Genomic DNA, 115343 nt, shown 5'->3' on the forward strand with positions numbered 1-115343 from the left:
GGAACAATTTTAGCGATCAGCAGTGCCTATTTGCGAATGTTCAACACGCCCTAATTGTTAAATAATAATTGAATAATGAAAAAGGCTAAAATAAGTTGTTGACTATGATAGCATTTTTTTGCGCTCATGGTTGACTTAAGCGCTTATTATAAACGCATTTCAATCCCGCGCGCTGCCATGTATTGCTTGGCCTCTTGTACGCTATACTCACCGAAGTGAAAGATGCTGGCTGCGAGTACTGCATCGACGCCGCCTTCAAGTACGCCATCGACTAAGTGCTGTAGATTACCGACACCGCCTGAAGCGATAACCGGAATGTTGACCTGATCGGTAATATGCTTCATTAGCGCTAAATCATAGCCTTTTTTGGTACCATCACCATCCATCGAGGTGACCAATAGCTCGCCTGCGCCAAGCTCTGCCATTTTACGTGCCCAAGCGACGGCATCGATCCCGGTAGGCTTGCGGCCACCATGAGTGAAAATCTCCCAGCGTGGCACTTTTATGCCATTGATGTCGATATCGGCAACGCGCTTGGCATCGATGGCGACGACAATACATTGATTACCAAATTTCTGCGCAGCTTCACCGACGAATTCAGGTGTAAAAACCGCGGCTGAATTAATCGCCACCTTATCAGCGCCAGCATTGAGCAGATTGCGAATATCGCTAATTTTACGTACGCCGCCGCCTACGGTGAGTGGCACAAAGACGCTCTCCGCCATGCGCTCAACCGTATGGTAAGTGGTATCACGCGCATCGCTGGTGGCGGTAATATCTAAAAAGGTAATCTCATCTGCGCCTTGCTCGTTATAGCGCCGCGCCACTTCGACAGGGTCGCCAGCATCGACAATATCGACGAATTGTACGCCTTTGACCACCCGGCCATTATCAACGTCCAAACAAGGAATGATACGCTTTGCTAACATAGGGCCTTTCACCTTATAATCAATGCATTCAAGGCGCTAGTCTACCAAAATCATTGCCATATCAGGCAGGTTTTCGCTAAATTTATCTGCTTTTAGTGACTGTTTACTCAGACCGCGTATAATTACCGGCATTACCTGCCAAATTCGCCTTATTTCTTTATTTTATTCTATTGCCACAAGTGAGATATCATGTCCGTCTATACCCAGTTAACCGATGATCAATTTGCTGCCTTTTGCGCAAGCTTTGGCGTGTCCTTTATCCGCGCTATTCCTATTACCCAAGGCATCAAAAACTCGAACTGGTTTATTCAGACTACCGATGATGCTGAGGGCGATTACTCTTACGTCTTCACCTTGTTTGAAGAGCGCCCGCCAGAAGATATCGAAAAAATGGCGGTCATTCTTAATCAGTTAGACGGTGAGCTGCCCGTTGCTGCCCCTTTAGCTTTGATTGAAGACAGTATGGGTAATAATGAAAATAGTGAAGATAAACGCTATGTCATTCGTTATGAAGATAAGGCCATCACTATCGTGCCGTGTCTGGCAGGCGCGCATCCGCAAGAGACCACGCCGGCGATGTGTCATGAGATCGGCGCGGCGTTAGCGATGCTGCATGAAACCCTGCAAGCGCTACAACCGGCACAAGACTACGGCGTGCCCCTCTATCCGTGGAGCGAGGTGCGCGACCGTGAAATGCAGTTTATGCCTGGCGATGAAGCCAAGCTCATGCGTGATATTTGGCAAGCTTACTCAAATCTACCCCTGACCGACTTACCAAAAGGCTTATGCCATCTTGATATGTTTGCGGATAATACGCTATGGAACTTAGCAAGAGACAATGAGACATTAACGGGGCTGCTTGATTTTACTGAGGTCAGCGTCGAGCATTATGTGATGGATATCGCCATTACCATCAATGACTTTTGTACTACGTGGGGCGACGCTGAGCAAGGCGAAACGGTCAATTTTGATCGCCAAAAAATGAGCGCTTTTTTGCAAGGCTACGAGTCCAAACGCGCGCTGACTGGTGATGAAAAGCAGGCCATGCCGGTAATGCTTGCCAAAGCGGCAGTGATTTTCTGGCTACTGCGCCTTAACGTCATCTACTACAATCGTTCTGAGGGGCGTACCGGCGACAACATCATGGTCAAAAACCCTGACCTGATGAAGCGCCTTGCCGCTTATCATTGGGCGCAGGTCGAAAAAGCGCAAGATTCGGTGTTTGTGCTAGAGCATACCCGCTATGAGGATGATAATAGCGATAATGACATCGAAGATTTTAAACTCATTGGCGTATTTACAAGCTTAGAGCAAGCAAAAGCCGCGATCGCACAATTAACCACGCAGCCAGGCTTTAAAGACTATCCTAACGGCTTTCATATCGATGAATATCCGCTGGATCAAATCAACTGGTCATCAGGGTTTGTGGTTTACTAAGTTGGTTTGTACCTTTTTATCAGCTAATAAAAATATCTTTATGGCAAAGGCAGCGCTATTGTGACATTACTGATGATGATAAAAATGTTGATCGCAAACAAGCGAGGTAAGGCTAAGCCTACGCGCGCAATCAATAAACGCGTGGCTGCAAGCTCTATGTTGCCAAATATTTCACCCCTTCACGCAGTACCTGCTAAGGATAACTCTATGAGCGATCAAGTCGACAACTGGCATAAGCTGGCGCGCTACGATACCAATATGCAAGGCGAGCTGCACGCCAACTTGCTCCGTAACAACGGCATCACCGTGTCTTTACAGCCGCTCAGCGCTATTCCTGGGATGAATTCTGGCGTAGTGCTCTGGGTGGAGGTAAGCGATTTGGCGCAGGCTCAGCGTATCTTAAGCAGTGTTGAGGACGATAGCGACGGCGAGGCGTTACTTAATACTATGAGCGATGCAGAATTAGGAATAGTGACCGATACGGCGATAAATAGTACAAATTCAGATAATCAGGGTGGTAATCGATAAATGTGTCAGCTATTAGGAATGAACTGTAACACCCCAACAGATATTGGCTTTAGCTTTGCAGGATTTCGCAAACGCGGCGGCATGACCGACAGTCATGAAGATGGCTTTGGCATTGCTTTTTTTGAGCGTAGTGAATGCGCGGTGCAAAACGACTCAACCGGTTTGCGCCTGTTTCATGACAACCGTCCGAGTCACTTGTCGCCAGTGGCCGATTTGGTCAATAACTATCCGATCAAGGCCATGAATGTCATTGCGCATATTCGTAAAGCGACGCAAGGGCAGAACTGCCTTGCCAATGCGCATCCCTTCGTGCGTGAGGTGTGGGGCGAGCAGTGGGTATTTGCGCATAATGGTCAGATGAATAAAGCCTTTATCGAGCGCTGTCAGCGGCTACAAGACAATGGTAACGCCGGGCATTGTCAGCCTGTCGGCTCGACCGATTCTGAAATGGCATTTTGTTATTTGATTAACCGTCTCAAAAGTACGTTTAAATCGCGTCCCGATGATAAGACGCTGTTTAACTTTTTGACGACCCAATGCCGTTATCTGTCCGCTAATGGACTATTTAACTGCCTGATATCCAATGGGCGTTGGCAATTGGCTTATGCCGGCAGCTTACTGTTTTATCTCACCCGTCAAGCGCCATTTGGTGAGGCTAAACTAGCGGACGATGACTTGGCCATTAACTTTGGCGATGTCACCACAGATACTGATAAAGTAACAATATTAGTCACCGTACCTTTGACCGAAAATGAAAAATGGCAACAAATTGCGGTTAATGAGTGCCTAATCTTTCAAGATGGCGAGATACTATTTAAAGACAGTCCAAGTCAGCGTAAGTTCCTAACCGTTGAGGAAGGTATCGCCATTGCACGCGCCGTTGGGGCGAGTGTTTAGGGATTATGCTAAATAAACCCCACAACAATGCTTAAACTTCTCACCAGACCCGCAGATACACGGCTGCTTTTGTGTTACGCTCATCGCCACTGTTGGATCTAAAAAGTACCAAGTCTCTTTGTGAGCCTCATCTTTTATTTTTACAAAAGTAGAGCGCTCATGATGCGCCGCTTGCTGAGCATCCGCTATCGTATAAAACGCCTTAAACTCAACTTGCGCGTGACGCTTACCAAGCTTTGGCGTGTGTTGAATAATCTCTAATCCTGCCCAAGGCGTCTGTTTCGCCCAGTCCTCAATCGCTGCAACATCAAGTAAACTCTGCTGGGCAGGCAAGGTAGTGGTAACGATATACTCGGGTAAAACTTTGACAAAGGCGCTATAGCGAGTGCGCATCAGCCGCTCTGCAGTTTCCGCTTTTTTTAGCCCTTTATGATACGGCTGACAGCAGTCGCTATAAGCGATAGCTTGACTCAAAGAGTTTGGGGTGGGCGAGACTTGGCAAGGACATAGGGTCATAATTTACTCTACTATTGTTTCGTTTACTTATTCAGTTTAACGCAAATAATCTTCTAATATTGCAGGCAATATGCCTACTTTTAGTTGGGCCCAAGGCTCAGGTTTACGTAACTGCTGCCAAAACTCAGTTACAGGCGGCGCAAAATAGATAAGTAGCGCAATGAGTACATACAATAATAGATACCACCATTTATCCTTATGCTGATAAAACTTCATCGCCGTGCCTGATGAGCGCTTCATTTTCATATTTGATAAGTTAACGCTATACAGCTCATCGAGCAGCAAATGCACCATCGCCCCAGTGAACAAAAACAGGCCGTAAAACCAGCTGGCGCTCAAGGAAGCTTGTAGCACGTAGTAGCTCAAACATGTCAACCCTAAGCCTAGTATTATCATATAGGGTACGGAGTGAATGACGCCGCGATGCACAGTTAAGTTGGTAAAGATATAGAACACCACATAACGCATGAACGCGTAGCCTGCCAGCCACAAAACCATCAGTGATAATAAGCTTAGCTCACTGCGCCAATGCATAACCAGAGCAAAGGCAAAGACGAACGAGATCAGATTAAACCCAAGCTTAATCGGCGTCGAGTTGTCCGAGTCCAGATCAGGTAGCAGACCGCCGACTGTGCCTAGCATTACGCACATCAAAAATCCAGAATCATCGATCAGTCCCGCTTTATACACAGTTAAGCTTGCTACCCCACTTGCCATAAATGCGACGTTTAAGTGAGTATTAAAATTTGCCATGTTTCTTTTTTATCCGTTATCTCGTTATTCATCATCTCTTGATAAGACGTACAGCCTGTTTGTCTAGCGCCAAAAAAGCGCTCTATGATAGCATAGGCCACTTTGCTATAGGCTCTAAGATAATTACTGCGACGATGCTTACTATGACTACTTCTACTTCGACAAATCACAATTTTGCTAGCGCTCTTACTGAGCGGCAATTAGAGGCCAGCTTTGCCAATATCGATTGGCACGCGCCTTGGCTATATCATTTAAGTCAGCTTGATTATCTTAGTGAAACGATAAGCAGTTTAAGCCGCTCGTCTGACAATCAAGTGAATTCTGATAGGTATATTAACGATAATCAGCAAACAGCTAGTATCGCTAAAGTATTAAACCAAGCGCTAACGCAGCAAGGCGCGGCGGATACACAGTCGCTACCTAGGACTAAACCTAGCGCTGATAATTACCCTCACACTCTTCAGTTTGTACCGCAAGATGCCCTACCAGAGGGCCAAGGCTACGAGCAGTTCATTGGCACCACTGGCAAGATTCCGACGCGCGATAACCTACATGATTTATTTAACGGCAGTATTTGGCTCACCTTTCCCAAGACCAAGGCCATGCTCAATTATCATCACATGCTTGAGATTGCCAAATGTAGTGAAGAGCCAACTGGCAGTAAAAACCGTGGCCGTGTGCGCGATACCATCACCGTGTTTGATGAGAACGGTGCAATTTTAGTGACCTCTGATACTAGCATTGGTGAGGCTTTGATCGACTTTGATTGGCAAAACAGTCTAGTCAAACCAAGAAGATATTGGGATAAAATGGATAGCCCTAGCAAAGACGCTAAAGCTGCGGTTTATATCTTCGGTCACGCGCTGCTTGAGCAGTTGATCTATCCGCGTAAGCCGTTGTGCGCGCATAGCGTGGTCATTCACGTTAGCCAAGATTTCTTTGCCTTATCAAAGCTTGAGCGTATCAGTTATTTGGATGACAAGCTTAGTGAATATATGAATGATTTGCTAGCACAAAGTGGCGTCACTCCGCGTCAGCTTGCGCCTTTGCCGATTTTGGGTGTGCCATATTTTTGGTCCGACAATAGCGAGGTCAGCTTTTATGAGGACGCTTTTGTCTTTCGTAGCGGTCGCCGTAAAAAATAATAAAAATGGATTTGGCTAGCCTCTCATTAATAACTCGCTAACACATTGTTACAGTTACGATTCTGCCACCATATGCCTACGCCTAGACGTTAACAAACGCCTACTTATTTGTTATGGTAAAAGAACGCTGCTACTAACAGCAAAAGGAACGCACACCTATTCTGTTGAGCAAGCGCCTTATTAAACTCAATTAAACTGATGTTATTATTTAAGTAAATCCTGCAGATCTATTTTTCTACTTGCCAACTACAAATGTTGTCATGTATGAAAAAGATAGCTCAGACAGATCCATTAGCCACCGTTATAACAATAATTTCTACCCTGTAGATAAGGAAGCTACCATGAGTGATATTTTTAATGTAAAAGACACCATTTCGGTCGATGGCAAGGAGCATGCCTATTATAGCTTGCCCAAACTTGCCGAGACTTACGACAATATCAATACGCTACCATACTGTATGAAAGTCGTACTAGAGAACCTATTGCGTAACGAAGATGATGGTCAGTCTGTCGGCAAAAACCACATCGAAGCAGTGGCTAACTGGGACGCTGGCGCTGAGGCGTCCAAAGAGATTGCCTTTATGCCAGCACGCGTAGTGCTGCAAGATTTCACCGGCGTGCCATCAGTCGTCGATTTAGCAGCGATGCGCGATGCGGTAGTAGAGCTGGGCGGTCGTGCTGAGCAGATTAACCCATTTATCCCTAGTGAGCTGGTCGTTGATCACTCTGTACAGGTCGATGCTTATGGCCGCGAAGATGCGCTCGATCTCAACGAAAAAATTGAATTTAAACGTAACAACGAGCGTTATGAGTTTCTCCATTGGGGCCGAAATGCCTTTGAGAACTTTGTCGTTGTCCCGCCCGCGACCGGTATTGTGCATCAGGTCAACCTTGAGTATCTTGCGCGCGTAGTTATGGCAGCGGATGTCGATGGCGAGCTGACGGCCTATCCTGACACGGTATTTGGTACCGACAGTCACACGACGATGATTAATGGTATCGGTGTGCTTGGTTGGGGCGTTGGCGGTATCGAAGCTGAAGCGGCGATGCTCGGTCAGCCGTCTTCGATGCTGATTCCGCAAGTGGTTGGCTTTGAGCTGACAGGCAAACTCAGTGAAGGCGTCACCGCGACGGATTTGGTATTGCGTGTGGTCGAGATGCTACGAGCACATGGCGTGGTCGGTAAGTTTGTCGAATTCTACGGTGAAGGCTTGCATCAAATGCCATTAGCGGATCGGGCGACGATTGCCAATATGTCGCCTGAGTATGGTGCGACTTGTGGTATTTTCCCGATTGACCAAATGGCGATTGATTATCTGCGTCTATCAGGCCGTGACGAAGCGCAAATTGAGCTGGTCGAAAAATATGCCAAGGCGCAAGGCTTATGGCATGATGCCGATACACCAGCGGCGACGTATTCGAGCAAGCTAGAGCTCGATCTATCGTCAGTACAACCAGCATTAGCAGGGCCGAACTTGCCGCAGCAGCGTATCAACTTATCTGATATGCACGAAAAATTCGGCGAAACGCTTGAGAAGATGACCAAGGACCGCAAGGCAGAAGTCGAAGGCAAAGTACGCTTTGACCAAGAAGGCGGCGAGCAAGAGCAAGCGGAACACTTGGCAGCTGAACCCAACATCGACGTTGATACCGAAACTGACGATAGCAAAGGCTACCAGCCAGCCAATAACGTGTTCTCAAGCGTTAATATTGACGACAAAGAGCATAAGCTGCGCGATGGTTCCGTGGTTATTGCAGCGATTACCTCTTGTACCAACACCTCAAATCCAGCCGTTATGATTGGTGCTGGATTGGTCGCCAAAAAGGCCGCTGCTAAAGGCCTCAAAGCCAAGCCTTGGGTCAAGACCTCACTGGCACCTGGCTCAAAAGTAGTCACCGATTATCTTGAAAAAACCAAGCTGATGGATGAGCTCGAAAAAACAGGCTTTTATTTAGTCGGTTACGGTTGTACCACGTGTATCGGTAATTCAGGTCCGCTTCCTGATGTGATCGAAAAAGGCATCGAAGAGAACGATTTAGTTGCCTCAGCGGTGCTCTCTGGTAACCGTAACTTTGAAGGTCGTATTCACTCGCATGTTAAGGCCAGTTACCTAGCGTCGCCACCATTGGTTGTCGCTTATGCCTTAGCAGGTACAGTCGATATTGACTTAACCACCCATCCGCTCGGTCAAGATCAAGACGGCAACGATGTGTACTTAAAAGACATTTGGCCAACGTCAGATGAAATCAACGAGCTGATTGCTAATAACATCGATGCCGATATGTTCCGTAAAAACTATGGTGAAGTGTTCGATGGTAGTAAAGAATGGAACGCGATTAGCTCAGCCGATAGCCAGCTATATCCATGGGATGAAGGCTCAACGTATATCAAAAATCCACCGTTCTTTGATGGTATGACCATGGAGCCAGAGGGTATCCCTGATATCGAAGGTGCGCGTATCTTAGGTCTGTTTGGTGACTCAATCACCACCGACCATATCTCACCTGCGGGCAATATTGATCCAAATTCACCAGCAGGTAAGTACCTGCAAGAGCGCGGCGTTATGGAAGCGGACTTCAACAGTTATGGCTCACGCCGTGGTAATGATGCAGTCATGACCCGTGGTACCTTTGCCAATATCCGTATCAAAAACCAAATGATGGGCGGCAAAGAGGGCGGTTATACTTATTACTTCAAAGATGACAAGTCGACGCTACAAGATGGCGAAGAAATGGCTATCTATGATGCAGCGATGAAGTATAAAGAAGATAAGCGTCCACTCGTCGTCCTCGGCGGGGCGGAGTATGGCTCAGGCTCTAGCCGTGACTGGGCAGCGAAGGGTACCATTCTGCTTGGCGTAAAAGCGGTACTTACGACTTCATTTGAGCGTATTCACCGTTCAAACCTAGTTGGTATGGGTGTGCTGCCATTGACCTTTAAAGAAGGTGAAAATGCAGACACTTACAACCTAGACGGCTCAGAGGTTATCAGTATCACAGGACTTAATAATGGCGAGAGCAAAACCGCTCAAGTCACTGCCACTCGTGCAGATGGTTCAACTGAAACCTTTGAGGTCAATGTCGGCCTGCAGACACCAAAAGAGCGCGAATATGTGCGTCATGGCGGCGTACTGCACTATGTGTTGCGTCAGCTCGCAAGTGACAGTAAAAACGCTGCGTAATGGTTGATTAGAGTTTATATAATACAAAGCCCATTCGCAATGATTGGGCTTTTTTGTGTCTGCTTGCTTTTTAATTACGGTGTGATTAGTCGTTTTGTGGTTGGGGAGCTGATTCTGCTTTTCGCTACTATCCGCTGCTAGGATTTGCGAGAATGCAAATTCTCTTGCACTCGGACAAAGCAGTGCTTTGTTATTTCCTCGCTCAGGGCTAGCGGTGATATCGTGTTCTTGCTGAGATTTATCGTGGTTTAAGTAGGTCTATATATCATGGTGCGCATGGCGCACCCTACACCAGACTTATTTCTTCGATATGATTTTCGATATGAAGAGGGATTTGTAGGGTGGGTTAGTCCAAGCGTAACCCGCCTAATTAATAACTATTAACTGGGATAAAACGCCTTTAAATCATTCTCTACGAGAACTCAAAAAGCCCAACTCACATGCTAAGCACCCTTAGCCCTTCTCAGTAAGCAACTTAATCCCCAAACCAATAAACACCGCACCGCTGATCTTATTCAGGATAGTTTCAATCGCTGGGTTTTCGCGTAGCTTTTTGCTAAATCTTGACGCCAGTAGTGCCAAGCATAAGCACCACACTAAACCGGTTACGGCAAAGGTAAGGCCTAAAACCAAAAACGATAGCGTGCTATGCGCGTAGCTTGGATCGATAAACTGCGGAAAAAAGGCCAGGAAAAATAGCGCGACTTTTGGGTTAAAGGTATTGGTCAAGACGCCTTGCTTATATATTTTGCCGTAATCAAGTCGCTTTGCTGGCGCGGCCTTATCATTAGTAGGTAAGCCTTTTGCTATGACAGAGTCTGATTTTTGCGTGAGCATCTTGACCCCTAAGTAGCATAAGTAGATGGCCCCAATATATTTAACAAGGGTAAAGGCTAATGGCGAGTTGGCTAAGATAATCGACAACCCCAGCGCTGCTAATACGGTGTGTACTAGTATTCCGGTGACAATACCTAACACTGAGTATAAACCCGCTTTGTTCCCTTGTGAGACACTGCGTGTGATGATATACATGGTATCAGTGCCTGGGGTAAGGTTTAATAAAATCGCTGCCATGACAAAACCTAGATAGTTCTCGATACCAAACATAGCGATACGCCTTTTATTTTATTATTTGAGCTTATTATTTTTTTGATGAGGTCAGCTATTAACAGCAAAGACAGTGGCACCTGCACTAGAACAATAGCAAATACTGACGCTAAATCCACAGATAAACCCCCTTTTATACGTCTAAAAAGTTATCATCAACACTTTTTATTGCTTTAACTTTTCTTTAACAGTATTTTCCATCTATCCTATCAGACAACCGCCAAGCTGAGTACCTCATGAGTAGACGCGATCTTATTATTTTTATTAGCTTATCCTTTATGTGGTCGTTATCCTTTATATTTTATAGAGTCGGCGTGCCTGAGTTTGGCTCAATGTCGTTTGCCAGCTTGCGCGTCATATTTGCCGGTATCACGATGCTGGTTTTTGTGATGTTCAATCCGTCTCATTTAGCTGCGGTTCGGCAGCACTGGAAACTACTGACGGTAGTGGGCCTAGTCTCTACAGCGATACCATTTGTTTTATTCTCTTATGCCGCTCAAGCCGTGAATGCTGGAGTGCTCGCGGTGCTCAATGCCGCAGTGCCGATGATGAGCGGCTTTATCGCTAGCACCTTTTTCAATGATAAGCTGTCAAAAAAGCAAACGCTTGGCTTATTTATCGGTATAGCTGGGGTGATTATCCTGATGAGCGAGAGCTTATTTGGCGGCGCGGTTACGGACTTAAGCTCAGGGCTATTGCCAATGGGTTATGCGCTATTAGGCTGTGTCGGTTATGCAGTAGGGGCAAACGTCACCAAGAACTATTTGCAAGACACCTCGCCTGTTGCTATCACTATTGGCGCTATGTTGATTGCTAGTGTGGTAATGCTGCCGGTGGCGATTTATGAGTTCCCGTATGGTCAGACTATCAGTCTCAAAGCTTGGGTGTCGGTGGTTTGTATTGGTGTATTCTCAACAGCTATCGCTTTTATCTTTATCAATGAGCTAATCAAGAGTATCGGACCGATGCGGGCGACCAGTATTACGCTCGTGATTCCGATATTTGCCATTATCTTTGGTTATATCTTACTAGGTGAAGCTTTAGATACAGCTGCCATTATCGGATCAGCAGTGATACTTGTTGGCACGTATTTATCACTGAACTTATCTTTGGCCAGCTTTACGAAGTCCTCGCCGCCATTAGATGTAGAGCGAAAATAGCACTATACAAAAAGCTTGACGCACAAAAAAGCTCAATCCTAATAAATTTAGGATTGAGCTTTTCTTTGTTTTAACCAATCAAATTTATGATAAGTCTAGTTTATCGTACATTATCACCATAAGTGACGATAGGACGATCTAAGCGATGGCTAGTAGCCGCGCTTTTTGCACCTGCTATAGCAGCTACGAAAGTTAAGATAGCACTGATTAACCAAAATAGACCACTGTATAGAGCCGCTTTACGAGCTACTTCTTCAGCATTAATAATACAGTTAAGTATAAAAACAAAGCTATCGTGTATAGGAGTGTTAAGCAATGTGAAAGAATCGAGCAAGTGTAAAGTTGTGTTGATACTACGTTAGCTTTATACTCGATTTTCTATGATAAGGTATTGATATACATAGATATATGGATTGGTTATAGCGAATAAACCGCTTTTGGATCAGTTAAGAGATACATCAAACTATATAAAATGAAGACATAAAAAAAGCTCAGTCATCTTTGATGACTGAGCTTTTCGTAGAGTATCTATTAGTCTTATCAGATGCTATACAGCAAAAGCGCTAATAAATGACGCCAAATAGTGGCGTCCCCAGGGGGATTCGAACCCCCGTTACCGCCGTGAAAGGGCGGTGTCCTAGGCCTCTAGACGATGGGGACGCATAGAGTGTCACAGCGGCTATCTTTCAATAGGGCTACAACGGTACTGCACAATATCAGAGCGCTTATTTTATAAAAACAAGCCTTGCCTAGGTGCTGATACTGCCTCTTAACTGTGTTATCTAAAAGCTGTTTTATCTAAAAATAGCTATAGCTTTTGACGATAAAAGTATGGTGGAGCTAAACGGAGTCGAACCGTTGACCCCTTGCATGCCATGCAAGTGCTCTACCAACTGAGCTATAGCCCCTCGTTAAGAGTGAGCGTATTTTAGGTAAGTTATGTCGTGCTGTCAATAACTATTTTTGAAAAATAGCAAATACACTGAAAAAATAGCTAACAGGTGCGCGAGGCGCACCCTACCAAAAAAATAATACTTAAATAAACTACTCACTATCAGCAGCCAAAAAGTCTGGTAGATCCGCCGCTTTTTTCTCAAGCTTTTTGAGTTTCTTTTTACCTAAGCCGCCAAGCACCTCAACCGCGTGGCGCAAGCGGTTTAAGGTCATATCCGCGCCGATGATCCACATCGAGTTCATCACTGGTGTGGAGGAGGAGCTACCAGCGATAGCGATAAAGAAAGGCGCAATAAAGTCGCGCATCTTAATATCGAGCGCAGCAGATAAGCCTTTGATAGTGGCATAAATACTATCTTCTGACCATTCAGGTAATGACTCAAGCTGCCATAGTGTTAATTGGAGAATCTCCATGATTTGCTCAGGCGTGAGATTTTTGTGCTCAAAGTCGTCGCTGGTAATCTCAGGTAGGTTTTGGAAATAAAAACCACCCCAATTGACCGCGTCAGAGAGCAGCTCGATACGCGGCTGAATCGCGGCTGCCATTGCCGTAAGCTTATCGCTGTTATTCGCCCAATCGAGGATTTTGGTTTTTAGCTCTTCAGGCGTGAGCTTACGTAGCCATTCGCTGTTCAGCCAATTGAGCTTTTCGATATCGAAGATAGGGCCGCCCAAAGAGACGCGCTGGATATCGAAGCTGGCTATCATCTCATCAAGCGTGAATTTCTCTTCATCATTCGGCATCGAGTAGCCCATACGGCCTAAGTAGTTGAGCAGCGCCTCTGGCAGCACGCCAGCATCACGATAATAAGTAATAGAGGTTGGGTTCTTGCGCTTAGACAGCTTGGATTTATCCGGGTTACGTAGCAGCGGCATGTGGCAGAGCACTGGCATCTCCCAACCAAAGTACTCATAGAGCAGTTGATGCTTAGGCGCAGAGTTCAGCCATTCCTCGCCGCGCATGACATGACTGATCTGCATCAAATGGTCATCGACGACGTTGGCTAGATGATACGTCGGCAGGCCATCGGTCTTGAGCAGCACTTGCATATCGACTTGCTCCCACGGAATCTCAACGGTACCGCGTAGCATGTCTTCGACCTGACAAACGCCTTCGGTAGGCACACGCATACGGATCACAAACGGCTTACCCGATTCGGCAAGCTTGTCCGACTCTGCGCGCGGCAGGTCAGCATAACGACCGTCATAGCGCGGCGTCTTACCGCGCGCCATTTGCTCAGCTCGCATCGCATCTAGCTCCTCAGGCGTACAAAAGCAGCGAAACGCGTGATCATTATCGAGCAGCTTTTGCGCGTGTTCTTTATAAATATCCGCGCGCTCGCTTTGACGATAAGGCGCATGGGGTCCGCCGACATCAGGACCTTCCGCCCAGTCCAGTCCCACCCAACGTAGCGCATCTAAGATCATCTGCTCGGAGGCCTCAGTGGAGCGCACCTGATCGGTATCTTCGATACGCAGGATAAACTCGCCGCCATGCGCCTTGGCAAAGGCTAAATTAAACAGCGCAATATAAGCGGTGCCAACGTGCGGAAAGCCAGTAGGGGAGGGCGCAATACGAGTACGCACGGGACGAGTGGCACGGTGTGAAGTGTGTGAAGTGGTTTGCATCAGGTCGCCTTACATAGAATGATCAGTTAAAAAAATTGCTTATTGCTTTAGAAATGGAGTGAAGACGGTTATAACTAACCGCAAAAAATAGCGTAAAATAGAGCGCTATTATAACAGACAGCCAAGATATTTTTGGCGAAAAGCCCAGTTGGTGCTTGACTCGCTGTGTATCCTTGCGATAATAACGCTAGCGAGGCATAACTTGTTTATTTTTATCCTGTTTTTTTATAACATTATTGGCCCATAGGGTCGTCATCTATTGAGTTATTTGTGTCATTATCGAAGCCAAAGCCCAGTCCAAAATTAGCTGCCCAAGCAGCAACGCAGTCTGCTACTGCTAATGAATCAGAGTTTAGTCATCAAGCGGTGCTGCTAGAAGAAGCGGTCGCGGCGGTACTTGGTGTCAAATCACTGCCGAAAGCCAGTAGCGACAACAGTCTACAAGCGCGCGGCATCTATGTCGATGCGACTTTTGGGCGCGGTGGTCATAGCCGCCTGCTACTCTCGCAATTGGCTGACGATGCCAAGCTCATTGTTTTTGATAAAGATCCGACAGCGATTGCTGTGGCTAATGAATTGGCAGCTACAGATAACCGCGTAACCGTTGTGCATGATAGCTTTGCCACTTTGACAGATAGCTTAGCTGCGCTTGGTATTAGTCAAGTTGATGGGCTCATGGCAGATCTAGGTATCTCCTCGCCGCAGATAGATGATGGTAGCCGCGGCTTTAGTTTTATGCGTGATGGTGCTGTCGATATGCGTATGGATACCAGCCGTGGTCAGCCGGTTGCTGATTGGCTTGCGCAAGTCGATGATGAGACTTTGGCCAACGTGTTATACGAGTTTGGTGAGGAGCGCCACAGCCGCCGTATTGCGCATGCAATCAAGCAGATGGACAGCTATGAGTCGACGCTTGCGCTGGCGGAGGTCATCAAAGAGGCGCATCCGAACTGGCAACGCGGTAAACATCCGGCGACGCAGAGCTTTCAGGCGATGCGCATCTTTATCAATAATGAGCTTGGCGATGTTGATAGCTTTTTGACGCAGAGCCTTACGGTATTAAAGGCAGGTGGTCAGCTGTCGGTGATCAGCTTTCACTCATTAGAGGATCGCCGCATTAAGCAGTTTTTGCAGCGTCATAGTAAGGGGCAGTATCCTGAGGACGAAAACCTGCCGATGCCGCCTAAGCGTCCGCGTTACTTTAATAAACCTAAGCGTATCGGCCCAAGCAAATCTGAGATCGCTCAAAACCCGCGCTCGCGTAGTGCTTGGCTACGTGCGGCGACTCGTACTGATATCGCTTATGAGCACCAATCTGATTGAGCGTTGAATCACTATAAGGTTTTACGGTGATCAAATAGTTAGTTAAAACTGAAAATCTCTTTATAGTAAAAATACAAAATTGCAAAAACATAAGGTTTTCAGCCATCGTTGCTTAGTATAATGTGGCAACGGATACGTAACCGTTAAAAAGCCGTAAGTAATGGCAGTTAAACTAACCTGCTAGTTACTGTTGAGTTGTACTAAAAAATAGCTGTTCGTTTTTATTTATCTTTAAGTCCACCTTTTTGAGATCGTCATGGCAATATCTGGCAAACCTAAATCTGGCCGCGTAGCAAGCCCAACTCATAGCGATGTGGGCGAGATGTTTGCACAGCGTTTTAGTGTAATAAATATCTATGTAATGGTGCTATTACTGCTTGCGGCGGGTATTGTCTGGAGTGGTATCAAAACAGCTGAGGCAGTGCAACAATACCATCAGGACTATAAAACTTTGCAAGATATGAAAAAACAACAGCGCAAATTGCAAGTGGAGCATCAGCGCTTGCTCATTGAGCAGCAAACCTTTAGTGCCACACCGCAGATTGCCAGCCGCGCAGTTGCAGAACTAGGCATGTACTCGCCGACGCTAAAAGACAAGCTCATTATTCAGCCGGGTGCTCCAGTGATAGCGGGCGACTCTTTTGCTCGCGCTGATACTGATAATAGTAGTACTGATGTTGCCAATACTGATCTTAGCCCAGAAGGCCCGTCCGCTGCAGACTCTAGAGGGGACGGACAATGAGTAGCAAAAAGCCATCAACCGATAAAAAATCAGCTAGCGGTAAAGTAATAAAACCACTGCGCCCGGCCAATAAAGCAAAAGCGCAGCAAAAAGCTAAAGGTAACGCTCCTAGTGCGGGTAAAAAAATATTCTCCCGTAAGAAAAAGAGCGACGCGCAAGGCGCTTACACCAGCGTAAAGAACCGTAAATCGAAACGCACCATTATGAGTAAGGCCTCAGGTGCGTCTTCGCGCGGCGGCTTTGAATATGACAAAAACCGCTTTCGGATGGTATGGGCCATCGCCCTAACGGTGTTGGTGCTATTGATAGGCCGTGCCTATTATATTCAAGTTGCCAACGCCCAGTTTTATCAAGATAAAGGTAATGAGCTAATCACCAGCGAGCGCACACAAAAATCCTATCGCGGCATGATTACCGACCGCAATAATTTACCTTTAGCGGTCAGTGCACCACTTGCGACTGTCTCCTTTAGTCCGCACGACTATGCGCGCGAGTACTATGAGCTCAACCGAGTCATCATTGAAAACCCCAGTCAACCAGTACTACGAGCGCGGATGCAAAAGCGCTTGGATAATATGGATCTGACGGTATTGGCAGCCGCGGCTAATATTCCGGTAGCTGAGCTTGAAAAGGCCGCCGCTATCGATAAGAGCGTCGATGTCACCGATGATGAGGCGGTTAAAGCGGCTCTGCCTTCAGGCCCAGGTTCACACTACCTGCCATTACTCAATAAAGTCACTCCAGAGATCGCTCAAAGCGTCAGCTCACTTGACTTCCCAGGCGTCTATGAGAAAAACTTCTTTCAGCGCTATTATCCTCAGCCGCAGCCTAATGCGCAGCTACTTGGCTTTATGGGTCAAAACGCCAATGATGTTGATGGCGGCTACGAGGGCCGCGCGGGTATCGAGCGTCAATACGAGCAAGCGCTAGCGGGTGAGGATGGTAAAGTCTTAGTGCTAAAAGATGCCAAGCAAAATAGTCTCAAAGAGATTAAGCAATTAAAGCCAGAAGTCGCAGGCAAAGATGTGGCTTTGACTATTGATTCGCGCTTGCAGTACCTGCTTTATAAAGAATTAGAGAAAGCCGGACGCTTACAGCAGGCGCGTTGGTCGACGGGTATGATAGTAGACGTGCAAAACGGTGAGGTATTAGCCTTGTCGACTTGGCCTTCTTTTAACTCCAATAATCTCAATGAGATGACCGGTGAAAACCAGCGCAATCGGGCGCTACTAGATACCTTTGAGCCAGGCTCAGTGATGAAACCTTTCACAGTGGCAGCGGCGCTTGATTCAAAAAAATACACCGCCAACTCAATGATTGATACCAATCCAGGCTCAATACGCGTTCGCGGCTATACGATTCGTGATCATAACAACTTAGGGGTGATTAACCTTGCCACTTTATTACAAAAATCAAGTAACGTTGCGTCAACGAAAATCGCCTTAGCACTGCCGCCTGATGGTATCACTAGTATGCAAAAGAAATTTGGTTTTGGCGCTAAGACCCCGCTACAGTTCCCAGGCGAGGGTAGTGGTAATGTCACTACACCTAAAGAAAAAGAAACCGCGCGCCGTGCTACGGTCAGTTATGGCTATGGTATGGAAGCGACACTTGCGCAAGTCGCGCAAGCTTATGCGGCACTAGCGGCAGGCGGGGTCATGCATCCTTTAACCTTGACTAAGACCGACAAACCGCTGCCTAGTAAGCGCATCATGGAGCATGATCAGGCGATGGCCATCGTCGAGATGCTTGAGTCAGTAACGCTGCCCGGTGGTACCGCAAAAGCGGCGAACATCGATGGCTACCGCGTCGCTGGCAAGACCGGCACCTCGCGCCGTATCAACCCAGATGGCGGCTACTACACCGATCAGTATCGTAATATCTTCGCCGGTATGGCGCCTGCGTCCAACCCAAGGCTAGTCGGCGTTATCTTATTAGAAGATCCGCGCGGGCTGCATTATGCTGGACTAACTGCCGCTCCCGTCTTTCATAACGTAATGAAAGAGGCGCTACGCCTGTATAATGTGCCACTTGATAAGCCACTACAAACGCAAGAGCAGTAGCAAGCGTGAGGCTAAGCATTCACTTTATTTTATTTTAAAGCTCTAGGATTTTTCATGACCGACGCTTATCAAGTTAACAGTGATCAAAGCAGTACTGACCAGAACAATAGTGATCAAAGCAATAATGACCAAAGCAGTACCGTGACCTTGCAGCAGCTACTAGAAAACAGAGACGTCAGCAGTACTTTGGCACGTGAGCGTCTAGCACAACAATTAGCGGCCATTACTGATTTGAATGCTGTGCTGGATATTGCTTTTGCGCAATTGCGTTTAGATAGTCGGCAAGTGAGCGAAAACGATGCTTTTATCCTTTTAAAGAGCCAAACACCAAACTGTCAGCAGAGCCGTCGTTATTTGCAACAAGCAGCAAAGAGCGCGGCTTTTATCTTATCTGAGCTAGATCCCGAAGCCCTGCTTAGCGAAGCTAACGCGCCAGCCGATGCTAATATTCAGCTGAATGATAATAAATTAGCGGCTGAGCAGCCACTATCGAATCTGCCTTGTCCTGTAGTTTATGTACCTAATATCCGCGATTTTCTTGGTGACTTAGTGCAGCTGCGGCTGCAATATGCGCAGCCGGTAGTCTTGCCAACAGTCGCTGCGGTCACTGGTACCAATGGCAAGACCACGATCAGCCAACTGGTCGCCCAGCTTACGCAGTTAGCGGGCATGAGTAGCGCGGTGATGGGCACAGCAGGTAATGGTAAATTAGAGGCGTTGGTACAAGCCAGCCATACCACTGGCGATGCGCTAGCGGTGCAGCAGTTTTTGCAGAATATGGGCGCGCAGCAAGTCGAGCGCTTAGCGCTAGAGGCCAGCTCGCACGGTCTTGACCAGCAGCGTCTGCAAGGCGTGCCGATTAAAGTTGCTATTTATACCAATCTGTCGCGTGATCATTTAGATTATCATGCCGATATGGATGAGTATGTGGCGGCCAAAGCGAAGCTTTTTGATAAACAGCATTTCCCTAGTCTGACTCATGCCATTATCAATATCGATGATGAGCATACGCAAACTATGCTCGATACCGCGCAAGCGAGTGGGCTTAAAGTTTGGACTTATAGTCTAGACCCATCTATGAATGCCACCTTTAGCGCCGCTAGTATTGAGCCAAGCTTGCAAGGCGTGACGATAGCTATGCAGAGCGAATTTGGTAATATTGAGATGGTCAGTCCACTATTAGGGCGCTTCAATGTTGCCAATCTATTGGCGGCTATTGCAGCGGCGGTGGCGCTCGGGGTAGATATTGAGCGCATCAGCGATTTGGTGCCTAAGCTGCACGGCGCTGTCGGACGCATGCAGCGCGTGGCTTCAAATAATGGCTGCTTTATCGTCGATTATGCACATACGCCGGACGCGCTCAGTCAAGTATTGACAAGCCTTAAAGCGCACTGTGAAGGTCAGCTTTGGGCAGTGTTTGGCTGCGGCGGCGATCGTGATGCTGGCAAGCGCCCTATTATGGCGCAAGCGGGGCTAGCTGGCGCTGATCGGGTCATATTGACCGCCGATAATCCGCGTAGCGAAGACCCCAATATCATCTTACAAGATATGCAAGCTGGCATGACGGACGAGCAATATGAGCGCACCTATATCGAGCCTGCGCGGCAAAAGGCGATAGAGCACGCCGTCAAAAATGCAGCGGCCAATGATATCGTCGTGATCGCCGGCAAAGGCCATGAGACTTATCAGGAAATCAAAGGCGTGCGTTATGACTTCGATGACAGTGTTATCTTGCAGCAAGCACTCAAACAAGCAAAGCGTGCCTAGTCTAAATCATCTAGAGCACAAGCTTTCTTGAAACATAAACACAGACCATGAGCTACTAAGTCTCAGTCAAACATCTATAAAAAGTAGTCGTTCATTATTAATATACAAGGTATTCACTATGACAGCTGACCACCATAATACTATTCAGTCGCAAGGACTGTATGTCTGGCAAGCAGATAACTTGCTGGCAGCGACAGCAGCGCTTAGTGGACATTGGCAACCAGCGCAGGAGAGCCAAGACAGTACCGAGCTGGAGGTGACGAGCAATCGTATCACTACAGATACGCGTACCATCCAAGCAGGGGATATATTCTTAGCTTTAAGTGGTGATAATTTTGATGGACATGATTATATTAACGTTGCGGCCTCTAAAGGCGCTATCGCTGCTATCGTCTCACGTCCTATCTCAACAAGCATTGCGCAGTTAGTCGTTGATGACACCCGTCTGGCTTTGGGTCAGCTCGCTGCGTATCGTCGTCAGCAGCATCCCAATCTAACCGTTATTGCCATTACCGGCTCCAGTGGTAAGACGACCTGTAAAGAGATGCTCGGTAGTATCTTTGGTCGCCTAGCGCCCACATTGATCACCCGTGGTAATCTCAATAATGATTTAGGCGTACCCATGATGCTGCTTGAGCTGTCTGATCATCATCGTTACGCCGTATTAGAATTGGGCGCCAATCATATCGGCGAGATCGCTTATACCACTGAGATTGTCCGTCCTGATGTGGCCTGTATTCTCAATATCGGTACGGCGCATTTAGGCGAGTTTGGTAGCCGTGAAGGTATCTGCCAAACCAAATCTGAGATTTACCACACCTTGACAGATAACCAGTTTGCGATTGTGCCGGACAAAGATGACTTCACCAATCAGCTGCGCCGTACTGCTGAAAAAAACACCGCAAAAGTAATCGGTTTTGGCAATACCGACGTCAGTGCGAGCCACTTAGACGTTGAGCCTGAACGCAGCGAGTTTAAATTACATATCGGCACGCAGGTAAAAGATATCTGTCTGCCGCTCGCCGGTGAGCATAATGTCAATAACGCGCTAGCGGCAGCGGCTTGCGCTTATGCGTTAGCGATCGATGTTGAAGATATTGTCATCGGTTTAGAAAACGCCCGTCCAGCCAAAGGCCGTCTTAACAGTCAAATACTAGGCAATCATCGCTTGATTGATGATACTTATAATGCCAATCCGCACGCCGTACGCGCCGCTGCCAAAGTCTTAGCGGCGCAAACCGGTACGCAAGTTATGGTACTTGGCGACATCGGTGAGCTGGGCGACGCTGCAGTTAGCGAGCATCAAAGCTTAGGCCGTACTATTGCTGCTATCGGTATTAATGTACTGCTTTGCGTTGGGGAGTACGCTCGGTACACGGTGGCCGGAGCCGAAGAGATCGGCGGTATTACCGCGCATGATTTTGAGGATAAAGACAGCTTATTACAGTATCTCCAGCAGTATCTACAAGCGCAGCAAGCACATCCTTGCACTGTGTTATTCAAAGGGTCTCGTTTTATGGAAATGGAAACTCTCATCAATGCGCTAATCGAGGAGTAAGCGGTGTTAGTTTGGTTTTTTGAATGGCTTAGCCAGTATTATTCGCCGTTTTCTGCGGTATCCTCTTTGACGCTGCGCGCACTATTAGCGGTCATTACCGCTTTAGGGTTTAGTCTGCTCTTAGGCCGGCGGGTGATTCGTCATCTGCGTACTCTTCGCTATGGACAGGCCATTCGTGATGATGGTCCGCAGTCGCATTTGGCCAAGACAGGTACGCCAACGATGGGCGGGGTGCTTATCCTCACCTCTATTGGCGTGGCGAGTCTGTTGTGGGCGCGCTTAGATAACCCTTACGTTTGGATTTTGCTTGTGGTGATGGTTATCTTTGGCGCGGTCGGTTGGGCTGACGACTGGTTGAAGATTAAATACAAAGATCCTAAAGGGCTGATTGCGCGTAAGAAGTACTTTTGGCTATCAGTCGGTGCTATCTTTGTCGGGGTCTCTTTATACTATATTGCGACCCTGCAGCCTGATGCTGTTACGACGCGAATGATGCAGGATCTGCTGCTGCCAGTATTTAAGGACTGGTACATTCCGTTTTCTGCAGTGCCATTTGGCATTGCCTTTATTATCTTTACTTACTTTGTGATTAACGGTGCTTCTAACGCGGTTAACTTAACCGACGGTTTAGATGGTCTGGCGATACTGCCAGTAGTGTTGGTCGCTGCAGGCCTTGGCGCGATGGCTTATGTCTCAGGTGATGTGCGCTTCTCAGAGTACTTACACGTGCCTTATATACCTTATAATTCAGAGGTCATTATCGTCTGCGGGGCGATGGTCGGCGCAGGACTCGGGTTTTTGTGGTTCAACGCTCATCCCGCGCAAGTGTTTATGGGTGATGTTGGCGCGTTAGCACTGGGCGCGATGCTCGGTACGATCGCGGTGATGACCCGCCAAGAGATTGCCTTTGCCATTATGGGCGGCTTATTTGTCGCCGAAGCGATATCGGTGATATTGCAAGTTGGCTCTTATAAGCTACGCAAAAAACGCATCTTTCGTATGGCACCGCTGCATCATCATTTCGAAGAGATCGGCTGGAAAGAGACACAGGTAGTAGCCAGATTTTGGATTATTGCTATTGTGCTCGTGGTGCTAGGGTTGATGACGTTAAAACTGCGTTAAATGCTTGCTTGATTAGGTTCAATACTCCTGATCACTCAGCCAAAAAGCCACTCTAGATTATTTTAGAGTGGCTTTTTTATCGCTTATCGGCAGTGATTTTTGCTAAGATGCTGATATTAAACTATTGAGTAAATTTAGAAGAGGTTAAGAGACTGGTGTCGATATTTGTATGTCCTATTTGCCAATCGCCGCTAGTACCAGCAGCTGATACTTGGCGCTGTGATGGCAGCTTAAACGCTAAAAACACTTGCCATCCTTTTGATGTAGCACGGCAAGGCTATGTCAACTTACTGCCTGTACAGCAAAAAAAGTCCAAAGCGCCTGGCGACAGTAGCCACTCTATCCTTGCTCGGAAACGGTTTTTGGCTGCCGGTTATTATAAGCCGTTACAAGATCTGCTCTGTGAGCAGATACAAAGCATCTTGCCGCAAGACGGCGCAAGAAAAAATAAAGAGTCTGTGACGTGGTTAGATATTGGCTGCGGCGAGGGGTATTACACTGAAGCCATTGCGCAAACCAAGGGCATTGATCGCTTGATCGCCGCCGATATTAGCAAGCCTGCCGTGTTAGAAGTGGCCAAAGCGAGCAAAGCGGCTAAGCGCTTATGGCTAGAGGCTGATAAGCTGGATGACAGCAAAGCGACTATTTATCCTATCGTCACAAGCGCCGCCCATCTTCCGCTAAGTAATAATAGCTTGATGGGTATCAGTAGTATTTTTAGCCCGATATTGCCCACAGCTTTTAATGATGTCTTGCAGCAGGGCGGCTATGTAGTGATAGCTAAGCCCGATATCAGCCATTTGGCTAGCGTGCGCGAGGCGTTATTTGATGAAGTACGTGAGCATAATTCAGATAAGTTTTTGACTGAGCTTGCGCCTTTTTTTGATTTATTAGAGACTCATAAAGTCAGCACTGAGCTGAGCTTGTCTGAGCAAGCATTAGCGGATTTATTAACCATGACCCCTTATGCTTATCGTGCCCAGCCCGATAAACGGCGAGCGCTCCTGGCAAAAGCGGCAGCGGCGAACTTTAACACGGAAGCCAGATTTGTGGTTTATATCCTAAAAAAACGGCCGTTATAGCCTATTATCATTATAGTACGGGTCCCATCGTCGCGACAATATTATGCCAAATCCGGTAATATAGCGGCCAATTCTCTACTTGCTCCAGACTGACATGATCAGAATCGGCTCTTCACTCCACGCTTGGCTGCACGCATTAAGGCTTGCGCAGTATTTATACCCATCTCATCAATGAGCCAAATATAGTACAGCACATGAATATGATCGGTCGCCGCATCAAAATCTGCAATCATGCGCGCTTTGGTTATAGCGGCAGACCATAACGGATATCATCGAGCGGATAGAGCACGAGACTGAAATTGCCATCGACCTCTAACAGACCGATACGCACTTGCCCTAAGTGCTCAACGCCTTGTCGGCGCATCTCAGAGAAAAACTCATCGTGCGACATTTTACCTTCTTTTATTTTCTCTAGTACCAAGCGGCCATTTTCGACGATATAAACGGGTTTTCCTTCTAATAGATATTCAAAAGGCTGATACTTCATCATAAACCAAGTGCATAACCGATACAGGCCGATGACCACGCTCATGATGATCACCGCTTGAATAATAGGCAGATCCTCAGTGAACATCGGATCGCCTGCGATCGAGCCAAGTGACGAATAAACCTAAAATCACCACGGTCGCAAAAACGCCCCAAGTAGCGAGAGTGACAGCAGGTTTAAGTCCGACTCGAAACGACTGAAAGGAAGTGCGCAGGCCGCCATCGAGCAAGATACAGGCTAAAGCGGCTTGACCAATGAAGTTGGCGATATTGTACTGTGAAAACTCAATACCTAGCAGACCTTCTTCACCTGCGAGCATGCCCACTATTAAGAATAGCAGCAACAAAGGTACGCCTAAACGCGCTGATAAGGTGCTCGCCATAATGCTAGCGAAAATCAGTAATGCCCCTACTAAATATAGGACGTTTAAGGTATCCATTTTTTATATCCTAATACTCGCCCAATAGCCAACCGCTCACAAAAGCAAAATACTCGCGAAACCAAGCGTTATAGCGGATAGATAGAGGCGTGGGGCTGGCGACGGTAATGGGCTGGGTATAGCCTTGATGGCGCGCAATAGCGGCTGAGCGTATAGTATGAAAATCGCTAGTAACGATAGCAATAGGTGCTTTGATACTGATTCCTTGTGCGGCGAGGAGTGCTTTTGAGTTCGCCAAGTTCTCCTCAGTGCTGGTGCTTTTGTCTTCTTGCCATACACTATCTAGTGCAATCTGGTGCGCCTCATTTAAGTAGCTGGCCATAATATCAGCCTCGCTACGATCGCGCCCGAAGCCAACGCCGCCACTAGTGATAGCGATGGCTGCTGGCTGAGCAATAATAATCGGCGCGGCGCTATCTAAACGACTCGCCAGTGTTGGGGTAGGTTTGCCATCGACCGTACCTGAGCCCAAAACGATAATCGCTGCGAGATCTGGTAGTGGCTGACGGCTGAGCTCAATTTGCTGCTGTAGCGAGATGATAAACACCGCGAAGCTGACTAACCAAACGCTGAATAACCCCCATAGCGCGTACCAACCACGTTTAAGTAAAGGCCTGCGCTTAATGAATCTTTGTATGCGTGGCCACGACAGTCCATGCGCGACAAATATCAGCCCAATCATCAAGGGGACAGTAGTGCCGAAGTTGATCTTGCCTACCGCTATTAGCGCGGCGCAGTCAACAATAATTACCGCGCCTGCCACGGTTAAAATAATACGAGTTAGCGTTAATAAAGGCTTTCGCATAGTAAGTATTGACTCGTGATAGTAGGGTAAAATTGGCAAACAAAACCCACCGGTTAAGTGGGCTCTGATTTTATAATAGGCTATAGGCTAGCGACTAGTAAAGGTGATAGCTTGATAACTACCGATACCGACAGGTTGGCTAATCGCGACTTTACTCGCTAGGATATCGCCTTGTGCGTTGATTTTGTAGCACTCTGTAGAGCTGCCATTAGCATCATTATTGAGCAGTAGGTTCTCTGAGGTCTCTATACATAGCCAAGCTTGGGTTTTATTCTCGCGCGTCAGTGACCAGCTTTGTTTATAGCTGCCGACTTTTTTGCGCATACTGCTATCACTATAGACGTTTTCAGTGATCAGCTGACTGCTGTCGCCAATGCTTGCCAGCTTGGGAATGGGCGCGGTCTGCTTAGATAGCGAGTATCTACCACTAGTGTCTGTAAAACCGTGAAACTCTAGTGGATTTGTCGTGAAGTAGTTGGTGGCGACCGACTGATTAGTGATTTGATCAAAGCGCTTAGTGATCGTGCCAATATCAGCCGCTTGTACGCTTTTATTATTAAAAACCGTAGCGCCTTTGGGAGTGACGTTGATGTCAGCGACGATCGTTTGCTCATCGACTTTGGCGTATAGTCTTTCGCTACGCGGCTGGGTGTAGATGTTAAGAAAAGCGGTCTCGATAGGGTACTGAGTGACGACGTTATCATTATCGTCACCTATGCCATGCATCGGCGCGTTAATGGTCACACAAGCGCTTAAACTCAGTCCTGCTAGTCCTGCTACTACTAAATTTTTCATGATTCATCCTTGCTATTGTTTTGCGTTGATATGCAGTCGATATCGACCGCCAATAGCTACTATAAACGAGTTTTATAGCAGCTGCGTCTGACATTCGTTATTCGTCGCGCTAGCTATAAGATTATCATTATTAACGTTATAGTGATGATTAAATAGTTAATGTCTGGATAATGAGTACAAGTTTGATTACTCTACTAGACTAAGTTTTACAAATATTATAGCAAAAGCAATAGGTGACATATGGATGTGTTATCACAGTGGCAAGGGTTTTATAACGACCCTTGGTTTTGGCAGTTTCCGATGGCGACGCTGGCGATTAGTATGGCGGCGTTTTTAACCGTAGCGATTCCGTGGACGGTTATCGCTTGGCGTGATCCTATCGCACTACGCAAATACAAGATTCAACCAAAACCCTTTGAGATGAAGAAGTTTTTGTTGCCCTCCATCGGCCGTATTGTGGTCAACAATATTATCTTGGCCTCAGTATTGGTCCTGGTTTGGCCTATGCTTAAGCTGACAGGCGTGCATAATGGCGCGCACATTTACGTGGTCTATCTATGGGTGATACTACGGCAAATTGAAGGCGCAGACGGACATATCGGCTATGATATTCCATGGAATCCGGCGCATTTATTTCCCGTCTATGAAGGGCCAGTCTATCACGACTTTCATCATGCCAAATTCAAAGGCAATTACGCGGGGTTTTTACCGTATTTGGATAAGTATCTAGGTAGAACTCATATTCCAGCTTATCTGAATTATCTCAAACAAAAGAAAAAGGGCCTGAAGCCCGTTGAGATTGAGGGAAGTGCGAAGGAAGCAAAGCGGCAGGCAAAACTGCTTAAACGGCAGGCGCGGAGTGGTTAATGTTTAAAAAATTAACACCCCGTCTGGTATAAGCGCAAGTGGCATAAGTACAAGATTGTAAATATGTCAGGCAGGGTCAGCAGTAACAAAAAAGCAGAAGCTAATATAAAAGTAAGAGCGCTTAAGAGATTATGTTATATCGCAACAAGACAACGATCGTAGCAGCACTGATCAACACGCTAAGAAAGATATAGAACAAAACATTATTACTGACTAATTTCTTTTCGACGTCAGAATAGCCTAGACTATCAAAGGTAATAGCTTCCTTATCGAGGGCGGAGTAGTCCAAGTTTTTCATAGAGTCGACAAAACTCTCAACGAACCAGTGCGGCCAGTGCTTTGGCTTAAAGGGGGAGATGCCACTCATACGAGTTTGATTCGAAAATCTTACCCAGTTACTATCGCCTAAATTAAGGCTGTGCATACGCCAGTCAGTGAAGCTATAACCACTTACCTTCTCAATGAGGACCACATCGACGTCTTTATGGTTGGGGTCTTGGAAGATCCGCTGCATAAGAGAGAAGATATTCTTTTTACTACCTTCCAAAAATTGCAAGAAGCTCTCATCGTCATTGCATAAAAACCCCATAATACGGTTATTTTTATTAAAATTCTCTGAGTGCTTTTGAATATGCTCAAAGACAGAACTCTCATTGGTATTTATCGTGCTCACGTATACCAATCTGATAAGAGTATCTGCAGGTGTCTTCTTCATTGACCCTTCTAGCATATCGTGAGTTGTTATAGTTGTAGCGATACGCCTTGCTCCTTAGTTTATAATTTTACTTTTTTAAGCATAATGTTTCTTATTGTACATTGTCACTGAATGCTTATTCCGTTCTAGCGTATAAAAAGTAAAGTAAATCGTCCATATTTTAGTCATTTTAGTATCAAAATCAACTAGTCTGTTAGCAACAGAGAGATAGTCTTGTGCATTAGCTGACGACTGGTATGCAATAGGTTCAGCATAAAGGACTACGATTTTCATGACATCATGGCTACAATAAACTTAACCCAACACACGCTGTATCTGATATGAAAGGCAAAAAACACGCCTAAAGCCGTTAAACAGCTAGTAGATGATAAATCCGTATACCGATTGATACCTGCATCATGATATCAAAGCTGAGCGGCAGATCGATCTGAGAGTGGGGCTTCGCACTTAGGTTTATTGGCTTGTCGATCTAAAAGAGGCCTATAAAGAATTTTATAAATCAATATTCGAACAGCGGAGAGTGTTAAGCACAGTAGGATGGCTTAAGACCCTTCACCACAATAGTTAATCTCAAGGAAGAGAGATGTCAGCAACCAAAGAAGAGATCATCGCTTTTATACAATCAGAATCTCCAAACTCTAAATATAAGATTGAGTCAGTAGGGGATAGCAAAGCTACTTTGTCGCTCGATGTCGGCACGGACGAGCTACGACCTGGCGGCACCGTCTCTGGTCCTGTACTAATGAGTATCGCTGATATCGCGATTTATATTGCAATATTGGGTGAAATCGGTATCGTACCCTTGGCCGTGACCACTAGCTTGACGATTAACTTTTTGCGTCGACCCTCAGCAGATAGGAGTATCGTCGCCGAGTGTAGCTTGATAAAAGTCGGGCGCGCGCTAATCGTAGGCGAAGTGTCGCTCTACTCCAAAGGCTCTGAGGATATGGTCGCCCACGTGGTGGGTACTTACTCTATACCGCCTAAGCGTAACTAACTCTATCCCGCCTAAACATGACTAAGCGTACGTAAATAAGTGTGACTAAGCGCCCTTATAACCGGCTTTAGGGCTAAAAGGTTTTAGAAGGGTTTTAAAGGGTAGAATAGAAAACAGAAGAGATGTGCTTGATAGGAACAAATGGCGGTGACGGAGGGATTCGAACCCTCGATACGCTATGAACGTATACACACTTTCCAGGCGTGCGGTTTCAGCCACTCACCCACGTCACCAATTTTAGACGGCTAAGTATAACGGATACGATTGCCATTGTCACGGTTTGCGCTTTATCTTTCTTTATTAATAAGTGCCTGCTAGGATAGCGCATCTGTGATGACAGCAGCAGTAATTACACCGGCGAAGGGTACAGAATAACGTGATGAGTTTTGCAGTAGTAGATAGTAGGGCGTTAAGCCGTGTTAAACATAGCATAAAAGCCCGCGCAGCAGCGATGATAACGGTAGGGCTACTTGCGATAGCGCCAGCCTATGCTGATGACTTAAGCCAGTGTAATGAGTCGTTTTATGGCGGGGTTTATCCGGAGTTTATCAATGATAAGCTTAGCGCCAACACCCAAGCACTATGTATGGATGGCTTTGCGGTCATGTACTCAGGGGTGACGCGTACGCCGTTATGGTCTGCAGAACATCTGACTCGCGCGCGTCTCAATCAAGCCAAAACGATAGATCGTGAAGACAGCTTCCATGAAGAGAGCCGTCTGCCAGAGTCTGCTCGAGCGTCATTAGAGGATTATTCAGGCTCAGGCTATGATAGAGGGCATCTAGCGCCTAATGCCGATATGGCCACGCGCTCGCAGCAATACGACAGCTTCAGTTTGGCTAATATCGCGCCGCAATCGCCGCGCAATAATCGCTACATTTGGCGCAACATTGAGTCGGCGACGCGCTATCTGACGCAGCAATACGGCGAAGTCTATACCGTAACCGGGGTCGCTTTTACGGATAAAAAGACCAAGCGTCTAAATAGGCAAGTGCTCGTACCGAGTCATTTTTTTAAGGCGGTCTACATACCCGCTATCGACCAAGCCGGTGTCTACTACGCGCCTAACGATGAGTCTGAACGTATCGAGGTGATTAGCCTTGATGAGCTTAGCGAGCAGATAGGAGTCGAGGTGCTACCGGTGTTAGATAGCGCGGTCAAGCGGCAAGCTTTGGCTTTACCCCTAAAAGCGGGGGAGAAGATAGACGCGCCTACTGCGCCTAGCGAGGAGCCACTATGGCTGATATTCGTCTTAGCTTTAGTGGAATGGCTATTGACGCAGCTACAAGCATAAAGACGCTATAGAGTCTAAAAATAATAATCTAAAATATCGCTGAATAAACAAGTCTATCAACGGTTTTTATTGCGAATTATTACTAATACTTGGAGTAGCTTATGATCGAGCCTTTTGCAAATAATCATCAAAGTATGCAGATTGGGGAATTGGTTATCGAAAACCAACAAGATAAGATTATTATCTACGGTGATTTGGATTTGTATTTAACGAAAGCTGGATTTGCACAAGCAAAGCAGCTACACGAGCTTACTACTAAGATATTGGCGCAGTTTGAGAAAACTGATCAGTACACAAAAATGGATGAAGTGTCAAAATCAAATGATGACTGGCCAGATGACAATATTGATAATCCGTTTTTGTAACTATTTGATATAGTTATGAATTACAGAAAGAAATCTTTATAAAAAATTACTAGGCAAAACGTTTTTTTTGCTTATAATGTAATCAGACAGCGCTTGTACTGTTTCGATAAAGATGATTTTTCGTCATTATCGATCTAGATAGATAGAAAAGATAGCTCACAGAATGAACTTCTTTTTTACTTACTATAGATATATGCAACTTTGGATATAGACAGTTCTAGTCGTAGAGGTTTTTAAGGACAAGCGCAATATACGCAGTTTATTGCACAATCATTGAAGGGAGTCGATCTATGAAATTATTTACAAAAACCGCTTTAGCAGCTGCTGGTATTAGTATGGCGACCATGGCGTTTGCCGCTGACCCATTGCATAATACTACTTGGCAGACTTACGATGACGGCAAGCCTAAAGGCACAGTCAAAATCACTGAGTCAAATGGCGTATTGACTGGTAAGCTTATCGATACCAACTCAGCTAAAGGCAAAAAGCACGTCGGTATGACTATTATTTCTGGTCTAAAAGCTGATGGCGGTGGTAAATATAGCGGTGGTACGATTACTGATCCAGAAAAAGGTAAAGATTATCGCATGACAGCAAGCTTGAATGGTAATTCTTTGAAACTAAGAGGTTACATCGGGCCATTCTCACGCAGTCAAACATGGAAAAAGAAATAAGTCTATCAAGTAGTTTTTTATCAGATCTGTACTTAATAGATAAAATCCCGCACTACCGAAAGGTACTGCGGGATTTTTTATGTTTTACATTTTATTGTGTCAGTAAGGTGAGGTTACTCAATAAAATAATAAACGCTGACACTACATAAAGTAGTATCAGCGCATCGAGTAGGATTAAACCTGTCTGCTAGATCTTATCTGACAAATTCTGGGTACGCTTCCATACCACATTCTGCAATATCTGCCCCTTCATATTCATCCTCTTCAGAGATACGGATACCGATGACAGCTTTGATGATGACCCAAACGATGAAGCTTGCAACAAATACCCAAGCAAAGATGGTCGCAGCGCCTGCAATCTGACCGATAAAGGTAGATGCTGGGTTCGTAATTGGCACAATGAGTAAGCCAAATAGACCGACCACACCATGAACCGAGATAGCACCAACAGGATCGTCAATTTTGATTTTGTCTAATGCCAAGATAGATAGCACCACGATGACACCAGCCACAACGCCAAAGAGTGTCGCTTGTAGGGCAGAGGGTGTTGATGGCTCTGCAGTAATAGCGACCAGACCGGCTAGGGCACCATTGAGTAGCATGGTTAGATCGGCTTTGCCAAAGATAATACGTGCGATGATTAAAGCGCCCACAGCACCGCCAGCAGCAGCAGCATTGGTATTCAAAAAGACCATGGCAACAGAGTTGGCACTAGCGATGTCACCAAGTTTGAGTACTGAGCCACCGTTAAAGCCAAACCAGCCCATCCATAGGATCAATGTACCAAGTGCGGCTAGTGGAAGATTGGCGCCAGGAATCGCACGTATCTCACCTTTAGGACCGTATTTACCTTTACGGGGTCCTAGTAGTAATACACCTGCTAGAGCAGCAGCAGCGCCCGCCATGTGTACGATACCAGAGCCTGCAAAATCAGAGAAACCCATATCGCCTAGATTGAACAGTCCAAAGACATCGTTACCGCCCCAAGTCCAACTGCCTTCTAATGGATAGATAAAGCCCGTCATGACAACAGCAAATAATAGGAAAGCCCATAACTTCATACGTTCAGCAACGGCACCTGAAACGATGGACATACAGGTTGCTACAAAGACAACTTGAAAGAAAAAGTCCGAGGCTGCAGAGTAGACAGAGTCGCCACCAAAGCCATTTTCGGCAGAGGCTGCTAGTGCGTCTTCTACTAAGGTATCGCCGCCTGCAATTCCGCTCAAGAACAGATCGCCACCATACATAATAGCGTAGCCGCATACCATGTACATGATGCTCGCCGTTGCAAATAGCGCGACATTCTTAGTTAAGATTTCGACCGTGTTTTTTGATCTGACCAATCCGGCCTCTAGCATAGTGAAGCCGGCGGCCATCCACATGACCAGCGCCCCACAGATCAAAAAATAAAACGTATCGAGCGCATACTGGAGCTCAAAGATTTGACTTTCCATTTAAATTCCCCTTGAATTGACAATGCAGCTATCGGGCGTGCCGATAATTAAGGCTTTTACTGTTGCTTGCACCAGTAGTGGGCAAGTACGGTTTTACTACTACCGCTTTATACTTTAGATCGCATCAGGACCGGTCTCGCCAGTACGAATACGAATAACTTGCTCTAAGCTGGTGACAAATATTTTGCCGTCGCCAATCTTGCCAGTGCTTGCGATACGAGTGATGGCTTCGATAGCTGGCTCGACCATCTCATCGATGACGGCGACTTCTACTTTTACTTTTGGCAAAAAATCCACCACATATTCTGCACCACGATACAGCTCAGTGTGTCCTTTTTGACGTCCAAAACCTTTGACCTCAGTGACAGTCACACCTTTGACACCGATGTCAGAGAGCGCTTCACGTACATCGTCAAGCTTGAATGGTTTTAGAACCGCAGTGATTAACTTCATAAGTGTTATCCTTACATGAGTGAGGCTACAAAGAGGACGCTATCTGGACGTATTCGCTGTATTACTCCTCTTTTGCGCTTACTAGTAGTCATTCAAGAACTGTGCCAAACCCACTCAAGGGGGAGGTAGGTTTGGGGTCTTAAACGGCTGTAGCGCATTATAAACAAAGGGTTACACAATACGACCAGGCGATTTATCAATGTAGCACTGGCTTAAAAAGAGCTTTATTATAACTAACTTATAAGCCTTCGGGGAGACGATACCTAGCTGAGTTACCAAAACATCATATAGAGCAGGCAATAGCGAGTATCAGAGGGCTGTAGCTAAGTCTTTGGAAGATAAAATAGCGCTTACCCCATAAAATCAGTAAGCGCTGTATAACAGAAGATTGTGCCCAGAGTATAAATAATAGGATGTGAATAAGCAGACGAGCTAGATAGGAGAGTCAGCTATAACAGATTATAGCTTAGGAAAGAGCAGATACGGTGTTTTGGTACTGACGAGCAGTTTTTTGGTATCACTGCCTTGTAATATCTCGCGCAGACGCGATTGGCCAAAAGCGCCTGTTATTAACAAGCCAATATCGTTCTGGTCTTGGTAATAATTTAAAGCTGAAGCGACATCACGGCAATCTAGCAAGGTCTTTTTAGACTTGATACCAGCTTGCTTCAACCTTGCATAGGCTTCGCGCAACGCATCGCAGTTATCAGAGGTCTCTTTGCCGATCATGACAATATGAACGGTCAAGGTACGGATCAAAGGAGTTTTGCACAACCAATTGAGTAGCTTATGGCACGTTGGGCTATTATCGAATGCAAATAAAGCGGTAGTAGGGGGCAAAAATGGTGCATGAGTCACCAAAATGGGGCAATGACTCAGTCGCACGAGCTGACTTAAGGTAGCTTTACAAGTCACGTTATGACCGATGACAATCAGTTGCGACTTTTCATCCACGTAGTCGATACTGTCGCTGAGGTTTTCGTGGCGATGTAAGGTGTAGACAGGGCGCTTATATTGATGCTCGTCGCAGTACGCCTTAGCTTGATGTAGCAGCAGTCTGCCTTGCGCCTTGAGCTCAAAGTTGCTTAAATGCTCATGGCTAGTGAATTGGTCTAGCAGGTGACTCTCGTCATTGATATTTAGGCAGCCAGAATAGTTCACCGCCGTTTTTTGCTGCATGCTTGGCACAGAGTGGAGCAAGCCAATCGGTGCTTGCAAGCGATTGGCGGCCCACATACTCGCGTCCAATACTGATTGCACGTGATCGGGACAATCTAGACAAGCAATGACACTATCTGCCTTTAAATTACTCATAATGCAACCCGTTATCTACATTAAGTAGCTTCTAAATGACGTCAGTAAATGACACAAGCTATCTAGTCAAGCAATCCAATATCGCGGCGATCATGGATGGAGAAGCGATCGATCAAAGTACGACTTGCATTGTTTAGTCCAACTACTTTGACATCAATACCCTCGCGTTGCAAGCGCATGACCAACTTATCAAGCGTATCGACAGCGCTGACATCCCAAAAGTGCGCTTGGCTGACATCGATATGAATGGTATCTAAAGCCTCTTTGGTATCGAAGCTGTTCAGAAATTGCGTGGTCGAGGCAAAAAACACTTGCCCTTGCACATAATAATAGCGCGTATTGCTACTATCGTCATAATCGCTATATATAGTCAAGAACTGGCCAATCTTATTGGCAAAGGCTAAGGCGGATAGTAGTACGCCAACTCCAACACCATAAGCAAGGTTGTGAGTGATGACGGTCGTCAATACTGTCGCTAGCATCACAATGTTAAATGACATAGGGTGCGTTTTAAACTCGCGAATAGACTGCCAGTTAAAGGTACCAATAGAGACCATAATCATCACTGCCACGAGCGCTGCCATCGGAATCTGACTGACCCATTCGCTCAGGAATACCACCATAATCAGTAGCACCACGCCCGCTATCAAAGTCGATAAACGAGTACGGCCACCAGATTTTACGTTGATCATCGATTGACCGATCATCGCACAGCCCGCCATACCACCAAAAAATCCAGAAACGACGTTAGCGATACCTTGACCGCGGCACTCTTTATTCTTATCACTTGGCGTATCAGTAAGCTCATCAACGATGGTGGCAGTCATCATCGACTCAAGCAGACCGACGATAGCCAAAGCGATGGAGTAGGGGGCGATGATAAGTAACGTCTCAAGGTTAAGTGGAATATCTGGCAATAAGAATACCGGCAATGAGTCAGGCAGATCGCCCATACTACCGACATTACGAATGTCTAGGTTCATATACATCGCAACCGCCGTTAAACCGACGATACAGATCAGCGGTGAAGGGATAACGCGGCCAATCTTCGGAATGAGCGGAAACAGATAAATGATCGCAAGGCCTACTGCCGTCATGATATAGACGGTCATACCGACCCGCTCCGTCATCGGATTAAGCTCAGGGAGCTGGGCGGCGAAGATCAAAATCGCGAGCGCATTGACAAAGCCTATCACCACTGAGCGCGAGACAAAGCGCATGAGATTGCCAAGCTTTAAGATACCCATCACCACCTGAATACCGCCGCATAGCAAGGTTGCTGCTAGCAGATATTGCAGCCCGTGATCGGCGACGAGATCGACCATGACTAACGCCATCGCACCGGTGGCCGCCGAAATCATCCCTGGACGTCCGCCAACGAAGCTTATGACCACAGCGATACAAAAGGAGGCGTACAAACCTACTTTTGGATCCACGCCGGCGATAATAGAGAAAGCGATGGCTTCTGGAATCAAAGCGAGGGCGACGACAAGTCCTGACAAGATATCGCCGCGAACATTAGAAAACCACTCATCACGTAAGTTATCAACAAAAGATATCATAAGTAAGCTGCATACAATAAAAGACAAAAAGGAAGTCGCTGATCGTGGGCCTATTATCTATTAATAATAGTCACTGACAAGAGAGCTAAGGCGTGGCTTAACAGACTGCGTCTGTCAAACAGTATGGCACTTGCACAGCAGCAAAAGCCAATAACGAGTAGAAGTATAATAAGGTTTAATGATGGTGCTCAATCTTAATATATGAGACTGTCAGCTCACTGGCACGATACCAAAACGGTAACGCTCGCTCATTTGACAAAAATGATAATAGAGGCAAAGGTATGCCGCTAGTGGCAACATGCTAAACTAATAAAAAGCTAAGCGTTTAGCCCTTAGTTATTAATACATAGCATATGGCCATTCGCCAGTAGCGATAAAAACATGGGCATAATAGCACAAAGTGGCAAAAAAGCAGTACCGAAATATCGACGTTACCGTTATCATGCTTATACTTATCGTTCAAAATGACGTGACCGCTCTCATCACTGAGCAACGTTTTCAGAGCGCCTCCATAGTTTAAGAGAAGGAAAGTATATGTCGATCTCTGCGGCACCAGCGACATTGATTCATAAAGGCAGTGGCCTACAAGTCGTCGTCGGCTTAGGGCAGTCCGGATTATCAGTAGCGCATTATCTTACCGAGCAAGGCTACCGAGTTGCCGTCACTGATAATAACTCTACGCCAGTCTTGGCTGACCAGCTACCAGCTGCGGTTGAGATTCGTCAATTTGGCGGGATTGATAGCGAGTTATTGCTGCAAGCGGCGCGTATTATCATCAGTCCTGGTATTTCTTTGGCAACTGAGGCCGTAGCGCAAGCACGGCAAGCGAATATCCCTGTCGTCAGTGACATTCAGCTGTTTTGTGAAGCGTGTAGTGCACCGATAGTCGCTATCACCGGCTCCAATGCCAAAAGCACCGTTACTACCTTAGTGGGACAGATGGCAGGTGATGCTGGTGTACAAGTAGGCGTCGGCGGCAATATCGGCGTGCCGGCGTTAAACCTATTAGCCAATAAAGAGATGGAACTAGCGGTTCTTGAGCTATCAAGCTTTCAGTTAGAGACCGTTACTAACCTAGGCGCGCAAGTAGCGACTGTACTCAATATGTCGCCGGATCATCTAGACCGTCATGGCGATATGCTCGGCTATCATCAGGCCAAGCACCGTATCTTTCAAGGCGCAAAGTCAGTAGTTGTCAACCGTGAAGACGCGCTGACTCGGCCTTTAGTCGCAGACAACTTGCCTCGTATTAGCGTCGGCATTCATGCTCCTGATAAAGGCCAGTATGGTTTGATCACTGATCCTGATGGACAAATTTATTTGGCTCGCGGTACCGAGCGTCTATTATCTGCTGATAAACTACCGGTCAAAGGCCGTCATAACTTACTCAATGCCCAAGCCGCGCTCGCTTTAGGGGAGCTGGCAGGACTGCCTTTAGAGAGTATGCTCGACACATTACAGCAGTTTACGGGGCTTGATCATCGGTGCCAGTTTGTAGCTTCAGTGACTGATATCGACTATTTCAATGACTCAAAGGGTACTAATATCGGCTCAACTATGGCAGCGGTTGAAGGCCTAGGAGCCGTTTATGCTCCAAAAGATGGTAAGCTGCTACTAATATTAGGCGGTCAAGCAAAAGGCCAGCAGTTTGGTGAGTTGACGCCGCTTATCAATCAATATGTCAGCCAAGTCCTCATCATCGGTGAAGATGCTAAACTTATCGAGCAGCACCTGCGCGATACTGAGCTTAGCGATGATGTCAGATTGCATCAATGCCAGACGTTAGATCAGGCTTTTACTTGCGTTCAGCAAGTGACGGATAGTAGCTTATCGCAGGTACAAGCGGTACTGTTATCGCCAGCTTGTGCCAGCTTCGATCAGTTCAGTGGTTATGCTGAGCGCGGTGAGCGTTTTAGTCAGCTCGTACAGCAGCTCATGACGTCAGATACTGCCGATAGCTAAATGGTCTCTTACTCTTATAAGTGATGGATATTATTGGTTATTTATTCTATAGTTTATAATAAAACTGGCATAAGTTATTTTTTAGATTTTGATGGTGGTGTTCGCTGAACGCCGTACTTTTTGTTTGTTAGTATATTTGAATATTATGGCGCTCTCCTTTTTTTCTCGCTCAAACTCCAGCTCTTATGCCAAAACCGGTAGTGATGGCGTGTTGTCCCTACCTTCAGCTCGCGCTATTTTGATAGCTAGCGTGGGCTGCATGATGGTGCTAAGTTTGCTGATGGTTGCTTCTGCTTCTATACCCTTTGCGCTCAGTCGTGGGATGACAGAGCTCTATTTTTTCAACAACCAACTGCTCTATATGTGCATTGGCTTATTTTTGGCGTTCTTACCTTATAAGTTTGTACCACTTAAGATGTTGTACCAGACGGGTACGCAGTTCTTTTTATTGATGGTGACAGCGCTATTATTAGTCATCACGTTATTTGGTACGCCAATTAATGGCTCCAAGCGTTGGCTGAGTTTAGGAGGTTTTAATTTTCAGGTGGCTGAGCTTGCCAAGCTAGTTGTTATTGTCTTTGTCGCTGACTTTGTGGTGCGCCGCTCGTTTGAGGTGCGTAATGGTTGGGATGGTTTTCTGCGTATATCACTAGTGATTGGCCTGCTGACTTTTTTACTGTTATTGCAGCCAGACTTTGGCTCACTAGTAGTCATCGTCGGGACGGTATTTGCGATATTTTATATAGCCGGCGCGCCCTATAAGCAGTTTATAGCGTTAGGGGCGGTGGTGAGTGTACTTGGGGTATTGGCAGTAACTTTGGTTCAATATCGATTGACGCGAGCTTTGTCGTTCTTAGATCCTTTCGATGATATCCAAGATACTGATTATCAGCTGGCGCGCAGTTTGATCGCCTTTGGCCGTGGTCAGTTTACCGGAGTCGGTTACGGTGAGAGCGTACAGAAGCTTTCGCACTTACCAGAAGCGCATACCGACTTCTTATTGGCAATTACTGGCGAGGAGTTAGGGTTTGTTGGCGTGACTTTGATACTGCTGCTCGAAGCCTTGATCATCGGTAGCGCTATGCGCATTAGTTATAACGCGCTCAAACGTCGGCAGATGCGCATGAGTTATACCGCTTTTGGTATCGGTATTATCTTTATTGCTCAGACGATTATTAATGCCGCGATGAATATGGGGGCAATGCCGACCAAAGGACTAACTATGCCTTTCTTTAGCTATGGCGGCTCCTCGATGCTGATTAGCTTAGTGATGGTCGCGCTGCTGCTTAAAATATATAAAGAGAGCCCTGAGATCGAAAAGAGCCAATGTCGTCATTATTAGCAGCTAGCGCTTAAAGAGTAGCCAATTGCTGTTTGTTTTGTAGTGGGGTATTGTCCCATTGGTCAATAGCTTGTTTTAGCATACGCTCTGGCGTGTCCAAATCAACGGGCTGTTGTTGCAATAATTTGAGAGCTTGCGCGATAAGTGCGCTTGGATCACGTGTATCGATAGGCTGAGCTAGGTTTTGTTTAGAGAGTTTTTGTCCATTGGTATGGCAGATCAGGGGCAAATGATACCAGTAGCTAACAGTCGGCAAGCCTGCCATTTGTAATAAGCTGATTTGCGCGGTAGTCATTGGCAAAATATCTAGACCGCGCATGATGTGAGTGATACCTTGTAAGCCATCATCGATACTCGCGGCCAAAATATAATTAATCATGCCATCTTGCCGACGGACCACCATATCGCCCAAAGTCTGTTGCGGATTATCCCACTGCATCCCTTGAATACCATCCATAAAACCAATGGCATAATCTGGAAGCTGCAAGCGTAGCTTATGCTCCTTTTTATCTAAGACATCATTAATACAGCAGCGCGGATAACGTTGCTGGTTGGGGGATGAACCACTAACCTTTTTTCTATTATCCCAATATCTGGCTAAGCTTTTACGTGAGCATTGGCAGCCATAAGTTAAAGGGGCTAGCACCGTCTGTAAGTAGTCGTTATAGATGTCGATGCGCTCAGATTGATGAATAATATCACCATCCCAGTATAGACCAAGCGTTTCTAGGTCTATTAATATCTGTTCGGTGAACTGCCGATCACAGCGCTCAGTATCCGTATCTTCTATGCGCAGTAGCCATTTTCCGCCCAAGGATTTGATATGACAGTAGCTGGCTAGCGCTGTCGTCAAAGAGCCTAAATGTAACTCACCAGTAGGAGAGGGGGCAAAACGACCTATGGGCAGATCTGTTGTATCAGGCCTTGATGATAAAGAAGGATGAGTAACCGTTGTCAAAATAAAGCACTACCAAAGTGAGAGAAGGGCTATAGCATAACTAAACTGACGGATAAAATATATTGATTTTCAGTAGCGTACTATTAGAGGCAAATGACAGGTAGAGACAAATGACGGGCAAAATAAAGCGAGCGACTCTATCAAGAGCGCTCGCTTTGAGAAGGTATAGATATCAGTAAGGGAGTATTATTGACCCTGGTTTTGACGCTCTTTCATCTCCGATAAGGTTTTGCAATCGATACATTGCGTCGCGGTTGGACGCGCTTCTAGACGACGCAAGCCGATCTCCACTCCGCAAGTCTCACAAAAGCCATAGTCGTCATTTTCAATCTCAGCCATCGACTTATCGATCTTGCGAATCAGTTTACGCTCACGGTCACGAGTACGCAGTGCTAAGGCGAACTCTTCTTCTTGAGTCGCTCTGTCGTTGATGTCTGGCATGGCGCTCGACTCGTCTTGGATATAAGTCTTAGTACGGTCAGCCTCACCGATTAGCTGGTTTTTCCAGTCCAGTAAGATTGCTTTAAAATGTTCAAGCTGCGCATCAGACATATATTCTTCGTCTTTGGCAGGAACATAAGGGGTAAATTTTACCTCAGCTGGAGACGTCGTTGAAGTGCTCATAAGGGTATCCTATTTTTCCAAATTAATTCAACAAAACGATGTTGCAAAAGACAAGACTTCAAAAGCTCTCTATCGCCCTGCGACTTGTCCTTTTTAGAACGTTTCACCACGGGGTACGCCAATCATAGGATAGATAAACCTAACATCAATGTGATGCCATACGTTATCAATCGCTAATATTAACCTAATAATGATAACTTCCTTTATCATTATTATACTAACCAACGTCCACTGTCACTATTATTCATTATGCCACTAAAAACTGGCTACCAAGTATCTAGTCTTTTGACCCAGCTTGCAAGATTGCCATTGTTGGCTAATTGCAACCAGCGATAGCCGGCATGTGCTTGTTTGTCATAGCTAAAGTCATCCTCATAAGGCATAAACTGATAGCAAGTCGATGGTGTCGAGTAGACTGTGACCCCGTTACGATGACGGACTTGCTCTTGATGCGTATGACCACTGACAATGACCTTTAAGTGCGCATAAGGGGCTAGACGCTGCCAAAAATAATCGGCGTTTTCTATCATGTGTGCATCTATCCACTCAGAGTACATCGGCATCACATGATGATGTACAGCTAATAAGGCCGGCTTATCACAAGTCGCAAGCTGCGCGCACAGCCAGTCCATATCCGCCTCAGTCACCGCACCTCTAATTTGGCCAGGGATAGATGAGTCTAGCAGTAACAGCTGCCAAGCGTCTGTTTCAATCACATGCCGGCTCAGTAGCCGCGGATCCATAGCACAAGCGGTCAGCTTACGTTGCTCAAAGGGCAGGTCGTGACTCGACTCGTCGGTGACATCATGATTACCTGCAATACAAGCAAAAGGTATCTGCGTGCTATGAAGTACCTCAAAAATATGATCGTAAGTCACGCTATCAACCTTACTGACTAAGTCGCCGGTGACGAGTATCAAATCACAGCGAATATCTTCAGCAAGCGCTTGAGCAAGATTGGCTTCAAAGTAATGTCGACAGTTGGGTTTTTCATCGCTATGGTCTTCAGCGTTATCTGTACTAGCGGGTGATAATAAATGCATATCGGTAATTTGCAGAACATTTAACTGCCCATCTGGAGCATGAACTCGGTAAGTAGGGTAGCTCAGCATGAGTAAGGTCTCTTAGGCCATAGTAGACGATAATCCTAAACGCTCTGATAACCTTAATACTTCCTAGTCGTCTATCAGTCATTTAACGATTAGCTATCTGCCTGTTTATAGCACAGTTTTTGGTAGCAACCAACTACTTAGTAAAAGAAAGTCGATAAAAGCTAAGTGCGCTTATTAATAGTAGCCGCTCGTAGCCTAATTTTTATTGGCGATTAGTTACGTTCAATTTAGCGAATAGTTTTGAGAATAAGAGCGCAATAAAAAACAAAATAGCGAGCACTAAAACAATCGACAGACCGGTTTGTATATCCATCCAAACACTGCCCCACACTCCTAAAGTCACTCCGAATTGGGCGATGATGAGGGCAGATATGACCATCTGCTTCGGCGATGTCGTCCATAATCTAGCGCTCAATGCAGGTAGTACTAAAAGCCCGCTTATCAGTAGGCTACCGACTGCTTGTAAGGCAATCGCACAAAACCCTGCCAGTATTCCCATAAAAAACAAGCGCTGGCGAGCCGGATTAACGCCTTGAATGCGAGCTAAGGCTTCATGAGTGGCAAGTTTGATTTGCGCTGGCCAAATGTATATCAGTAAGGCTAGGCCTATTAGTACGCTCGCTGCTAATATTGGCAAGTCCGCCCAATCTAGCTCTAATAAATTACCGAATAAAAACCCTAAGACGTTGGCTTGTTGGTTAGTTAATTGAGTGAGCGTCAGTAAACCTAAGCATAATAAAGTGACGGCAACTACGGCTAACACCGCATCCATTGGCAAACGCTCATCGTCAATGACCACTAAGCCGAGCACTACCAGCACGCTGACGATACCAACGCCCGCCCCCATGGGTAGCTGCCAAAGCACCGCAAGCCCCACGCCCAAGAGCGTACCGTGCGCTAAGGCATCGGCAAAAAAAGCCATACGCCGCCATAACACAAGGCAGCCTAATGGCGCTGAGAGCAGCGCAAGAATACTGCCGGCAATCCAAGCCGGAGCGATAATGGCCAACCAAGCAGTCATAACTGATATCCGTTAAATAGGCGCTAAAAGGGTTTCAAGATAAAGGGGTACTCATATGACGAGCGCTTAAGGCGCTACATCGCTAGGGGCATGATGCTCACAAGCGTGATGCTGGTGCACATAAGGCTGCTCGTAATGATGGCCAAAGAGCTTTTGAAACTCGCTGGTGATAGCAAGCTCGCTCGGTTGTCCTTCACAGCAAATATGCTTATTGAGACAAATAACGCGCCGGCTACCTTTCATTACCCAATGCAGGTCATGTGATACGACAAGCATGGCGCAGCGCAAAAACTCCGGCAGCTCATCAATGAACTGATAGAGCCAAACCTCAGTATCAGGATCAAGCCCCTGCATCGGCTCATCTAAGATTAGTAAGTTCGGCTTATCTAGTAAAGCGCGCGCTAGTAGCACGCGCTGCGTCTCACCACCAGATAAATGACCCATCTGCCGTGAAAGCAGGTGATTTAGCGACAACTTATCAAAAATAAACTGCCGCTGCTCTGGCTGTAGTCGGCGTTTATCCGCCTGCGCTAGTAAGTCTTTGACTCGTAGCGGTAAAATAGGCGGCACCGCAAAACGCTGCGGCACATAGCCAAGCTGTAGGGGCTGATGCGCTTTTATAGTACCTTCGCTGGCGGTTATCAGACCTAAGATAAGCTTAACTAACGTCGATTTGCCTGCGCCATTAGGTCCGATCAGACTCACCGTTTCATTAACCGCGATATCGATGCTGATATGCGACAGCAAGCGCTGTCTATCAATATCGTAGCTGACATTGTTTAGGCTTAGCAGCTTAGCACTACTATTTTGCTTAGTCGGTAAGGGGGTTGCGCTCATAGCGGACCTATGGGTTAAAAATGGCTTTGTGGCTTTGTGGCTTTATGCTTGATGTAAACCCTTAATGTACACAACATCATAAGAGTTAAAAGTTAAAGCGATGATAAAAGCTACTGACAAGCTTGGCAGCGGCCGCTTAGTTCGATGACGCTATGATTGACCAAAAACCCTACATCTTGTTCGGCAAAGCTCATCATCTCTTGCACCGGTAAGCTGCTACATTCTTGCACTCGCTGACACTGCTCACAGATCAAGAATGCCGCGGCGTGCTCAGCGCGAGGATGACAGCAAGGCACATAAGCGTTGATTGAGGTGAGCTGATGAATCAGACCCTCACCTAATAAAAATTCTAAGCTCCGATAAACCGTAGGCGGTGCGACGTTTTTATTCCGATGCTCATGGTCGTTATCTTGCAGACGAGCTTGCTGCAACTGGGTAATCAAATCATAAGCACCAACGGGCCGCTCGGCCTGCAATATCAGCTCATAGATCTGTTGACGCAGTGGGGTGAATCGCGCACCGCGAAGGCGGCATTGCTCTATAGCAGCAGTTAGACGCGCATGCACCTCATTAGCAGTGAACTGCTGAACATCATGCAGATGATGACTAGCTAATGAACAATGGCTCATAACCGCTCCTAAAATAATCGTGCACTTTTTATTGTTATAGTATAACATAATGCAATTAGAAATCGATACTTTAATGACAGCTGTCAATAACAATGGGCTAAAGTGGCATGATAAAAACCATGAATAAAAAAATACTATCCCCGAAGTCTTGGCTCACAAATCTACTAGCAGGTTTACTATTAGCAGGTTTGTTTACCACGAGTGCGCAAGCGGCTGATACCGTAAGCGTCAGTAATTATCCTTTGTTTTTGCTCAGTGAAGCGGTGACAAAAGGTGCACCCTCCGCTAAAAAGCTACTTAACCCGGGTGAAGTAGGGCATCACGGCAGCATTAGCCCAAAAGATATCAAAACGGTTCAAGACAGCACCTTTGTGGTTTGGTTTGGCGCGCCACTAGAGAACAACTTGGCTTCAACTTTAGATAGTGCGCCTAATGCCATATCCTTATTCGCCTTCGATGCTTTTAAGCGTTACCCAATGCGCGATGTCGCAGGTGAGCCACTAGCCGATACCTTAGATACTCATATTTGGCTCGACCCAGAAAACGCCAAAGCCATTACCCGGGCGTTGGCCGTCATTCATAGTCATGCCGATCCAAAGAATAAAACACTCTACCAAGCCAATGCACAGAAATTTGCGCAGCGAATGGATAGGGCAGTGGCTAGTCAGAAGCGTAGTGGCCAACCCGTTAGCGCTTATTGGGCGTATCACGATGCTTATCAGTATCTTGAACCAAGTCTGAATTTGCAGCTGGCTGGTAGCTTAACAGCCGATCATCATCTAGCGCCAAAAGCCAGCCAGATACGCCAGCTGAGTGAGCGGCGTCCAAATAAACGCATGTGCTTAGTGACGCAAAGTAAGCCTGCTAAAGGGCTTATTACCAAGCTGCAACCAGTTAAAACCACTATGCAGTTAGAAGATATGAGCGCCAGCGACGACTTTGTGACCGGCTGGAGTCAGATGGCGCAGCAGATAGCGAAGTGTATAGACTAGTCTTTTGCGATTAGACTGCAAGCTGGGCTCCGGCTAAACACTTGATAGTAGCGGTATTTTCCTTGCGAAAGCTAACTTGAGTCCTTATAATACTCGCGCTTGATGAGTTGAATTAGTGAGACACTGACCTTTATCTCACACTTTAGGATAGCTGATGACCCAACCTGCCAAACGCAGTCAAAAAGATCAAATAAAGGTCTATCTGAAACGGCAAACTTGGGCGCTACTACTAGTGATCATCGCCGCTTGGCTTATAGATCGCGTTTGGTTCGGTGGCGAGCTAGTCGTCGCAAAAAGTGCGGCTATCGGCGGGGCACTTAGTTTTGTCACGCAAATGGTGTTTGCCACTTTTACGTTTAGTCATAGTGGCTATCGTGCGCGCGATCATATCGTTAAGCAATTTTTTCGCGGTCAAGCGCTCAAATGGCTACTGACTGTCTTTGGCTTTGCATTTATTTTTATCATGATGAAGCCTTTATCTGTATTGTCTTTATTTGCAGGTTTTATCATGATGAAAATCAGCCATGTCTTAATGCTTGGCCGAATAAAATAACCTCTTGAAAGTAAGCTATTTTCTTATAGCGACAAACGAATAGCTCTTGATTTTTTATAATCGCTTTACGCCTAATTTGGGCTAAAGGCAACCCATTAACATAATATCTTACAATTTAATTATCGACTTGAAGCCATATGGGCGAGGATGTCACCTTCTACCTTAGCGTTACAGTTGATAAAAAACCAATAATTGACTTTACACGAATACAACGTTGCATTAATATACACAGCTAATTGTTTTGCTTAAGCATAATTTTTTGAGCAATACGCTTGCCAAATGGATAGGCAAATTAGCATATAAAAAGTTTATATGCGTATATATATAAAGGGCTAGTAGTGATTACTTTTAGGCCCTTTTTTGGTAGCTAAAATTTATGCAAAGCTAACAAAAAGCATTCGTGCTAATCGCACAGGTTAGATTGGGATGGCTGTATTTGAGTATGGGAGCGCTTATTGTTAAGCGTGTATTTGCGCGCTATCGTATTAATGCAATTTACGGTAGATGAGCGCAGTAAAGAGTAATCCTAATCACTCACGTATCAGATGACAGCCATGTTTTGGTAGCTGAGTAAATCGTTGATTAATGAGAAGCTGACACTATGGCAGGCGAACAAACAACAACAGAATATATCTCTCACCACTTAACAAACTGGACGTACGGCTATTTGCCGGGCGAAGGTTGGAAAGTTGCCTACACTGCTGAAGAAGCAACTGCTATGGGCTTTAACGCTATCCACCTTGATTCTATGTTGTGGTCAATAGGTTTGGGCATAGTATTTTGTGCTATCTTTTGGATGGTTGCCAGAAAGGTAACCTCAGGAGTACCTAGCAAAACGCAAGCCGCTGTCGAGATGATCGTTGAATTCGTTGATAATAACGTTCGCGATTCATATAGCGGCACCTCAAAGCTGATTGCACCTTTAGCACTAACTATCTTCGTCTGGATCTTTTTGATGAACTTGATGGATTTGCTGCCGGTCGACTTTATTCCAGCGCTTGCCGGTCAAATCGGTGCTGCTATGGGTCATGATCCCCATCATGTCTTCTTCAAAATCGTTCCAACAACCGATCCTAATATCACCCTTGGCATGTCGTTTGCTGTCTTTGCGTTGATTATTTTTTATAGTATTAAAGAAAAAGGGGTTGGTGGCTTTGTCGGAGAGCTGACGCTGCATCCGTTTAGCGCAAAAAACCCTGTCTTACAAATTATTTTAATCCCGGTAAACTTTATCTTAGAGTTTGTAACGCTGATAGCGAAACCTATCTCTTTAGGGTTACGACTATTTGGTAACATGTACGCCGGCGAGTTGATTTTCATTCTGATCGCGCTAATGCCTTTTTGGATTCAATGGGCGTTGTCAGTACCGTGGGCTATCTTCCACATCTTAATTATTACCCTTCAAGCGTTCGTATTCATGATGCTGACGATAGTTTATTTGTCACTAGCATCATCAACTGAACATTAATTAGACATTCAATAGGTAAATGAGGATACATCAATGGATCCAGTATTAGGTGGTTACACAGTTATCGCAGTAGCGCTACTTATCGGTTTAGGCGCACTTGGCACAGGTATTGGTTTTGCGATCTTAGGTGGCAAATTCTTGGAAGGCGTTGCCCGTCAGCCAGAGCTTGGTTCACAATTGCAAACCCGTATGTTCATCGTAGCAGGTCTACTTGATGCGATCCCAATGATCGGTGTCGGTATCGCTATGCTATTGTTGTTCGCTAACCCTCTAGCAGGTTAATCAGAAAGCTCAGTTGTAAATGTTTGACCGTCTTAAGTTGTCTATCTTTTTTGAGGTTACAACCTATAAGTTATACAGAGTCGGACGGTCAGACAGGATCAATGAAACTGATTTTTCATTAACAAAGAGGTGATCACGTGAACATCAATTTTACCATCGTCGGTCAAGCCATTGCTTTTGCAATATTTGTGGTTTTTTGCATGAAATTCGTGTGGCCACCACTTATCGGCGCAATCAATGAGCGTCAGCGTAAAATCGCTGATGGTCTAAATGCCGCTGAAAAAGCAAAAGCTGACTTGGCTACGGCAGAGCAAGATGTCCAGCAAGAGCTTGAACTGGCTAAGACTAAAGCTGCAGCCTTAATTGAGCAGGCGAATAAGAGCGCTAATCAACTGGTCGAAGATGCAAAATCACAAGCGCAAGCCGAAGGTGAGCGTATTCGTCAGCAAGCTCAAGCGTCAATTGATCAAGAGATCAATCAAGCGCGCGAGTCACTGCGCACGCAAGTTGCAGAGCTTTCTGTCCTTGGTGCAGAAAAGATTTTGCAAGATAGAGTCGATGAGCAAAAACATGCTAGCATGTTAGACCAACTGGCGGCGAAGCTGTAACTGTGAGGATATAATGGCTGATTTATCAACCTTAGCACGACCCTACGCAAGAGCCGCGTTTGACTATGCCAATGAGAACGGGGCCGTAAACGAGTGGGAAGATTTCTTGTTTGTCGCAAGCAACGTTGTCAATGACAAAGCGTTTCGTAATTGGCTAGAAAACCCAGCCATCACGGCTGAGCATAAGTCAGCTGCTTTGGTTGATCTTTATGACTCACAAGTGGCTGGTGATGACGATTCTGCTTTTAAGCAACTACTAGTCGAGAGCAAAGGCTCTCGCTATGGTAATAGTATTAGCTATCCTAAAGTGTCACCAGCGCTAAACAACTTCGTAGAGCAATTGGCGCAGCAAGAGCGTCTAGCCCTACTTCCTGAAGTTTATCAGCACTATCGTAGCCATAAAGCGAGTAGCTTGAAACAGCTTGATGCTTATGTCACGACCGCTTATCCATTGACTGCCGCGCAGCGCGAAACGATTCAAACGCGCCTAGCTGCATCGCTCAATGCGACTGTGGTGATTCACGAAACGGTTGATCCTAGTCTATTGGCAGGCGCTACCATAAAAGTCGGTGACAAAATCATTGATGATTCGATGCGCGGCAAGTTACAACAGTTAAAAACACAGCTAACTGCCTAATGCCAGTATAAGCGTAGCGCTACTATGTTAGTAAGGAGTAGCGGCTACGTGATAGTAAGAGCATTCAAGTCAGTGGGCGGGTTATCATAAATTAAAGGAAACAAGGCAATGCAACAACTGAATCCAGCGGAAATCAGTAATCTGATTAAGCAGCGTATTCAAGACCTTGATGCAGGTGCAACTGCAAAGAATGAAGGCACGATTGTCAAAGTATCTGACGGTATTGTGCAAATTCATGGTCTTGAAGATGCCATGTACGGCGAAATGATTGAGTTTGAAGGCGAAATCTACGGAATGGCGCTTAACTTAGAGCGTGATTCTGTTGGCGCAGTCGTACTCGGTGACTATCTGCAATTGCAAGAAGGCCAAAAAGCTTATTGCACGGGTCGCATTCTTGAAGTACCAGTAGGTCCTGAATTATTAGGCCGTGTTGTTGATGCTTTAGGCAACCCTATTGACGGCAAAGGTCCTATCGATGCCAAAATGACAGATAAAGTCGAAAAGATCGCTCCAGGCGTTATCGACCGTCAATCAGTAGACCAGCCTGTTATGACCGGTTATAAAGCCGTTGATACCATGATTCCAATCGGTCGTGGCCAGCGTGAGCTTATCATTGGTGACCGTCAGACGGGTAAAACCGCTATGGCTATCGATGCGATCATCGCACAGAAATCTTCTGGCATTAAGTGTGTCTACGTGGCTATCGGTCAAAAACGCTCTACTATCGCTAACGTCGTACGTAAGCTTGAGCAAACCGGCGCTCTAGAATATACCACTGTTGTTGTTGCTTCTGCTTCTGAGCCGGCAGCGCTACAGTACATCGCACCGTACTCAGGCTGTACAATGGGCGAGTACTTCCGTGACCGCGGCGAAGATGCGCTGATTGTATTTGATGACTTATCAAAGCAAGCCGTCGCTTATCGTCAAATCTCACTACTACTACGTCGTCCGCCAGGCCGTGAAGCGTATCCTGGTGACGTATTCTATCTACATTCACGTCTACTTGAGCGTGCATCACGCGTCAACGCGGACTATGTAGAGAACTTCACAAACGGTGAAGTCAAAGGTAAAACGGGTTCATTAACCGCACTACCTATTATCGAAACACAAGCCGGTGACGTATCTGCATTCGTACCGACTAACGTGATTTCAATCACTGATGGTCAGATCTTCTTAGAATCAAGCCTATTTAACTCAGGTATCCGTCCTGCAGTCAACGCTGGTATCTCGGTATCGCGTGTTGGTGGTTCTGCTCAGACTAAGATCATCAAAAAGCTCTCAGGTGGTATCCGTACTGCACTAGCACAGTACCGTGAATTGGCTGCCTTTGCTCAGTTTGCATCTGACCTTGATGATGCGACTCGTGAACAGCTTGACCATGGTGAGCGTGTTACAGAGCTGATGAAGCAAAAGCAATATCAGCCGATGTCTATCGCTGAACAGGCCGCAGTTATTTATGCCTCAAACGAAGGCTTCTTATCTGATGTACCGGTAGAGAAAATCGGTTCTTTTGAAGAAAGCTACTTACGTTATATGCATGACGAACAGAGCGAGCTTATGAACGAGATTAATGAGACTGCAAATTACAATGATGATATTGCTTCTCGTTTGAAGTCAGCTGTTGAGACTTTTAAACAAAATCACAGTTATTAATTTAATGGGTTAAGCCGATTTGGTTTTAGCTTATCGTATACCAAGTGGCGCGTTGTCTGAGTAGATAGTTGCGCCACTGCTTTAACCCTTATCGGTATTAGATTGCGTTATGCTCGCATATAACCCTTATTTTTAAGTGTTAATTCTCTATCATATGCGGCATGCGCCACTGCTTTTTAACCCTCTTATATTGGAATCATTATGGCAAGCTTAAAAGAGATACGTGCCAAAGTCACCAGTATTAAAAGTACCCAGAAGATTACTCGCGCTATGCAAATGGTTGCAGCGAGTAAGATGCGCCGTGCCCAAGAGCGCATGGAAGTGGGTCGCCCGTATGCTGATAGTATGCGCCGGGTTATCTCGCATTTGGTACATGCCTCATCAGATTATAAACACCCTTATATGGTAGCGCGTCCGGTTGATAAAGTGGGCTATATTGTTATCACTTCGGATCGTGGCCTAGCGGGTGGCTTGAACATTAATTTGTTCAAAGCTTTATCCACAAGTATTCAAGACTATCAAAATCAGTCTGTACAAGCCGAATTTGCGGTTATCGGTGCCAAAGGTGTCAGCTTCTTCAAGAATTTTGGCGGAAAAGTGACCTCTGCGGTGACGGATTATGGCGATAAGCCGACTTTCGAGCAGGTAAATTCACCCGTACAAGCGATGCTTGATGATTATGCTAACGGCAAGCTTGATCGCATTTATGTGGTCTATAACAAATTCGTTAATGCCATGACGCAAAAGCCAACGGTTAACCAGTTAGTGCCTTTGCCTGAAGGGTCATTTGATAGTGATTCTAGCGGTATGCAGACTGAGCTTAGTTGGGATTATATCTACGAGCCTGATGTCAAAACTTTGATTGATGAATTACTTGGACGCTATATTGAATCGATCGTTTATCAAGCGGTCATGGAAAATATTGCCTCTGAACAGTCGTCACGTATGGTTGCTATGAAAGCGGCAACTGATAACGCTGGTGACCTAATTAACGATTTACAGTTGGTTTATAACAAGCTGCGTCAAGCGGCGATTACCCGAGAAATCTCGGAAATCGTTGGCGGTGCTGCTGCTGTTTCATAATTGACTACAACCATATATAGAAGTTCAAGGAGAACGCAATGAGTAGCGGTCGTATTGTACAGATTATTGGCGCGGTTCTTGACGTCGAGTTCAACCGTAACGAAGTTCCTCAGATTTTTGATGCCCTGCAAGTTGATGGCACCGAAACCACTCTAGAAGTACAGCAACAGTTAGGTGATGGCATCGTGCGTACGATTGCTATGGGCTCAACTGAAGGTCTAAAGCGTAACCTACCAGTGACTAATACCGGTGCAGCTATTTCTGTACCAGTTGGTACAGGTACGCTTGGCCGTATCATGGATGTTCTTGGTCGTCCTATCGATGAAGAAGGTCCCGTACAAGCTGAAGAAAAGTGGTCTATCCACCGTGATGCACCAAGCTATGCTGAGCAGTCAAACAGCACTGAGCTGCTAGAGACTGGTATTAAAGTTATCGATCTACTTTGCCCGTTTGCAAAAGGTGGTAAAGTTGGTCTGTTCGGTGGTGCCGGTGTTGGTAAAACCGTTAACATGATGGAGCTGATCAACAACATCGCGCTAAAGCATGAAGGTCTATCGGTGTTTGCTGGTGTTGGTGAGCGTACTCGTGAAGGTAACGACTTCTATCACGAAATGCAAGAAGCGGGCGTTGTCAACACTGAAGACTTTAGCAAATCTAAAGTTGCGATGGTATACGGTCAGATGAATGAGCCACCGGGTAACCGTTTGCGTGTTGCACTATCTGGTCTAACTATGGCTGAGTACTTCCGTGATACTAAAGATCCTGCCACTGGCAAAGGTCGTGACGTACTCTTGTTTGTTGATAACATCTATCGTTATACACTAGCAGGTACTGAAGTATCAGCACTGTTAGGCCGTATGCCATCAGCAGTTGGTTATCAGCCAACACTCGCTGAAGAGATGGGCTTACTACAAGAGCGTATTACCTCAACTCAGTCAGGTTCTATTACTTCAGTTCAAGCCGTTTATGTACCAGCCGATGACTTGACGGATCCATCGCCAGCAACGACGTTTGCTCACTTGGATGCGACTGTTGTACTAAGCCGTGATATCGCATCACAAGGTATCTATCCTGCGGTTGATCCACTAGATTCAACCTCACGTCAGCTAGATCCACAAGTTATCGGTGAAGAGCACTATAACGTTGCTCGCGGTGTACAGGAAGTATTGCAGCGCTATAAAGAGCTCAAAGACATCATCGCCATCCTAGGTATGGATGAGCTGTCAGAAGAAGATAAACTGGTCGTTTATCGTGCACGTAAGATTCAGCGTTTCTTATCACAGCCATTCCACGTCGCCGAAGTATTCACCGGCGCGCCTGGTAAATATGTGTCACTACGCGATACTATTGCTAGCTTCAAAGCAATCATCGCAGGCGAATATGATGATCTACCAGAACAAGCATTCTATATGGCTGGCGGTATCGACGAAGTTGTCGCTAAGGCCGAAAAAATGAAATCTACAGCAGCATAAATCGCTAAAGAGTCGTCTGGCGAATAAAGGGTGTTTATCACGTTCATTCGCTAGTCGGCTCGATAGCAAGCCCGCTGTTTTTAAGACTTTTTCATAATAAGGATTTAGGTATGGCAACGTTACAATGCCGCGTCGTAAGCGCCCGTGAAGAGCTATATTCAGGCGAGATCAGTATGCTGATTGCCACTGGTAGCGAAGGCGAGATTGGTGTTCTACCAGGTCACACGCCATTGATTACCTTGCTAAAGCCTGGCTCAATGCGAGTACAAACGCCAGATGGTCAAGAGGAAGTCATCTACGTGTCTGGCGGCGTACTTGAAGTACAGCCGAAGATGGTTACGGTATTAGCCGATACGGCTATGCGTGCGCATAATCTTGATGAAAGTAAAATCATCGAAGCGCGCCGGGAGGCTGAACAGTTACTAGTCAACCAAACAGATACCGTACAGACTAATGCCGCGCTTGCTTCATTAGCAGAATCAGTCGCTCAGCTACAAACGATTCGTAAGTATCAAAACCGCTCATAATCTGTTTTATGCGCTTAATCAGCGTTTAAGTCAGGTTCAAGGTTTCACTAGAAACAGTCCAATTTGGGCTGTTTTTTTTGGTTATAGACCCTAGTAGTCAGGCAGGAATTTCGTTATATTGTTAACATAATAAAAGAGTAGCGGGCCTTGTTTGTCACTATCCGGCATTTATATTAGTTATCCCTAGGTATCGAGCGTAACTACTCATTTATAATTTTCATAAATAGATGACGCCTACTGGTATCCATGTTGTTTGAAAGCTTTATATTTACCTACTTTCGGACGAAAACTAAGATTTTAGACGGGCTTGTTTATAGGTTTTGTTAACGATAATAGGCTATAGTAGGGTAAGCTATAAGTTTAGTAGTATACTAGCTTGCTATGACTGAGCTGCACCTATAAACAAAATATATAAAAGTATTTAGGATAAGTAGAAGCATTGTTAAGACTACTGCTCTCTTAATATTCATTCTCGCTGCAAATTTTCTGTTTTTAATTTAGATGTATTAGAGGATATAACGATGACAACCCCTGAAGATGACAACACCCCGCGAATTTTGATTGTTGAAGATGATGAGCGTCTGGCTATGTTAACCCAAGATTATTTGGTTAAAAACGGCTTAGAAGTCGCTATCGAGACAGATGGCAATCGTGCTATTCGCCGTATTGTCAATGAACAGCCTGACATGGTAGTGCTCGATGTCATGCTGCCAGGTAGTGATGGTTTGACGGTCTGCCGTGAAGTGCGCCCGCATTATCAAAATCCAATTTTGATGTTGACCGCTCGTACTGAAGATATGGATCAAGTACTAGGTCTTGAGATGGGCGCGGATGATTATGTTGCCAAGCCCGCCCAGCCGCGCGTACTATTAGCTCGTATTCGTGCGTTATTGCGCCGCTCAGAAAACGCCCCATCAGAAGATGTACCGCAGCGTTTAGAGTTTGGTGAGCTAGTCATCGATAATGGTGGCCGTTCAGTGAATCTAGGCGAAGAATTGGTTGACTTCACTAGCGCTGAATATGACCTGCTTTGGTTGTTAGCATCTAATGCTGGCCGCATCTTATCTCGTGAAGATATCTTTGAGCGCCTGCGCGGTATTGAGTATGATGGTCAAGATCGCTCTATTGACGTACGTATCTCGCGTATCCGTCCTAAAATTGGTGACGATCCAGAAAACCCAAAACGTATTAAGACTGTCCGTAGTAAAGGCTATTTGTTCGTCAAAGAAGGCAACTAGGGCTATAGGGATTATTTGTAAAGAAACCAGCGCTGTGCTGGTTTTTTTATTTTTTGAATAAAGATCTTAATCAAGTTTTTAATGCAGCAAACTCTAACATATTTACGAGCGTTGCTATAGAATAGCAGCAGCAATTTACTAATAAATCATTTCATGCTTTGGTTACGGCAATTATGTCATTAGTCTCATCTTTAAGACACAGTATCTTTGTTCGTATATACGCTGGGCTCTTGATAGTCTGCTTGTGTGTTGCTCTTTTTGCGCAGTTATTGATGGATACTATCAATCAAGAGCGTATGCAAACCTATCGCGAGAATATGGCGACTGGCGCTTTTTACTTGGTAAGTGAGGGTCTTGCGCATCAGGAGTCGGAAACCCAGCGCGAGTACTGGCTATCTGATGCTAGTAGTTTATTCGGCTCAACGTTTCGTATCGTGCCAATCGAAAATATAGATTTTAGTGCTAGTGAACGACGCCGTTTCGAAAGTGGCGAAACGGTAGTTCGTTATGTCAGCCAACCGGCCTATGCTGATGTCTACCACCGTTTACCTGATGATAAAGTATTGACCGTGCGTGTCTCGCAGGTCACTGAGCAACAAGTACGCGCTATGGCGGTGTTCTTATTAGATAATTTGTCTTATTACGCGACCCTGCCGGAGAAGCGCGCACGCCTAACGGAACTTGAAAAAAAATTTTCTTATCCCTTGACGTTAGACACTATAGATACTTTTGATTTAGATGATGACCAGTTGGCACGCTTGCGCCGTGATGAAGTGGTTATTTTGCTGCAAGATAGCAATAGTAGCCAAGGTAACTCTTCTATCAAGATTGTCATTCCCTCTGAGATCAATGATATGGCCGTTTTAATGGGGCCAATACCATTATTTAACTGGTTTCCACTGAATTTGATTATCAGTATGGTACTGATTAGTATGTTTCTAATCAGCTTAGGCGTCTATGCGCTTATCTTCCCACTTGAGCGCAAATTGCAGCTGATACAAGTGGGGGTGAATGAGGTCAGCGATGGTAATCTCGACATTCAGGTACAAGTGATTGGTCAAGATGAGATTGCGCGCCTCTCTGCTACTTTCAATGCGATGACCTCTCATATTAAGCGCTTGATTGAATCGCAGCGCGAGCTGACACGCGCGGTATCGCACGAACTGCGCACACCTGTTGCCCGTATTCGCTTTGCGGTTGATATGCTGGCCGATACCGACGATGAAGACTCGCGCTTTATGCAGCGCGACTATATCGACGAAGATATCGAAGCTTTGAATGGTTTAATCGATGAGATTTTGACTTATGCCAAACTAGAGGAAGGTTCACCTAAGCTCGACTTAGAGTCAGTCAATCTGAAAGAATTGGTAGAACAAATTGTCCGTGAGACAGAAGCCCTAGGCAAAGATATCAAAATCGTTGGCAATCCTCCTAATAGTAAAGTGACGGCCGTGGCCGATCGGCGCTACTTACACCGGGTGATTCAAAACCTTGCCGGTAACGCGCTGCGTTATGCCGAAGGTACTATCATTATTAGCGCTTGGGTGAAAAAGGGCAATGCATTTGTCAGCGTAGAAGATGATGGGCAGGGTATTCCAGAAGAAGATCGCGAAAAGGTCTTTATTCCTTTTGCTCGCTTAGACGACAGCCGTACCCGAGCTTCAGGCGGTTATGGTTTAGGGCTGTCGATTGTCTCGCGCATTGCTTTTTGGTTCAATGGCAGCATGAGCGTTGATGAAAGCCCAGAGCTTGGCGGCGCTCGTTTTATCATGACTTGGCCTGTCAAACCCCTAACTCAGACGATTGCCGCTGACCAAATCACCCAAGAAAAGAGCGAGCGCAGCTTTGAGAGTTAAGCTTAAACATTTAGCTTATTATATAGTCTCTGTCAGTGCCATGGTCGAATGTTCAACACGCCCTAGACTTATCAGAATTAAATAGTATTATTGCGCTTTATGAATAGGACGAAGATAGAGGAGAGCTTGGATGCCTTACTTGTTTGGCGGCTTGATAATACTCAATGCAGCAGTACTGGTGAGCTATTTGTTTTTTCAACAGCCTAGTACTACCCAGAGCTTACAACAAGCGCAAGATGAGCTGGTGCAGCCTATAGACTTTATCAACAGCTCTGAGCATATCCCGCCCCCTATCGGTACTACAGATTAGCTTTTGGCTTACCTTTTAATCAGCAAATGCTTTTATCTTCTATTCGCCATGTCTCGATAGTATCACTGATAGTGTTGCCGATAGTGTCGCCGGTAGCACTTAGCGATCTGTAGCCGTAGTATCGGCCTTTTCATAGCTCCCCTCTTTATCAGCAGTCTCCGTATTAATAGTTTCTGTATGGTTAGTTTCCTTATTAACAGTCTCTTTATCAGTCGCTGCTGCTTGGTCAACTTCAGCAATCAGCGGTATTTTGACACAGACTTGTAAGCCGCCTTCGGGGTGATTAATCGCCTCTACCGTACCGTGATGTAATCTAGCAATACGGTTCACGATAGCCAGACCTAGACCACTACCTTGTGTGGTACGAGCGGTTTCGCCGCGCTCAAACGGCTGCATGATACGCTCTAACTGATCTTCTGCTACGCCATCACCGCAGTCACGCACACAAATGACCAGCTGCTCTTGCGCCTCACCCATAACTTCGCTCTCGCTAATAACATCGCTCTCAGTTGTCGCTAGCGTCTCTTTAAAGGTAGGCACCACCGTCGCTGATAGAAAAATAGGCGTCTTTCCATAACGATTGGCGTTATTGACTAGATTAATAATCATCCGTTTGATAGATAAAGGACGTACGGGTACTTGCTTATCTAGTTGAGACTCATAAACGAACTCCATAGGCGCAAACTGCACAATAATCTCGTTAAATATCGTATCCAAGTCAGTCAAACGCACCGGTTCATCAGAGCCATCTTTCATAAACGAGATAAACTGCTCCAAAATCGCGTCCATATCTTCTACATCATAAATCAAGCCTTCTCGAAAAAAATCATCCGGCAGCATCTCAGCAGTAAGGCGCATACGGGTCAGCGGCGTGCGCAAGTCATGCGAGATACCTGCGAGCATAATCGTGCGCTCTTTTTGCGCTTGATTAAGCGTAGTGAACAAGCGGTTAAAAGCCAGATTGACTTGCCGAATCTCAGTAGGCCCTACTTGTGTCGGCAGGGTAGTGGCATGACCCAGACGAATATAGTTGGTCGCGGCTCGCTGCAAATGGCGCAAGGGTCGATTCAATTGCCGCGCTATCAAGATAATGGTCAGTAGCGTCAAAATAGGAATGCCGAGTAAGAAAAACCCTAACAGTGTCGGACTGTATTGGGAGTAGTAGATAACCGGCTCACGTATCCAAAAACTCGTGTCGCGGCTATCTTGCACCCATAATTGCGGCGTTGGCTTAAACTTAAAATAAACCTGTACTGGACGACCCAGCTGCGCACCGATTTCACGTTGTAATACATCGGTAAAAAATCCGACAAATCGCTTTTTCTCAACTTGTGGAAAGTCGCTAGGGTTTTCTACTGTGACCACATGTGAATGCTCATAGACCCAGCGCTGCACTTCAGGGTTATTTTGCCAATCCTGTTTGGCACTATTCATCAGTCGTAACTCACTGGTCAAATAGCGAGCGTGGGTCTTTAGCTCAGGCAAATAAAGACTGCGCCAAAAAAACCAAATGGATAAGCTGACGCTGATAACGACCATAAAAGTAATCATAAAAGTGGTCAGCCAGCTGTTCGACCAACTACTAGAGCGTCGTGTCGGAGTGTTCGCGGTACTCATAGCAGAAGAGTGCTCCAAAAGAGGTAGAGAATAATTACCAATATAAGATAAAAGAGTGCTGAGATGAGTATAGTGCAATCGCATAAAATGCGCTATGGGCTGAGTTAAATGTACAGCAAAAACCGCTCATCTAAGTGATTGTTATCAAACAACTAAATAAACACAGTTTATGTTTTCAAAAATAATAGACTATGATATAATTGTGCCCTTTTTGGTATACCTGCGAAAGAGAGAAATCAGATGGTTGTTATTCGTTTAGCACGGGGCGGTGCCAAAAAACGCCCATTTTATCAAGTCGTAGTTGCTGATCAACGCCGCGCGCGTGATGGTCGCTACATCGAAAACATTGGCTTTTTTAACCCTTTGGCTAAAGAGTCAGAAGAAGCAGTACGCTTAAACATGGAAGCGTACAATGCGTGGGTCGCAAAAGGCGCACAGCCTTCAGATCGCGTTGCTTCATTAGCAAAGTCTTACAACAAGGCTGCTGAAAGCGAAGCGACTGCTTAAGTTTTAAGTGATGATCTTTAAATAGCTCATCAGCTATTTTAGGGTCTGGTTTTAGAGATACTGACTTACAAACTTAGCGCTCCATAGCATATCGTTATCTTCTTTACCTTACACTGATTTATTACATTTAGAGTCGTTATGTCATCAGCACCTGCTAATAACCTTATGAAAATAGGTCAGCTCAAAAAGCCTTACGGTATAAAAGGCTGGCTTTGGGTGTTTAGCGATACCGATGATCGAACGTCTATATTTGATATGCAGCCTTGGTATATGAAGACCGCTATGGGTATGAAGCCTTTGACTGTCAAAGCTTGGCGAGAGCAAGGATCGGGTATTGTCGCTCAGTTTGAGCAAGTTCCTGATCGTAATGTTGCAGAAACCATGAATGGGGTAACCCTTTGGGTGGAGCAAGATGTCTTGCCTGAGACTGGCGAAGATGAGTACTATTGGTCCGATTTGATCGGGGTGCGAGTCTTCAATGAGCAAGATGAGTATTTAGGCGATATTACTGAGATGTTTGAAACCGGTGCCCATGACATTATGCGTGTCGCGGCTACTTCAGACAGCTTAGATGATGAAGAGCGTCTGATACCTTGGCACAAACAGACTGTGCTTGAAGTAGATATAACGGCTAAAACCGTTGTCGCTGCTTGGCCAAGTGACTATTGATCTGTGATTAGTGATTGCTGATGTATTTTGCTGTCATAACTATCTTTCCTGAGATGTTTGCTGCGATTCGTGATTTTGGTATCACTGGACGCGCGGTGACTCAGCAGCAAGTTATGATTGAGTGCATTAATCCACGCGATTATACCACTGACAATTACCGCCGTATTGATGAACGTCCCTATGGTGGTGGTCCTGGTATGGTGATGATGGCTCAGCCACTGTCGCAAGCGATTGACGATGCTAAAGAGCAAGCTCGCCTGCACGGTTGCCGTACTGACAGCAAACACTGTCCGGTGGTTTACCTGTCACCGCAAGGGCGGACGCTTAGTGAAGATAGCGTACTTGAGATGGCTGATTATGATGGCATGATTTTATTATGTGGTCGTTATGAAGGCATCGATGAGCGCTTGTTGACACAATACGTCGATCTAGAAATATCGCTTGGTGATTACGTCTTAACTGGCGGTGAACTCCCAGCTATGGTGCTGATGGACAGTGTGATACGTCGTTTACCTAACGTTATGGGTGATGACAAATCTGCAGTGCAAGACTCGTTTGTCGATGGCTTGCTTGATTGTCCTCATTATACTAAGCCGCATGAGTTTGCTGGTATGGCGGTTCCGGAAGTATTGCTTTCAGGCCATCATGCCAATATTGCTAAGTGGCGCTTTTGTCAGCAAGTCGAGCGTACCAAGGCAAGACGGCCAGATTTATGGCAAGCTTTTAGTCCAACAGCTGAGCAAGCCCGCTGGCTAAAAGAGCAGTCAAGGTAGCGTCCATAATAGTCAGATGCTTACTTATGTCGTCAGTATAGCTAAACTGTTAAAAAGAATTTTGCGCAATAATGAACCGGCTATAGTGTAATGGCCGTTTACCCAACCCCACTTACCTTGTATCTACCTACTATCAATTTAAAGAGTAGACAGAGACAATTAATTATTACAAACAGGTAATATGCGCTTAGCCTCTATTATCTAATGTGAGGAGACAACTCTCATGAGCAACAAACATCCATTAGTTCAAAGCGTTGAAAATGCTCAACTAGTAGAACGCCCTGACTTTAGCGCTGGCGATACTGTCGTCGTACAAGTAAAAGTACGTGAAGGCGAGCGTGAGCGTCTACAGGCCTTTGAAGGCGTCGTTATCGCTAAGCGTAACCGTGGTCTAAACTCTGCGTTTACCGTCCGTAAAATCTCAAGCGGTGTTGGTGTTGAGCGTGCTTTCCAACTGCATTCTCCAATCATCGATAGCATTGAAGTGAAGCGCCGCGGTGCCGTTCGCCGTGCGAAACTATACTACTTACGTGAGCGTTCTGGTAAATCAGCACGTATCCGCGAGAAGCTTGGCGCACGTCCAACAAAAGCTGGCGCTCAAAAGAAGACTGATGCTGGCGTCCCTGATGCGGTTGAGACTGCACCTGGTATCTAAGCCAGCAGTCGCGCTCAATGTTGAGCCTAACTATTGATAGTTATGAATTACTTATCAGTAATCATTACTAGCGATAGTGACAAGCCCTTATTCATAGGTTTATTATATAAATAAGTAGGCGTACCAAAAAAGACAAAACCCCAATCTATGCGCAAGCTAGATTGGGGTTTTTGTATTGATAAAGCACAACTTTAATTATTTTCTCCAAAGCTTACTTCGCTGCTTGCTTCACCACTTACATTGTTACTTACTTTGTCGCTTGGCTTATCTGGTAAATCTAGACGACTGGCTTGACTCTTAGATCTGCTGTGCTTACGCAAGCGAATATAGACGGTTTTGGTGACGATGGCGACGACTTTTTGGTTGTTATCGACGATTTCAGTACGATAGTCGCGAAATACTGGCTCGCCACTCTCAGCGAGTTTGCGAATAGCCGTCGCCTCACTGCTAGAGACTTTTATCCGTGCCGTTACTTTACTAGTAGCTGGCGCGACAAACTCAATGTGTGAGCTTTTATCCCACACCACATAATTACTCCCTAATTGCTGCATCAATAACAGCATATAAAAAGGGTCGGTCATAGCGTACAAACTACCACCAAACTGTGTGCCAACGATGTTTTTATTCAAAGCCGTCAGCCCCATACTGACAACGCATAATCCTTGATCGGTATCTAAGTGCTCAAGCTTGATACCCGCACCTACATAAGGCGCGTAGGTATTGATACGTAGCTTCAATAGATGCGGCGTCAGTATCGGCATAATGTACTGTTTGGCTTTGCGATTTAATATCTCGAAATTTTTTGGAAATAGCTTCATCTTTTATCCTTCAATCCCTAATTTTTATAATAATATCAGTCGGCTATAATCAGCAATCAGTCTGAGTAATCTTTATCCAGTCAGCGCAAATGCGCAGTATTAGCAGCTGTCGCTATTGACTACTGAACCATGCGCCTAACGTACAAGTGTACACTTAAATGCCCAAATTTTATTTTATAATAGAAAGTAGAGTGAGAGAAGAAGAAAAGGAGACTAGCTATGTCAAAGACTAACAGTGAGCAAAAGGAGGAGACAGTAGAAGAGAGCTGTCAGCTCTGTGGCCGCACAAATCTACCTTTGACTCGCCATCATCTTATTCCGCGCTCACGGCACAACAAGGCCCGTACGCAGCGCCGCTTTAGCCGCACTGAGATGAGTGGCGATATTGCCATGCTATGTCGTCCTTGTCATAGCCAAATACATAAAATTTTTACTAATCATGAGTTGGCAAATTATTATCATACGATAGCGCTCTTACAAGAACATAGCGAAGTCGAAAAGTTTGTCAATTGGGTAAAAAAACGGCCAACGGGGCTGAAGATAAGAGTAAGAAATTAAGCTTATAAATAGCGATGGGAAAACAATACTCGCATTATAGATACTGATGACCTACAATGACCACCCCTTTGTTTACGGTAGTTTAACCTTTAAGAATAGGTCTAGACAGCAGTCCTAACTATCGGTAATTAAAACGAACAAAGGATTATTTAAGTTCTCAGTCAACATAAGGAGATGTGATGAGTAATCCTCAAATCCCCGCATCAAAAAACGCAGACGCTAATCCCAACCTTGCTCACGAAAATGACCCTTTGCAAGGTAGCTATGCCGAATTACATCAACCCTACGCAAGTTTTGAGAGTCGCGACGCTTATCTCAATCATGAATTACAAATCATGCAACCTAAGCGCTGGCGACCAAATTTACCTTTTAGAGATTATCGCTTCGAGTTTGAAGATACCATTCCGGCGATGGCAGCTACTATCGGCAAAGTCGTGATGGTCGGCGCTATTGCCGCAACTTTTGCAGGGCCTCTTGGTTTAGGAGAAGCCTTTGTTTTAGAAAACGTGCGTTATGAGCTGCTCATAGTCGCGTTTTTTGTCATTTTATTCTCAGGTTTTTTGCTGCCTACTGCCAACCTTGCTGGTACTCATGGGCCACTGATTCCTCTTATTCCGATTGTCGTTGCCGCCGGTGGTCACCCTATGGCTTTTGGCTTACTCATTGGCGCTTTTGGTCTGCTGCTAGCGATCAGCAAAGGCGGAAGCTTATTGGCCAATTTAACCAGTAAGGGGGTGTGCGGCGGTCTGCTGCTCTATCTTGGCTTTATTGGGACTATCTCACAAGTCAAAAACCTTTTTGCTTGGGCAGAAGGCATTGGTATGGCGCATATTGCCTTTGTGGTGATTTTGCTCACTATTATCCTGTATGCGGTTTTAGAAAACTATCAAAAGCGATGGCTTGCCGTGCCGCTCAGCTGCTTATTAGGCGGCGGCGTGGCCTTTGCTATGGGCGCACCGTTTGAATTTAAGACCACGCCCGGTTTGCCTAATATGAGCCCGATGTACTGGTGGGGCGAAAACACTGGCTGGATGCTAGGGCTGCCAACGATTGAAAGTTTCATTGTGGTACTACCCTTTGCGGTATTGGCAGTGGCGATGTGGTCGCCGGACTTTTTGGGACATCAGGTGTTTCAAAAGATTAGCTATCCTGAGCGTACTGAGCGCGTGCGTATGGATATCGATGATACGATGATTAGCGCTTCGGTGCGTCAGGTAGCAGGCTCGGTACTTGGTGGCTCTAATTTTGCTTCTTCTTGGGGTACTTATATTGTGCCTGCCGCCATCGCTAAGCGCCCAATCCCAGCTGGCGCGGTATTAACCGGACTATTTTGTGTCATCGCCGGGGTCTGGGGCTATCCCATGGATCTTGCGATTTGGGAGCCAGTCATGTGTGTGGCCTTAATCGTTGGAGTGTTCATTCCGCTACTCGAGGCAGGTATGGAGATGACCCGTGAAGGTAAAACCACACAGTCGGCGGCGATTGTTGTTTTTGCCTCAGCGTTGGTAAACCCAGCGTTTGGGTGGTCTATTACCTTAGTATTAGATAACTTAGGTCTGATTGGCTCAAAAGAGCGCAGTGCCAACTTATCTAAGATGAGTCGCTGGATCATTCCGGTAGTGACCTTTGTGATCTTGACTGGGGTGATGGCTATTGTGGGTATGCTACCTGGCATTCCGGCACTATTACCAAGCTTTCGCCACTAGGATAGGGTTAAAGGTTCAGCGTAGGTACAAACATAAAAAGCCAGCTTTATTAAGCTGGCTTTTTATACTATTAGATTTTATAGGGTATATATAAGCTATTTTCGCTCTTATGTACTCTTTATATCTTAGATGTTTTTTATATGAGTGCCATGGAGCTTATGACCTAATATAGTTAATTCGAAATAAAACCAATATATTTATTTTCTCGTGCTACTGGTATAAATTTTATTTGCTTGCTATGCGCTTCGCACTCCAGAGGCTGCACAAAATTTATCCCAGTAGCACTGTGTCGGATTTGAAGTGAATCAACTATAGCTATCTAGCGGCGCTACTATTTTTCAGCGCGCACTTTATCCACTAAGAAGTCTACCACTTTAGGGACTTTCGCGCTCTCACCGGATACCACGTATTTGCCTTGTACTACGACGGCAGGGACACCGGTGAGCTGATAACGCTTGGCGCCTGCTTGTGAGCGTCCGATTTTGGTGCCTACTGCAAAAGAGTTATAGAGGCTATTGAATTTCTTTTTGTCGACGCCTTGTGAGGCATACCAATTAGCGAGTGAAGCTTGGTCAAATAGTTTTTTACCATCCTTATGGATTGCATCGAATAGCGCATCATGAGTTTTGTCTTCATAACCTAATAGCTGCGCGGCATAGAACCCACGAGCGCTAGATTCCCAAACTGGGTTTAGGGCGGCGGGAGTCTTGAAAAATGCGACATCTTTGTCTTTAGTTTTTGCCCATTTTTCCATATGCGGGTTCAAAGAGTAACAATGAGGGCAGCCGTACCAAAAAAACTCACGAACAATGATAGCATCACCGCTGATTTTTTCTGGATTATCAAGAACTTTATAATCTTTACCGGCGACATAATCGGCCGCTTGTACGCTCATATTAGCAAAGCCAATGGCGCAGGCTAAACCAGTCAATGCGAGGACACGTTTCATACTTCTTCCTTTAATTCTTACGGCTTGAGGGTGTTAAGAGGCACTTATCAAAAGTGCTAAAAAAGGTTAAATACAGTTCGGCTATAATAACGTAAAATGACAGCTATTGTGAACCGTATTCTTAACCAATAGTTGCCATGCTGTAGATATTATTTAAAGCCACATAGCGTGTAGAGAATCAAATATTAACTAACTGATTGTCTAAGGGAGCCGTTCACAATCAGTCACTAGGTGGCTAAGGTAATATAACAACGCTCATGCTAACATTACCTATGGTTTCTAACGCTATTGATACTAGCAGTAGGGTGTTTTTAGTATTAGCTTGCTAAGACCTCATCGCTATCACTGATGAATTCTTAGTTTTTTGAGCCTATCGAATCTAATAACAACGACAACGATGATAACCGTATTCAAGGATATTTCTATGAGCGTAACGCAGCCCCATCAAAATACGACCAACAAAACTCAAGATGAACAAGAGGATATAGCAGAGCAAACGGTCACGAATGTAGACCCTAGTGAGGTTGATAAGTTCAACCAGCTTGCAGGCGAGTGGTGGGATAAGACAGGGGCGTTTGCGACTTTGCATGAGATCAATCCGCTACGTCTCAATTGGATCACTGAAAACGTTGAGCGCGGTTATCAAAGCGCGGATACTAACAAAACCGCAGCTGATGGCTTACAAGGTAAAAAGATACTCGATATTGGCTGCGGCGGTGGGATTTTATCTGAGTCTATGGCGCGGCGCGGCGCTGACGTTACGGGTATTGATTTGGGTACTGAGAACCTAAAGGCAGCGACCCTGCATGCGCAGCAAAGCGGTTTAGAGGAGACGCTACGTTATCAGCATATCGCGGTTGAGACTTTAGCGGCGCAGATGCCAGCTCAGTTCGATGTGGTCACTTGTATGGAGATGTTAGAGCATGTTCCAGACCCTAGCGCTATCGTACAAGCTTGCTATGATTTATTAGCGCCAGGCGGCGTCTGTGTGTTATCGACGATCAACCGTAATCCTAAGTCCTATTTGTTTGCTATCGTTGGCGCTGAATATGTACTGAGATTATTGGATCGCGGTACGCATGATTACGCCAAATTCATCACCCCAGCTGAGCTGGATAAAATGGCACTCAACGCCGGATTTAATCGCCAAGATATTATTGGACTACACTATAACCCCATTACCAAGCGCTACTGGCTTGCACAGAATGTCGATGTCAATTATATGATGGCAGTGCATAAGCCTATGGATCAATAAGACTAAATCAATAATGCTGAAGAGATAAGCGTAAACGGGTCTTTTATAACAGCATAATACTCATCAATTAAGGCAGCGACTATGACTAATTTTGTGAAGGCGGTACTCTTCGATCTAGATGGTACTTTGATCGATACTGCTGCTGATTTTGTGCGTATCATTGGCAAGATGAGCCAAGAGAATGAGTGGCAAGCGCCAAGTGATGCCGATATTCGCCAGCAAGTCTCTGCTGGTGCCTCAGCAATGGTCAAGCTCATGCTAGAGCATAATGGTCAAGTCGGCTTCACTGAAGAGGAGCTACTCACTTATCGGCAGCAGTTCTTGGATGATTATGAGGCCGATATCTGTGTCGATAGTTGTGTTTTTGCTGAGCTTGACGAGTTACTACAGACCCTTGAAAAAAACGGCACCCCTTGGGGCATCGTCACGAACAAACCCCGCCACTTAGCAGAGCTACTACTAAGTAAACTGCAGCTCGATGAGCGCTGTTCGGTACTGGTCTGCCCTGAAGATGTATCACGTACTAAGCCTGATCCTGAGCCTATGTATCTGGCGCTAGAAAAACTAGGCATAGCGCGTGGCGGCTCTGCTTGTGTGCTGTATGTTGGCGATCATATACGCGATATCGAAGCGGGCAATGCCGCTGGCATGCCTACCATTCTAGCGGCTTATGGCTATATCCCAGCAGAAGATCAGCCTAACCTAAAAAAGTGGGGCGCATCTCATATTGTCAAAACGCCAAAGCAGCTTAAGCAATTATTATTAAGGTCTGGTAATTTTGATTATTTGTAAACAGTCGCGCTTTTTAAATTAGTCAATCTCGTCTAAACCCTATCGATAGCAGTGAGTAATACCATGAACAACACTACAAGCAGTACTGAGAAAAACTCTGAGCAGAATACAACAAATGAAAATAGCTATCAGCCTTTGAGTCATGAGCAAATCCGTAATTTTGTCGCAGAAGATGACAGCTTAGAGGGCAAAGTGATTCTAGTGACTGGAGCAGGGGATGGTATTGGCCGAGTTGCCGCTTTAACTTATGCACGTTTTGGTGCAACGGTACTACTCTTAGGCCGCACGACTAGTAAGCTTGAAGCAGTCTATGATGAAATCGAAAGTATGGGCGGTAAGCAGCCCGCTATTTTACCTATGGATCTCGAAACGGCCAGTTATGATGAGATGCAAAAGCTGGAACGGCTAATCGATAAGGAGTTTGGTCAATTAGACGGTCTTCTGCATAATGCAGGTATCTTAGGCGCGTTGACCCCGCTTGAGATGTACGACGTCGATATGTTTGCCAAGGTGATGCAGATAAATTTCACCGCTACCTTTAAGCTGACTCAAGCGCTACTGCCACTGCTAAAAGATGCCAACAATGGCTCTATTGTCTTTACCTCAAGCACAGTCGGTACGTATCCTCGCGCTTTTTGGGGCGCGTATGCTCTATCTAAGCAAGCGCTAGAAGGAATGAGTGATATCTTCACTCAAGAGACGCAAAACACCACGAACCTGCGTTTTAACTGCATCAACCCAGGCGGTACTCGTACCAATATGCGCGCGCATGCCTATCCGGGAGAGAGCCCTATGAGCCTCAAAACGCCGGAAGACATTATGCCAGGTTATGTTTGCTTAATGAGTGATGAGAGTATCGGTGTGCGCGGTCAAGTAGTAGCGCTGCAGCCCAAACCATAAACTTAAGTGTAGCCTGCACTGTCCAAACTCTTCTGTATCTACCTAACAGCCATGCATTGAAATACAAACTACTATGCCCCATCTATCTGTAATCAAAGGATTTTATGATAAATATAGATAGAGCGGTGAGGAGTAAAGTTATGGCAGGTGGATGGTCAAGAGATGGTGCAGAGCACGAACAAATGGATGCTACGGTCAATGATGCGTTAGATCGGGTACGCCAAGCACTACCGACAGGGGAGAGTGCGGAGTATTGTGATGAATGCGGCGAGCCAATACCAGAAGCGCGAAGAGTAGCCGTACCAGGTGTGCAGCATTGTATCGGCTGCCAAAGCGAGCTTGAACAAGATGCTAAAGCCTCTGAGCTATTTAATCGCCGGGGTAGTAAGGACAGTCAACTGCGCTGATAAGCATAAACTTATAATAAAAAACCAACCTGACGCGGTTGGTTTTTTTGTCACAGCACTTTTTGTCACAGTACTTGAGTAATCAAAAAGTAAATAGTTGCTAAATTGAGCAGTAAACCGGCTAAAAATACATAGCCATCTTCAGTAATCAAAGAGATAGCAAATAAAATCACTGAGGCTGCCGGTATCATAACTGCAAAAGGCACAAGCTCAAGCGGAATCATAGCAAGAGCGGCAAAGATACAAAGGGCTGCTGCCACCTTTTTTGCCTTGTCAGAGGTCAGCGACTTGAGTCTAGGCTTAACCAGTTTATCAATCCATTTTGTGGCTTTTGAGGCGATATTCACACCTTTATGCAGCTTGTCTTCATCAAAAGAGATATTATCAACAAACTGCGGCAGCCAAGGACGCTCTTTGCCAAATAGCATCTGAACGCTTATCAAAGTAATAATCACGCCGCAAATAGTCGGCACTCCGGGGATACCTCCGGTTGGCATAATAGCAATAAGTGCAGGGGCAAATATCAGAGGTCCAAAGCCTTTTGAATTCAGCGAATCCATAATATCGCCGATACTGATCTTATCAGCATCTTCATTAGGTTCTAATTGCTCAAGTACCGCAGTCAAGCTGTGCTCTGATGAAGAGGGATCCGACTTTGAATCACCTTTATCATAATGAGCATTGTCATGCTCATCTAAAGCCGCTTGATTACGGTCTGTACCAGCATTAGAGTTGGAAGGGGAAGCGTTATTGTCTGTCACCATAGCTCCTGAGCGCTTACGCCTTACTCATCTTCAGCATCCGCTTCGTCTGGAACGAATACGTAGCCCACACCCCAAACGGTTTGAATATAGCGAGCTTGTGAAGGATTGTCTTCGATCAAACGGCGCAGACGCGATACTTGCACATCGATAGAGCGCTCCATAGCGCCCCATTCGCGGCCTCGCGCAAGATTCATTAGCTTATCGCGGGTTAAAGGCTCGCGTGGATGCTGTACCAAAGCTTTGAGTACCGAAAATTCGCCAGTGGTCAGCGTGACTACATTACCGTCGCGTTTAAGGGTGCGGGTAGACAAATCAAGCGTCCAAGGACCAAACTCAACCACTTCTAGCTGATGGCTTGGCGCGCCGGGTAATTCGCGGTTCTGTCGACGAAGTACTGCTTTGATGCGGGCGAGTAGCTCTTTTGGATTAAAAGGTTTTGGTAGATAATCATCAGCGCCGGCATCTAGTCCAGCGATACGATCGGCATCGCCGCCTTTTGCGGTCAGCATAATGATCGGGATGTCGGCGTTATCTTCGCGCAAGCGCTTACAGATACTGATACCGTCTTCACCTGGCAGCATCAAATCGAGAACGACTAAAGAAAATAGCTCGCGCTGCATGAGCTTATCCATCTGACTGCCATCATGGGCGGTACGTACCACAAAGCCATCATCTTCCAAAAAGCGCTGAAGCAAAGAGCGCAGACGCGCATCATCATCAACGACTAAGATACGCTGAGTCAGAGTATCGGAGCTTTTATTATCAGTCATATAGATATCCTTTAGTGAAGGTTATTATTATAAAAATAGTGGCAATGGGTGTATAACCCAGTTATTCGTCGTTATGCAGTAACCTTAAATTTATGTTATCGCTTTTATTGAGCCGTCTACTCTCTAAAGGCCTTATTTATCCTATATTTTTCTATATTCTAGGATTACTTTTAAAGCTATAAAGGTATTACCTCAGTGTATAAGATTGCGCTACTAATTGCATCACTTGTTCACTGAAATGCTGTATGCGTTTGTTTAACGGGGTAAATAAATTATTTATTTGTTCAATTTTGCATCGTTTTAGCCCAAAAAAACGCTATTTCATCCATAAAATACAAGGATATACGCCGTAAGTATAAAAAGGATTATAAATCAGTCAGCTTTTGCTATAATGCCAATCACCATTTCTCAACGATTGATACGTATATGAGTAGCACTGATAGCTTAACGTCATCGGCAGTCTCAGCAAATGCGCAGGGATTAGATGCAACCACACAAGCCAATATCCACGACAAGCTTGCCCGCAAGCTTGGTATTAAGACGGCTCAAGTCAACGCATTTGTCAAACTTTTCGATGAAGGCGCAACGGTTCCTTTTATTGCGCGTTATCGTAAAGAAAAAACGCAAAACCTTGACGATGCTCAGCTCAGAGCATTAGAGAAGTCGCTCAGCTATGAGCGCGATATGGCCAGTCGTCGCCTAAAGATCACTGAGCTGCTACGTGCACAAGGCACACTCACGGATGAGCTGCAAGCCCGTATTGATAATGCAGCGTCAAAACTTGAGCTAGAAGATATCTACTTACCTTATCGTCCGCGTCGTCGCTCCCCTGCAGCCAAGGCCCGCGCAGCCGGTTTAGACAGCGCAGCAAAAGCCCTATTAACACAAGAGATTACGCCGACGCAGGCGCTAGCGGACTATCAGCTGCCTAGCAGCGTCACCGACGATAGCGGTAATGAGATCGATGTTGACTTTAGCGACCTTGATAAGCAGCTGGCCGGTGTTCAGGCCATCATCGTTGATGAGTGGACGCAGGCGCTTGATCTACTCGATAGTCTGCGTAGCGGCTTTGCCAAAACCGCTAGTGTCGTGACAGCGGTTGCTAGTGAAGAAAAGCGCGAAGTCGGCGAGAAGTTCAAAGACTACTTTGATCATAGCGAGAGCTTAGCGCGTCTGCCCAATCATCGCCTGCTAGCCATGCTACGCGGTCGTCAAGAGAACGTCTTAGGTATAAAAGTCGATGGCGAAGATGCACCCTTTATCGAAAAAATTATCAACCACTTTAATATTGATGCGACAGCGCCAAGCGAGCGCCGTGAGTTCCTTATTGAGGCTGCAAACAGCTTATGGAAAGACAAATGGCGTCCGCATATTGAGCATCGCTTGTTGACCGAAAAGCGCCTAGCCGCAGAAGCTGACGCGATCGATGTTTTTGCTAACAATTTGCAGCATCTGCTGATGTCAGCACCCGCAGGTCCAAAAGTGATCTTAGGTGTTGACCCTGGTATTCGTCATGGCGTCAAGATGGCAATCATCGATGCGCAAGGTCATGTCATGCTGGATAGTAGCGATAAGCCCGTTATCGCTACTGTGTATCCTTTTGCTCCAGATAACAAAATGGATGAGGCTAAGGCGCTTATCGATGAGCTATTAAGTACTTATAATGTCGATTTGGTCGCGATAGGTAACGGTACCGCCAGCCGCGAAACTGACGCTATGATAAAAGAGATTTTGTCGGCTAACCCGTCACTACAAGCCAAAGCGGTTATCGTTAATGAGTCTGGCGCTTCGGTCTATTCTGCCAGTGAGCTGGCAAGTGATGAGTTGGCTGACTTAGACGTCTCGGTCCGCGGCGCGGTATCTATTGCTCGTCGTCTGCAAGATCCGTTATCTGAGCTTGTCAAAGTCGATCCAAAGGCGATTGGCGTTGGGCAATATCAGCACGACGTCAATCAAAACCAGTTGGCCGATAGTCTAGATAAAGTCACCCAAGATAGCGTCAATGCGGTAGGCGTCGATGTCAATACGGCAAGCCCAGCAATACTGACGCACATCGCGGGTCTAAACAAAAACGTCGCTCAGCAAATTGTGACTTACCGCAAAGAGCACGGCGCTTTTGCTAACCGTGAAGCCCTCAAAAACGTGCCACGCCTCGGGGTCAAGACCTTTGAGCAAGCGGCAGGGTTTTTGCGTATCCACGGTGGTAGCAACCCGCTGGATGCCACTGGCGTACACCCTGAGAGTTACGAGCTGGTGAATAGCTTACTTGAACATACCAATAAAGATTTAAGCGAGATCATCGGTAATGATGGGGTGCTTAATAGTATAGATACTAGCGCTATCGCTGCTAATGATGACAACATCAGTGTCAAGGCGATAATAGAAGAGCTTGCCAAACCAGCTCGTGATCCGCGTCCTGAGTTTAAGACAGCAAGCTTCCGCGATGATGTTAATAGTATCAAAGATCTAGAAGAAGGGATGACGCTTGAGGGCGTCGTGACGAATGTGACGGCTTTTGGCTGTTTTGTAGATGTGGGTGTGCATCAAGATGGACTAGTGCACATCTCGCAGATGGCTAATGATTTTGTCGCTGATCCGATGAATCGGGTCAAACCAGGCGACATCGTCTCCGTACGTGTCATCTCCGTCGATGAGCCGCGTGGACGCATTGGCTTTAGCATGAAGCCTGAAGCAGAAAAATCAGCGCGGCCAGCCGCCAAGCCTGCGACCCGCAATACTGGTGGTGATGAAAAAGCGAGCCGCCCGCGCAGTAATCGTCCAAACAACAAGCGCCCAGCGGATAAGCGTGCAACAAAACCGCGTGACCATCGTCAAGCTAATGACAGTGCCTCTAACCGCAGCAAGGCTCCAAAAGCCGACGCACCAGCCAAAATGGGTACTTTGGGCGCACTGTTACAAGAAGCCGGCGTGACCAAAAGCAAAAAATAATCAGTATTATAAAAAATAGAAAAAAGGCAGTCATTGGGCTGCCTTTTTTGTATCATACGCTTGTATCAATTGTGCCTTACTAGGCAAAATACTATCTGTGTTTATGCTGTTTGTTAGCGAGGCTATAGTTGAGGCGCTGCTATTATTATCGAGACACTATTATTGCGCCCAAATCTTAGCGTGCGATAGCGATACGGCGATTTTCTTTAAACTCGACATCCGCAGGCTGCGTTGCGAGTAGCTCACCACGCTTGTCTTTTTTCTTTTCTTGTAATGTGATTTCTGTGTTGGCAGCTTCGTCGTCGGTTGCGCCTTCACCTGCCAATAGTGGCTGATAGTTTGCATCACTGTGCTGCATGTTGAGTGCTGGTGCAGGCTGCTCGGTTTGCGCAGGTTGCATGCCAGCCGCTGCCATTACATCATTTTCTTCCTCAGTAGCTTCGTTAGTCGCCATCTCCATGGCTGCTGCATCTGTGATAGCAACTGCCTCTTCACTTTCTACAGCGCCAGGTTGAGTGGCCAGTAACTCACCATCTGGGCCTTCGACTTCAGCTTGTAAGGTATTGTCTACGGGTTCGGCCAGTTTATCCGCTGGGGTCACCTCTGCTGTGTTGACTGGGGCTGCCATCGCCATGGTTGGTAAGATAAGCGCCGCACCCATAAGTAGTGATAAAGCCGTGTTTTTCATAATAAAAATCCAAAATATAATAAGATGATTATGTACAAAACCACAAATCCGCGCATAAGATGGTGAACTTTGAGTCACTACCTTATGTGTTGATACGATCTTGTTATTATTCCCAAACGCAAAATACCAGCTCTAGGGCCAGTATTTCAGTAGTAAAGTCATTAAGGTTCTAACAGCTTGGTGTTTGCTTGTGACATTATGAAACGTTGGTAATACATTTGCGACAATATCTATCCAAGCTTGTCTTTGGTTATCTTCGTTTTTTGGCGCTTTGAGCGCATATTTAAAACAGGTTATATGCCAATCCCTTATTCATTTACCTCTTTCGTTACCTGAGGCATCTCGTCAGCATCAGGAACGCGAATCACTGGGAAAGTTTGATCCACTTCGGTTTGATTTAAGATAGCAGGATCTACTTCTTGACCGACGATAGCTGTCTGGCGACCATCTTGAATAGCGATGGCAGTACCTGCATTGGTATCAACGCGCTGTATCTGGTCTGCAGGAGCGACGATTACTTCTTTCACGCTATAAGTAGAAGGACGGATAACACGTCTGGTCTGTACGACTACTGGCTCGATACTACGCGCTTCAGCGATAGCAACTTGCGCTTCTGGTGCTTTTATTTCACTGATAACGGGAGTAGGGAAGTTGCTACCAAAGTGGTTATCACATTGCTGCATAGTCACGCGTACTGGGTTACCACTGCTGTCCATATAGACGTTCACTGGCATGTCAGCTGCGAAAGGAACATATTTACCGACTAATGCGCCAGAAACACCATAACGACCATTTGATTGACCTACGCCTAGATCACAAGCGCCTGCCTCATAGTCAGCGGTACGTAAGTTATTATCACTAACGACGCGTTCAGGAATCATGACCTCTGATAAACGCATCTTTGCAACGCTAGCTTCACCTGCACGCGGCATAGGCTCTTGGTAAGTATAAGGTGTATAGTATTTCGCTGAGCCATCTTTAACTGCCATGACACATTCATCATAAGTGTCATAACCGACGTTACCATTACCATCTGTAGTCATAGCGGCGTTGGCGTTAACGCCTGCCATAGCAAGGCCTGAAGTGAATACAGCTGCTGTTAATACATTGAATTTCATAATTATTCCCTCTCAATTATTATCATTAGTGTTTAGCAAAACTCATAGTTACTCTTAAACGCTAGTCGGTTTTTATCTTGTTGAAGCGACTTTATTATTTAGACAGAACCATCTCCTAGGAGATAGACACTTACAGTACTTAGCTTTTACTAATTGGTAAGTGCTTATTAGCAATGACTAACGCCTAGACACAAACAATACTACTTGAGCACATAAAGCATCGCTGTGTCATTCGGCTAACAATGTGTAGCATTATGTGTTGAATATCTAAAAATCAGCAGTGTCATTTACGCAAGTGATACGTTGTTAGTATTTGATAACATTGTATATGTCAAACAAGCCAGATAACCGGTAACAGATTGCACCACTGCCCACACTTATAAGAGATGGCCTAAATAAAAAAACCGCATTCTATTTATGGATAGAATGCGGTCATCAGTATTATATAGGCTGGATCAAGCTAAACTAGCTAGCTGCTAAACAGTATTTACAAATGATAGCTATAGACAGATTACTTATCTTCTACCACTTCAAAGCTCAGGCCAGAATGCTCCTCAAGGCGAGCGATAAGCTTATCGCCCATCGCAGATGCAGGCGTCCAGAATCCGCCTTTAACATCCTTGTGCGAGATGTCTTGCGCCAAACAAAGAGCAGACTGCGCCAGCATTCTTGATGTACTGCCATAACCTGGATCTCTATCGCCGGTCACTTTTGTACTGATAGAGTCGTTACTTGCGGTATAACCGAAGAAGCGAATATCGAAATAGCCATTTTCTTGCTCTGATTTAGAAGGGCCAGAGCCTGATTTTGGTAGTACGTGCTTAGAGAGTAATTCGCGGCTAGGCTTGAACATCATAGTAGTGGCAAACCCGAATAATCCTGCACTCAAAGCATAGCTCGTCAGCTGACCTTTGACGCCATCTTTCATCCACATTGCTTCGTCATATTTGAACTCACGACCATACTCATAATCTGTAAGCTGATTGGTACGATGGACGATACGGGTGTTGATACTGGCCATTACAAAAGGAGCCAACCAGCGGCCATGCTCGCTGTCATATTCAGGTTTGCTGACATTTTTTTGACGCACATTTGGCGCATCAGCATCGTCGTTGAGCAGATATGGATTAGCAACTTGCTTACGGCGTGATTTGTCTTTGCCAACCTCTTCAAAAATAGTCGCCATAGACGCAACCGTACCGCCAGATAAACCGCCCTTGGCTGCTTTGACGCGCATATGAATCTTTTCACAAACCTCATCAAACTGCTTTTCGGCCTGCTGCTGAGTGAAATACACACCCAAGTCTGAGGGAATAGAGTCAAAACCACAAGAGTTCACGATACGAGCGCCACTCTGGCTCGCTGTATCTTGATACTTGTCCATCATGTCTTTGATGAAAATCGCTTCGCCGGTTAAATCGACATAGTCAGTACCGTTATTGGCACATGATTTGATCAACGGCTCGCCGTATTTTAGATAAGGGCCGACGGTTGAAATCACCACCTTAGCTTGCTTGGTCATCTCATCGAGGCTCGCCTCATCATTACTATTAGCAATGATGATATCGACCTTTTTAGCTGAGCCTGAGTCACTGATCTCAGATTGGAGTTTTTTTAATTTTTCTTCGTCGCGTCCAGCGATGGCCCATTCGACATCATTAGAGTCTGCTAAAAACTGGGATAAGTATTTAGCAGTAATCTGACCTACAAAGCTTGTAGCACCATACAGAACCACAGCGTAGGGACGATTGTCTTGTTTTTCTACAGAGTTAGCCATATTCAATTTCCTTATACATTAGGTGATAAATCTAGATTTGCGATAACGAGACTAGTAGCTATATTAAGTCACGGACTCATAAATTCTAAGCCACAGACTAATAATAAGTCACAGACTAACAATAAGTCACGTTACGCCACTTTGTTACACATTATTTTAGGCCGGGTAGTACTAAATAATGATGAAGCTACCTTAATAAAATAGAGCAGCTTCCGTTGTCATACTCAATACTATAGGTGGTAGCAGCAGATTGTATTTTAAAGGTCTAAAGCGCTTGCCACAGGTGAAACGAGTCACCTATGCAGTCATTCAATAGTATTGTATGCTGTTATCTATTTTGCTCATAGGTATATGTCATACAGTTGTATATAAGCTCCAACAATATTGATGAACCCTGTCAAAGTGCTACAAAACTAAAGCACTAGCTACATAGGTTACACAACATAGCCCGATGCTTACTAAAATCAACGTAGCTTGGGTTTAAAGTAACCATATAAAGTTGCTAATCTATTCTCGTAAGCCAAACCTCATACCGAGGCTTTGGGCTTTTAACAATAATTTTTATAATGTAATAAATACTTTATCAATTAAACACTTTAATCACTCATGGCTTTTAGTATTACTTTCTAAGCGCTATTAAAAGCAAGTATTAAAGAAACTAGATACTGACCGCGTAAGCGCTTTATAGTAATTGAGTGCATTAAAGTTTTAAAGTTAATTCGAGGAGAAGCAATATGTTTCGCTGGGCTATTATTTTCGCTGTTATCGCACTTATCGCTAGCTTGTTAGGTTTTGGTGGTGTTGCAGGATTATCGTCGAACTTGGCATACATTTTCTTAGTGGTTGCCGTCATTTTATTCATTGTGGCTTTTGTCGGTCGCAAAATGTAGTCAGTAAGACAAGCATTAGACAAACCATTGTTAAAAAGAAAAACGTCCTACTGAAGGACGTTTTTTATGCTAGTTATCTTTTTATGGTGGTTATCTAGGTTAAATAAGCCTCTTTTAGAGTCTTGTGGGCTGTACGATATGCTGCATACGCTTCGCCAAGCGAATATCTAAACTACTAATACCACCTGTATCATCAGTAGTCAGCCGGACTTTGACAGTATTATAATTATTCTGCCATTCAGGATAATGCTCTAATGCTTCAGCATAAAAAGCCGCTTGGGTCATAAAGCTGATGGCTTCTACAAAGTCATTAAATTCGAACGATTTTACAATACTGTTTCCATCACGCTGCCATCCTGGTAAGTCTTGCAGCTGCAGGTCGACTTGTTTTTCAGATAAACTACTCATAGCAATATCCTTTATTATTATAGCGGTCACTCTAGTATAGCGCCCGCGGTTGTAGTAATCACTAACAAATACTCTTCAAAACGGTCTACGCAAGACTGACTATACTAAATCTTGATACTCAGGGTGCTTATTGATATAAGCCTCTACAAAAGAGCACTGTGGAACGACTTTTTTATCATGCTCACGAGCGTAATTCAAGGCATGTTTGACTAATGCTGAGCCCACGCCGCGTCCGCCTAGAGCCTGCGGTACGATAGTATGATCATAGATTAAGGTGTTGCCTTGATCTTGATAACTGATATAACCTGTCTGCCCGTCAATAGTGGTCTCAAAACGATTGGCTTGCTCATTATGACTAATCTGTAAATCGTTTTTCGCTTGTTGGTTACTCATAAATATTCCTTATTTAGTTATTGTTATGGCACTACTTATTAATCGCAGTCCCTGTTAATTATCCCATTTATTATAAAATCTTTAACCCTCATCATACTAGTAACTTTACTGCAGTTATAGTAAGAATAGTTACAGCAAATGTTAAAACAGCTGTCGTATTTATATGGTCTGCACTTTATGCGACTTTTATTATTCAGCTATTTGGCTATCTCCAACACAAATCCTATTTCTAACACCAATTAGACGATCCTTGTCCTATCAGGCTAGTATTGAGCTTATATATAGGCCAACCCAAGGCTAAACCAAGTACAAAACATACCACAAAGCGCGCTGTCAGCTTGCAGGGGGTGCGCTTCAATGCGATAATGAGTGAAAACTCATATTATTTATTCTGAGGCGTCATAAACACTGTTTTTATTCAGTTTTTTGATAAAAATGGTTTTACTCGCCTCTTTTATATAGTCCAGCGGAGTGTTAATGGCTCAATATATCTACACGATGAACAACGTGTCAAAACTTGTTCCGCCTAAGCGCGAAATTCTAAAAAATATCAATCTGTCCTTTTTCCCGGGTGCCAAAATTGGTGTCTTAGGTATCAATGGGGCAGGTAAGTCGACCTTGCTACGTATTATGGCGGGTGTGGATACTGAGTTCAGCGGTGAAGCACGTGCGCAGACAGGCACAAAGATTGGTTACTTGCCGCAGGAGCCACAACTCGATGACAGCAAAGATGTGCGCGGCAATGTCGAGGACGGCATGCGTGAGGCGTTAGATGCGTTAGCGCGCTTAGACCAAATCTATGCTGAGTATGCTGAACCGGATGCCGATTTTGATAAGCTCGCAGAAGAGCAGGGCAAGATGGAAGATATCATCCAAACTTGGGATGCGCATAACCTAGAGCCGCAGCTGGAAAAAGCCGCTGACGCGCTACGTCTACCGCCTTGGGATGCTGATGTCAGTAAGCTATCAGGTGGTGAAAAACGCCGTGTTGCTTTATGTCGCCTACTACTGTCACGCCCCGATATGCTGCTACTCGATGAGCCTACTAACCATCTGGACGCCGAATCAGTCGCTTGGCTTGAGCAATTCTTGCAAAACTATAGCGGCACTATCGTTGCCATTACTCATGATCGTTATTTCTTGGATAATGTGGCGCAGTGGATTTTGGAGCTTGACCGAGGCTATGGCTACCCGTATGAAGGTAACTATACTGAGTGGTTAGAGCAAAAAAACAAGCGCTTAGAGGAACAACAGAAGCAAGAAGAGTCGTTTGCCAAAGCGCTGAAAAAAGAGCTTGAGTGGATTCGTAAAAATCAAAAGGGTCAGCAAGCGAAGTCTAAGTCGCGCGTACAGCGTTTTGAAGAGCTGAACTCAAAAGAATTCCAGCAGCGAAATGAGACCTCAGAGATTTATATTCCGCCCGGTCCGCGTCTAGGTAATAAGGTTATCGAGGTCAATAACATCTCCAAATCTTTTGGCGATCGTCTGCTGTATAAAGACCTTAGCTTCAATGTACCAGCGGGCGCTATCGTCGGTATTATCGGTCCGAATGGTGCGGGTAAAACCACGCTGTTTAACATGATTACTGAGCGTGATACTCCTGATACCGGCTCTGTCGATCTAGGCGAAAGCGTTAAGGTCGCTTATGTCGGCCAGGTACGTGATAACCTCGATGACAAAAAAACCGTCTGGGAAGAGATCTCTGATGGTTTAGATATTATCACCGTTGGCGACTATACCACGCCAAGTCGTGCTTATATTGGCCGTTTTAACTTTAAAGGTTCAGACCAACAAAAGCACGTCGGTCAGCTCTCAGGTGGTGAGCGTAACCGCTTGCAGCTGGCGAAGACCTTGAAGCAAGGCGCGAACGTCCTATTACTCGATGAGCCCTCTAACGATTTGGATATCGAGACCTTGCGTGCGCTAGAAGACGCTATTCAAGTGTTCCCAGGTACAGTCATGGTGGTCTCGCATGACCGCTGGTTCTTGGACCGTATCGCCACTCATATCTTAGCCTTTGAAGAAGAAGGTCCGATTTGGTTTGACGGTAACTACACTGAGTTTGAAGCGTACCGCAAAAAGACTATGGGCGATGAAGCTGGCCCTAAGCGCATGAAGTATAAGAAAATCACCAATTAAGCGAAAAAGTCGCTTTATGTTAGTACACAAAAAGACCGCTATCAACTAGCGGTCTTTTTTTTGAAGCGTTATAGATAGTGAAGCGTGATAGATAGTAAGGTAATCAGCGTTTACGGCCAAACTTACGCTGTTTTTTATTACTAATCTCGGTAATAGCGTGGGTAATCTCTGTGTCATCGAGACTAGCCACTTGTTGCAAGATTTGCATCATATCAGGGGTCAAAATGTACTTGGCATGATGAGCGATATTATTGATACGCTGATCGAAGCTTAGTACGCCAGTCTCTGCATCTTTTTGTACATAGTTGAGACGAATAAGGGCATTGACGAAGCTCGTAAATAGTGAGCGATCAAAGAAGTCAGGAATATCATCGGCATAGAGCACAGATAGACGTTGACCCAATAGATGGCACAGATCGACCACTTCGCTTTCAGTTAGATTGCCTGAGCCTTGCTGTGCAAGCAGCGCTAGCGTCATAAAGTAACGTTCAAGGCTTTGCTCGATAGGTGTCGCGAGTACTTGTAGCTGCTGATAGCGGCTACTGTTCGTTTCAGGGGCGCTGAGGACGCCATCTTCTAATTCAACAATTAGCCCATGGTCAATCAAGTTATCTATCTTTTGATTGAGGACCGCTTGCAGGCTCTGCGCTGAATAATATAAAAATAGCTCACCTTGCAAAAACGGATACAGCTGCGAGACGATATTATCTAAGCGGCTACGCTCAATACGGCCATTACGAGCGACGAGCGCAGCTAAGAAAGAGAGTAGGATAAAGACATGCAAAATGTTGTTACGGAAGTAACTGAGCAGCGCTGCTTGCTTGCCTGCGACTTGAATGATATCTCCTAAGATATGCGGTATGCGCTCGATGAGCTTGAGCTTGATACCATAATCGATGATGTCTTGGGGACTCATATCGGTCACAACCGTATCATCGGCATAAGGCAGGGAGCGGGCAATGCCTTGATACAGAGCGATTTGTTCGCGGCATATATCTTCATCGAGCGCCGCTTTTGGCGCTGATAAGAGCACTAATGACAATAAGGAAACGGGATTGACGACTGCCGCCTTATTGATATGCTGCATAATTTTGACGCCGATATTATCGACCATCGCACTAGCCTTGTTATCGAGCGGCGTATCTGTACGATCAGCAGGTAGACTGTCTGCTTTTACCTCGAACTTTTGCAAAAAGTCGCTCAAATGCAGCGGCGTACCGAAGCTTAGATGCACATTACCAAAGATACGCTCGATCTTTTTGGTGGCTTTTAATAAGCCAACCACCGACTCTGACTCTTTTGGCTTGCCTTTGAGCTCACCGATATAAGTGCCGCCCTCCATAATGCGTTCGTAACCGATATAAGTCGGAATAAACACAACTGGCTTATTGGTTTTGCGCAGTTGACTGTGTACCGTCATCGCTAGCATCCCCATCTTCGGCGGCAGCAGACGACCTGAGCGCGAACGCCCGCCTTCAATGAAGTACTCAATAGGGGTGCTACGACTGATTAAGGTGTGCATGTACTCGCGCAGCACCGCTGTATACAAGGCGTTACCGCGAAAGCTACGACGAATATAAAAAGCGACCGCGCCGCGTAATAACGGCCCTAATACTGGCACATCTAAGTTATCACCGGCTGCTACATAAGGAATGCTCAAGCCGCGCTTATAGATCACATAAGACAATAATAAATAATCCACATGACTACGATGACAAGGCACGTAGATAATCTCGTGATCGGTGGCAAGCTCTCGTACCCGCTCAAAATGATGCACTTCCACGCCATCATAGAGCTGTGTCCACAGCCAAGTCAAAAAGCGCTCAAAGACTCTGATAATCGAGTAAGAGTAGTTATTGACCATCTCATTGGCGTAGCCGCGAGCGACATCACGCGCTTCATGTTCAGAGACGCCGGTGTCACTGGCTTCTTTTTCGATAGCATGTTTGATAGCGGGCGAATAAATCAGCTTGTCGACCAAGTTACGTCTATCGGACAAATCAGGCCCTAGCATACTCGCGCGCTGCTTATCTAAATACAGATCGAGCTGATATTGTAGGTTACGCAGTAGTTCTCGATTGGCATCAAAGGTCGCAACCAAAGCCGTGTTAGTACTAGCTGCCTGCTGGGGTTTGTTAGTCTTAGGGTTATCCGCTTCCTCTGAATCATCATTTAACTGGTTATACACGATAGTACGTAAGTCCTGCGGCGCATGAAACTGTACAAAAGTGTCGCGGCCCATGACGCCGATATTGAACAGCTGCTTAGTGATACTAGGGTCTTCCCAGTTGTCTGTCATGAGTAGCTTAAATAAGGAGTCTTCTTTTTCAGGCGCGCGTCCCCACAGAATCGATACCGGCACTAGTCTGATATTGAGATCAGGATGCTGCAACGTGGCAGCAACCAAACGCGCTAGGCGCGGTGAGAGCTGATCGTCTGTGGCTTTTGGATGGTTCAAAAAGATAATAGCTGCGTTTTCATCGATATCATGAGCTAAGTCTTTTACCCCAACGAGAGCTGGCGGCAGCTGATACTCACTAGTCTGCAAATCAATAAGGATACTGTTGGAGCGTGAGTAGTCTTGCAGTACATAAAAAGTCAGAGTCTGCTCATCATTAGCAAGCTTAGGCAGCTCGCCTAATAGCTTAGGTTTGACCGTGACGCCAAGTGCTTTTCCGGATAGTTTGCGGTAGATCTGGCTAATAGGCGCTTTACTGTAAGAGGTGCTCGCCAGCTTATCGTCATCAGCGTAGATATCGACGGCTTGGTCCGCGTCTTTAGCATGATAAGTAGTCGCTTTAGTAGCCACTGAGCTATCAGTAGGGGTAGCGCTCGACGCTTTTAAAAAGCGTTTTTTTAGGAAACGGGGTATCATAATTAAAATCATATCTGCAAAATGTAATACGCTTATGATGCCACAAAAGTACAAAAAGCGATATATGGCCTTCATCAATATCTATAGCTAATAGTATTAGTCTATTAGTCATCGAAATGCTTATGCCAAGCTATGTTAATCGATACAAAAAGTGGTTAAGATAAATGGCATTCAAACGCTTCATTTTTACTCATTCTTTGGGGTAGCTGCTTATGACTCCCGCTATTAATCTAGCCAAAACACTCAAGCTCACGTATACCATACATGAATATACGCATGAAACCAGCGCAAGCTCCTACGGGCTAGAAGCCGCCGAAAAGCTAGGCGTTGCCGCCGAACGCGTCTTTAAAACCTTAATTGTAAAGACGGACAATGGCCAATTGGCGGTAGCAGTGCTGCCAGTAAACAACACGTTAAATTTTAAAAAAACGGCTAAAGCGTTATGTTTGCATAACACTGTATCTTGCAAAAAAGTGCAAATGGCCGAGCCGCAAGAGGTGCAGCGTAGCAGTGGCTATGTACTCGGCGGGGTCAGTCCGTTAGGACAAAAAAAGCGCCTAGCAACAGTGATTGATAGTAGTGCGCAGCAACACCCAACCATCTATGTGAGCGCTGGACGTCGCGGGCTAGAGATTGAGCTGCCGGCTAGTGAGCTGGCGGCAACCCTAAAGGCGCAGTTTGCTGATATTATCGATAACGACTGCTAACTTTTTTATACCTAGCTTTATTTATGCCTAGCCCTTTTTTATAAATGTAATACTTTAATAAGGAAAATTCTATGCCGCATCTTACTATTCAAGCCACACCTAATGTCACTATCGAGCGCCCTGAGACACTCTTAAAAACACTGAACCAAGCACTGTGGAGTAGCGGACATTTCGGCAAGCCTACCGATATTAAGGCGCGTATGCTACCTATCGATAGTTTTTTAGTTGGGGTCGAAGATGATGAGCAAGAGTATGGCTTTATTTACGCGCATCTTAAACTGATGAGTGGGCGTGATATCATAGCGCGTAATCAGCTCGCTGAGATATTGGTGACCGCTATAAATGGTGAGCTGGCAAGCGATCAGTCAGGCCGCGCGGCGCTGCAGATATGCGTTGAAGTAGAAGAGATTAGCGCGGTGTATCATAAACAAATGCTTGAATAATAAGCAATCGAGTCGCAGGTTTTATACGCTTATTATCGACCATAAAAAAAAGCGCCTAATCAATAGACGCTTTTTTACTTTTGTATTAGTAGCTGTTTTTAGACGGCAACAGGCTTAGTATTAGTCTAAAAATGCAAAGTTTTCGATGTCCATTGAAGTCATGCTCTCACTTGGCGCAACCATACCTTCGGCGTGGCCTGAGGTGCGAGGTAGCAGCTTATCAAAATAGAACTCAGCAGTTTGAATTTTCGCTTGATAGAATTCTGGAGCCTCTACGCCGCCGTTTTCTAGCTTGTCATAAGCGACAGCCGCCATACGTGCCCAGTGATAACCCATCATCACATAGCCTGAGTACATTAAGTAGTCTTCTGAAGCCGCTGAGATGATTTCACGATCTTTACGCGCCATCAGCATCAAGCGTACCGTTAAGGTGTTCCACTCAGCACATAGCTTAGTCAAAGCCCATACGAATTTACGCATGTCTTTATCAAGAGCGTGCTCACTACACCACTTCATAATGCTTGAGGTGTAGTCGCGGATGATCTTACCTTTTGACTGCAAGATAACTTTACGGCCAAGTAAGTCTAGGGCTTGAACGCCGGTAGTACCTTCGTACATAGTAGCGATACGTGCATCACGAGCGATCAGCTCCATGCCCCACTCTTTGATATAACCGTGGCCACCGTAGACCTGCTGGCCGTGCTTAGCCGCTTCGATACCCAGCTCAGTCAAGAAGCCTTTAAGAATAGGCGTATAAAAGCCTAATTTATCATCCCATTTTTCAAACTCGGCATCATCACCATTAGCCACACCTTGCGACATTTTATCCGCATAGCGAGCTGAGTGATAAATCATCGAGCGGCCGCCTTCTGCAAAGGCTTTTTGCGTCAATAGCATACGGCGCACGTCAGCGTGATGGATAATCGCATCTGCTACTTTTTCAGGATCTTTTGTGCCTGATAAGGTACGCATAGAGCGGCGCTCTTTGGCATACGGTAGCGCGTTTTGGAAAGACAATTCAGTATGTGCTAGGCCTTCGATACCTGTACCGATACGCGCCGTGTTCATAAAGGTGAACATGGCTTTTAGGCCTTTGTTCGGCTCACCGATGAGGTAACCTGTCGCGGCGTCAAAGTTTAGGACACAAGTCGCTGATGAGCTGATACCCATTTTGTGCTCGATAGAGCCACAAGTGACGCCGTTACGTTCGCCAGCTTCGCCTTCTGCATTTGGCAAGAATTTTGGTACGATAAATAGTGAGATACCGCGTGTACCTTCAGGTGCATCCGGCAGGCGAGCAAGAACGATATGGACGATGTTGTCCGTCAAGTCATGCTCACCGCTTGAGATGAAAATCTTAGTACCGCTAATTTTATAGGTACCGTCCTCTTGCGGAATCGCTTTTGACTTAACTTGGCCCAAGTCAGTACCACACTGCGGCTCAGTTAGGCACATAGTACCTGACCAAGTACCTTCGACCAGCTTATGCATGTAAGTTTCTTTTTGCTCATCGGTACCGTACTGCATGATAGTGTTGATACAGCCAGTCGATAGGCCTGGGTACATAGACCATGGCCAGTTAGCCGTACCGATGATCTCAGCTTTGATTAGGTTGATCGACATCGGCAAGTTCATACCGCCGTACTCTTCAGGGTATGAGATACCTTGCCAGCCGCCTTCTACAAACTGGTTGTAAGCTTCTTTGAAGCCTTTAGGCGTAGTGACGACGCCATCTTCAAAATGACAGCCTTCTTCATCAGCAGGCTGATAGATAGGAGATAGAATGTTTTCGGCAAAATCAGCCATTCCTTGCAAGATCATGTCGACCGTTTCAGGGTCCGCGTTTTCGCCATTGTCCAAGGTTTTATAGTGTGACTGATAATCAAAGACATCATTTATTAAAAACTTAATATCACGTAAAGGGGCTTTGTAAGTTAACATAGGGACTCTCTTTGACAAGTTGAGACAACAGCCGATGATAGGTCATTAGATCTTCATCGGCGAGCTGACTATAGAAATTATGGTAAGGCTAATATAGGAATAAGATAAGGGTGAGTTATCTTGACTATAAAGGGGCGCTGCTATGACAATTATGATAAATCTAGTATAAAGAGTCTGTCGCCACAAATATACCATTTATAAATAATATTCATAACTAATAAACCATGATATTACTATTGGTTATGATAAAAGGTAAATGGGACACCGAAAATGACAGCTTAGAGCAGCTCAGTAAAATATAACATAGTTCTTGTCGCATCAGAGTCATAGGATAACTCAAAGGTAGAGGTTAGTTTAGGGTTTCATATATGTCAGTTAAGTACAGTCGATATGTCTACTACCGCTTTTTGCAGCGGCTATGGGTGACTATCAAGCGTTTGATTAGCGGTGAAGTTGAGCATTTGATGGCTGTCAATCAAAGCCGTCGGCCTTGGCATATGCCCCTTATCGCTGCTATCACGATTAGCTTTCCGGTATTTGTGGGAGCGTATTTTGAGGCGCTATCTGCCGGGATTAAAGCTTCGCTTGGGGCGATGATTATTCTGAACCTGCCCTTTGGAGGAAGCTTGCCGCAGCGTATGGTGACGGTGATGGCTTGGGGTTTTGCGATGGCGTTATGCTTCGCGTTGGGGCTTATCGCCCAGCAGCTGGCTTTTATTAAGATTCCGGTATTTGCGTTAGTGGCTTTTGCTATTGTGATCTTTGGGCGCTACTACAACCAGCCGCCGCCGGCCGGACTGTTTGTGATGATGTCTACCGCTATCGCCTTATTTATCCCTGTACCTTTGACGCAAATTGTCGCAGCGACTGGCCTTGTGATGCTCGGTAGCGGTTTTGCCCTTATCATGGCGCTGCTGTACTCGCTGTTTTTATTAGCGACACGCAAGCGCACTAATCTACCAGCTCAAAGCTATCAGCCGGAGACAATCAGTGAAAGTATCATGGTGGCCGGTTTTGTCAGTCTAGCTTTGTCTATCGCTTTAGTGCTCACGATGCCTTATCCGTATTGGGCGGCGGTGAGCTGCTTTATTATTATTCAAGGTATTCATCTACGTACCATGTGGATTAAGCAGTTTCATCGTCTGCTCGGCACGCTGATAGGCATGGGAGTGGCAGCATGGATGCTGTCTTGGCAGCTGACATTGTGGCAAGTCGCTGCCGTTATCTTGGTGCTGATGCTATGTATTGAGTCGTTAGTCGATCGCCATTATGGTCTTGCAGTGATATTTATCACGCCATTGACCGTGTTTATCGCTGAATATGGCAGTGGTCTACCGCCCTCACAGCAGCTCTATCAAGAGGTCATCCAAGCACGAATGCTAGATACCGCTCTCGGCTGTATCATTGGCCTGATAGGCGGTATGGCGATGCAATCTGCAAAGCTGCGGGCCCCGCTACATCGCTTAGAGCGCTGGCTGTTAGCGCGTTTTGGGGTTTAGAATGTTTAAAGTGCTAAGTGCTAAGTGCTAAGTGCTAAGTGCTAAGTGCTAAGTGCTAAGTGCTCTAAAATGCTTTACGTCGATGGTGATTGCAAGTCTTTTGTCGCTGCCGCAACCTCTACCGCTTGTCCGGTCCAGCGCTCAAAGCTTAGCGCTGCTTGATTGATAAGCATACCGTAACCATCCGACACTTGCGCGCCGCGCCGCGTAAAGTGCTGCAAGAACGGCAGGGCGCGCCCGTACATCATATCGTAAGCATAGTGAGTGTTCAGACTATCCGCTATCGGCAAAGTGTCCCCTGTCAGACCGATGGAGGTAGCATTGATAATCAAGTCAAACTCGCCAGTCAGCTCCGCCGTCGTACAAGTCGCAATCGCCTGCTTCTCAATCGTTTGACTCGCGGCGCTAAGCTCAGTGACTAGTGTCTGCGCTTTACTCAAAGTGCGATTGGCAATCGTTAAGGAGGCGATACCTGCTTCGATAAGCGGCAGCACCACGCCGCGCGCCGCGCCGCCTGCGCCAATAATCGCCACTCGCGCGCCATCAAGCGGCCAGCCTAAGCTTATGATGTGATTGACCAAGCCTTGACCATCGGTATTGTCACCATAAACCGCGCCGTCTTTTATGAGTAACGTATTGACTGCGCCTGCCACGTGGGCATGTTCAGATAGCCCTCCTTGCGTCTGACAGTGACTAAAGGCGATTTGTTTAAACGGCACAGTGACGTTAGCGCCTACGCCGCCGCCATAAAAAAAAGCCTCTACTACGGCGACAAAGCTGGCTTCATTATCTGGACAATACTGGCGCTGATAGCGAATATCGATATCGGTTTGGGCAGCAAAAGTCTGATGAATTTTAGGGGATTTGCTGTGATTAATGGGGTTGCCGATAACGATAAAGTGCTGAGTCATTGCGAAAATCCTATTAAGCGAGTTTGAGGGCGGTACTGGTTTTATTGCTAGTTTTGTTGTTATTTATATATCTACTTATATGTCTACTTTTGCATGGCTACTTTTGGGCTAAAGAAGCGTTTAGGGATGCAGTAGCGCTCAGTTATCATAAGCGATAGGTCATTCTTTGACAAACGGGCATTACCAGCGGTCAGTTGCCAGCGGTGATAAATCAACAATACCGTTAACAAAACTGTACTCGCTCATAGTGTTATCGGTAACCTAAAGGCTAGTCAAGGCTGCAGCAGTTGGGTAAACTAGCAGCATTAAGATTTTGGTAAAACCCTATTTAAATCAAGCCGGTCGAGGACTCGACATTCAATATTCTAGATAAGATGAGTAAATTGCCCATGCAGAAAAACAGCCTTCAACCTTTGATGGTCAGTATGCTAATGATAGCGGGTGTCTCTTTGAGCGCTTGTAATGACTCAAACCCAAGCGCAGAAAGCGAAGCTTCGATGTCGTCAACCACTGAGGAGGTCGCGACCGAAGCGCCTACCGATTCAACAGACGCCGCCGATCTCGATGGCGCGGTCGCCAGTCAAGGAACCCCCATCAGCTATGATATGTCCAGTTGGGGCAGTTCCGAGGTCGAGCCAGTAACGATTGACGAGCTAGATAATATCCAGTCAACTTTTGGCTCAGTGGTTACCACCGACAAAAACAGCCTCGATTATGCCAGTAACCCGGCGACTAAGTACCGCTTTATGCAAGCTGATGAGCCGTATCTAGATATTATCGACTCGCAGAAGTATCTAGAGCTGGGCTGGTACTATGCCAATCCTACCGATACAGATAAAGAAAAAGAGCTCAGTCAGGCGCACGCCCAAAAGGCCTACACACTAGTCCGTCAGCTGATGGGTGATGAGGGTGGCCGCGTGCTCGCTGATATGCTCAACGGTCAAATCGTCAAAAATAAAACCGCAGGCGGCCAAACCATTGAGCTTGCCAAATGTGAGTTTTATAGCTGTATGATTATCTTTAATAAATCAAAAGCGCAAGCGAGTGCAGGCTAAGCGGTGAGCAGTATCGACAGTACTGACAGTCTAAAAAGTGCTGATAGGCTAAAAGAGGGCTGGTACGCGCTTTATCCGCCAGCAAATAAGGCGGCGATAGCCTCAGTAGATCCGAAACCAGTGACTATGTCGTTAGACAATCGCGGTTTGGCTTATGGCGATGGTTTTTTTACTACTATGGCGGTGCGCGATGGTCAGGTGCTGTGGGCGGACTATCATTGGCAGCGGCTAGCGAGTCATGCCGCAGCCCTGCAGCTTGATATTGCGACGCCACACTTAGTCTCTAGCCTAAAAGCTTACGCGCAGCAGCTACAGCAAGGGGTGATGAAAGTCATCGTCACTCGCGCGACCCAATCGCTACGTGGTTATAGCTTTGCTGCGGATGCAGCGGGCAATGCTTGCGAGATTTGGCTCAAGCTTATGCCTAGCGAGGGGCAAAGTGCGACTGATCAAAGCGCCACTCATAAAACAGCTGACTCTCACGATACCTTAGATACCTTACTGCTGCCAAATGGTGCTCCTGTTATTCAGCAAGCGCCGCGCCGCGCCGTTTGTCTGACTTCACAAATCGCTGTACTGCCGCCTACTTTGGCCGGACTAAAATCGTTAAATCGTCTCGATAATGTGCTGGCCAGTGGCGAGCTTGAGCAGATTAAGACCAGAAGCCCTGATGCCGGAATAGGTGAGGGCTTGTTACGTGATATGAGCGGGCAGTGGGTCGAGGGTGTGATGAGCAATGTCTTCTATCAGTTATCCGGCTCTCATATTACGAGTAGTGGTCAGCAAGAGGATGTTAACAAGGATAGAAACTATCTCACTGATGGCCAATGGTACACGCCGCCGATGACGCAATCGGGCGTGGCTGGGGTCATGCGCCAAGTGCTTATTGATAGTTTAGCTGAGACTGATAAGCCGGTTATTATGAGATCACTCACTGATAATGATTTGCCAAAGCTCAGTCAGATGTTCTTTTGTAATGCGGTGCGCGATGTCATGCCTGTATCGAAGCTTACTTTGCTATCGGGGCAGGTGGTTGAGTTTGGTTAATCACTTACTTCACTGCGAAAATAACAAACTGCGTATCAAGTCCATCATCAGGATATAACACAATATCCTCGTTTCTATACTTATCATTGGCTTGCGAAATTGCAGACGCACCATCTTCCGCGACTACTTCGACAAGTGCGCTCATCGTTTCGATTATCTCTACTTGATAAGTTTTCAATTTCTTTTCGGTTGTCATAACTGTTCTCGTCCTGGCTAGATAATATGCTTTTGATCCTAGCAAAGGCGAGAGCAGAGAATTGATCGTCTTTTGTTAACCCTGCTTGAGTCATAACGCTAATCGATCAATGCTAGTGTTTTTACCAGAGGATAATAGCAAAAATGGACTCAGTCTACGAAGATGAACGCATACCTTTACAAATCCGTCGTTTGATGATTTTTGATGAAATCTGCAAACTAGCAAAAAAACAGCCTGACGAAATCGTACACTTAGCGGGTTATTCGAAAATAGCACTCACTGTTACTTATTCTAAAAAAGATAAAAAATATACAGCGTTTGGTGGGTTGTTTAAGTATGCGCATACCCGTCAAGAGGTTATAGAACAAGGCATAGATAAGCTACCTCATGATGAATTAGTCATGTGTGCACTTACCGTAAAAAGACAAGCTTTTACTAAGGCTTCTCGTACGCCATTAGGACTATTAAAGGAGTGGAACAAGCATGTGAAAAACCAGTCTTTTGAATGTATCAAAGACAATATAAACACTTTTTTTAAAGTAAACGATGAATTAGAAATAGACTATCCGCCTCATAAGTTCTGTGAACGTTTAGTTGCAAGCGCCTATTTACCTCTTTGGGACAACCAAGATAGTTAATAGAGTTTCTGATAATAACCACGCCCCAAAAACTCAATAATGCCTTTATCACGTAGCACTTGCAGTTGCTGGCGAATTTTGTCCTTAACATGATTATTATCAGGGTGCTTGGCCTGTAGTTCATCTGCAAAAGCATAGACTTGTTTAAGGGTAAATTTATCATCAAGTCTGTCAATACACTGCCAAACATCTAGTGTCCAACCGCGCGAGTCCAACGATTGCTGACGTAAAAAAAGCGTTTTTTGAAATTGCTGCGTGACGGTATCGCGCGCAATGACGGTTCTATTCTTTGCCAAATAAACTTTGCCCGACTCAGGCACTTGGCTCAAATCAATATTACAGCCAACCCAGCCTGCACGTTTGGCAGTGGCTGCTAAAGGCTTACGCCTGATTATGATTTCAGGTTTAAAAAACTGCTTGGGAATGATTAAGAAGTTATTAACCGTAAACTCTGGCGAGTAGGTTAAAAAGAAAAAACTGGGATTATCGTCGCTATTGATACGCGCAAGCATAGTCTCATAAGCGCCATCATTGATGATTTGACTGAGCTTAGCTTTTTTACTTTTTAACTCAAATTGTTCTTTACAGTTCGCGCAATAAAAATCAGCCACAGGCTCATTATTAGCAAACTCAGCTAACGGTTGAGCGCTGCAGTTGGGACAGTAGCTTTGCTTAGCGACCCAATCTTCGCTGAGCACTCGTACAATTTGGCTAGGAGACTTATAAGCGCTGGCAAGCTGCTGATTAAAGTTTAAATCCATAATGAAACATCTTTATTAAACGGGGTCGATAGAAGAATAGCGATTAGCCATAAAACTTGCTACAAACCCTAAGATAATCCATAAGCTAAGCAAATACCATTGAAAAGCTTACGGTTCAATGCTAAATTCTAGCAAACTTCTGCCCTTTGAGTTGCCATGAGCACGCCGACCCCCGAAAACCCTGATAACAAGCCTAATGATAGCGCGGCTACTGAGTCAAATGCTAAGAGAGTCGACTCGTCACCCGTAGAGCCAACCGCTGAGCGTGACGCCACTGATGACCTAGACAAAGCGCCCGCGACCGATGTGTCGCTGATTAGTGGTGGCAGCAAACCGCGGCGCTACAAAAAAGATAATCCATCGTTTTTTATGCAACGCGGCTATCAGATATTGTTAGTGCTCGGGCTGATTGCCGCTTTCTTGCTAGTGATGGTCTATCAGACGCTATTTGGCCGTATCACGCAGCCGGCACAAAAAGTCACTATCGAGCAGGGCGATACTTATTATGGCTTGCTACCGCAGTGGCAAAAAGAGATTCCACTGTTTTCTGCCAGTATTGCCAAGTTGTATATCAAGTCGCAAGTCGATGCACCGCTGCACGCCGGGATTTATCCGTTACCTGAGAACCCAACGATTGCAGAAGCCCTGCATGTATTTGGTCAAGGCGCAAAAGTGGCGATGGTCAAAGTGCAAGTGATCGAAGGCAAGACCGCAAGCGATCTGTATCAGAACCTGCGTGACAATGAGGGTATCGTCAAAGAAGTGCTAGTTGAGGGTGCAGATAATGCCAGTATTGCTGAAGCGCTAGATTTGGCCGGAATACTGCCCGAGTCCGTGACCACGAGCGACGACCCTATCGTCAATCATAATCTTGAAGGCTGGTTTACCCCAGATACTTATTATTATGGGGAAGGCGCAACCGACACCCAAGTGTTGACTGATTTGTATAAGCGCCAGCAGCAGGCATTGACTGAGGCGTGGGAGAACCGCGCGCCAGATCTGCCTTATGAGAGCCCTTATCAAGCATTGATAATGGCGTCTATCATCGAAAAAGAAACCAGCATAGCCGATGAGCGCGCGCTGGTATCCGCGGTGTTCAATAACCGTCTAAAACAAAGCATGCGCCTGCAAACAGACCCAACGATCATCTATGGTATGGGCGATCGCTACGATGGTAATATTCGCCGTAAAGATATCGATGAAAAGACGAGCTATAATACCTATCAAATCGACGGCTTACCGCCAACGCCAATCTCCTTACCGTCGCCAGCCTCTATCGAAGCGACTTTGCACCCGGCAGATAGCGAAGCCTTGTACTTTGTGGCGACGGGCAATGGCGGTCATAAATTCACCAATAGCTTAAGAGAGCACAATAACGCGGTGCAAGAGTACCTCAAAGTGATGCGCGAGAAGAAATCACAAACCCCGCCTGGCGAGTAATAATAGCGCTCAATCAAGCTCAAATAAGCATAAAGATTGGCTTAGGATCATTTAAGGAATAATGTGACAACAACAGTAGGTCGGTTTATTAGTTTTGAAGGTACAGAAGGCGTTGGTAAGACGACCGCTATCGAAGGCTTATGCCAACGTTTGCAGGCAGCGGGTATCGACTACGTACGTACTCGTGAGCCGGGCGGTAGTCCATTCGCTGAGCGTCTACGCGCCATCTTGCTCGATCCGGCGACTGATATCAATGACGATACCGAGCTACTACTCCTCTTTGCTGCTCGCGCGGATCATCTGCAGCAAGTTATCCTGCCTGCACTGCAGCGCGGCGCTTGGGTGATTTGTGATCGCTTCACCGACTCAACCATCGCTTATCAAGGCTATGGCCGCGCCGATGGCGATCAGCGAGTATTAGCAAAAATCGATAGTCTAATCGCTCAGTTTATCTCGCCACTGCCAGAGCTGACGCTATGGCTGGATCTACCAGTGCTAGAAGGTATGGCCCGCGCTGGTAAACGTAGCAAGGCTGATCGCTTTGAGCAGCAGGCTACGGCGTTTTTTACCCGCGTTCATCATGGCTTTAGTATGCTGGCTATGCAGCACCCTGAGCGCATTGAGCGTATCGATGCCAGCGGCAGCAGCGATGAAGTGGGCGGGCGTATTTGGCAAACCGTGCAGGCGCGCTTTAATTTAGGCTAATCGCTTTTGCTAGGGTTTTCTTAACCAAGGACTCAATAAAAACGCCAACTCAAATCAAGGAGTTGGCGTTTTTTTATGCAAGCTTATAACAATCACTTGTCCTGATAAATAACAGGGTTAAGCACCAGTTATTTATCAGTACTGTTGTTAGCAGAACTATTGCTATCAGTACTACCCGGCAGACGGTTAGGGTCAAGCGAGCCTGACTTGGTCTTGGGGGCTTCCCCGCTGACATTAGTGCCAGTGTCAGTCTTAGTTGTCGCTTTGGCGTTATTTGACTTTACGCCTTTGTCTACTGTTGCTTCTACAGCTGGGGTAGCCGGTTTTGCGGTGGTTTTATCAGCAGCAGTGATTTTATTAGGAGTATTACCCGCCTTAGCGGCTTTACTCTCATGGACTTGAGAGCTGTTGTTTTCAGTGGCGCTGGCAGTTTTAGTACCAGCGTTGTCAGCGCTATCTTCCTTACCAGTAGCCGTGCTCGCTTCTTTATCAGCCGCTTGTGCTTCAGTATCGGCGGTCCCGTCTGCTACTAGCTCTTTTTCTTTACGTTTTTCAGGCGCTTTATAGCTGGCCTCAAAGTCTGCATCGGCTGCAGCACGCGCTTGTTCTTGCTTAGCTGTAACGTCTACTGGCTTTGGCTTGATGCCATCATCGACGACTAAGGCGATAAGCTTACGATCGCGCGGCACACTACCATCAAACTTATCAGTGATGACGTGTAGCTTACCTTCTTTATCGATCGTGTAGAGCGGTACAAACTGCTTGTTATCGGCCTTATACTGCTCATAAGTATAACTGTCGGTGATATTTGTGATCTTAATCTTGGCTTTTTTGGAGAGCATGCTCGCTAATTTGGTATAAGTGACGTCTTTGCCAAATAGCCACTGCGAGCTGAAGTTAGACTGTTTGTCATCGCGCTCGCTTTTGACTTTCTCTTCACTGAACTTGAGACGATACAGCTTACGCTCACCGAATTCGTGGCGATAATGAATCTCAGACAAAGTATTCATCTCTTTATCCATACTCATGGCAAACAGACGACCGATACCGATGAGATCAAGATGATGATCGGCGTGATCGGAGATAGGGTTACCAAAATAAGTTCGCAGCCCGCTCATACGTGCTTTGGCAATATTGGTATAGTTGTTATGAGCGACGATGACATCGAAGCCTTGCTCTTTTAAAGATGTCGCCACTAACAGCGCAATAGGGTTGGAGCCGACGATCAAGATACCGTTAGTTTCAGGCTCACGCACGCCCAATAAGTTACCGACGAATTTGGCTCCTAAGCCTTGAATCATCACCGTACCGATAATCACCATAAAGACTAAGGGCACTAATAGCTCAACGCCTTGAATATCATACTCTTGTAGACGAATAGCAAACAGTGAGGATATAGCTGCGGCGACAATACCACGCGGGCCAATCCAACTGATCATCAGCTTTTCATTGGTCTTTAGGTTAGAGCCAATAGCAGAAGCCCAAACCGACAGCGGACGCGCCACTAGCATCACAATCGCTAATAATACTAATCCTGCAAAACCGACACTGAGCAGGCTTGAGAGCTCAACCCGCGCGGCAAGGATAATAAATAGCACAGAGATCAGTAGTACCGTCAGCGACTCATTGAACTCTAGAATGGTATCGCGTGGGAATTTAGGCCAGTTAGCCAGTGCCACGCCTAGTACCGTCACAGTCAACAGCCCAGACTCATGCTCTAGATGGTTTGAGACCGAAAACAGCACCAACACAAAGGCTAAGGTAAAAACATTACGTAAAAACTCAGGTATCATGTGGCGGCGCATCAAAAAGGCGAGTACCCAAGCCCCTATGAGTCCTAAAGCAGTCGCTAGTACCACAATCTTCGCAAATAAAAGAATGCTGTTGGCTTGTCCGCCTGAGATGATATATTCATAAACCAAAACGACGGCAATAGCGCCGATAGGGTCAATGATGATACCTTCCCACTTGAGAATGTTGGAGATGGTCTTATTAGGACGGACGCTGCGCAGTAGCGGCATAATCACTGTCGGCCCAGTGACACAAACGAGTGCACCGAACAGTAGCGCAATCAGCGGATCGACATCGAATAACAGATAAGTTGAGAGCGCAACGATGGCGATAGTAATGAGCACGCCAACAGACACTAGCATCTGTACGACCGTACCATGCTGCTTGATCTCATCAAACTCTAAGGTCAAAGAGCCCTCAAAGAGAATGATCGCCACCCCTAAAGAAATAAAGGGGAACATCAGCTCGCCTAGCACCAAATCAGGATCGAAAATACCAAGAATAGGTCCAACGATAATGCCAATTAATAATAAAAACAAAATGGACGGCTGCTTTAAATACCAAGCTAGCCATTGGGCGGCAATGCCGGCGCCAACTACGCCAGATAGTAATAGGGCGGTATCCATAAATTAATCCTTTTTATAAACCTGTCACACATCACAGATTAGCGTCGGTTTAATACTGCCATAAAACGCTAATGAGGTTTTATTTTAAAGTTAAATTTTAGCCTGACCACAATCAACACGCCCTAGTCATAAAATACAATAATAATGAGTACAAACTCTAGCACAGGGGGACACTAAAATAACGGCAGGAATAATGGGGTAACCAATACGAATCATTTGACACTAGCTATTATAGAAAACTAAAAAGCCATTGTAGACCTTTTCAATGTAAGGCTTTTCATCAAGGGCATACAGTAGGGCATCTATGTTAATAAAGTACATCTACGCTTTTAATAAAGTACATCTAAGCTCATAATAAATATAAAAAGATGAAAGCTTACTTTTGTTTACCATAAATAGTAATCGGTTTATCATAATAGCATGATTTTATTTTTGTTGTATCAGCACCCGACCAAGCGGATAGTCATTCTTTAGTCATAAGAGCACTTATAGCCAAAGTGGCGGCGATAATGACTCAGCAACACCCTGTCAAACAACACTCAAACGACAATTAAATGACAATCAGACGACACTATGATTCAGGTAAAAATTACCTCATACTAATAGACGTTTTTATACGATAAGTTGATATCAAACACAAAAACCGCAAATAATAATACGAAGTTAGCACAAGGGGAAGAATATGCAGGAGAAAAAGGCCAATTATAACCTCAAGTCTTGGTGGCAGCGCAGCTTATTAGCTGTCGCGATAGGAGTCAGCGCCGCTACTATGAGTCCTTTAATGGTTACTCCTGCCCAAGCTGTGGTCGCTAGTACGGACTTCTCAGATTTAGTACAGCAAGTGACGCCAGGGGTGGCTCGGGTCAACGTAACGACTAATATTAGTGACGAGGAGCTGGCTCAAGCGCAGACGGCAGAGCTGCTACGTCAGTTCTTTGGTGATCGCCTGCGTCTGCCAGACCGGTCAGCCACGCCCGCTATCGAAAACGCTTATGGCACCGGATTTTTTGTCACTAAAGATGGGTACATGCTGACCAACCATCACGTTGTTGAAGGTGCTGATAAGATCACTGTGACGCTCAATGATCGCACTGAGTTAGATGCGGTGCTCGTAGGTAGTGATGAGCGCTCAGATGTTGCTGTCTTAAAGGTTAAGGGCAGTCAGTTTCCGGCTTTGAGCATTGGCGACTCCAATCTGCTAAAAGTAGGGGAGCCGGTACTCGCAATAGGCTCGCCTTTTGGCTTTGATTATTCTGCTTCAGCCGGCATCGTAAGTGCTAAGTCGCGCAGCTTTTCACGAGAGACAAGCGTGCCATTTATTCAGACGGATGTCGCGCTCAACCCTGGTAACTCCGGCGGCCCGCTCTTCAATAAACGCGGCGAGGTCATCGGTATCAACTCACGTATCTTTAGTGGTACTGGCGGCTACATGGGGCTATCGTTCTCTATTCCGATGAATGCAGCGATGGATATCTATGAGCAGCTCAAAACCAATGGTGAGGTGACGCGCGCTTACTTAGGTATTTATCCGCAAGATATCGATCGCAACTTAGCAGAGGTCTATCGGTTATCGCGGCCACAAGGGGCGTTATTGACGCGAGTATCGCCAGACTCGCCAGCGCAACGAGCCGGACTCAAAACGGGCGATATTATCTTGCAGTATAATAAGATGCCCATTATACGCGCTGATGATTTGCTAAACTTACTGAACCGCGCGCGCCCAGACGATCCTTTCCAAGTCCAAATCCAGCGTGAAGGTAAGCGCCTGATGTTGACCGGCAAGCTCAGCCGAGCGCCGGGTGATGTACAAGCGCAAAGCCGCGATAAGCAGAACAATGAAGTACAGCTCGGTCTGCGTCTACGCGACTTGACCACCGATGAGCAAGCACAGTTTGACTCAGACAGTCAGGTTGGTGTGTTAGTGACCGCCGTTGATCCTACCGGTTTGGCGGCGCGCTCTGGCATTATGGCAGGCGACATCGTCACTAATCTGCACCAAAAGCCGATTAAGACGGTGACTGATTTTACTAGCGCTATCTCCTCACTACCTAAGCAAGGCGTCGTGACTATTGAGGTTGTACGCCAAGGCATTCCCGCTATTATCGGTCTACGTATAGAATAGGGCTTGTTTGTCACTGTTAGAGACTCTTATAATGACAGCTTTTATAAGAGAAGCGCGTCATTTTAGTAAGGCTTACAAGCGAAGCTGGCTACAATGAACAGCTAGAATTGACAACTAGTCGCGCAAGTAAAATATGCTACACTATCGGGCATTTAGTTATACGTGCAGCTATTAGTAGCTATCAATCACAAATACGTTCAAACGATAACATTGGCTTCATATAAAAATGATAATGTTACCGCAAAAAAAACAGTAAGGCATGGTTATGAGTACAGCATACGACGATATCAAAACCCAATTACAAGGCTCTATGGTAGCCTTAGTCACGCCTATGCATCCTGATGGTAAGGTCGATTATAAGCGTCTCGCAGATCTCATAGATTGGCAAATCGAGCAAGGCACGCATTGCTTAGTAGCAGTAGGGACAACTGGCGAGTCGGCCACTCTATCCGTACCTGAGCATAGCGAAGTGATTCGCTTCTTCGTCAAGCATGTCGATGGCCGTGTTCCTGTGATTGCAGGTACTGGCGCTAACAGTACCGATGAAGCTATCAAGCTGACTCAAGAAGCCTCTGACGCCGGCGCTGACTGCGCGTTACTTGTCGCGCCTTACTATAATAAGCCGCCTCAAGAAGGCTTATATCAGCACTACAAAGCTATCGCTGCCGCAGTCGATATGCCGCAAATGCTCTATAATGTACCAGGGCGTACTGTTGTCGATATTAGTCAAGAGACCGTTGAGCGCTTAGCCGACATTGATAACATCGTCGCTATCAAAGACGCAACAGGCTCAGTTGGACGCGGTGAAGCGCTGATAAAAGCCGTCGGTGATAGGTTAGTGGTTTTATCTGGTGACGATGGTACTGCGCTTGATCTTATGAAAGTCGGCGCTAAAGGTAATATCTCAGTCACTGCCAATGTGGCACCAAAAGCGATGAGCGAGACTTTTGCCGCCGCCTTACGTGGTGATTTTACCGCTGCCAAAGCCGCTCATGACGTCATCGAACATCTTCACCGTGATTTATTCATTGAGTCCAGCCCTATCCCTGCCAAATACGCGCTACATAAAATGGGTATGATCGATAAAGGGATTCGTTTGCCACTCGTTTGGCTCGCTGAGTCGCATCATGCGACTATCGATAAAGCCTTGGTAAAAGCAAACTTAATCTAGTATTTACGCATCAGCTTGTGCAACAGTACAAACGCGTATTTAATGCTAGACACGCAGTCAATATCTAAGCGTAATCACCAATGAGCGCTAATGCTTAAGACAACACAGAGACACTATGATGAAAACATCATTACATATCCCAAAATCACACCTCTCTAAAATCACTCCGGCTCTGCTGACGGCTCTGTTAGGAAGTACTTTAGTGCTGAGCGGTTGCCAGTCGCTAAAAGAGTTTGTGGGAAAACGCGACAATGGTAGCTTGGACTATCAGCAAAGCCAAAAACTTGCGCCGCTACAATTGCCTGCCGATGCACAAACAGCGCCATTTGTACCGCTATATCCAACGCCAAATGCTGGGGTTAATACGCTCAATTTAGAAAACGAAGCGGGCAAGCAGTACCAATTACCAAAACCTCAGCGCACTGTGGCGACTACTGCAGCTACTGAGTAGATTATTTTTCATTCTATTATTTTTTAATCTAATAGTGTCTACATAGTCTGTTCAAAACCATAAACGCACGAAACGTTGTGTGTGCTGTTGCTATATCCCTTTGCCGGACGGCTAGCGTTCGGTGTTCAGGGCTTAGGTGTTATCATCAGCATGCTAGCTCTAGCTGTACTGATGCTTTTACATTGAACCGGCTATCACTCTTTTAGATATCTTATATAAGTTTGCAAGAACAGGACTCTTATCATGCAAAAACAACAACTTTTATACAAAGGTAAAGCCAAATCAGTCTATGAGACTGAAGATAACGATCTGCTCATCTTGCACTTTCGTGATGATACCTCAGCGTTAGATGGTAAGCGTATTGAGCAATTAGCGCGTAAAGGTGAGGTGAATAACCGCTTTAACAGCTTTATTATGCAAAAACTCAGCGAAGCGGGGATTGAGACCCATTTTGAGCAGCAGTTGTCTAGCGATGAGGTGCTCGTCAAACGTATGGATATGCTGCCCGTTGAATGTGTGGTACGTAACTATGCTGCCGGCAGTCTAGTGCGCCGTTTGGGATTAGAAGAAGGCCAAGAGTTGACGCCGCCGACCTTTGAGCTGTTTTATAAAGATGATGCGCTAGGCGATCCGATGGTGAATGAGTCGCTAGCCATCACTTTGAACTGGGCCACTGAAGATCAGCTCGCCAAAATGAAAGCTTTAAGCTATCAGGTCAACGACGTACTAAAAGCGCTGTTTGATCAAGGTGATTTGATCTTAGTCGACTTTAAATTAGAGTTTGGCGTCTTTCATGACCGTATTGTTCTAGGTGATGAGTTCTCACCTGATGGCTGCCGTATCTGGGATAAAACCACTAAGAAAAAGCTCGATAAAGACCGCTTCCGTCAATCGCTTGGCGATGTGATCGAAGGCTACGAAGAAGTGGCAAAGCGTATTGGTGTACCTTTAGACTAATGTCCAATACTGAGCTTTAAATACTGCGGTTAAATACTGCGGTTAAATACTGATATCACAATAAAAACTGAGCTTTAAGCTCAGTTTTTTTATGCAAAATTTTACTTAATTGTGCTCAAACTGTGACCGTTACAGCCCGCGATATTTCTTATAATAAGAGCTATTATTTGATGCGGATAAAAGCCTATAGTCTATTAAAGATAAAACTGTCATCAATTCAAATGCGCTACTGGTATACATTTTTCTTGCGTGCTGCTATCACAGAGGCTGCGGAAAACTCACCCCAGTAGCGCTATAACACTTTTAAATTGAGTTTACTATATCATGTCCAAAGCGAAGACGAACTCGATTATCCTAGAGCCTTCTTGGTTTGCTCGGCCAACTTGCGTAGTGGCAGCGGACTTGATTGGCAAAGTCTTATGCCGACGTGTAACTGACATAGATAGCGTACCAAAAGTACTGCGCGTGCGCATTACTGAAACCGAAGCATATATAGGAGAGCAAGACGGCTCAGTTGCCGCGCACTTAGCGAAAGGCAAGAAAGGCAATTCGCTAGCCGATATTATGTACGCTGAGGGCGGGGTCTTCTACACTTATCTGACGTATGGAGTGCATCTAATGCTCAATCTAGTCAGCGGTACGGCTGAGTCCCCAGAGTCGGTGCTGATACGAGCTGGGTTTTTGGCTGAGGATAGCGAGCGTCTGCTTGAAGAGCAAAATTTAAGTTCTGATAAGCAGCTCACTCATATCAAACAGTTTGCCGGGCCGGGTAAATTGACAAAGCGCTTGCAAATTGACCGTGCGTTATACGGCTCCTCGATTGCGCCTGAGTCTGGCGTTTGGATTGAGGATGATGGCTGTTTGCCGCTTGTATCGCTACGACCGCGTATCGGTATCGATTACGCAGGCGAGGCGGCAGACTGGCTACTACGCTATGTATGGACGGCTCATCCGTCACTATCAAAGAAGTAAACTATTTAAATCAAAGCCATTAAAAAAGACCATATAAACTAAGGATACATCATGTATAAATTGACTGTTTTTATCCCAGAGGAAGCGCTAGAGAATGTCAAAGCGGCGCTATTCGCTGCCGGAGCTGGCACTATTGGCAACTATGAGCAGTGCTGCTGGCAAGTCAAAGGAGAGGGGCAATTTATGCCAATGGCAGGTAGTAATCCGCATCTTGGTAGTCAAGATAAGCTTGAGAAAGTCGCTGAATGGCGTGTCGAGATGGTGGTTAAGACGTCAATGATAGCAGAGGTGATTAAAGCCTTAAAGCAAGCGCATCCTTATGAAACTCCTGCTTATGACGTGCTAGAAGTGTTGGATTTTTGACGACTAAAGGGGCTTGGTAGGTATAAAAAAAGGGTCAAATAGCAGCTAAATGCTTATTTGACCCTCAGCATCAAGACTGTATGGCATAACAGCGATGCAAAAGCGTATCACTCTATCTGTTATTTAGCTTGTACTTATTTAGCCTGTACTTAGCTTGTTGATCAGTCTTTTTCTATCTTAATGACATTTAGATTTGGATAGCTCAGCAGAATCTCATACTCTTGCGAGCCTTTTTTGGCCTCAATTTCAAACACACCGCGATTGTTTCGATCATCGAGTTCGATGTCTTTGACACGGTAGCCCATAGCGCTCACCTTTTTGATAGCGCGCTGCCTAACCGCTGAATAGCGACTTTCTTGTTTTATTCTATCTTCGACATCATCATAGCGCTTATTTTTTTTGTACTTCTTATTACCATTTTTATGGTCGTTATCTCGCCAGACTTGCTCCCATTGCTTTTTATTTGAATTGAGCAGTTTTAAATTGGGATAAGAGTAAGTAAGCTCGTAAGCCTGATTATTCTTTTTTGTATAGGCTTTGATCACTTGCCTACCGCGATAAGTATCGGGTCTGATATCCATTAACTGATAGCCTTGGCGGCGTAAGTCTTTACGTAGCTGTTGTCTGGCACGATTATAGTTGGCGTTTTTATAGCCATCATTGGCCTGATATATCGGCTGATTACCGTAGCCTGGACTGGCAACTGTACAACCAGCTGACATGCCAAGTAGCGTTAAGATAAGACTTGCTGAGAGTAGCTTTTTAAATGGGAGAGTAGAGGGTGTTTTCATATTTTTGGCTCCTGATCCTAGTAGCGACTTGTTCCTTATCGCTTAACAAATAGCTTTGAAACATTTTCTTACACCTTATAGTAGTTCATAAAAATTGATAATAAATGTCTTGTAAGTTATCAAGTTGTAAACAAAGCAACAGCTTCAGTAATGAAAACGAGTATTCAGTGATAACCGTATTGCCAAAACCCCTTTTTTCCTCAAAACTACTCAAAAACAAGCCTAATCATCAGGTGAATAATACTAACGGGACGGTGTAGGGAGTCTTAGCTATGCTATTTAAGCTCATTTTATATTCAGGCTTTGCCGGAGCAACAGTGTTCATTGGCGGACTATTGGCCAATTTGTTTAACCATCATGTCAAAGATAGTCCTGTTAAATACGAGATTACTCATACCTTAATGTCGTTTGGCGCGGGCATTATATTGTCGGCATTAGCGCTAGTATTAGTGCCAAAGGGCATGGAGGAGCTGAGCGTCTGGGGCGTGACAGGCTCATTCTTACTAGGTGCGATAGTGTTTATGGCTATTGACTATCAACTAGCAAAGTCTGGCGGACAGCAAGCGACGCTACTAGCGATGCTAATGGACTTTATCCCTGAATCGATCGCCCTCGGGGCAGTATTTGCTATTGAGCCACAAATGGCTGCGTTATTAGCGGTGTTTATCGGCCTACAAAATTTACCTGAATCTTTTAATTCATTTCGTGATTTGGTTCAAAGCGGTTTTAGTGTCAAAAAGACCTTGGCTATTTTCTTTGTACTCAGCTTCTTTGGCATACTATCAGCACTAGCCGGGCACTTTTTATTAAGTGCGCATCCTGACTTAACCGCTCATCTAATGACCTTTGCTAGTGGCGGTATCTTATATCTGCTGATTCAGGACATCATTCCTGAGAGCAAACTTGCCAAAAACTATCTGACGCCGCTTGGAGCCACATTAGGATTTTTAGTAGGAATATTAGGTGAAATGCTGCTCTGATAATACGGCTTTAATGAGGTAACTCGCTGTCTTTATTAAATATTAGATTTTGTCTTGTAAGCATATGCTTACAAGCATTGACGCTAACACCTCTTAACAGTTCGATTACATTTTGGCACTATAGTCACACGGCATCAGGGAATGTGACTCAAGGATTGAGTTAACCGTATTATGGATAATATTTCAGTGATCTACGTCAGGACGACAAAGATTAGTGAAGTAAGGATGCATAACCTGTGCTGATGGTAGCGATACCAGTAGCTAGTTGTATTTAGAGCAGGATGCTCTACTATTGCACTATACTTGATGTACTGCAAGGATGCAGTGGAATGAGTCGTGATAGGTAACAAGGATTGTTAAAGATAAGACCGCATAACAATGATTGTTATGCGGTTTTATAGTTTTTAGTTTATCGTTTCTAATTTATCGTTTTTAAGCTGCAGTTTTTCAGCTATATTTTCTAAGTAATTATTTCTAATTTTTGTCTTTAAATAATAGCTTTTAAGTTATTGTCTCTCAATTATTATTGCTAATTCTCTACTCTTGAGCTGCATGTAATCGCTAGTCAAAAGTTATCTACGAATGAGCAATGAGAGTTAACACCGACATACTAAAAACCGTATCGACCATCAGCCAATACGGTAAAGATAAAAATATCTATTCTATCTTGCAACTATTAATAGTTGTTTTCACGGCGCCAGTTGTCCACGTCACGCTCGGCATCCTCTTTGCTATGGCCATAACGTTCTTGTACACGGCCGACTAGCTTATCACGGCTACCTTCGATTTGGTCGAGGTCATCATTGGTCAACTCGCCCCATTTTTGTTTTACTGAACCTTTCATTTGGTTCCATTCGCCTTTTAGAGTATGTTCATTCATAGTGATTATCCTTGTACTAGCGGCTCATTCAGTAAAATAAAAGTCCTTCTATTTACCTATTTTTATAATATAGCCGATTAATGAGTTTATATTCTCTAGCATTCAATAGATCGCTATTAAGCGATGCATCAATAACTAGTGATTCTTACTATATAAATTATGACTCGCGCTGTCTGTATTAACGGTGTTTTTAGTGTTGCTCAACAATAATAAAGGCCGCAAATTTATTATGAGTATGTAACCTTTGTAAGAGTAAGCAAAATTAAAAGTAACCGTACGGCTGTTCTATTTATTAACTATGATATTTAGTACTCGTAAGTTCTAGTACTTTAAAAAGCGTCTTAATATACAACTTCTTATTCTGCAAAATAATCTCGTTAGACGGTTATTCTTTCTAGATCGTCATGATTTCTCTCTAACAGCTTCACTCAATGCCCTGCTAGCTTATCTTAGTAATCTGTTATTCATAATAATTAAATTATAGACAGCCTGTGCAAATGACTATAACCTTATAGTCTAAACATGTATTAAGCATAAAGTGGTTTAATAAAAGGCTAAGCGTGAAAGTGACACAAATAATCGATGATATAGGTGATAAAAAAGACGGGTTTGCAAAAGCGAGCACTGCATCACCACGCAATCTTGCCAAGGCACAAACGCGTAACGCGATAATGAAAAGCGCTTTGCGTCTATATAGCAGTGAAGGCAGCGCAGGCATGAGTATGAATAAAGTCGCCAAAGGCGCAGGGATTGCGCAGCCAAGTTTTTATAATCATTTTGCAAGCTTAGATGAGCTGCAACAGCAGCTAAGCGCGCAGCTCAAAGACAATTATCTCTCGCCCATGCGCGCCGCTTGGATAACAATGATTAAAGATTATGCTTGGCTCAGTGAGACTCAGTTCAACCAGCGCTGTGAGCAATGTCTTAACCACATCTTTGATGCCGCCTTCATTAATATCGACTTATTTCAGCGCTTAAACGAGGATCGTCTGCGCTGTGGCCCCACTACAAAACTCAGTACAAAACCCAGCTTAGAACTCAGTATAGAACTCAGTACAAAACCTAGGAAAGAAAATCAGCTGTCTACAAGCAGCGGCTTGAGTCATTTAATCAATGAGATACAACAAGAGTGGACGCAGATATTTGTCGAAGGTCTGACGTTATCTGACTGTGATTTTGAGGCTTCTGAAGTCAATTTGTGTGTCGATATTGCCTCAGCGCAAGTCCATGAGCTGATACTAGGCTGTCATCAGCAGCGCTATACTCGAGGTCAAGCCATCACCATCTTATGTCAAAACTTAAATGCTTTATTCATTCGTTTTTGGCAAAAACACAGCGTTTAAAGATAGCGTTTAAAGATAGCGTTTAAAAAACAAAGTTTAAGGCTGGATGTAAAACCTAAGCTCGTATCTAGCAATATTTTAACCCAGTACATTCTAGCGGTCTTACACTGGAATAAGAGTCAACGACAAGGAAGTTAAACTATGATTAAAAGTATCCGTGAAAATAAAAGCAAAGACGCAAGCACAGCGGGTGAACAAACTCACTTTAGGACCTGCAACTTGTGTGAAGCGATGTGCGGTATCGTCGTCAAGCATGATGGCGAAAAGGTGCTGTCTATCAAGGGCGATAAGGACGATCCATTCTCCAAAGGCTATATCTGCCCAAAAGCCACCGCTTTGCAAGATTTGCACGAAGATCCTGATCGCTTGCGCCATCCTGTCGAGCGTACTGCTGATGGCTGGAAAAAGATCAGTTGGGGTGAGGCGTTAGACAAAGTCGCGGCCGGCATACAGTCCATACAAAAAAAGTATGGCAACAACGCTTTTGGCGTCTATCTAGGTAACCCTAACGTGCACAACTTAGGCGGTATGCTCACCATTAAGCATCTATTAGGCAGCATCAAGACTCGCACTCGTTTCTCAGCCACCTCTATCGATCAGCTGCCGCATCATATTATTAGCCTGCATCTGTTCGGTCACATGCTGCGTATCCCTGTGCCTGATGTCAATCGTACTCAGCACATGCTGATCATCGGTGGCAATCCGCTAGCCTCTAACGGCAGTATCATGACCGCCGCAAACATGCGCCAAAAGCTAAAAGATATCAAAGCTCGCGATGGCAAAGTAGTGGTCATCGACCCAAGACGTACCGAGACGGCTGATATCGCCAGCGAGCATCACTTTATCCGTCCGGCGACTGATGTGTTACTGCTCCTTGCGATGCTCAATGAAATTTATGCGCAAGGCTACGCCAAAAAGGCACGTGTCAATAATAGAGCCGCTGACCTCGCTCCGGAGATTGAGCGCATGGCAGACTTCGCTAAAGGTTATAGCGCAGAATCCGTCGCGCCGATTACTGGCATCGCCGCTGATGAAATTAAGCGGCTGGTCAAAGAGTTTTGTGAGGCTGAAACCTCAGTGTGCTATAGCCGTATGGGCGTCTCGGTGCAAGAGTTTGGCTTATTAAGTCAATATATAGTGATGATTATCAATATCGTCACAGGGCGCTTGGATGAGGTCGGCGGCCTGATGTTCCCAAACCCTGCCGTCAACGTAGTGCAAAACACGGGTCCTGGCTATTTGGGTAAACGTCACAGCCGCGTCAGTAATCTACCTGACTTCAACGGTGAGTATCCGGTAGCAGCGATGGCAGATGAGATGTTAGTCGAGGGCGAAGGGCAGCTCAAAGGCTTTTTGTGTGTGGCGGGTAATCCGGTGCTCAGTACACCCAATGGCGAAAAGCTAGATCAAGCGTTTGAGAGTTTGGAGTTTATGGTATGCTTTGACTATTATGTGACGGAGACCAGCCGCCACGCCAATATCATCTTACCGCCAGTCTCAGCGCTTGAGCGCGATCATTATGATGTCACCTTTAATGGCTTTGCTACCCACAATGTCGCTAAATACTCGCCTGTGCTATTTACTAAGCCCAAAGACGCTAAGCATGATTGGCAAATCTATATAGAGTTAGCTGAGCGTTTGGATAAGAATGCGCCTTTACCCCTCAAAGCTGAGCGCAAACTGATCCAAAAACTGGGGCCAAAGTTTATACTTGACCAAGGCCTAAAGCGTGGTCCTTATTATGGAATGAGTCTTAAAAAGCTCAAAAAATACCCTCACGGCATGGATTTAGGGCCACTAAAGCCGATGCTGCCAGAAGCCATCAAGCATAAAGATCAGCAAATCAATCTCAATGTTGATTTTTATCAAGCCGATCTTGCGCGGGTGGAGGAGATGATGGCAAGCTATGATGAGAGCCAGATCTTACTCATTGGGCGTCGTCATGTGCGCAGTAATAACTCTTGGCTACATAACAGTCATCGTCTCACCAAAGGTAAGTCGCGCTGTACACTGATGCTGCATCCTGATACCGCAAAGGCTCATAACATCGAAGACGGTCAAGAAGTCAAAGTCACCTCGCGTGTCGGTGAGGTCACTATCAACGCTGAGGTCACTGATGAGCTGATGCCAGGTGTGGTAAGTATTCCGCATGGCTTCGGTCATGGCCGTAAAGGCGTCAAACAAAAAATCGCTCAGGCGAATGCAGGCGTCAGTGTCAATGATTTGACTGATGATACGCTTATCGATGAGCTAAGCGGTAATGCAGCAGTCAATGGCGTACCGGTCACTCTGCAAGCGGTTGCGTTTGCCAGAGAGGATAATGAGGCGACAGTTAATGATAAAGTCGTGGCTTAAGGGGTATGTAGCACGCTACTCCTATTAAACGCTACTCCTATTAAACGCTACTCCTATTAAATGACAAACTGGCACTAAATCAAAAAAAGACGCTTATTTTAAATAGGCGTCTTTTTTATTTGTGTTGTTCTGGCATTTTTAACTTAGCACTTGCAGCATACGACTACTTATCGATGCCCACAAAATCAAACTGCACCTTTGGCATCTCATTCTGTATCAGCAGGCTAATGGCTTTAGCCGAGCCGCAAGCGTGTGTCCAGCCTAAAGTCCCGTGTCCGGTGTTCAGCCATAAATTATCAAAGGTTGCCGCGCTATTTTGACTACCGTGACGGACTTGACCTAAGTGCGCGCGGCCTATTAGCGGTACATTCGATGGCGTCATAGGCCGCAGTCCTGTCCAGTACTTAGCCGAACTAGCGATAATGCCTTTTGGAAAAATCTGCTGTACGCGCTCAGTAATGGCTTTGCAGCGAGTCATATTCAGATCCATGTTATAGCCATTAAACTCAGCGGTACCAGCCACGCGTAGCTTATCGCCAAGTCGCGACATCACTAGCTTGTACTCATCATCGATCAGGCTAACAAAAGGCGCTAAATGCGGCGCGCGCGGATTGATGCGGTAGGTGGCAGAATAACCTTTGGCCGGAAATATCGGCAGATCAATATTTAAAGGTTTGGTTAAAGGCACACTATAACTACCTAGTGCGATCACGAAGCTATCGGCGCTAAAAGTCTGTGCGTTCTCGCCGGCAGGACGAATAGTAATACTATGCACATGCGGGCACTGCGAGTGCGCGTCGGTATTCAAAGCCACAATATCAGTATCGTATAGAAAGCTGACGCCTGCTTGCTTACACTTGGCCGCTAATCGCTGAGTAAATAGATGGGCATTACCAGACTCATCACGGCTAGTATAAGTTGCGCCAATAAGCTTGTGTGCGATAGGGTATAGCGCAGGCTCTAGGCTTGCGGCAGTATTGACACTGATGAAATGACGCTCGCAGCCGAGCTCTTGCATACGCTCGGTCGGTGCAACGGCGGCATCGAACTCTGCTTGGCTCGTATAAAAGTGCATGATACCGCGTGTTTGCTGCTCGTATTCGATATCGATGCTACGTCTGAGCTGCTGTAGAGCTGTGCGTGAATAAAGCCCTAGATGGAGCATTTGCACTAGATTGGCATCGGCGCGATCCGCGCGGCACTCCTTTAAGAACTGCATCGCCCATTTTAGCTGCGCTTTATCCGCACGCAGACGATAAAGAAGTGGCGCATCTTCACGAAACAACCATTTGAGTGCCTTGATTGGCGTTTTAGGGTTAGCCCAAGGGGTGGCGTGAGAAACTGAGATCTGCCCGCCATTGGCAAATGACGTCTGCATCCCAGCGGCTGACTCGCGCTCAATAACGGTAACTTGATAGCCCGCCTTTTGTAAATACCAAGCAGTTGTCACGCCTACTACGCCTGCTCCGAGTACCGCAATATGGCTCATAAGTAAAAAGTCTCTAGTCGACTGTCGTCAGAGTATATAAGTATAGTAGTCACTACAAATAAGGCGCGACGTTTTATAGCAGATCGACTGTAAGTCGGGTCTATTGAAAGTCGGCTACAAAGTCAGCTACTGCGGACGCGCCACATCAGCCTGCAAGGCAGCTGGCAGATCCAAAATAGTCATCTCACTATCTGCTAACTGCTCTGGACGCGCAACGACCAAAGCTTCAAAACCATTATCGCCTGCCGCTATCGCATTAACGACTTGTATCTTACCCAGCTTTTCACCTGCTGCCGGCGTATCGCCTGTACCTTTTACATAATGCAGAAAAGCTTTTGGCGCCGCTTTAAAGTAAATACGCGCGATAACTTCTTGACCCAAATAGCAGCCTTTATCATAGTCCATACCGCCGCGCTGATGTAGGCGCAGCTCTTGTGGTTGGAATTGATTTTGCGTCGCCGCTACTATCCAGTAGTTACCTGTAGCGATGCTGGTCTGCATCCAAGCTTGCGTCTCCTCGGCAGTATTATGCTCGTCTTTATGACTAAAGGTAGGCTCATCCGCCACTATGCAAGGATAAATCGGCGTTGGTGCACTGGTCTCAAATTTAGAAAAAACACCAAACTTATTGAGATGAGTTTGCAAGGCTTCAGCGCAGTCGCTACTTAGAACGACATCAAACTGATTTTCGTCCTGTTTTTTTATCCAAAGCCCGAACTCTATACGCCCTTTTAAATTACTTAGTGCGGTCGGCTGGAAGCTCAGTCCAAGCTTAGTCACATCAGAGGTAATCTGGCCTTGCAAAAACTTTTCTGCATCTTCACCTTGCAGGGTCAGTTGGACAAAGGCGGGCAGCTGATTTTGATCAGATATGGACGTTGCGTCACTCATTGGTATTCCTATTATAGTTTTTGATTGATGAGGTTTGAATTATTCTAATGAACAGCTAAAAGGCCTCAGCAGAGTAGCATAAAACCTGAGCTCAAAAAACATCATGATTATCTTTTACATTGGGTGTTATTAGTGATTTTCAAGCCAAAGCAATACAGGCGCTCATTGGTCAAAGATAGCGACTTACGCTACAATGAGCAATAGAGAGATAATTTTATACTTTATTGATAATACGCCCAGTATAGTGGCGGTCATATCGCCAATAAGAATGACTAATGAGACAACTATGAGCTTACCCAATTGCCCCAAATGTGATGCAGATTATACCTACGAAGATGGCGCGCTCCTAGTGTGCCCGATGTGCGCTCATGAGTGGACAGCCGCCGAAGCGGATGCGGCTCAGAATCAAGCTGAGGAAGACAGCATCGTACGTGACGCTGTCGGTAATGAGCTGCAAGATGGTGATGCGGTAACGGTCATTCGTGATTTAAAAGTCAAAGGTGCGTCAACCTCCATTAAAGTCGGCACAAAAGTCAAAAGTATTCGCTTGCTTGATGATCCGGTAGATGGTCACGATATTGACTGTAAAGTGGATGGCTTTGGGCAAATGAAGCTCAAATCGTCAGTGGTGAAAAAAGCTTAAAGCGAATATAAAGTCAGCTAGCCGGTTACTTTGCCAAGCTCACTAGTCGCGAGTTAATTGAGCCTCTAGTGCGCCCATGCTGCGTCATTAGCGTGCTAATAGAGCTGCCTTTATCGAAAGATTTGGCTAACTGCTGATCCTCATCATCGCTCCAAGGCGTTCCGGCGTTGGCAGACATAGCGCACAACCCATTATCGATTTATGTTTACATTTATTTATACTTCCTGTTAGCGAGTCTGATAGGAAATAAATTATCTAAAATATTTCCATTCAACTGTCCTAAGTAAACCAAAACCAAGCAAGACTAAAAATAAACTTCAATACAATAATAGAGACTAATTATGAGTACTAAAAACGAACAACTCTTTGCCCAAGCCCGCAAGCACATTCCAGGCGGCGTCAACTCGCCAGTCCGTGCTTTTGCTGGGGTGGGCGGTACGCCAGTGTTTATGCACAAGGCCTCTGGCAGCAAGATTTATGACACTGAAGATAACGCTTATATCGATTATATTGGCTCATGGGGGCCAATGATTTTAGGGCATGCGCATCCTAAAGTGATTGACGCGGTCAAAAAAGCCGCCGATGATGGGCTAAGCTTTGGGACGCCAACCCCATTTGAGACGACGGTTGCTGATAAAATCTGCGAGATCGTGCCAAGTGTTGAGATGGTGCGTATGACCAGCTCTGGTACTGAGGCGACGATGAGCGCTATTCGCCTAGCACGCGGCTATACGGGCCGTGACAATATCGTTAAGTTCGAGGGCTGCTATCACGGCCACTCTGATAGCTTATTGGTCAAAGCCGGCTCTGGTATGCTCGATATCGGTGAGCCAACCTCAAAGGGCGTACCTGCTGACTTTGCTAAGCATACGATTACTTTGCCTTATAACGATCCACAAGCGATCAAAGACTGCTTTGAGAAGTGGGGCGATACTATTGCCTGCGTTATCGTGGAGCCGATCGCAGGCAATATGAATATGGTCATTCCTGAGCAAGCCTTCCACGATACTCTACGCCAAGAGTGCACGGCTCATGGCGCGGTGCTTATCTTTGATGAAGTTATGACCGGTTTTCGCGTTGGTCTTGGCGGCGCGCAAGGGCACTTTAATATTCAGCCTGATTTGACATGCTTTGGTAAAATCATTGGCGCAGGCTTGCCTGTTGGCGCTTTTGGCGGTAAGCGTGAGATTATGGAATGCATCGCGCCGATGGGCGGTGTCTATCAAGCAGGTACGTTATCAGGTAATCCGCTAGCGATGCGCGCGGGTATCGCTATGTTTGAAGATTTGACGGTTGCTGGATTTTATGATGAGCTCGCGGCTAAAGTTGATAAGCTAGTCGATGGTATTCAAGCGGCAGCTGATAAGCACGGTATTCACTTGCGTACTAACAAGCTAGGCGGCATGTTCGGTATTTTCTTTGTCAAAGACAGTCAGACCCCAACGCCGCACAATTTTGATGATGTGACCGCTTGCGATATGGATAAATTCAATACTTTCTTCCACGGTATGCTCGATCGCGGTATCTACTTAGCGCCTTCTGCGTATGAAGCAGGGTTTATGTCGATTAAGCATAGCAGCGATGATTTGGATAAATCGATACAGGCGGCCGATGAGATCTTTGCAGAGATAGCAAAGGCCTAAACGCAATGTCTTAAAGCTAAAAAAGCCAACATCGTCAGAGGTGTTGGCTTTTTTTATGTCTCATATATGATGCTAACTGCAGTAGCTACTTTGCGCGTTTATCGTACTTAATATCTCTTAAACTTAGATTGCCGCGCAAGACGTCGGTATACATACGAAAATCGCTGACAAAGCTTTTTAGCGGAAACTTAAAAGAGGCCGGTTTGTTTTTTTCAAAGAAAAAATGACCGACCCAAGCGCAGCCGTAGCCTGCAGCAATACCTTTGAGTAAAGGTTTGGGCGAGCGGGTTTGGATAGACTTTGCTAGCCCTAATAGACCAAAGCTACTACCTGCAAAGTGCAGACGGCGACAGGCCATGTTTTGATGCTCTTCTAAATAAAAATCATAGAAGTTTTGTTGCACCTTTTGCTTAGTTTCTGTCATTTCTTGACGATTTTGATTCGCTAGATGCTGATCAGTGCGAGCGGCGTTACTATCATGAGTAGTTTGCGCAGTAGTAGTTTGGGTATTGTTTTGAGTATTATGTCGAATAGTCATAGTAGCTTCCTTTGCTAAAATTATCTTAACTACAATCTTGATTTGGGCTTTATTTAATGGCCTATAAACATGAGTAGTTGTGCTTAAGTCCTTGTTCTATAAAGTATATGACTAAGTTTTAATGTAGCAAACTGTGCTCCGCAATACTAGCATCACGGATTACTTGAAAGTCAGTTTTACACAACCTTTCGGTAAAGGCTCGCGTTGTTTGCTAGGATTTGGCATAAATGCTTTAATAAGCACTTTTACTGATAGCGCTATTTAGCGTTTGCTAATCTTTATGATGCCAACTTAATATTAGCACTTATCTCAAACTTTTTATTTCATCCACAGTT

Annotated in this window: 106 protein-coding genes, 3 tRNA genes and 2 pseudogenes; 65 read left to right on the plus strand and 46 right to left on the minus strand. The window is 45.6% G+C overall.

Translation table 11 applies throughout. The features are described from left to right. Positions 1-146 precede the first annotated feature (146 nt). Positions 147-929, minus strand: a complete 783-nt coding sequence (gene hisF, locus I3248_RS01350) for an imidazole glycerol phosphate synthase subunit HisF (RefSeq protein ID WP_238062265.1) — start codon at positions 927-929, stop codon at positions 147-149. A 189-nt stretch (positions 930-1118) separates the two neighbouring features. On the opposite strand from hisF, the gene I3248_RS01355 reads away from it, so the two are divergent. The 3 genes from I3248_RS01355 to I3248_RS01365 all read left to right on the plus strand — a co-directional run bounded on the left by I3248_RS01355 (position 1119) and on the right by I3248_RS01365 (position 3791). Continuing rightward, positions 1119-2366 (plus strand): homoserine kinase, encoded by a 1248-nt coding sequence (locus I3248_RS01355; RefSeq protein ID WP_238062266.1) that lies wholly within the window; start codon positions 1119-1121, stop codon positions 2364-2366. Between the two features lie 207 nt (positions 2367-2573). Next, positions 2574-2894 carry a hypothetical protein gene (locus I3248_RS01360; protein WP_025646783.1) on the plus strand — a complete coding sequence of 107 codons (321 nt, stop codon included), beginning with the start codon at positions 2574-2576 and terminating at the stop codon, positions 2892-2894. Beyond that, positions 2895-3791, plus strand: coding sequence for a class II glutamine amidotransferase (locus I3248_RS01365; RefSeq protein WP_238062267.1), 897 nt, complete (start codon positions 2895-2897; stop codon positions 3789-3791). It abuts the gene before it with no gap. 3 nt (positions 3792-3794) lie between these two features. Here I3248_RS01365 and I3248_RS01370 read toward each other — a convergent pair whose 3' ends face one another. Both I3248_RS01370 and I3248_RS01375 read right to left on the minus strand, forming a co-directional pair. Further along, the gene (locus I3248_RS01370; protein WP_238062268.1) at positions 3795-4307 is read right to left on the minus strand and encodes a YchJ family protein; all 513 of its coding nucleotides are present in this window, start codon (positions 4305-4307) and stop codon (positions 3795-3797) included. A gap of 36 nt (positions 4308-4343) precedes the next feature. Further along, the gene (locus I3248_RS01375; RefSeq protein ID WP_238062269.1) at positions 4344-5060 is read right to left on the minus strand and encodes a metal-dependent hydrolase; all 717 of its coding nucleotides are present in this window, start codon (positions 5058-5060) and stop codon (positions 4344-4346) included. 143 nt (positions 5061-5203) lie between these two features. Between I3248_RS01375 and I3248_RS01380 the strand changes: the two genes are divergently transcribed. Next, positions 5204-6205 (plus strand): DUF3025 domain-containing protein, encoded by a 1002-nt coding sequence (locus I3248_RS01380; protein WP_238062270.1) that lies wholly within the window; start codon positions 5204-5206, stop codon positions 6203-6205. Between the two features lie 341 nt (positions 6206-6546). After that, on the plus strand, positions 6547-9387 hold the full coding sequence (acnA, locus tag I3248_RS01385) for an aconitate hydratase AcnA (RefSeq protein WP_238062271.1): 2841 nt from the start codon (positions 6547-6549) through the stop codon (positions 9385-9387). Positions 9388-9840: 453 nt separating this feature from the next. On the opposite strand, the gene I3248_RS01390 is transcribed toward acnA, so the two are convergent. Next, positions 9841-10494, minus strand: coding sequence for a LysE family translocator (locus tag I3248_RS01390; RefSeq protein ID WP_238062272.1), 654 nt, complete (start codon positions 10492-10494; stop codon positions 9841-9843). Between the two features lie 236 nt (positions 10495-10730). On the opposite strand from I3248_RS01390, the gene I3248_RS01395 reads away from it, so the two are divergent. Further along, positions 10731-11654 carry a DMT family transporter gene (locus I3248_RS01395; RefSeq protein WP_238062273.1) on the plus strand — a complete coding sequence of 308 codons (924 nt, stop codon included), beginning with the start codon at positions 10731-10733 and terminating at the stop codon, positions 11652-11654. Between the two features lie 584 nt (positions 11655-12238). On the opposite strand, the gene I3248_RS01400 is transcribed toward I3248_RS01395, so the two are convergent. The 3 genes from I3248_RS01400 to gltX form a co-directional block, all read right to left on the minus strand. Continuing rightward, a tRNA-Glu gene (locus tag I3248_RS01400) sits at positions 12239-12314 on the minus strand. Between the two features lie 172 nt (positions 12315-12486). Beyond that, positions 12487-12562: transfer RNA gene (locus I3248_RS01405), tRNA-Ala, on the minus strand. A gap of 136 nt (positions 12563-12698) precedes the next feature. Beyond that, positions 12699-14240, minus strand: a complete 1542-nt coding sequence (gene gltX, locus I3248_RS01410; RefSeq protein WP_238062348.1) for a glutamate--tRNA ligase — start codon at positions 14238-14240, stop codon at positions 12699-12701. 267 nt (positions 14241-14507) lie between these two features. On the opposite strand from gltX, the gene rsmH reads away from it, so the two are divergent. The 7 genes from rsmH (at position 14508) to I3248_RS01445 (ending at position 23894) form a co-directional block, all read left to right on the plus strand. Next, a complete protein-coding gene (gene rsmH, locus I3248_RS01415; protein WP_346268415.1) occupies positions 14508-15560 on the plus strand; it encodes a 16S rRNA (cytosine(1402)-N(4))-methyltransferase RsmH in 1053 nt (350 codons plus the stop codon). A gap of 256 nt (positions 15561-15816) precedes the next feature. After that, entirely contained in the window at positions 15817-16302 is a 486-nt protein-coding gene (locus tag I3248_RS01420; protein ID WP_238062274.1) for a cell division protein FtsL, read from the plus strand. Next, complete coding sequence (locus I3248_RS01425; protein WP_238062275.1) at positions 16299-18365, plus strand: penicillin-binding protein 2; 2067 nt, start codon at positions 16299-16301, stop codon at positions 18363-18365. The genes I3248_RS01420 and I3248_RS01425 overlap by 4 nt, the downstream gene beginning before the upstream one ends. A 54-nt stretch (positions 18366-18419) precedes the next feature. Beyond that, the gene (locus tag I3248_RS01430) at positions 18420-20132 is read left to right on the plus strand and encodes a UDP-N-acetylmuramoyl-L-alanyl-D-glutamate--2,6-diaminopimelate ligase (RefSeq protein ID WP_238062276.1); all 1713 of its coding nucleotides are present in this window, start codon (positions 18420-18422) and stop codon (positions 20130-20132) included. Between the two features lie 118 nt (positions 20133-20250). Continuing rightward, positions 20251-21690 carry a UDP-N-acetylmuramoyl-tripeptide--D-alanyl-D-alanine ligase gene (murF, locus tag I3248_RS01435; RefSeq protein ID WP_201559043.1) on the plus strand — a complete coding sequence of 480 codons (1440 nt, stop codon included), beginning with the start codon at positions 20251-20253 and terminating at the stop codon, positions 21688-21690. A gap of 3 nt (positions 21691-21693) precedes the next feature. Beyond that, on the plus strand, positions 21694-22812 hold the full coding sequence (gene mraY, locus I3248_RS01440) for a phospho-N-acetylmuramoyl-pentapeptide-transferase (protein ID WP_238062277.1): 1119 nt from the start codon (positions 21694-21696) through the stop codon (positions 22810-22812). Between the two features lie 155 nt (positions 22813-22967). Next, positions 22968-23894 (plus strand): putative RNA methyltransferase, encoded by a 927-nt coding sequence (locus tag I3248_RS01445; RefSeq protein WP_238062278.1) that lies wholly within the window; start codon positions 22968-22970, stop codon positions 23892-23894. 98 nt (positions 23895-23992) lie between these two features. Here the strand turns inward: I3248_RS01445 and I3248_RS12105 are convergent, their stop codons facing one another. From I3248_RS12105 to I3248_RS01465, 5 genes and pseudogenes are all read right to left on the minus strand, one after another. Continuing rightward, a complete protein-coding gene (locus I3248_RS12105; RefSeq protein WP_269117120.1) occupies positions 23993-24127 on the minus strand; it encodes a hypothetical protein in 135 nt (44 codons plus the stop codon). A gap of 14 nt (positions 24128-24141) precedes the next feature. Next, a pseudogene (locus I3248_RS01450) lies at positions 24142-24495 on the minus strand (YetF domain-containing protein); the annotation flags it as partial. Then, positions 24485-24820 (minus strand): annotated as a pseudogene (locus I3248_RS01455) (cation:proton antiporter); the annotation flags it as partial. The pseudogenes I3248_RS01450 and I3248_RS01455, both read right to left, overlap by 11 nt. A 10-nt stretch (positions 24821-24830) precedes the next feature. Beyond that, positions 24831-25625, minus strand: a complete 795-nt coding sequence (locus I3248_RS01460; protein ID WP_025646763.1) for a YdcF family protein — start codon at positions 25623-25625, stop codon at positions 24831-24833. A gap of 87 nt (positions 25626-25712) precedes the next feature. Beyond that, the gene (locus I3248_RS01465; protein WP_238062279.1) at positions 25713-26420 is read right to left on the minus strand and encodes a hypothetical protein; all 708 of its coding nucleotides are present in this window, start codon (positions 26418-26420) and stop codon (positions 25713-25715) included. A 240-nt stretch (positions 26421-26660) separates the two neighbouring features. On the opposite strand from I3248_RS01465, the gene I3248_RS01470 reads away from it, so the two are divergent. After that, positions 26661-27287, plus strand: coding sequence for a sterol desaturase family protein (locus I3248_RS01470; RefSeq protein WP_238062280.1), 627 nt, complete (start codon positions 26661-26663; stop codon positions 27285-27287). A gap of 121 nt (positions 27288-27408) precedes the next feature. Here the strand turns inward: I3248_RS01470 and I3248_RS01475 are convergent, their stop codons facing one another. Further along, the gene (locus I3248_RS01475) at positions 27409-28002 is read right to left on the minus strand and encodes a BLUF domain-containing protein (protein ID WP_238062281.1); all 594 of its coding nucleotides are present in this window, start codon (positions 28000-28002) and stop codon (positions 27409-27411) included. A gap of 583 nt (positions 28003-28585) precedes the next feature. On the opposite strand from I3248_RS01475, the gene I3248_RS01480 reads away from it, so the two are divergent. Beyond that, a complete protein-coding gene (locus I3248_RS01480) occupies positions 28586-28999 on the plus strand; it encodes a PaaI family thioesterase (protein ID WP_238062282.1) in 414 nt (137 codons plus the stop codon). A gap of 142 nt (positions 29000-29141) precedes the next feature. Here the strand turns inward: I3248_RS01480 and I3248_RS01485 are convergent. Then, positions 29142-29232: transfer RNA gene (locus tag I3248_RS01485), tRNA-Ser, on the minus strand. A gap of 146 nt (positions 29233-29378) precedes the next feature. Between I3248_RS01485 and I3248_RS01490 the strand changes: the two genes are divergently transcribed. From I3248_RS01490 to I3248_RS01500, 3 genes are all read left to right on the plus strand, one after another. Further along, positions 29379-30293, plus strand: coding sequence for a DNA/RNA non-specific endonuclease (locus tag I3248_RS01490; RefSeq protein ID WP_238062283.1), 915 nt, complete (start codon positions 29379-29381; stop codon positions 30291-30293). Positions 30294-30394: 101 nt separating this feature from the next. Further along, positions 30395-30658: a hypothetical protein gene (locus I3248_RS01495; protein ID WP_201604082.1), complete on the plus strand. Its 264-nt coding sequence runs from the start codon at positions 30395-30397 to the stop codon at positions 30656-30658. A 290-nt stretch (positions 30659-30948) separates the two neighbouring features. Continuing rightward, positions 30949-31332 carry a DUF2147 domain-containing protein gene (locus I3248_RS01500; RefSeq protein ID WP_238062284.1) on the plus strand — a complete coding sequence of 128 codons (384 nt, stop codon included), beginning with the start codon at positions 30949-30951 and terminating at the stop codon, positions 31330-31332. A 194-nt stretch (positions 31333-31526) separates the two neighbouring features. Here the strand turns inward: I3248_RS01500 and I3248_RS01505 are convergent, their stop codons facing one another. From I3248_RS01505 to I3248_RS01520, 4 genes are all read right to left on the minus strand, one after another. After that, on the minus strand, positions 31527-32789 hold the full coding sequence (locus I3248_RS01505) for an ammonium transporter (protein WP_238062285.1): 1263 nt from the start codon (positions 32787-32789) through the stop codon (positions 31527-31529). 114 nt (positions 32790-32903) lie between these two features. Continuing rightward, positions 32904-33242: a P-II family nitrogen regulator gene (locus I3248_RS01510; protein ID WP_201611156.1), complete on the minus strand. Its 339-nt coding sequence runs from the start codon at positions 33240-33242 to the stop codon at positions 32904-32906. A 459-nt stretch (positions 33243-33701) separates the two neighbouring features. Next, positions 33702-34556: a universal stress protein gene (locus I3248_RS01515; RefSeq protein ID WP_238062286.1), complete on the minus strand. Its 855-nt coding sequence runs from the start codon at positions 34554-34556 to the stop codon at positions 33702-33704. 62 nt (positions 34557-34618) lie between these two features. After that, positions 34619-36118: a SulP family inorganic anion transporter gene (locus tag I3248_RS01520; protein ID WP_238062287.1), complete on the minus strand. Its 1500-nt coding sequence runs from the start codon at positions 36116-36118 to the stop codon at positions 34619-34621. Between the two features lie 534 nt (positions 36119-36652). Between I3248_RS01520 and murD the strand changes: the two genes are divergently transcribed. Together murD and ftsW are read left to right on the plus strand one after the other, a co-directional pair. After that, positions 36653-38080: a UDP-N-acetylmuramoyl-L-alanine--D-glutamate ligase gene (murD, locus tag I3248_RS01525; RefSeq protein ID WP_238062288.1), complete on the plus strand. Its 1428-nt coding sequence runs from the start codon at positions 36653-36655 to the stop codon at positions 38078-38080. Between the two features lie 145 nt (positions 38081-38225). Further along, entirely contained in the window at positions 38226-39422 is a 1197-nt protein-coding gene (gene ftsW / locus I3248_RS01530; RefSeq protein WP_025646751.1) for a putative lipid II flippase FtsW, read from the plus strand. A gap of 10 nt (positions 39423-39432) precedes the next feature. Here the strand turns inward: ftsW and gluQRS are convergent, their stop codons facing one another. The 6 genes from gluQRS to I3248_RS01560 form a co-directional block, all read right to left on the minus strand. Continuing rightward, positions 39433-40383: a tRNA glutamyl-Q(34) synthetase GluQRS gene (gene gluQRS, locus I3248_RS01535; RefSeq protein WP_238062350.1), complete on the minus strand. Its 951-nt coding sequence runs from the start codon at positions 40381-40383 to the stop codon at positions 39433-39435. A gap of 183 nt (positions 40384-40566) precedes the next feature. After that, positions 40567-41004, minus strand: coding sequence for an RNA polymerase-binding protein DksA (gene dksA / locus I3248_RS01540; protein WP_201556748.1), 438 nt, complete (start codon positions 41002-41004; stop codon positions 40567-40569). A gap of 266 nt (positions 41005-41270) precedes the next feature. Beyond that, on the minus strand, positions 41271-42116 hold the full coding sequence (locus I3248_RS01545; RefSeq protein ID WP_238062289.1) for a metallophosphoesterase: 846 nt from the start codon (positions 42114-42116) through the stop codon (positions 41271-41273). Positions 42117-42318: 202 nt separating this feature from the next. After that, complete coding sequence (locus I3248_RS01550; RefSeq protein WP_025646747.1) at positions 42319-43137, minus strand: metal ABC transporter permease; 819 nt, start codon at positions 43135-43137, stop codon at positions 42319-42321. A gap of 66 nt (positions 43138-43203) precedes the next feature. Then, the gene (locus I3248_RS01555; protein ID WP_238062290.1) at positions 43204-43974 is read right to left on the minus strand and encodes a metal ABC transporter ATP-binding protein; all 771 of its coding nucleotides are present in this window, start codon (positions 43972-43974) and stop codon (positions 43204-43206) included. Positions 43975-44084: 110 nt separating this feature from the next. After that, on the minus strand, positions 44085-44603 hold the full coding sequence (locus tag I3248_RS01560) for a transcriptional repressor (RefSeq protein WP_238062291.1): 519 nt from the start codon (positions 44601-44603) through the stop codon (positions 44085-44087). A 119-nt stretch (positions 44604-44722) separates the two neighbouring features. Between I3248_RS01560 and I3248_RS01565 the strand changes: the two genes are divergently transcribed. The 13 genes from I3248_RS01565 (at position 44723) to I3248_RS01625 (ending at position 57282) form a co-directional block, all read left to right on the plus strand. After that, positions 44723-45595: a metal ABC transporter substrate-binding protein gene (locus tag I3248_RS01565; RefSeq protein ID WP_238062292.1), complete on the plus strand. Its 873-nt coding sequence runs from the start codon at positions 44723-44725 to the stop codon at positions 45593-45595. A 154-nt stretch (positions 45596-45749) separates the two neighbouring features. Continuing rightward, complete coding sequence (locus I3248_RS01570) at positions 45750-46148, plus strand: ATP synthase subunit I (RefSeq protein ID WP_025646743.1); 399 nt, start codon at positions 45750-45752, stop codon at positions 46146-46148. A 601-nt stretch (positions 46149-46749) separates the two neighbouring features. Next, positions 46750-47616 (plus strand): F0F1 ATP synthase subunit A, encoded by an 867-nt coding sequence (atpB, locus tag I3248_RS01575; RefSeq protein WP_025646741.1) that lies wholly within the window; start codon positions 46750-46752, stop codon positions 47614-47616. A gap of 33 nt (positions 47617-47649) precedes the next feature. Continuing rightward, positions 47650-47898: a F0F1 ATP synthase subunit C gene (gene atpE / locus I3248_RS01580; RefSeq protein WP_010197960.1), complete on the plus strand. Its 249-nt coding sequence runs from the start codon at positions 47650-47652 to the stop codon at positions 47896-47898. A gap of 137 nt (positions 47899-48035) precedes the next feature. Next, on the plus strand, positions 48036-48506 hold the full coding sequence (locus I3248_RS01585; protein WP_025646740.1) for a F0F1 ATP synthase subunit B: 471 nt from the start codon (positions 48036-48038) through the stop codon (positions 48504-48506). A gap of 13 nt (positions 48507-48519) precedes the next feature. Continuing rightward, positions 48520-49143, plus strand: a complete 624-nt coding sequence (locus tag I3248_RS01590; protein WP_238062293.1) for a F0F1 ATP synthase subunit delta — start codon at positions 48520-48522, stop codon at positions 49141-49143. Between the two features lie 108 nt (positions 49144-49251). Further along, on the plus strand, positions 49252-50796 hold the full coding sequence (gene atpA / locus I3248_RS01595; protein WP_201604062.1) for a F0F1 ATP synthase subunit alpha: 1545 nt from the start codon (positions 49252-49254) through the stop codon (positions 50794-50796). Between the two features lie 201 nt (positions 50797-50997). Beyond that, complete coding sequence (atpG, locus tag I3248_RS01600; protein WP_025646737.1) at positions 50998-51879, plus strand: F0F1 ATP synthase subunit gamma; 882 nt, start codon at positions 50998-51000, stop codon at positions 51877-51879. 38 nt (positions 51880-51917) lie between these two features. After that, positions 51918-53351, plus strand: a complete 1434-nt coding sequence (atpD, locus tag I3248_RS01605; protein WP_025646736.1) for a F0F1 ATP synthase subunit beta — start codon at positions 51918-51920, stop codon at positions 53349-53351. 110 nt (positions 53352-53461) lie between these two features. Further along, positions 53462-53878, plus strand: coding sequence for a F0F1 ATP synthase subunit epsilon (locus tag I3248_RS01610; RefSeq protein ID WP_025646735.1), 417 nt, complete (start codon positions 53462-53464; stop codon positions 53876-53878). Positions 53879-54399: 521 nt separating this feature from the next. Then, positions 54400-55116 carry a response regulator gene (locus I3248_RS01615; protein ID WP_025646734.1) on the plus strand — a complete coding sequence of 239 codons (717 nt, stop codon included), beginning with the start codon at positions 54400-54402 and terminating at the stop codon, positions 55114-55116. Between the two features lie 173 nt (positions 55117-55289). Continuing rightward, on the plus strand, positions 55290-56972 hold the full coding sequence (locus I3248_RS01620; RefSeq protein WP_238062294.1) for an ATP-binding protein: 1683 nt from the start codon (positions 55290-55292) through the stop codon (positions 56970-56972). Positions 56973-57102: 130 nt separating this feature from the next. Further along, positions 57103-57282 carry a hypothetical protein gene (locus I3248_RS01625; protein WP_025646732.1) on the plus strand — a complete coding sequence of 60 codons (180 nt, stop codon included), beginning with the start codon at positions 57103-57105 and terminating at the stop codon, positions 57280-57282. Positions 57283-57381: 99 nt separating this feature from the next. Here I3248_RS01625 and I3248_RS01630 read toward each other — a convergent pair whose 3' ends face one another. Continuing rightward, positions 57382-58899 carry an ATP-binding protein gene (locus I3248_RS01630; RefSeq protein ID WP_238062295.1) on the minus strand — a complete coding sequence of 506 codons (1518 nt, stop codon included), beginning with the start codon at positions 58897-58899 and terminating at the stop codon, positions 57382-57384. Between the two features lie 240 nt (positions 58900-59139). Between I3248_RS01630 and rpsP the strand changes: the two genes are divergently transcribed. The 4 genes from rpsP (at position 59140) to rplS (ending at position 61503) form a co-directional block, all read left to right on the plus strand. Next, positions 59140-59406: a 30S ribosomal protein S16 gene (gene rpsP / locus I3248_RS01635; RefSeq protein WP_025646730.1), complete on the plus strand. Its 267-nt coding sequence runs from the start codon at positions 59140-59142 to the stop codon at positions 59404-59406. Positions 59407-59544: 138 nt separating this feature from the next. Continuing rightward, the gene (rimM, locus tag I3248_RS01640) at positions 59545-60075 is read left to right on the plus strand and encodes a ribosome maturation factor RimM (RefSeq protein WP_238062296.1); all 531 of its coding nucleotides are present in this window, start codon (positions 59545-59547) and stop codon (positions 60073-60075) included. Positions 60076-60095: 20 nt separating this feature from the next. Further along, on the plus strand, positions 60096-60848 hold the full coding sequence (gene trmD, locus I3248_RS01645) for a tRNA (guanosine(37)-N1)-methyltransferase TrmD (RefSeq protein ID WP_238062297.1): 753 nt from the start codon (positions 60096-60098) through the stop codon (positions 60846-60848). 223 nt (positions 60849-61071) lie between these two features. Then, a complete protein-coding gene (gene rplS, locus I3248_RS01650; protein WP_201556773.1) occupies positions 61072-61503 on the plus strand; it encodes a 50S ribosomal protein L19 in 432 nt (143 codons plus the stop codon). Positions 61504-61694: 191 nt separating this feature from the next. Here the strand turns inward: rplS and I3248_RS01655 are convergent, their stop codons facing one another. Continuing rightward, a complete protein-coding gene (locus I3248_RS01655) occupies positions 61695-62321 on the minus strand; it encodes a DUF4442 domain-containing protein (RefSeq protein ID WP_201556775.1) in 627 nt (208 codons plus the stop codon). A gap of 219 nt (positions 62322-62540) precedes the next feature. Here I3248_RS01655 and I3248_RS01660 point away from each other — a divergent pair, with 219 nt between their 5' ends. Then, positions 62541-62879 (plus strand): HNH endonuclease, encoded by a 339-nt coding sequence (locus I3248_RS01660; protein WP_238062298.1) that lies wholly within the window; start codon positions 62541-62543, stop codon positions 62877-62879. A gap of 179 nt (positions 62880-63058) precedes the next feature. Further along, positions 63059-64585, plus strand: coding sequence for a DUF3360 family protein (locus I3248_RS01665; RefSeq protein ID WP_025646724.1), 1527 nt, complete (start codon positions 63059-63061; stop codon positions 64583-64585). Between the two features lie 331 nt (positions 64586-64916). Here I3248_RS01665 and I3248_RS01670 read toward each other — a convergent pair whose 3' ends face one another. Continuing rightward, entirely contained in the window at positions 64917-65534 is a 618-nt protein-coding gene (locus tag I3248_RS01670; protein WP_201604051.1) for a thiol:disulfide interchange protein DsbA/DsbL, read from the minus strand. 424 nt (positions 65535-65958) lie between these two features. Between I3248_RS01670 and ubiG the strand changes: the two genes are divergently transcribed. The 4 genes from ubiG to I3248_RS01690 all read left to right on the plus strand — a co-directional run bounded on the left by ubiG (position 65959) and on the right by I3248_RS01690 (position 68888). Further along, positions 65959-66789 (plus strand): bifunctional 2-polyprenyl-6-hydroxyphenol methylase/3-demethylubiquinol 3-O-methyltransferase UbiG, encoded by an 831-nt coding sequence (gene ubiG / locus I3248_RS01675; protein ID WP_238062299.1) that lies wholly within the window; start codon positions 65959-65961, stop codon positions 66787-66789. 81 nt (positions 66790-66870) lie between these two features. Continuing rightward, positions 66871-67581: an HAD-IA family hydrolase gene (locus tag I3248_RS01680; RefSeq protein ID WP_238062300.1), complete on the plus strand. Its 711-nt coding sequence runs from the start codon at positions 66871-66873 to the stop codon at positions 67579-67581. 63 nt (positions 67582-67644) lie between these two features. Continuing rightward, complete coding sequence (locus I3248_RS01685; RefSeq protein WP_025646720.1) at positions 67645-68481, plus strand: YciK family oxidoreductase; 837 nt, start codon at positions 67645-67647, stop codon at positions 68479-68481. 140 nt (positions 68482-68621) lie between these two features. Then, the gene (locus I3248_RS01690) at positions 68622-68888 is read left to right on the plus strand and encodes a DksA/TraR family C4-type zinc finger protein (protein ID WP_025646719.1); all 267 of its coding nucleotides are present in this window, start codon (positions 68622-68624) and stop codon (positions 68886-68888) included. A 65-nt stretch (positions 68889-68953) separates the two neighbouring features. Here I3248_RS01690 and I3248_RS01695 read toward each other — a convergent pair whose 3' ends face one another. Together I3248_RS01695 and ompR are read right to left on the minus strand one after the other, a co-directional pair. Beyond that, positions 68954-69649: an exopolysaccharide biosynthesis protein gene (locus tag I3248_RS01695; protein WP_238062301.1), complete on the minus strand. Its 696-nt coding sequence runs from the start codon at positions 69647-69649 to the stop codon at positions 68954-68956. Between the two features lie 23 nt (positions 69650-69672). Then, positions 69673-70422, minus strand: a complete 750-nt coding sequence (gene ompR / locus I3248_RS01700; RefSeq protein WP_025646717.1) for a two-component system response regulator OmpR — start codon at positions 70420-70422, stop codon at positions 69673-69675. Between the two features lie 426 nt (positions 70423-70848). Between ompR and I3248_RS01705 the strand changes: the two genes are divergently transcribed. Further along, positions 70849-73371 (plus strand): Tex family protein, encoded by a 2523-nt coding sequence (locus I3248_RS01705; RefSeq protein ID WP_238062302.1) that lies wholly within the window; start codon positions 70849-70851, stop codon positions 73369-73371. A gap of 175 nt (positions 73372-73546) precedes the next feature. Here I3248_RS01705 and I3248_RS01710 read toward each other — a convergent pair whose 3' ends face one another. The 3 genes from I3248_RS01710 to I3248_RS01720 form a co-directional block, all read right to left on the minus strand. Then, a complete protein-coding gene (locus I3248_RS01710; protein WP_238062303.1) occupies positions 73547-74059 on the minus strand; it encodes a hypothetical protein in 513 nt (170 codons plus the stop codon). A 308-nt stretch (positions 74060-74367) separates the two neighbouring features. Then, entirely contained in the window at positions 74368-75177 is an 810-nt protein-coding gene (locus I3248_RS01715) for a hypothetical protein (RefSeq protein ID WP_238062304.1), read from the minus strand. A gap of 511 nt (positions 75178-75688) precedes the next feature. Beyond that, on the minus strand, positions 75689-76954 hold the full coding sequence (locus I3248_RS01720) for a saccharopine dehydrogenase NADP-binding domain-containing protein (RefSeq protein WP_238062305.1): 1266 nt from the start codon (positions 76952-76954) through the stop codon (positions 75689-75691). A gap of 734 nt (positions 76955-77688) precedes the next feature. On the opposite strand from I3248_RS01720, the gene I3248_RS01725 reads away from it, so the two are divergent. Further along, entirely contained in the window at positions 77689-77844 is a 156-nt protein-coding gene (locus I3248_RS01725) for a DUF1328 domain-containing protein (protein ID WP_025646712.1), read from the plus strand. A gap of 114 nt (positions 77845-77958) precedes the next feature. Here I3248_RS01725 and I3248_RS01730 read toward each other — a convergent pair whose 3' ends face one another. Then, on the minus strand, positions 77959-78252 hold the full coding sequence (locus I3248_RS01730) for a 4a-hydroxytetrahydrobiopterin dehydratase (RefSeq protein WP_201604024.1): 294 nt from the start codon (positions 78250-78252) through the stop codon (positions 77959-77961). A gap of 99 nt (positions 78253-78351) precedes the next feature. Next, positions 78352-78645, minus strand: a complete 294-nt coding sequence (locus tag I3248_RS01735) for a GNAT family N-acetyltransferase (protein WP_238062306.1) — start codon at positions 78643-78645, stop codon at positions 78352-78354. 477 nt (positions 78646-79122) lie between these two features. Here I3248_RS01735 and ettA point away from each other — a divergent pair, with 477 nt between their 5' ends. Further along, positions 79123-80784, plus strand: a complete 1662-nt coding sequence (gene ettA, locus I3248_RS01740; RefSeq protein WP_238062307.1) for an energy-dependent translational throttle protein EttA — start codon at positions 79123-79125, stop codon at positions 80782-80784. Positions 80785-80887: 103 nt separating this feature from the next. On the opposite strand, the gene plsB is transcribed toward ettA, so the two are convergent. Next, positions 80888-83659: a glycerol-3-phosphate 1-O-acyltransferase PlsB gene (gene plsB / locus I3248_RS01745; protein ID WP_238062308.1), complete on the minus strand. Its 2772-nt coding sequence runs from the start codon at positions 83657-83659 to the stop codon at positions 80888-80890. A 212-nt stretch (positions 83660-83871) separates the two neighbouring features. Here plsB and ybaK point away from each other — a divergent pair, with 212 nt between their 5' ends. Then, a complete protein-coding gene (ybaK, locus tag I3248_RS01750) occupies positions 83872-84366 on the plus strand; it encodes a Cys-tRNA(Pro) deacylase (RefSeq protein ID WP_238062309.1) in 495 nt (164 codons plus the stop codon). 71 nt (positions 84367-84437) lie between these two features. Beyond that, positions 84438-84809 carry a 5-carboxymethyl-2-hydroxymuconate Delta-isomerase gene (locus tag I3248_RS01755; protein ID WP_238062310.1) on the plus strand — a complete coding sequence of 124 codons (372 nt, stop codon included), beginning with the start codon at positions 84438-84440 and terminating at the stop codon, positions 84807-84809. 120 nt (positions 84810-84929) lie between these two features. On the opposite strand, the gene I3248_RS01760 is transcribed toward I3248_RS01755, so the two are convergent. Continuing rightward, complete coding sequence (locus I3248_RS01760) at positions 84930-86750, minus strand: acyl-CoA dehydrogenase C-terminal domain-containing protein (RefSeq protein WP_238062311.1); 1821 nt, start codon at positions 86748-86750, stop codon at positions 84930-84932. 368 nt (positions 86751-87118) lie between these two features. Here I3248_RS01760 and I3248_RS01765 point away from each other — a divergent pair, with 368 nt between their 5' ends. Further along, positions 87119-88249 (plus strand): FUSC family protein, encoded by a 1131-nt coding sequence (locus I3248_RS01765; RefSeq protein WP_238062312.1) that lies wholly within the window; start codon positions 87119-87121, stop codon positions 88247-88249. 74 nt (positions 88250-88323) lie between these two features. On the opposite strand, the gene aroE is transcribed toward I3248_RS01765, so the two are convergent. Next, a complete protein-coding gene (gene aroE / locus I3248_RS01770) occupies positions 88324-89160 on the minus strand; it encodes a shikimate dehydrogenase (RefSeq protein ID WP_238062313.1) in 837 nt (278 codons plus the stop codon). Between the two features lie 374 nt (positions 89161-89534). Here aroE and I3248_RS01775 point away from each other — a divergent pair, with 374 nt between their 5' ends. Next, positions 89535-90215: a hypothetical protein gene (locus I3248_RS01775; RefSeq protein ID WP_238062314.1), complete on the plus strand. Its 681-nt coding sequence runs from the start codon at positions 89535-89537 to the stop codon at positions 90213-90215. A gap of 3 nt (positions 90216-90218) precedes the next feature. Then, on the plus strand, positions 90219-91262 hold the full coding sequence (locus I3248_RS01780; RefSeq protein WP_238062315.1) for an aminotransferase class IV: 1044 nt from the start codon (positions 90219-90221) through the stop codon (positions 91260-91262). Between the two features lie 4 nt (positions 91263-91266). Here I3248_RS01780 and I3248_RS01785 read toward each other — a convergent pair whose 3' ends face one another. Beyond that, positions 91267-91458 (minus strand): DpnD/PcfM family protein, encoded by a 192-nt coding sequence (locus I3248_RS01785; RefSeq protein WP_238062316.1) that lies wholly within the window; start codon positions 91456-91458, stop codon positions 91267-91269. A gap of 143 nt (positions 91459-91601) precedes the next feature. On the opposite strand from I3248_RS01785, the gene I3248_RS01790 reads away from it, so the two are divergent. After that, on the plus strand, positions 91602-92096 hold the full coding sequence (locus tag I3248_RS01790) for a hypothetical protein (RefSeq protein WP_238062317.1): 495 nt from the start codon (positions 91602-91604) through the stop codon (positions 92094-92096). Here I3248_RS01790 and I3248_RS01795 read toward each other — a convergent pair. Continuing rightward, the gene (locus I3248_RS01795) at positions 92093-92857 is read right to left on the minus strand and encodes a DpnI domain-containing protein (protein ID WP_238062318.1); all 765 of its coding nucleotides are present in this window, start codon (positions 92855-92857) and stop codon (positions 92093-92095) included. The genes I3248_RS01790 and I3248_RS01795 overlap by 4 nt on opposite strands. Before the next feature lie 156 nt (positions 92858-93013). Here I3248_RS01795 and mltG point away from each other — a divergent pair, with 156 nt between their 5' ends. Together mltG and tmk are read left to right on the plus strand one after the other, a co-directional pair. Then, the gene (mltG, locus tag I3248_RS01800; RefSeq protein ID WP_238062319.1) at positions 93014-94297 is read left to right on the plus strand and encodes an endolytic transglycosylase MltG; all 1284 of its coding nucleotides are present in this window, start codon (positions 93014-93016) and stop codon (positions 94295-94297) included. A gap of 63 nt (positions 94298-94360) precedes the next feature. Then, entirely contained in the window at positions 94361-95002 is a 642-nt protein-coding gene (gene tmk, locus I3248_RS01805; RefSeq protein ID WP_238062320.1) for a dTMP kinase, read from the plus strand. A 128-nt stretch (positions 95003-95130) separates the two neighbouring features. On the opposite strand, the gene I3248_RS01810 is transcribed toward tmk, so the two are convergent. Then, positions 95131-97419 (minus strand): cation:proton antiporter, encoded by a 2289-nt coding sequence (locus I3248_RS01810; RefSeq protein ID WP_238062321.1) that lies wholly within the window; start codon positions 97417-97419, stop codon positions 95131-95133. 769 nt (positions 97420-98188) lie between these two features. On the opposite strand from I3248_RS01810, the gene I3248_RS01815 reads away from it, so the two are divergent. From I3248_RS01815 to I3248_RS01840, 6 genes are all read left to right on the plus strand, one after another. Further along, positions 98189-99541: a Do family serine endopeptidase gene (locus I3248_RS01815; protein WP_238062351.1), complete on the plus strand. Its 1353-nt coding sequence runs from the start codon at positions 98189-98191 to the stop codon at positions 99539-99541. A 265-nt stretch (positions 99542-99806) separates the two neighbouring features. Further along, a complete protein-coding gene (gene dapA, locus I3248_RS01820; protein ID WP_025646689.1) occupies positions 99807-100712 on the plus strand; it encodes a 4-hydroxy-tetrahydrodipicolinate synthase in 906 nt (301 codons plus the stop codon). A gap of 115 nt (positions 100713-100827) precedes the next feature. Further along, on the plus strand, positions 100828-101163 hold the full coding sequence (locus I3248_RS01825; protein ID WP_051397499.1) for a hypothetical protein: 336 nt from the start codon (positions 100828-100830) through the stop codon (positions 101161-101163). Positions 101164-101406: 243 nt separating this feature from the next. After that, positions 101407-102120: a phosphoribosylaminoimidazolesuccinocarboxamide synthase gene (gene purC / locus I3248_RS01830; RefSeq protein ID WP_025646687.1), complete on the plus strand. Its 714-nt coding sequence runs from the start codon at positions 101407-101409 to the stop codon at positions 102118-102120. 324 nt (positions 102121-102444) lie between these two features. Then, positions 102445-103092 (plus strand): DNA-3-methyladenine glycosylase, encoded by a 648-nt coding sequence (locus I3248_RS01835; RefSeq protein ID WP_238062322.1) that lies wholly within the window; start codon positions 102445-102447, stop codon positions 103090-103092. A gap of 51 nt (positions 103093-103143) precedes the next feature. Further along, complete coding sequence (locus tag I3248_RS01840; RefSeq protein WP_238062323.1) at positions 103144-103455, plus strand: YqfO family protein; 312 nt, start codon at positions 103144-103146, stop codon at positions 103453-103455. Between the two features lie 161 nt (positions 103456-103616). Here the strand turns inward: I3248_RS01840 and I3248_RS01845 are convergent, their stop codons facing one another. Further along, positions 103617-104246 (minus strand): PepSY domain-containing protein, encoded by a 630-nt coding sequence (locus tag I3248_RS01845; RefSeq protein WP_238062324.1) that lies wholly within the window; start codon positions 104244-104246, stop codon positions 103617-103619. A 272-nt stretch (positions 104247-104518) separates the two neighbouring features. On the opposite strand from I3248_RS01845, the gene I3248_RS01850 reads away from it, so the two are divergent. Then, positions 104519-105226 (plus strand): divalent cation transporter, encoded by a 708-nt coding sequence (locus tag I3248_RS01850; protein ID WP_238062325.1) that lies wholly within the window; start codon positions 104519-104521, stop codon positions 105224-105226. A 676-nt stretch (positions 105227-105902) separates the two neighbouring features. Here I3248_RS01850 and I3248_RS01855 read toward each other — a convergent pair. Then, a complete protein-coding gene (locus I3248_RS01855) occupies positions 105903-106106 on the minus strand; it encodes a CsbD family protein (RefSeq protein ID WP_025645532.1) in 204 nt (67 codons plus the stop codon). A 560-nt stretch (positions 106107-106666) separates the two neighbouring features. Here I3248_RS01855 and I3248_RS01860 point away from each other — a divergent pair. Together I3248_RS01860 and I3248_RS01865 are read left to right on the plus strand one after the other, a co-directional pair. After that, positions 106667-107449 (plus strand): TetR/AcrR family transcriptional regulator, encoded by a 783-nt coding sequence (locus I3248_RS01860; protein WP_238062326.1) that lies wholly within the window; start codon positions 106667-106669, stop codon positions 107447-107449. Between the two features lie 141 nt (positions 107450-107590). Beyond that, a complete protein-coding gene (locus tag I3248_RS01865; protein WP_238062327.1) occupies positions 107591-109804 on the plus strand; it encodes a molybdopterin oxidoreductase family protein in 2214 nt (737 codons plus the stop codon). A gap of 163 nt (positions 109805-109967) precedes the next feature. On the opposite strand, the gene I3248_RS01870 is transcribed toward I3248_RS01865, so the two are convergent. After that, a complete protein-coding gene (locus tag I3248_RS01870) occupies positions 109968-111293 on the minus strand; it encodes a D-amino acid dehydrogenase (protein ID WP_238062328.1) in 1326 nt (441 codons plus the stop codon). A gap of 126 nt (positions 111294-111419) precedes the next feature. After that, positions 111420-112184, minus strand: coding sequence for a folate-binding Fe/S cluster repair protein (locus I3248_RS01875; protein WP_238062329.1), 765 nt, complete (start codon positions 112182-112184; stop codon positions 111420-111422). Positions 112185-112470: 286 nt separating this feature from the next. Here I3248_RS01875 and I3248_RS01880 point away from each other — a divergent pair, with 286 nt between their 5' ends. Continuing rightward, positions 112471-112827 carry a zinc ribbon domain-containing protein YjdM gene (locus tag I3248_RS01880; protein WP_025645522.1) on the plus strand — a complete coding sequence of 119 codons (357 nt, stop codon included), beginning with the start codon at positions 112471-112473 and terminating at the stop codon, positions 112825-112827. Between the two features lie 25 nt (positions 112828-112852). On the opposite strand, the gene I3248_RS01885 is transcribed toward I3248_RS01880, so the two are convergent. Then, positions 112853-113005, minus strand: coding sequence for a hypothetical protein (locus I3248_RS01885; RefSeq protein ID WP_238062330.1), 153 nt, complete (start codon positions 113003-113005; stop codon positions 112853-112855). 163 nt (positions 113006-113168) lie between these two features. Between I3248_RS01885 and hemL the strand changes: the two genes are divergently transcribed. After that, on the plus strand, positions 113169-114470 hold the full coding sequence (gene hemL / locus I3248_RS01890) for a glutamate-1-semialdehyde 2,1-aminomutase (protein WP_201611387.1): 1302 nt from the start codon (positions 113169-113171) through the stop codon (positions 114468-114470). Between the two features lie 85 nt (positions 114471-114555). Here the strand turns inward: hemL and I3248_RS01895 are convergent, their stop codons facing one another. Beyond that, on the minus strand, positions 114556-114894 hold the full coding sequence (locus tag I3248_RS01895; RefSeq protein ID WP_238062352.1) for a DUF962 domain-containing protein: 339 nt from the start codon (positions 114892-114894) through the stop codon (positions 114556-114558). Between the last annotated feature and the right edge of the window lie 449 nt (positions 114895-115343).

The organism is Psychrobacter sp. Ps3 (genome assembly GCF_022129275.1).
In the GTDB taxonomy this organism is placed as follows: domain Bacteria; phylum Pseudomonadota; class Gammaproteobacteria; order Pseudomonadales; family Moraxellaceae; genus Psychrobacter; species Psychrobacter submarinus.

What these genes read in the sequence shown, in the direction of transcription:
- I3248_RS01855 (WP_025645532.1), bottom strand. Translation starts at nt 106,106, where the DNA reads ATGAATGAACATACTCTAAAAGGCGAATGGAACCAAATGAAAGGTTCA.
- I3248_RS01840 (WP_238062323.1), top strand. Translation starts at nt 103,144, where the DNA reads ATGTATAAATTGACTGTTTTTATCCCAGAGGAAGCGCTAGAGAATGTC.
- I3248_RS01420 (WP_238062274.1), top strand. Translation starts at nt 15,817, where the DNA reads ATGGCAATATCTGGCAAACCTAAATCTGGCCGCGTAGCAAGCCCAACT.
- I3248_RS01665 (WP_025646724.1), top strand. Translation starts at nt 63,059, where the DNA reads ATGAGTAATCCTCAAATCCCCGCATCAAAAAACGCAGACGCTAATCCC.
- I3248_RS01705 (WP_238062302.1), top strand. Translation starts at nt 70,849, where the DNA reads ATGAGTAGCACTGATAGCTTAACGTCATCGGCAGTCTCAGCAAATGCG.
- I3248_RS01660 (WP_238062298.1), top strand. Translation starts at nt 62,541, where the DNA reads ATGTCAAAGACTAACAGTGAGCAAAAGGAGGAGACAGTAGAAGAGAGC.
- I3248_RS01460 (WP_025646763.1), bottom strand. Translation starts at nt 25,625, where the DNA reads ATGCGAAAGCCTTTATTAACGCTAACTCGTATTATTTTAACCGTGGCA.
- rimM (WP_238062296.1), top strand. Translation starts at nt 59,545, where the DNA reads ATGTCATCAGCACCTGCTAATAACCTTATGAAAATAGGTCAGCTCAAA.
- I3248_RS01425 (WP_238062275.1), top strand. Translation starts at nt 16,299, where the DNA reads ATGAGTAGCAAAAAGCCATCAACCGATAAAAAATCAGCTAGCGGTAAA.
- ftsW (WP_025646751.1), top strand. Translation starts at nt 38,226, where the DNA reads ATGGCGCTCTCCTTTTTTTCTCGCTCAAACTCCAGCTCTTATGCCAAA.
- I3248_RS01865 (WP_238062327.1), top strand. Translation starts at nt 107,591, where the DNA reads ATGATTAAAAGTATCCGTGAAAATAAAAGCAAAGACGCAAGCACAGCG.
- I3248_RS01470 (WP_238062280.1), top strand. Translation starts at nt 26,661, where the DNA reads ATGGATGTGTTATCACAGTGGCAAGGGTTTTATAACGACCCTTGGTTT.
- I3248_RS01550 (WP_025646747.1), bottom strand. Translation starts at nt 43,137, where the DNA reads ATGACTGCTTGGTTGGCCATTATCGCTCCGGCTTGGATTGCCGGCAGT.
- I3248_RS01395 (WP_238062273.1), top strand. Translation starts at nt 10,731, where the DNA reads ATGAGTAGACGCGATCTTATTATTTTTATTAGCTTATCCTTTATGTGG.
- I3248_RS01365 (WP_238062267.1), top strand. Translation starts at nt 2,895, where the DNA reads ATGTGTCAGCTATTAGGAATGAACTGTAACACCCCAACAGATATTGGC.
- I3248_RS01895 (WP_238062352.1), bottom strand. Translation starts at nt 114,894, where the DNA reads ATGACAGAAACTAAGCAAAAGGTGCAACAAAACTTCTATGATTTTTAT.
- atpG (WP_025646737.1), top strand. Translation starts at nt 50,998, where the DNA reads ATGGCAAGCTTAAAAGAGATACGTGCCAAAGTCACCAGTATTAAAAGT.
- I3248_RS01725 (WP_025646712.1), top strand. Translation starts at nt 77,689, where the DNA reads ATGTTTCGCTGGGCTATTATTTTCGCTGTTATCGCACTTATCGCTAGC.
- I3248_RS01545 (WP_238062289.1), bottom strand. Translation starts at nt 42,116, where the DNA reads ATGCTGAGCTACCCTACTTACCGAGTTCATGCTCCAGATGGGCAGTTA.
- I3248_RS01880 (WP_025645522.1), top strand. Translation starts at nt 112,471, where the DNA reads ATGAGCTTACCCAATTGCCCCAAATGTGATGCAGATTATACCTACGAA.
- I3248_RS01845 (WP_238062324.1), bottom strand. Translation starts at nt 104,246, where the DNA reads ATGAAAACACCCTCTACTCTCCCATTTAAAAAGCTACTCTCAGCAAGT.
- atpA (WP_201604062.1), top strand. Translation starts at nt 49,252, where the DNA reads ATGCAACAACTGAATCCAGCGGAAATCAGTAATCTGATTAAGCAGCGT.
- I3248_RS01810 (WP_238062321.1), bottom strand. Translation starts at nt 97,419, where the DNA reads ATGGATACCGCCCTATTACTATCTGGCGTAGTTGGCGCCGGCATTGCC.
- I3248_RS01685 (WP_025646720.1), top strand. Translation starts at nt 67,645, where the DNA reads ATGAACAACACTACAAGCAGTACTGAGAAAAACTCTGAGCAGAATACA.
- I3248_RS01500 (WP_238062284.1), top strand. Translation starts at nt 30,949, where the DNA reads ATGAAATTATTTACAAAAACCGCTTTAGCAGCTGCTGGTATTAGTATG.
- murF (WP_201559043.1), top strand. Translation starts at nt 20,251, where the DNA reads ATGACAGCTGACCACCATAATACTATTCAGTCGCAAGGACTGTATGTC.
- I3248_RS01735 (WP_238062306.1), bottom strand. Translation starts at nt 78,645, where the DNA reads ATGAGTAACCAACAAGCGAAAAACGATTTACAGATTAGTCATAATGAG.
- I3248_RS01730 (WP_201604024.1), bottom strand. Translation starts at nt 78,252, where the DNA reads ATGAGTAGTTTATCTGAAAAACAAGTCGACCTGCAGCTGCAAGACTTA.
- hisF (WP_238062265.1), bottom strand. Translation starts at nt 929, where the DNA reads ATGTTAGCAAAGCGTATCATTCCTTGTTTGGACGTTGATAATGGCCGG.
- acnA (WP_238062271.1), top strand. Translation starts at nt 6,547, where the DNA reads ATGAGTGATATTTTTAATGTAAAAGACACCATTTCGGTCGATGGCAAG.
- I3248_RS01510 (WP_201611156.1), bottom strand. Translation starts at nt 33,242, where the DNA reads ATGAAGTTAATCACTGCGGTTCTAAAACCATTCAAGCTTGACGATGTA.
- aroE (WP_238062313.1), bottom strand. Translation starts at nt 89,160, where the DNA reads ATGACTCAGCACTTTATCGTTATCGGCAACCCCATTAATCACAGCAAA.
- I3248_RS01555 (WP_238062290.1), bottom strand. Translation starts at nt 43,974, where the DNA reads ATGAGCGCAACCCCCTTACCGACTAAGCAAAATAGTAGTGCTAAGCTG.
- I3248_RS01520 (WP_238062287.1), bottom strand. Translation starts at nt 36,118, where the DNA reads ATGATATCTTTTGTTGATAACTTACGTGATGAGTGGTTTTCTAATGTT.
- mltG (WP_238062319.1), top strand. Translation starts at nt 93,014, where the DNA reads ATGAGCACGCCGACCCCCGAAAACCCTGATAACAAGCCTAATGATAGC.
- I3248_RS01370 (WP_238062268.1), bottom strand. Translation starts at nt 4,307, where the DNA reads ATGACCCTATGTCCTTGCCAAGTCTCGCCCACCCCAAACTCTTTGAGT.
- I3248_RS01390 (WP_238062272.1), bottom strand. Translation starts at nt 10,494, where the DNA reads ATGTTTGGTATCGAGAACTATCTAGGTTTTGTCATGGCAGCGATTTTA.
- I3248_RS01565 (WP_238062292.1), top strand. Translation starts at nt 44,723, where the DNA reads ATGAATAAAAAAATACTATCCCCGAAGTCTTGGCTCACAAATCTACTA.
- I3248_RS01680 (WP_238062300.1), top strand. Translation starts at nt 66,871, where the DNA reads ATGACTAATTTTGTGAAGGCGGTACTCTTCGATCTAGATGGTACTTTG.
- I3248_RS01490 (WP_238062283.1), top strand. Translation starts at nt 29,379, where the DNA reads ATGAGTTTTGCAGTAGTAGATAGTAGGGCGTTAAGCCGTGTTAAACAT.
- I3248_RS01560 (WP_238062291.1), bottom strand. Translation starts at nt 44,603, where the DNA reads ATGAGCCATTGTTCATTAGCTAGTCATCATCTGCATGATGTTCAGCAG.
- plsB (WP_238062308.1), bottom strand. Translation starts at nt 83,659, where the DNA reads ATGATACCCCGTTTCCTAAAAAAACGCTTTTTAAAAGCGTCGAGCGCT.
- I3248_RS01355 (WP_238062266.1), top strand. Translation starts at nt 1,119, where the DNA reads ATGTCCGTCTATACCCAGTTAACCGATGATCAATTTGCTGCCTTTTGC.
- I3248_RS01690 (WP_025646719.1), top strand. Translation starts at nt 68,622, where the DNA reads ATGGCAGGTGGATGGTCAAGAGATGGTGCAGAGCACGAACAAATGGAT.
- ettA (WP_238062307.1), top strand. Translation starts at nt 79,123, where the DNA reads ATGGCTCAATATATCTACACGATGAACAACGTGTCAAAACTTGTTCCG.
- ubiG (WP_238062299.1), top strand. Translation starts at nt 65,959, where the DNA reads ATGAGCGTAACGCAGCCCCATCAAAATACGACCAACAAAACTCAAGAT.
- I3248_RS01870 (WP_238062328.1), bottom strand. Translation starts at nt 111,293, where the DNA reads ATGAGCCATATTGCGGTACTCGGAGCAGGCGTAGTAGGCGTGACAACT.
- I3248_RS01380 (WP_238062270.1), top strand. Translation starts at nt 5,204, where the DNA reads ATGACTACTTCTACTTCGACAAATCACAATTTTGCTAGCGCTCTTACT.
- I3248_RS01755 (WP_238062310.1), top strand. Translation starts at nt 84,438, where the DNA reads ATGCCGCATCTTACTATTCAAGCCACACCTAATGTCACTATCGAGCGC.
- I3248_RS01815 (WP_238062351.1), top strand. Translation starts at nt 98,189, where the DNA reads ATGAGTCCTTTAATGGTTACTCCTGCCCAAGCTGTGGTCGCTAGTACG.
- I3248_RS01850 (WP_238062325.1), top strand. Translation starts at nt 104,519, where the DNA reads ATGCTATTTAAGCTCATTTTATATTCAGGCTTTGCCGGAGCAACAGTG.
- I3248_RS01475 (WP_238062281.1), bottom strand. Translation starts at nt 28,002, where the DNA reads ATGAAGAAGACACCTGCAGATACTCTTATCAGATTGGTATACGTGAGC.
- I3248_RS01835 (WP_238062322.1), top strand. Translation starts at nt 102,445, where the DNA reads ATGTCCAAAGCGAAGACGAACTCGATTATCCTAGAGCCTTCTTGGTTT.
- ompR (WP_025646717.1), bottom strand. Translation starts at nt 70,422, where the DNA reads ATGACTGATAATAAAAGCTCCGATACTCTGACTCAGCGTATCTTAGTC.
- I3248_RS01480 (WP_238062282.1), top strand. Translation starts at nt 28,586, where the DNA reads ATGTCAGCAACCAAAGAAGAGATCATCGCTTTTATACAATCAGAATCT.
- I3248_RS01570 (WP_025646743.1), top strand. Translation starts at nt 45,750, where the DNA reads ATGACCCAACCTGCCAAACGCAGTCAAAAAGATCAAATAAAGGTCTAT.
- atpB (WP_025646741.1), top strand. Translation starts at nt 46,750, where the DNA reads ATGGCAGGCGAACAAACAACAACAGAATATATCTCTCACCACTTAACA.
- I3248_RS01885 (WP_238062330.1), bottom strand. Translation starts at nt 113,005, where the DNA reads ATGTCTGCCAACGCCGGAACGCCTTGGAGCGATGATGAGGATCAGCAG.
- I3248_RS01720 (WP_238062305.1), bottom strand. Translation starts at nt 76,954, where the DNA reads ATGGCTAACTCTGTAGAAAAACAAGACAATCGTCCCTACGCTGTGGTT.
- I3248_RS12105 (WP_269117120.1), bottom strand. Translation starts at nt 24,127, where the DNA reads ATGATTGCAGATTTTGATGCGGCGACCGATCATATTCATGTGCTGTAC.
- murD (WP_238062288.1), top strand. Translation starts at nt 36,653, where the DNA reads ATGTCGATCTCTGCGGCACCAGCGACATTGATTCATAAAGGCAGTGGC.
- I3248_RS01620 (WP_238062294.1), top strand. Translation starts at nt 55,290, where the DNA reads ATGTCATTAGTCTCATCTTTAAGACACAGTATCTTTGTTCGTATATAC.
- I3248_RS01775 (WP_238062314.1), top strand. Translation starts at nt 89,535, where the DNA reads ATGAGTAAATTGCCCATGCAGAAAAACAGCCTTCAACCTTTGATGGTC.
- I3248_RS01615 (WP_025646734.1), top strand. Translation starts at nt 54,400, where the DNA reads ATGACAACCCCTGAAGATGACAACACCCCGCGAATTTTGATTGTTGAA.
- I3248_RS01825 (WP_051397499.1), top strand. Translation starts at nt 100,828, where the DNA reads ATGATGAAAACATCATTACATATCCCAAAATCACACCTCTCTAAAATC.
- I3248_RS01590 (WP_238062293.1), top strand. Translation starts at nt 48,520, where the DNA reads ATGGCTGATTTATCAACCTTAGCACGACCCTACGCAAGAGCCGCGTTT.
- I3248_RS01875 (WP_238062329.1), bottom strand. Translation starts at nt 112,184, where the DNA reads ATGAGTGACGCAACGTCCATATCTGATCAAAATCAGCTGCCCGCCTTT.
- I3248_RS01790 (WP_238062317.1), top strand. Translation starts at nt 91,602, where the DNA reads ATGGACTCAGTCTACGAAGATGAACGCATACCTTTACAAATCCGTCGT.
- I3248_RS01795 (WP_238062318.1), bottom strand. Translation starts at nt 92,857, where the DNA reads ATGGATTTAAACTTTAATCAGCAGCTTGCCAGCGCTTATAAGTCTCCT.
- I3248_RS01375 (WP_238062269.1), bottom strand. Translation starts at nt 5,060, where the DNA reads ATGGCAAATTTTAATACTCACTTAAACGTCGCATTTATGGCAAGTGGG.
- I3248_RS01465 (WP_238062279.1), bottom strand. Translation starts at nt 26,420, where the DNA reads ATGAAAAATTTAGTAGTAGCAGGACTAGCAGGACTGAGTTTAAGCGCT.
- atpE (WP_010197960.1), top strand. Translation starts at nt 47,650, where the DNA reads ATGGATCCAGTATTAGGTGGTTACACAGTTATCGCAGTAGCGCTACTT.
- rplS (WP_201556773.1), top strand. Translation starts at nt 61,072, where the DNA reads ATGAGCAACAAACATCCATTAGTTCAAAGCGTTGAAAATGCTCAACTA.
- ybaK (WP_238062309.1), top strand. Translation starts at nt 83,872, where the DNA reads ATGACTCCCGCTATTAATCTAGCCAAAACACTCAAGCTCACGTATACC.
- I3248_RS01625 (WP_025646732.1), top strand. Translation starts at nt 57,103, where the DNA reads ATGCCTTACTTGTTTGGCGGCTTGATAATACTCAATGCAGCAGTACTG.
- dksA (WP_201556748.1), bottom strand. Translation starts at nt 41,004, where the DNA reads ATGAGCACTTCAACGACGTCTCCAGCTGAGGTAAAATTTACCCCTTAT.
- I3248_RS01765 (WP_238062312.1), top strand. Translation starts at nt 87,119, where the DNA reads ATGTCAGTTAAGTACAGTCGATATGTCTACTACCGCTTTTTGCAGCGG.
- hemL (WP_201611387.1), top strand. Translation starts at nt 113,169, where the DNA reads ATGAGTACTAAAAACGAACAACTCTTTGCCCAAGCCCGCAAGCACATT.
- I3248_RS01715 (WP_238062304.1), bottom strand. Translation starts at nt 75,177, where the DNA reads ATGAAATTCAATGTATTAACAGCAGCTGTATTCACTTCAGGCCTTGCT.
- I3248_RS01505 (WP_238062285.1), bottom strand. Translation starts at nt 32,789, where the DNA reads ATGGAAAGTCAAATCTTTGAGCTCCAGTATGCGCTCGATACGTTTTAT.
- I3248_RS01610 (WP_025646735.1), top strand. Translation starts at nt 53,462, where the DNA reads ATGGCAACGTTACAATGCCGCGTCGTAAGCGCCCGTGAAGAGCTATAT.
- I3248_RS01760 (WP_238062311.1), bottom strand. Translation starts at nt 86,750, where the DNA reads ATGTTAACTTACAAAGCCCCTTTACGTGATATTAAGTTTTTAATAAAT.
- atpD (WP_025646736.1), top strand. Translation starts at nt 51,918, where the DNA reads ATGAGTAGCGGTCGTATTGTACAGATTATTGGCGCGGTTCTTGACGTC.
- purC (WP_025646687.1), top strand. Translation starts at nt 101,407, where the DNA reads ATGCAAAAACAACAACTTTTATACAAAGGTAAAGCCAAATCAGTCTAT.
- I3248_RS01430 (WP_238062276.1), top strand. Translation starts at nt 18,420, where the DNA reads ATGACCGACGCTTATCAAGTTAACAGTGATCAAAGCAGTACTGACCAG.
- I3248_RS01785 (WP_238062316.1), bottom strand. Translation starts at nt 91,458, where the DNA reads ATGACAACCGAAAAGAAATTGAAAACTTATCAAGTAGAGATAATCGAA.
- I3248_RS01630 (WP_238062295.1), bottom strand. Translation starts at nt 58,899, where the DNA reads ATGAGTACCGCGAACACTCCGACACGACGCTCTAGTAGTTGGTCGAAC.
- I3248_RS01515 (WP_238062286.1), bottom strand. Translation starts at nt 34,556, where the DNA reads ATGAGTAATTTAAAGGCAGATAGTGTCATTGCTTGTCTAGATTGTCCC.
- rpsP (WP_025646730.1), top strand. Translation starts at nt 59,140, where the DNA reads ATGGTTGTTATTCGTTTAGCACGGGGCGGTGCCAAAAAACGCCCATTT.
- I3248_RS01495 (WP_201604082.1), top strand. Translation starts at nt 30,395, where the DNA reads ATGATCGAGCCTTTTGCAAATAATCATCAAAGTATGCAGATTGGGGAA.
- dapA (WP_025646689.1), top strand. Translation starts at nt 99,807, where the DNA reads ATGAGTACAGCATACGACGATATCAAAACCCAATTACAAGGCTCTATG.
- I3248_RS01710 (WP_238062303.1), bottom strand. Translation starts at nt 74,059, where the DNA reads ATGAAAAACACGGCTTTATCACTACTTATGGGTGCGGCGCTTATCTTA.
- I3248_RS01670 (WP_201604051.1), bottom strand. Translation starts at nt 65,534, where the DNA reads ATGAAACGTGTCCTCGCATTGACTGGTTTAGCCTGCGCCATTGGCTTT.
- I3248_RS01360 (WP_025646783.1), top strand. Translation starts at nt 2,574, where the DNA reads ATGAGCGATCAAGTCGACAACTGGCATAAGCTGGCGCGCTACGATACC.
- I3248_RS01655 (WP_201556775.1), bottom strand. Translation starts at nt 62,321, where the DNA reads ATGAAGCTATTTCCAAAAAATTTCGAGATATTAAATCGCAAAGCCAAA.
- trmD (WP_238062297.1), top strand. Translation starts at nt 60,096, where the DNA reads ATGTATTTTGCTGTCATAACTATCTTTCCTGAGATGTTTGCTGCGATT.